Here is a 111292-nt window from a genome sequence, read left to right as displayed (position 1 = left end):
CCATCGGTTGCCGTGCTGCCGTTTGCAAACCTCGGCGGCGATCCAGGCCAGGACTATTTCGCTGACGGCATCACCGAGGATCTGATCACCGACCTCACCAAGCTGTCCGGTCTGGACGTCATCGCGCGCAACTCGGTGTTCGCCTACAAGAACAAGCCTGCAGCGCTGGCGGACGTCGCGCGTGACCTTGGCGTCCGCTTCGTTGTCGAGGGGAGCGTCCGCCGCACCGGCGAGCAGATCCGCCTCAATGCCCAACTCATCGATACGGCAACGGGCGACAATCTGTGGGCCAACCGGTTCGACCGTGGCATGGCCGGCGTGTTTGCCGTCCAGCACGAGATGAGCGGCGAGATCGCCAAGGCGCTTGGCATGCAACCTTCGGCAGCGGAAAGCGAGCGCATGGCGCGGCCGCCGACCGAAAACCTCGAAGCCTACGATTTCTACCTTCGGGCCGAGCAGNGGTCTGGACGTCATCGCGCGCAACTCGGTGTTCGCCTACAAGAACAAGCCTGCAGCGCTGGCGGACGTCGCGCGCGACCTTGGCGTCCGCTTCGTTGTCGAGGGGAGCGTCCGCCGCACCGGCGAGCAGATCCGCCTCAATGCCCAGCTCATCGATACGGCAACGGGCGACAATCTGTGGGCCAACCGGTTCGACCGTGGCATGGCCGGCGTGTTTGCCGTCCAGCACGAGATGAGCGGCGAGATCGCCAAGGCGCTCGGCATGCAACCTTCGGCAGCGGAAAGCGAACGAATGGCACGCCCGCCGACGAGCAATCTCGAGGCCTATGATTACTATCTACAAGCCGAGACGGCGTCACGCAGCGTCCTGCAGGCCGGGCTGCGGGAGGCGCTTGCGCTCTACGACAAGGCGGAGGAGCTTGACCCCGCCTTTGCCGAAGCCTTCGCGGCCGACGCGCGCACCACAGTCTATATCTGGCGGGAGGCCTTCAACGACGTCATCCAGAGCGCGCCAGCACGAAAGAGAGCCTATGAGAAGGCGAGCCGAGCTTTGGAACTCGACCCTGACCTTTCGTCGCCCTATGCTATTCTTGGGATCATGCAGGTCGTGAATCGCCGCTACGAAGATGCGATTGCCTCTGCCAAGAAGGCTGTTTCAATCGGTCCGGGCGATGCAGAGGCGCAAGCAGCCCTTGGATATGTTCAGTTATACGCCGGCAATCATGCCGAGGCAGCTACTGCGGTCGAGACGGCGCTCAGGCTCGACCCCGACCTCTCAGCGATCAACCGGGAAACTGCTGGGCTGGTTTTTCTGCTCCAGGGCAATGTCGAGAAAGCGATCGAGACTCTCGAGCACACACGCGACGATGCGTCCACGGTTGGCAACTTTCGGTTTACGCTCGCTGCGGCGTATGTCCGCGGCGGCCGCCTACCGGATGCGAAAGCCGCAATCGCCGAGGGGCTCCGCCTCGTAGCAGGGTCCAGCTACGTGGACTCTTTGGCTGGGTGGGAGATGACTCATGCACATTTTCGGAATCCGCAGGATCTGGCGATACTCGTCGCCGCACTGCGCCAGGCGGGCCTACCCCAATGGCGCTTCGGCTTTACCCCGGCCGAACAGGACCAGTTAAAGGGTGCCGAGATCGCGTCCCTCGTCATTGGCCATACACTGCAAGGCCAGATCGAACCCGGTCTCCAACCAGCCTTCCTTCAGATCGGAAGCGACGGCAAGGCGGCCTTCCGCTCTACGACGCGGCTAGTCACCGAGACCGTCTACGTCGATGGCGATCTGTTGTGCGAGCAGAGCGAGAACCTGTTCGGTCGCCCCGACTGTGGTCCCGTCTACAGACGCAACGACGCAGCCGGCAAAAGCTACTCCTATGCCAATACAAGCAAGGTGTTTCACTTCACCGTGGTTCGGTAGACGCACACGCGCGTTTCAATGATAGTGATCGAGCTCCAAATTGGCCGCGACCTTCGGCCAGTTGGCATCGGCTTTCGGGATATTTTCAGCTGCATGCGCGGCGAAATCATCCGCATTGTCGACGTCGTAGATCAGGTAGAGCTTGCCGTCGATAATCTTGAATGCCTCAGGATCGACATTGACCGTGACCCCTCCGCCCACGACTTCGCCGGCGCAGTACCCGCCATATTGAGGAGCGTACTTGACCGGTTCGCTCATGAACATTTCCTGGTGTTTCTTGCTGGCGAAATGCCAAGGTGTCCCCAGCCATTCATAAGTGAACTCTTCGGAGCCCTTCACGGCCTTGCCGTCAGTGAAGTAAGCGACCGTGTCGTAGCCCATGATCGCCACACCACCAAAATAGCCGGTGTTTACCGAATCGTCGGCACATGCCGATCCCGCGCCGGCGACCACAGCTACCGCGACCAGGGCAGCCGTCCCCAAACTCCGAACCAGTCGTGGCTTGATCATCGTGCTCATCTGTATCCTCCGTTAATCGTGGATCTCGGCGCACTTCGCCGCGTTCGCCTCGCCAAGAATTTTGGCTTGGCAGGTAGCACCATGGCGTTTGAAAAGTCGTATGATATCCGTGTTGCCCTTCCAGAATGCGCGCGTTATCGGCATGTAGCCATGCCCCTCGGCATGGTTCACATTGGCACCTTTCGCAATGAGGAACTCGGCCAGTTCAATGTGGTTCTCCTCGCCGGCCACCAGCAACGGCGTAGCACCCGCCTTGTTGGCGGCATCGTCGAGCACCGCGCCTTTTTCCAGCAGCAGCTTGGCGATCGGCAGGCTGCCCGAGAAGGCCGCCGCATGAAGCGGGGTAAAGCCGCCCGAGTTACGCGCCATGATGTCGGCACCCTTGGCCAGCAAGAAGTCGGCGATTTCCGGCTGGTTATCGAGCGCTGCAGCGATGAGCAGCGTTGCCTGGTCGCGCGCCCGGCTGTCGACGTCGGCACCGCCTGCCAGGGCTTGCTCCACGGCACCCTTGTCGCCGGCGGCGATGGAGTCGAACAACTGCTCACCTGCGGCTGCTGTTGTAGCCGCCAAAACCAGCATTCCAAGTGCCAGCAATCCGCGCATTGTGCAAGGTAGCATATTAGCTTGTGGTCATACAAGCTGTCCTGGGCACATCAGGTGGATCCAAGGCGGACGGCGCGGCCAGACATAGCGAACGCGGCCCAGGGCGGGAAGGCGTTAGTGCTACTGGCTTCGTCAGTAGGGGCACCGGTCCAGTCTGAATTTTGAAGAGCGTCGATTACCGAGGCGCCGAGCGGCGTCGAGCGTAACCGCCTGTTGCTCCGTTGGGATAGCCGTTAAGCGCAAAGGTGGCCGTTGGCGGAAGTGTCCGCTTTCGGATGCAACTATGGCTTGCTCAATGACCGACATCGGGCGCCAAGCTGCCCGGCAGCCTTTGGGCCGAATCCGGAATAGCAGCTTTTGGACGCTGCGCCCGGAATAGCTGCCGTTCAGCCAATCAGCAGTGATTGACCGCTTTCGCCCATAAGCGACCCTTCCGCGCCTGATCAGTCGATGCTTGAAGCTGCCATTCGCAGAGTGAAAGCGGCGTCGAGCATGGTCAGAAAGGCGCGCACGGCGGGGTTGGCGCGTCGGCTTGCCGGCCAGAGCACGGTGACATTGTTTCGCTCGACCGCGAACGTGGACAGCACTGGGACCAGTTCGCCGCGCTTCACATAGGGAGCCGCCATGAAGGAGGCGCCTATGCCTATCCCACCGCCGGCTGCCAGCATGATGAGCACGGCATCGCTGGCATCGGCGACCACACCGGAATTGGGCACGATCTCGATTTCACGGTCGCCAATCCGGAAGGGCCAGCGAAAGGCCTGGCCTGTGCTCTGATATCGAAGGTTGACGGTGTCGTGCCCTTCCAGGTGATCGGGATGGGTCGGTGTGCCGCGTTCCTCGAGATAGGCTGGCGAGGCGAAGCAGCAAAGCCGATGGGGTGCGATCTTGCGTGATAGTAGCCGGGTGTCAGCCAGATCACCGATGCGTATGGCGACATCGATCCCTTCCTCGATCATGTCCACCATCTGGTCACCCAGCCTGAGATCGACGATCAGGTTCGAATGGAGCCGACGGAAAGCCGGTAAAGCCGGAGCGATCAGATGCAGTCCGATCGGCAGCGACGCGGCCACGCGCAACGTGCCCGATGGTTCGGAGCGCGCGGTCATTGCCGCCTGCTCTATTTCCTCCGCCTCGCGTAGCAGACGCAGCGCGCGCTCATGCAGGTCGCGCCCTTCGGGCGTGAAGGTGAGCGAGCGCGTTGTACGGGTAAACAGCGACACTCCTAAATGCCGCTCGAGCCGCTGGACGCTCTTGCTGACCGCCGAAGGGGAAATCGACAGCGCGCGCGCCGCTGCCGTGTAGCTGCCCAGCGATCCCGCACGCGCGAAGGCGATGATGCCAGTGAGCCGATCCAAAGTGATATGTTCCACCATGGCATTACTTAGCCGCCATCGGCACCGATTATCAACCGGCGGTCATGCCGCTAGATTCGCTCCAATGACATGGATGAGCGGAGATTTCACCAATGAGCGATAAGATGAAGGCAGTCCGTCTGCACGCATTCGGTGGTCCCGAGATGCTGGTGTACGAAGACGCGCCTAGGCCGGGTGTGAAGCCCGGCGAGGTGCTTGTCCGAGTCCAGGCGGCCGGGCTTAATCCGCCCGACTGGTATCTGCGGGATGGCTATCGCGCACTGCCGCCAGAATGGCGACCCAACGCGTCCTTCCCACTGATTCTCGGCACGGACGTGTCGGGCGTCATTGAAGCGGTTGGCGCTGACGTCGCTGAGTTCAGCATCGGTGACGAGGTCTACGCAATGGTTCGCTTCCCCGATAACTTGATGACGGGTAGCAATGCCTACGCGCATTATGTCAGTGTGCCGGCATCGCATGTTGCGTTGAAACCAGCCGGCATCGACCATATTCATGCGGCTGGTGCGCCGATGTCGCTTCTGACGGCATGGCAGTTCTTGATCGAACTTGGCCACGACGAGCCGAATCCGTTCCAGCCCTTACCGCATGAGCCGGTGCCCCTCGACGGCAAGACGGTGCTCATCAATGGTGCCGGAGGCGGTGTCGGGCATCTGGCCGTCCAGTTGGCGAAATGGCGGTGCGCGCGCGTCATCGCGGTGACATCGGCCAAGAACGAGGCGCTGATGCGCGATCTCGGCGTGGATCAATTCATCGACTACAAGACAACCGCGGCGGAAGATGTCGTCCGAGACGTCGACCTTGTCCTCGACGCGGTGGGCGGCGCGGACATGGAGCGCTTCTTCCATGTTCTGAAGCCGGGCGGCGCGCTGTTCCTGGTCAACCCACTGGGCTTCGCTGGTCACGAAGAGACAGAGAGGCTGGGGATCACGGTCTCATCCACACAGGTTCGATCCAATGGCGCGCAGTTGGCAAAAGCCGCCCGCCTGCTCGACGAGGGCCTTGTGCGTGTCGTCATCGACAGCACATTACCGCTGGCCGAGGCATCGCGCGCACATGAGCGCGCCGCCGACGGCAGTATTCAAGGCAAGATCGTGCTGGCCGTCTGAATTGTTGCTTTCAGTCGCCCGACCATCGGGAGTGCAGACGGTCGGGCGGGATTACGCCGTTCAGCCGACGAAGACCACCGACCGACGTCCGGCTAAATCGTGCTCGACTACAAGTGCCGCGATGGCTGCCGCGATCTTCGCGCCGCCTTGCACTGACGGTTCGATAGGATTGGCGAAGTCCGCGTCCTCATTCGATACCAAGCGCAGGTCGACGAGCGGCAAACCGCGCGAGAACGCCGCCCGGGTGATGACGTCGTTGAGGACCGTCAGGGCAGTTGCGGCAAGTCTACGACGCTGTGGGTCGGGAAAGCGCGCCTGGTAGATCGTGCAGATAGCGGTGGGTAGGTTTTGGCCCAGCGCCCCCTCGAGCATCGTACAGTAGTCGTGCTCGAATTCCTCCCGGACATCGCTGATCCTGTCCAGAACCTCGGCCACCGAACGGGCCCCCTGCTCCAGAATCCCTGCATGACGAAGAGCATCATTGCCACCGACGCTGACGACAAGATGGCTAGCATCCTGGGGGAGCCGTTCAAGCTGCCGCTCGACGCCGCTTGTGACGGCGCCGTCGACGGCGTTTAGCGTTGCACGCCACCCCTCCGGCAAGCGCTCCCGCAGCTGTCGCACTAAGTCGGGCCCGCGCGCGACATAGGCAGCGTTGTCAAAGATCGAATCCCCGAGAAGGACGACGTGTGGCATCGGATGCTCCGTTGAGGCCTCTGCCAATGCTGCATCAGCAGAGGAGGTAAGGTGGTGGGTTGTGACCGCGGCAGCGAGCACGGTCAGGAGATCACGGCGAGTCAGGCCACCTACAGAACGGAACGGCATCTCAGCCGTCCAGGAACGCCAGAAGCGCGGCATTCACCGCGCTGGCCTCTTCACGCTGTACCCAATGCGTCGCCTTCTCGAACGTCTGCAGGCCCCGATCGTTGCAAAGGGCCAGACTGCGCTCGGCCAGGCCATATTCCAGAGCTTGGTCCTGCATCCCCCACAGTACCAAGGGTCGGCGTCGTGATCCGCTCCTTCAGGCTTGGGCGGAAGCGCAGCGCCCGATACCAGTTGAGCATGCCGGTTAGCGCCCCCGGCCGTTCCCAGGCCTGCCGATACTCTGCGATTTCCTCCGCCGTGAAGGCATCTGTTCGGCTGGATTTGATGAGCGCCCGTGCCAGCAGAGCCGAGCGCCCTGCCCCCAGAAAAGCCTCCGGCAGCAAGGGGAGCTGGAAGAAGGCCGCATAGCTGCTCCGCAGGAACTGGGTCGGAGATCGCAAGGAATGGGCAAGCAGCACCTCGGGATGGAGCGCGTTCAGGATGACGAGCCTTTCCAGGCGGTGCGGCAGCTTTGCGCCTGCGGCCCAGGCGACGATACCGCCCCAGTCATGACCGACGAGGTGAAACCTTCCGATGCCGAGCGCGTCGGCGATGGCAACGACATCGCCGACGAGCTTCGGGAGCGTGTATTCACGGATGGCTTTCGGCTTGTCACTGGTGTTGTAGCCCCTCTGGTCGGGAACGATGACCCGGAATCCGGCGGAAGCGAGCGCATCGATCTGCCGTCTCCAGCCGATCCAGAAGTCGCCGGGAGCAGTCTGTCCCGGTCCAGCCGCTAGGCTGGCAGCAGCGGATGCGTCGATCAAAGTGAATATCTCGCGGAGTTGACGAGGAGTTCTGATAAGCAAGTTTCAATTTCGCGCTTTTTCCCGCAAATTCGAGAGCGTGAGGAATTGAAACCATTCGTTGATTAATCAGGCGTTTTCGCCGGCCTGTCACGCCGGAGGTCGCGGGTTCGAGCCCCGTCACTCGCGCCATTTCTCCTCAGGAGAAATGTGACATAATCGTCTAGAACATGGTCTTGCATGTGGAAATTCAGATCCGGTCGGATCTGAATTCGGTCTCTCCCGCAACGACGTCACCCCTTGGCCAGCAGCGCCTCGACCTCCTGCAGCGTCGGCATGGAGGGCGCCGTACCCGGCCTTGTCACCGAAATGCCGGCGACGGCGCAGGCGAAGCGGACGGCTTGCAGCGGCTCCACGCCTTTGGCGAGTGCGGCGGCCAGGCCGCCATTGAAGGCATCGCCCGCACCGGTAGTTTCGACCACTGCGCCGGCATTGACCACCGGGACATGGTCGGACCGAGCGGCCGTGTGCAGCAGCGCGCCTTTTTCGCCGAGCGTGATGATGACCGAGCCGACGCCTTTTTTGAGCAGGCTGTCGGCGGCGCGGCGAGCGTCGTCGATCGAAGAAACCTTGATACCGGTCAGTTCCTCCGCCTCGGTTTCGTTGGGGGTCACATAGTCGCACAGCGTGTAGATGCGGTCCGGCAGCTTGGCCGCCGGCGCCGGATTGAGAATGGTGGTCACCCCTGCCCCGCGCGCGATCTCGAGTGCGCGCAGTGCCGCGTCGATCGGCTGTTCGAGCTGGGTGACGAAGACGCCGGCTCCACGGATCAGGCCGGCATTGGCCTCGATGTCTTCAGACGAGATCAGCATCGCCGCACCCGGGCTGACGATGATGGCGTTGTTGCCGGTTGTCTCCTCGATGAAGATATAGGCCGCGCCGGTATAGCTTTGCGGCGTCTCGATGACGGCGGATTTGACGCTCGCCTCTGCCCAGGTCGCCTTGGCCATGTCGGCGAAAGCATCGACGCCAAGCCGGGTCAGGAAGGTGACGTCCGCGCCGAGCTTGCCTGCCGCCACCGCCTGGTTCGAGCCCTTGCCGCCCGGTCCCAGCTTGAAGGAATTACCAAGAATGGTTTCACCCATGCGCGGCTGTCGATCGGCCCGGTAAGCGGTGTCGGCGACGAAAACGCCCAGAATGACGACAGGCTTGCCCGACGCCATGGCCCTACTCGGCGTCCGGCGGCACGACGCCCTTGCGAAAGGCGAAGCAGCCATAGAAGCGGCGCTCGCCGGTCTGGATGACGCAATAGGCTTTCTTGGCGCGCTCGTAGAAGGCGTAGCGCTCGACCGAGATCATCGGCCAGGCCTTGCCCTCGGCCTTGTCGATCTCCTTCTGCACCTCTTTTTGCACCGGCGGGATCTCGTCCGGCTTGCCGACGATCTCCATGCGCGCGGCCGCATCGTCGACGAAAGTGTCCAGCGGATAGAGCGACAGCACCGCCTTGACCACATCGGCCGCCGAGGCGTCGATGTGCAGCAGCTTGCCGAGCACGGTCTGCTTTGCCACCGAATCGGCGGGGAAATTGGTGTCGGCGATGATCAGATCGTCGCCGTGTCCCATTGCCCTGAGCGCCTGGAGCACATCGGCATTGAGCAATGGGTTGATCCCTTTGAGCATGGCAGTCCTCGTCAAACAGGTTTGGTCAAAGTCGATTGGAAATCAGAGCCGGTTGCCGGTCTCGGCGTCGAAGAGATGGACCTGGTCGAGGCGCGGCTTGAGATTGAGCGTGTCGCCGGGCTTGAAGTCGTGGCGCTCGCGAAACAGCGCCACCATCTCGCCGCTGTCGCCGAAGCGCACAAAGACCAGCGTTTCGGAACCCGTGGGTTCGACCACCGAGATCTTTGCCGGCACGCCGTCGGGATGGATTTCGAGATGCTCGGGCCGCACGCCATAGACCACGGCCTGGCCCTCCTTGGCGGCGCTGCCGGCCGCGACCGGGAACAGCGTGCCTGCTATCTCGACCTTGTCGCCCTTGCGCACCACGCCTTTGAGCAGGTTCATCGACGGCGAGCCGATGAAGCCGGCGACAAACAGATTGGCCGGCCGGTCGAACAATTCCAATGGCGCGCCGACCTGCTCGATACGGCCATCGCGCATGACGACGATCTTGTCGGCCATGGTCATGGCCTCGATCTGGTCGTGGGTGACGTAGATGGTGGTGGTCTTCAGCCGCTGGTGCAGTTCCTTGATCTCGGTGCGCATCTGGACGCGCAGCTTAGCGTCGAGATTGGAGAGCGGCTCGTCGAACAGGAAGACCTGCGGATTGCGCACGATGGCGCGGCCCATGGCGACGCGCTGGCGCTGGCCACCGGAGAGCTGGCGCGGATAACGTTTCAGGTACGGATTGAGGTCGAGAATGTCGGCGGCGCGCTTGACCCGCTCGGCGACCACGGCTGGATCGGTCTTGCGCAGCTTCAGCGCGAACGCCATGTTCTGCTCCACCGTCTTGTGCGGATAGAGCGCGTAGTTCTGGAACACCATGGCGATGTCGCGCTTGGCCGGTGGCAGATTGTTGACGATGCGCTCGCCAATGGCGATCGTGCCGCCGGAGACGGTCTCCAGCCCGGCCACCATCCTGAGCAGCGTGGACTTGCCGCAGCCCGACGGGCCGACCAACACCACGAACTGGCCATCGGCGATATCGACGCTGACCTCGTGCAGGACCTTGACGGTTCCGAACGCCTTGGCCACATTGCTGATCGCGACTTGAGCCATCGTCCCCCCTTTTCTCGCGGTGAAGCTAGCCATTGCCAACGGCAAGGGCAAGTCGGTATGTTATCGATAAAAAGCCATTCGTGTTGACAAGGTAATCGATTACGCAAATATTAGCTGTTGCCAATCCGGCAGTCGGATTTTTATCCGAAAATCGGAGCTCCAGGCGACGCAGGGTGGGGTCCCACGTCCCCGTATGATAAAGGAGAACCGCCGACGTTTCGGCGTCGGAGGGATTGGCATTTTAATTCACGACTGTTGTTCTGGGAGGAATAGATGAGAGTCGGTCTGTACGAAAAACTCGTCCGCGCGGGTGCCACCCGGCGTGACATACTCAAAGGCGCGGCCTCGATGGCCGCGATTGCCGCCGCATCGGGCGCTGGGCTCGGCGCTTTCACCCGCCCGGCTGAAGCCGCCAGCGAGCTACGCTCCAAAATTCTGCAGATCCCCGGCGTCGGCAAAGGCCAGCCGACGGATGCCGACTTCCAGAAGGTAGGCGAACTCTGCCTGGAAGCCACCAAGGCCAATGTCAAGGAAGGCGAATTCGCCGGCGTCGAGCTCACCTTCATGGGCCTCAACAACCAGAACCTGCACAATGTGCTGTTCCGCGGCTTCCTGAAGCCGTGGGAGGCCTATACCGGCGCCAAGATCAGCTGGATCGACCTGGCGCAGGCCGACTACAATGCCCGCCTGCAGCAGTCGATCGCCACCGGCACCGTCGACTTCGACATCATCGAGATGGGCGCGCCCTTCGAAGGCGATGTCTGCGGCAAGGGCCTGACCTCCGAGATGCCCGACTGGGTCAAAGAGCAGATCGACATGAAGGATGTCGTGGCCTACCTGCAGCCGCCGGTCGGCACCTGGGACGGCAAGCAGTACCGGATCACCGTCGATGGCGATGCGCACAACTTCAACTACCGCACCGACGTTTTTGCCGATGCCGACCTCGCCAAGGCGTGGAAGGACGGCGGTGCGACCACCGAATGGGGTGTGCCGAAGACCTGGCAGGAAGTCCAGGCCGTCACAAAATTCCTCAAGGGCAAGAAGTTCAAGGACCAGGACGTCTTCGGCTATCTCGATGCGCCCAAGGCCTGGGGCGGTTTCGGCTTCTACTTCCTCGGCAGCCGCGCCACCGCCTATGCCAAGCATCCCGACGACAAGGCCTGGCTGTTCGATGCCGACACGATGAAGCCGCGCATCAACAATCCGGCCTGGGTGCGCGCCATCCAGGACGTCATCGACGCGCTGCCGTCGGAGCCCGCCGACCAGATCAACGCCGACCCGAACACGACAGCCTTCCAGCAGTTCCTGGCCGGCACCGGTTCAATGGTCACCTGGTGGGGCGACGTCGGCTCCAACGTCAAGACCAACGATAGCTCGGTCATCGGCGACGTCACCGGCTTCTCGATCCTGCCGGGATCCGACGACGTCTACAATGCCAAGACCGGCGCCTGGGACAAACTCGCCAGCGGCCCGAACTATGCGCCAAACTGTGCCTATCTCGGCTGGGGCGTCTATGTCATGGCCCGCGTCGATACGGACGAAAAGAAGAAAAAAGCGGCATGGTCGGCCGCCGCTCATCTCGGCGGCAAGGACCTGTCAATCTGGACGGCGATGTATCCGTCCGGCTTCCAGCCCTACCGCAACTCGCATTTCGACATTCCCGAATGGGTGGCGGCAGGCTACGACGAGGCGTTCATCACCTCGTATCTGAAGTCGGAAGCCGACAGCTACAACCATCCGAACGCGGCGATCGAACCGCGCATCCCCGGCATCTTCCAGTACTATTCGGCTGCCGAGGACATTCTGGCCAACACATTCGCCGGCAAGATGAAGGCGCAGGAAGGCGCCGACGCCATTGCCGCGGCCTGGGAGAAGCTGACCGACCAGATCGGCCGCGAAAACCAGATCAAGCTCTACAAGGCCTCGCTCGGCGTGTAGGCTGATCCTATCGTGACAACAGGTCCGGCGGTGCAAGCCGCCGGACCTGACCGGCTCGGGCCGGTCGCAGGCTTGATTTTTTAAACGGACGGGGACGCGTGGCTGACCAGACCACCAATGCATGGCCGGCCAACGCCGGCCCAGCCGATCTGATCTCGCCGGCCCGCAAGCGGGCGGGTTTTGCCCTGATGGCGGCCGCCACGCTTGGCCTGCTGGCGGTGATCGCGTTTGAGATCCTCTACAAGAACGAGATCACCACGCTCGGCTTCGAGACCTGGCGTCCCATCGTCTATGCCTATGTTCTGTGGGGGGTGGCGCTCGGCATCGGCCAGGTGCTGACGCGCGGCGAGGACGGCCAGCGCGCGCTGTTCCTGCTGCCGGCGCTGCTGTTCACCATCGCCATGGTGATCTTCCCGACGCTGTTCGGCTTCTATATCGCGCTGACCGACTGGAACCTGTCGTCCTTTTCCGGCCGCAAGTTCAACGGACTCGACAATTTCTGGCAGATGCTGGCCGATCCCTACTACCGCAACGCGCTGTTCAACATGGTGCTTTATGTGCTCGCCGTGCTGGTTGAGTATGTGATTGCCTTCGGCCTGGCGCTGCTGCTCAACGCGCAGATCCGGGCGCGCAAATTCTTTCGAGTCGTCTTCCTGATGCCGCTGATGCTGTCGCCGGTCGCGGTATCCTGGATGATCGGCAAATCGCTGATGGAATACCGTTTCGGGCCGGCGGCGACGCTGGCGCGCCATCTCGGCTGGGAAAACCCCGCCTTCTTCTCCAACCCGATCACCGCCCGCATCTCGATCATGGTGCTCGACGCCTGGACCTTCATCCCGTTCATGATGATCATGCTGCTGGCCGGCTTGCAGGCGATGTCGCGCGACGTGCTGGAAGCGGCGCGCGTCGATGGCGCCACGCCCTGGCAGACTTTCTGGCAGGTCACCTTCCCGCTGATGCTGCCGGTGTCGGTCACGGCGGTGATCCTGCGCATCATCTTCAAGTTGAAGCTCGCCGACATCATCATCACCGTGACCTCCGGCGGGCCCGGCGGCGCCACGGATTCGGTGTCGAGCTTCATCTACCGCGAATACCGCGACCGTTCGAATGTCGGCTACGGCACCATGCTGGCGATGGCCTATCTCGTCATCATCGTCGTGTTCGTGACCTGGCTGTTGAAATTCGCAAATCGCTTCGTGCGCAACGTGAACTGACGAGGCACAATGAGCGTCCAGACCACCGACTATGCTGCCTCGGAAATCCGCTCACCGCTAGGTTTTCTGGCCAATCGCATCTTCATCTATGGCGCGCTGGCGTTCTGGGCCTTCATCTGCCTGTTCCCGATCTACTGGACGATCACCACCTCGTTCAAGACCGCGGTCGACGTCACGCAAGGACACCTCATCCCGTTCGTCGACTTCCAGCCGGACTGGAAGGGCTGGCGCTCGCTCGGCCTGTCGCCGGATTCGATATTCCAGACCTCGACGGTGCGGGAGGAGTTTTTCAAGCGCTTCATGAATTCGGTCATCACCTCGGTCGGCGCTTCGAGCCTCGCCATCGTCATCGGCAGCCTCGCCGCCTATGGGCTGACCCGGTACCGCTATCAGTTCGCCTGGTTCAAGAACGAGGACATCTCCTTCTTCTTCCTGTCGCAGTTGATCCTGCCGCCGGTGGTGCTGGCCCTGCCCTTCCTGGTGCTTTACCGGGAAGTCGGTCTGCTCGACACACGCATCGGCCTGATCCTGCTCTACACGCTGATGGTGCTGCCGATCGTCATCTGGATCATGCGCGACCAGTTCAACTCGATCCCGGTCGAGCTCGAGGAGGCAGCGCTGGTCGACGGCCTCTCGATCTGGGGCGCCTTTTTTCGCATCGTCATGCCGATTGCGCTGCCGGGCATGGTCGCCGCCTTCATCCTGGCGATGGTGCTGTGCTGGAACGAGTACTTTTTTGCGGCACTCCTGACGTCGACCGACGCCAAGACCATTCCGGTGATGGTGGCGAGCCAGACCGGCTCGCAAGGCATCAACTGGTGGTCGATGGCGGCGCTTGCCACCGCCGCGATCGCACCGCTGGCGGTCATCGGGATTGCGCTTGAACGCTATCTGATCATGGGCATGACGGCGGGGGCGGTGAAGTAGGCGAGAGGCGGCGTGCCCCTCTACTGTTGACCTCGGCGGGACAGCACCCCCCTCTGGCCTGCCGGCCATCTCCCCCGCAAGGAGGGAGATCGGCAGCTTTGGCTGCATCGCTTTTCTTGCGACGTAGGTGATTGGCGAAAGCGGAAATGACATCTGATCTCCCCCCTTGCGGGGGAGATGTCCGGCAGGACAGAGGGGGTGTGAAGGATCGCTACAGAGCGACTTTGTCTGCTAGCGCCCCAATATCGCCCTCAGGTGATCCATGATCATCGCCACACCCTTTCGCCCCAGCTCCGCCGAGGCCTCCGGCGCACTCGCCGTGTACCAGCTTGTATTGTCCGCGAACCGCCCGGCATCGACCGCTTCCGGACACAGCGCCAGCATCAGCGACGTCTCGCCGATGCCGGCGTGATCGAACGGATACTTCCCGTTCATGGCAGCCGACATGAGCGGGTGCACCTGCACCCAGTTGAAGAAATTCTCGCCGGCGGCGTGCCCGGCATAATAATCGGCCATTTCGTCTGAGCCCCACCAGCCCTCGCCGCGCTGCTTCTCGAGGAAGCGGAAGATCGCCTGGCGGCCGGCGGCCTTGAAGGCGAGATCGGTTGGCATGCCGGCGGCAAAGTTCTCGGTCTGGTGGTGGATGATGGCGTTGATGTTGCGAAAGCCGATGCGCAGCAGGCTGTAGAACAATTCTTCGGCGAACGGCGCCAGCTGGTTGCCGCCGACCTGCACCGAGCCGTTGCCTTCGGGTGCTGCCACCACATAGCTCGCCGCACCGTAGTAGAAAGCCGGCAGGATGACGATGTCGGCCTCCTTCTCGTAGAGCTCCAGCGTCTTGACGACGGCCAGCGTGTCCATGCCGACAGCCATGTGCTCGCCGTGATATTCGAGCACGCCGAGCGGGAGAGCGACCGGCCAATTCTCGGCGATCGCCTTGCGGATCTGGTGCGGCAGCATCAGTTCGTAGCGCATGATCTATTCCATGTTGGTGTGGCGGGCGCGCATGGTCTCGGACGACTGGCCGGTCAGCGCCTTGAGCTTCAGCACCATCACCTCGAACAGCAGGAACAGCGCCCCTTCGAAGACCGAGCCCATCGGCAGCAGCGATGTCTTTTGCGGCCCCTGGTCGCGCGCCATGGTCTGCGCCGGGATCAGCAAGGTGAAGTCGGCAAGCGCGACCGCACTGCTGCCTGCCTCGGCGGTGAGCAAAAGCACGGTGGCGCCGGCCTGGCGGGCGACTTGCATCAAGGTAAGCACCGTCGTCGTCTCGCCCGGGCCGGAACTGACCAGGAAGACATCGGCTGGGCCAAGCGGTGGCGTGTTCATGTCGCCGACCACCGACACCTCAAGCCCGAGGTGATAGAGGCGCATGGCGAAACCCTTGAGCTGCAAGGCCTCGCGGCCGCAGCCATAGACGACGATCTTTTGCGCGCGGGCCAGGGTTTCGCAGGCGGTGTCGATGCCGGCTTCGTCGACGCGCGCCAGTACGGCGCCCAGCTCTTGCAGGGCGGTCGAAAACATATCCGAGCTGGCATTCGTCATGAGAGTCCCATCTGTCCGGCTGGGTTTGTGGCCGGTGATTTCGGGTTGCGCGCTTTCGGAAAAAGGCTTGTTTTTGTTCATGCTATCACCGCGAAAATGCCTGTCCAACGGCCATGGCGGCTTTTGCTGAGCCAGCGGCGTGATAGTGTCATGTCAGACAATCAATCCAGGAAATCAGCAAGACATGAAGACACGGCATTTCGACCGCATCGGCAATGGCGGCCTGGACTTCACCGAGCTTGGCTTCGGCAGCGCGCCGCTCGGCAACCTTTACCGCGCCGTCCCCGACGCGGATGCCAACGCCACGCTGGAGGCGGCGTGGGCGACCGGCTGCCGTTACTACGACACCGCGCCGCTCTATGGCCTGGGCCTTGCCGAAACACGGCTCAATGCCTTCCTGCGCGGCAGGAAGCGCGACGATTATGTGCTGTCGAGCAAGGTCGGTCGCCTGTTGCGCGCCTGCCCGCCGGAGGAACGAACCGGCATCGGCAAGTTCTTCGACACACCGACGCGCAAGGAGGTCTACGACTACAGCTACGACGGCGTCATGCGCTCGTTCGAGGCGTCGCTGGAACGGCTTGGCGTCGACCGCATCGACATCCTTTTCGTCCATGACCTCGACATCTTCACCCATGGCAGCAAGGAGGCGTCAGACCAGCGCATCGAGGAATTCATGGCCTCGGGCTACAACGGACTGGTTGCGCTGCGCGACCAGGGCGTGATCAAGGCCTTCGGCGGCGGCATCAACGAATGGGAGGTTTGCCAGACGCTGGCGGAGCGTGGCGACTTCGACCTGTTCCTGCTGGCCGGGCGCTACACGCTGCTGGAACAGGAAGCGCTTGCCACCTTCCTGCCGCTCTGTGAGCAACGCGGCATCGGCATCGTTCTCGGCGGTCCTTACAATTCCGGCATCCTGGCGACCGGGCCGAAGCCAGGCGCCTATTACAATTACTCCGAGGCGCCAAGGGACATCATGGATCGCGTCGGGCGCATCGAGGCCGTCTGCCAGCGCCATGGCGTCAGGCTGATCGAGGCGGCGCTGCAGTTTCCGCTGCTGCACCCTTCCGTGGTGTCGGTCATCCCCGGCGGCCAGCGGCCGAGTGAAGTCGAAAGCAACCGCGCCCTGCTCGATGCCAAGCTGCCTGCGGCGCTGTGGGCGGACCTCAAGCAGGAAGGCCTGATGCGCGCGGATGCGCCGGTGGGCTGAAGGCTCGCCTCAGCGGGCTGACGGCCTGCCGCCATCGAGGCAAAAGAAAAGCCGGGCGAACCCGGCTTTTCAACATTCTCTGAAAAATTTTTAGTTGACCGCGTCCTTGAGGCCTTTGCCGGCCGAGAACTTCGGCACGGTACGCGCCGGAATCTTCACTTCCGCGCCAGTCTGCGGGTTGCGGCCAGTCGATGCCGCACGCTTGGAGACGGTGAAATTTCCGAAGCCGACGAGCCGTACATCGCCGCCCTTCTTCAGTTCGCCAGTGATGACGGAGAACACCGCCTCAACCGCCGACTGTGCGTCACCCTTCGAAATGCTCGCGGATTCAGCGACAGCGGAAACCAGTTCGTTCTTGTTCATAAAAATTCCCTTCCATGAGAAAACCGGAACTTTCGACTCATCCGGCAGGAGAGGGACTTTAGAAAGAAGCGCTCGCAAACCCAAGTCAAAAAGCCGGAAATAAGTTGAAAAAAGCCCGGAAAAGGTGGGTTTTTCACATGAAAAAGCCGGGCTCAAGGCCCGGCTCTCTCTTTGTGCACTGCAACTTTAGTAGTTTCTAATGTGCAAGCGACTTTCCAGCATCGTCAACGGTATCGGTGGAAGCCGGCGGATTGACCGGCTCGACCCACTCGATCGGCTCCGGCATGCGCACCAGCGCGTGCCTCAGAACCTCGCCGACACGTGAGACCGGAATGATCTCCATACCGTTCTTCACATTGTCCGGTATCTCCGCCAGATCCTTGGCGTTGTCTTCCGGGATCAGCACCTTCTTGATGCCGCCGCGCAGTGCTGCGAGCAGCTTCTCCTTGAGGCCGCCGATCGGCAAGATGCGGCCGCGAAGCGTTATCTCGCCAGTCATCGCCACATCGGCCCGGACCGGAATCCCCGTCATGACCGACACGATGGCTGTCGCCATGGCAGCACCTGCAGACGGACCGTCCTTCGGCGTGGCGCCTTCGGGCAAGTGGACGTGGATGTCACGCTTGTCGAACAGCGGCGGCTCGATGCCGAAATCGATGGCCCGCGAGCGGACATAAGAGGCCGCCGCCGAGATCGATTCCTTCATCACGTCGCGCAGATTGCCGGTCACCGTCATGCGGCCCTTGCCGGGCATCATGACGCCTTCGACCGTCAGCAGCTCGCCGCCGACTTCCGTCCAGGCAAGACCGGTGACGACACCGACCTGATCGTCAGCCTCGACCTGGCCGAAGCGGAAGCGCGGAACACCGAGGTAATCGGCGAGGTTCGCCGCCGTGATGCTCACCGTCTTCTTCTTCGTCTTCAGGATCTCGGTCACCGCCTTGCGCCCGAGCTTCATCAGCTCGCGCTCCAGGCTTCTGACGCCCGCTTCACGGGTGTAGGTCTGGATGATGCCGCGGATCGCGTCCTCGCCGACGGAGAATTCCTTCGGCTGCAGGGCATGATCGCGGATCACCTTGGGCATCAGGTGACGCTTGGCGATCTCGATCTTCTCGTCCTCGGTGTAGCCGGCGATACGGATGATCTCCATGCGGTCCATCAGGGGCGCAGGGATGTTCAGCGTGTTCGCCGTCGTCACGAACATCACGCTCGACAGGTCGTATTCGACCTCGAGGTAATGGTCCATGAACGTCGAGTTCTGCTCGGGATCGAGCACCTCGAGCAAAGCCGATGACGGATCGCCGCGGAAGTCCTGGCCCATCTTGTCGATCTCGTCGAGCAGGAAGAGCGGGTTGGACTTCTTGGCCTTCTTCATCGACTGGATGACCTTGCCGGGCATCGAGCCGATATAGGTGCGGCGGTGGCCACGGATCTCGGCCTCGTCACGGACGCCGCCAAGCGCCATGCGGATAAATTCGCGGCCGGTCGCCTTGGCGATCGATTTGCCGAGCGAGGTCTTGCCGACGCCGGGAGGGCCGACGAGGCACAGGATCGGCCCCTTCAGCTTCTTCTGGCGGCTTTGCACGGCGAGATACTCGACGATGCGGTCCTTGACCTTGTCGAGGCCGAAATGATCGGTGTCGAGCACGTTCTGCGCAAACGCCAGGTCCTGCTTGACCTTGGAGTTCTTGCCCCACGGGATCGACAGGATCCAGTCGAGGTAGTTGCGCACCACGGTCGATTCCGCCGACATCGGCGACATCGTCCGCAGCTTCTTCAACTCGGCTTCCGCCTTTTCGCGGGCCTCCTTGGAGAGCTTGGTCTTCTTGATGCGCGCCTCGATCTCGGCGGCCTCGTCGCGGCCGTCCTCGCCTTCGCCGAGCTCCTTCTGGATCGCCTTCATCTGCTCGTTGAGGTAGTATTCGCGCTGCGTCTTCTCCATCTGGCGCTTGACGCGCGAGCGGATGCGCTTCTCCACCTGCAGGACGGAGATTTCGGCTTCCATGAAGCCCATCGCCTTTTCCAGCCGTTCCTTGACGGACAGCGTGGCCAGCATCTCCTGCTTCTCGGGGATCTTGATGGCGAGGTGCGAAGCAACCGTATCGGCGAGCTTGGAATAGTCGTCGATCTGGCTGGCGGCACCCACCACTTCAGGCGAGATCTTCTTGTTCAGCTTGACGTAGTTTTCGAAGTCGGTGACGACCGAACGGGCGAGCGCCTCGACCTCGACCTCTTCCTCCTCCGGCTCGACCAGCGCCGTGGCGGTAGCTTCGTGGAAGTCCGGACGGTCGGTGAACGAGACGATCTTGGCACGCGAAGCGCCTTCGACCAGCACCTTGACGGTGCCGTCGGGCAGCTTCAGCAATTGCAGCACATTGGCGAGCGTGCCGATGTCGAAGATCGCATCGGGCTCGGGATCGTCATCGGCGGCATTCATCTGGGTGGCAAGCAGGATCTGCTTTTCCTGACCCATAACCTCTTCCAGCGCCTTGATCGACTTTTCACGCCCGACAAAGAGCGGAACGATCATGTGCGGGAACACCACGATGTCGCGCAGTGGGAGGACTGCGAAGACGCCGTCGCTGGGAGCCTTGGATATTTTGGCCATTGTCCAACCTTTCATGTCGCGGCCGCTAATTGAGCCAACCGCGAATCTCATATTAACGACCGGGGATCGTTCCGCCTACCACCGTTTGTGACGGGAGTTTTACAGCACAGAATTCGGCACCTCGGCCTTCCAGTGTTAGTTGGATGCACGGTGGGCAAAGATCAAGGGTCGACACGGTCCGTTCATCCACTCCGTTACAAGGATCGGTACCTCACCACAGCAAAACGGCGCCCCGCGGGCGCCGTTCCATAAAAAGGTTAGGCCAGATGCCAGATCAGGCGCTGACGTTGCCCTTCTTTTCCTTCTGCTCGGAATAGATGTAGAGCGGCCGGGCGCTGCCGGTCACCACTTCTTCCGAAATCACCACTTCGCGCACGCCTTCCAGAGCGGGCAGTTCGAACATGGTGTCGAGCAGGATTGCTTCCATGATCGAGCGCAGGCCACGGGCGCCGGTCTTGCGCTCGATGGCGCGCTTGGCGATCGCCGACAACGCATTCTCATGGAAGGTCAGGTCGACACTCTCCATCTCGAACAGCCGTTGATACTGTTTGACCAGCGCGTTTTTCGGCTCGGTCAGGATCTGGATCAGCGCCGGCTCGTCGAGGTCTTCCAGCGTCGCCAGGACCGGCAGACGGCCGACAAACTCGGGGATGAGGCCGAACTTCAAGAGATCCTCGGGCTCGACCAGGCGGAACACGTCACCGGTGCGACGATCCTCGGGCGAAGCCACGATGGCGCCGAAGCCGATGGAAGTCTTCCTGCCGCGATCCGAGATGATCTTGTCCAGCCCGGCGAAGGCGCCGCCGCAGATGAACAGGATATTGGCGGTGTCGACCTGCAGGAACTCCTGCTGCGGATGCTTGCGGCCGCCCTGCGGCGGCACGGAGGCAACGGTGCCTTCCATGATCTTCAGAAGCGCCTGCTGCACGCCCTCGCCCGACACGTCGCGGGTGATCGATGGGTTGTCGGACTTGCGCGAGATCTTGTCGATTTCATCGATGTAGACGATGCCGCGCTGGGCGCGCTCGACATTGTAGTCGGCCGACTGCAGCAGCTTCAGGATGATGTTTTCGACGTCCTCGCCGACGTAACCGGCTTCGGTCAGCGTCGTCGCGTCGGCCATGGTGAAGGGCACGTCGATGATGCGGGCCAGCGTCTGGGCAAGCAGCGTCTTGCCGCAACCGGTCGGGCCGATCAACAGGATGTTGGACTTCGCCAATTCGACGTCGTTGTTCTTGCCGGCATGCGCCAGGCGCTTGTAGTGGTTGTGGACCGCCACCGACAGCACGCGCTTGGCGTAGGGCTGGCCGATGACATAGTCGTCGAGAACCTTCAGGATCTCCTGCGGGGTCGGCACGCCCTCGCGCGACTTCACCATCGAGGTCTTGTTCTCCTCGCGGATGATGTCCATGCATAGCTCGACGCACTCGTCGCAGATGAACACCGTTGGGCCGGCGATCAGCTTGCGCACCTCGTGCTGGCTTTTGCCGCAAAACGAGCAATAAAGCGTGTTCTTCGAATCACCGCTGTTGTTGCCGACTTTGCTCATTTTCCTGTCCTTTCATGGCCGCCCGCCGATGGTCTGGCTGAAAGGGCGCATATTCTATCTATCGCGGGAATTCGCCGCCGCCAGTGTCCCGGCTCCCGCAACGCATTCCGTACGAAACACAAATCAGAAAACGTCGCAATGATTCGCGCCAACCCTGCACAAAGCTAAGCCGTCGAAAATCAACATAGCCTTAACGTAGGCAATCCCATCCACCGAGGGAACAGCCAATTGTGGCCGAAATGCCGCAAATCCCAGCAAAAGCGCGTTATCCCGCCACCCAACTGCCATGCAGCGATTATGCCGCAGCGCCTTCGACCGGCTCGCGCGACGAAATGACCTTGTCGATGAGGCCGAAATCCTTGGCTTCGTCGGCTGTCATGAAATGGTCGCGGTCAAGCGTCTTTTCAATGTCTTCGTAGCTCTTGCCGGTGTGTTTGACGTAGACCTCGTTGAGGCGGCGCTTCAGCTTGATGATGTCTTGCGCATGCCGCTCGATGTCGGAGGCCTGGCCCTGGAAACCGCCGGAAGGCTGGTGAACCATGATACGGGCGTTCGGCGTGGCAAAACGCATGTCCTTGTGGCCGGCGGTCAGAAGCAGCGAGCCCATCGACGCCGCCTGGCCGATGCACAGCGTCGACACCGCCGGCTTGATGAACTGCATGGTGTCGTAGATCGCCATGCCCGAGGTCACCACGCCGCCCGGCGAGTTGATGTAGAGATTGATCTCTTTCTTCGGGTTCTCGGCCTCGAGGAACAAAAGCTGTGCACAAACCAGCGTCGCCATACCGTCTTCGACCGGGCCGGTGATGAAAATGATGCGCTCTTTCAGCAGGCGCGAGAAAATGTCGTAGGCCCGCTCGCCGCGATTGGTCTGCTCGACCACCATCGGAACGAGGTTCATGTAGGTTTCGACGGGGTTCTTCATGGACTACCCTTTTTGGAGATGGGGATTCCGGCGCCGGAACATCGGGCAGAATCGGTTCTTGACGGTTAGAATGTAAATAGGATGCCGGCTCACCCTAGCGCAAGGCCGCCTCCTCCTAGCCATCTGGTTAAGTCGAATCAAGGTTTCCGCGCAAGGGAAAGTCCGAACGCGGCCAGCGGCGTTTTTGCGGTGTAGCAATTCCTTAACCGCGTCGCTTAACGAAATGCGGCGAAACCGCTTTCCCCTGGAGAACCTTCCCCTACAATTCAACATTGAACCTCACGTTTCGGGTTCAAACAGGGGGAGTGCCATGATCAGGAAAACTGCTTGCCTCGCCATTGCCGGCCTTGCCGGTCTCGGCATGGTGTCCGATGCGGTTGCCGGCGGCCGGGCCGCGGAATGCTATGAGCCGGTGCACAGGCCGGCGCTCTATGACACCGTCTATGAAGACGTCATGGTCAGCCCCGGCGGGCAGCTGGTCGACTACGACCCTCCGATCTACGGCACGCTCGAGCGCGTCGAGCAGATCGCGCCGCCCCGAGTCACCTATGACATCGTACCGGCGAGAACCCGCACCGTTTACCGCACGGTCCAGGTCGACGATGGCGGCTATGCCTGGGAATGGCGCGTCATCCACGGCCGCAAGGTGCTGTGCAAGGTGTGGCGCAAGGCCCGCTACGCGCGTGTGGCCGAAACGGTGGTGGTTGAACCGGAGCGCACCCGCCGGGTTGTGCTGCCGGCCGAATATGAGAGCGTCGCCCATGAAGTGCTGGTGCGGCCCGAGCGGCGGCACGTCACCCAGATAGCGCCGTCATACCAGAGGATGGCGCGCCGGGTGGTGGTGCAGGAAGGCTCGACCAGCTGGCGCCGCGTGCATATTGCCCGGCATTGCGAGGATTAGACTTCGGTACTTCGCCGAGGTCCGCCTCGGTTGGCTCAATCCATAGGGCCGTCGGGTGCCAACATCCGGTCTGGCACCAAGCCGGCAAGCCGCGGTAATGGTCTGGCATGACCACATCCATGCCGCCCTACCTCGCCTTTGATCCAGCCACGCGCCGCCTGCGGCTCGACCCGCACGAACCGGCGTTTTTCCAGAACCCTTACGACGCCTATGCCGTCCTGCATGGCGCATCGAATGCCTTCTTCTGGGAGGAATTCGGCTCCTGGTGCTTTGGCGGCTTCGACGACGTCAACCGGCTGTTGCGCGACCGCCGCTTCGGCCGCCAGAACCCGGCCGGCATTCCCGACAGCCGCGGCATCGGCGAGGATCGCTCGCATTTGGCCGCTTTCGACGGCATCGAGAGCAATTCGATGCTGGAGCTGGAGCCGCCGGTGCACACCAGGCTCAGAACCCTGGTCAACCGCGCCTTCGTCTCGCGCCAGGTCGAGCGGCTGCGGCCGCGCGTGGAGGCGCTGGCCAATGAGCTGATCGACCGTTTCGAACCGCGCCACGTCGATCTATTGCCCAGCTTCGCCGCACCTTTGCCGATCACCATCATTGCCGAAATGCTCGGTGTGCCGGTCGAAATGGGGCCGCAACTGCTCGACTGGTCGCACCGGATGGTGGCCATGTACATGCATGGCCGGACGCGCGAGACCGAGCAAGCGGCCAATCGCGCCGCGCGCGATTTTTCCGACTTTTTGCGCGGCTATGTCGCCGAGCGGCGCAAGAAGCCTGGCGACGACCTGCTATCGCTGCTGATCGTGGCGCAAGAGGATGGCCAGAAGCTGTCGGAAAACGAGTTGGTCTCGTCCGCCATCCTGTTGCTCAATGCCGGCCACGAGGCGACCGTCCATCAAACCGGCAACGCCGTGCGCACGTTGCTGGCGCAAGGCGGCGACCCCGGCCGTTTCTTCACCTCGCCGGAAGCAACCGCTGCAACGGTCGAGGAGTGCCTGCGCTTCGACGCGCCGCTGCACATGTTCACCCGCTACGCCTATCAGGAGGTCGAGGTGACATCGGGGGTTGTCGTACAACCGGGCGAGACGATCGGCCTGCTGCTCGGCATGGCCAATCATGATCCGCTTGCCTTTGCCGAACCTGGCGCCTTCCGGCCCGGCCGACTAGACCAGAAGAATGTCTCGTTCGGCGCCGGTATCCATTTCTGCATCGGTGCGCCGCTGGCGCGGCTGGAGTTGCAGGTGTCGCTGAAAACCCTGTTCGAGCGGCAGCCGCAACTCCATCTTGCGGAGCAGCCGCGCTTCCGCGACACCTATCATTTCCATGGGCTGGAAAAGCTCACTGTGAGCTTGTGAGGACGGCGGAGCCGACGCATGCCCGAGAAAATGAGATTCGCCTTTCTACAGGAACCACCCCTTCTGCTTTATCGACGGATCGGGACGTCTGGGCGGCAGCGATGCCCAACTGGCCAAGAGGGTCTGCCTGACGCTCGGGCTGGAACTTTTGCCCATCGAGACCGAGTTTGCCGAGCTGCTGCCTGGGCTTGCCGAAGGGGTGGGACATGACCACCGGCCTGTTCATTTCCGAAGACCGCCGGAAGCTGGTCGACTTCACAAGGCCGATCTGGATGCTGGCGGATGGATTGCTGGTCGCGAAAGACAATCCCCGCGCCTTTGATGGCTATCGGTCCGTCGCCAATGATCGGACGGCGCTGATCGGCGTCATATCGGGCCAGATCCAGCACCGGACGGCCCTGCAAAACGCTATTCAGCCCGAACGGCTAAGGATATTTGCCACCCAGGCCGAAGCAGCTAACGCCGTCGCGGCCGGCGTGGTGCATGCCTATGCGAGTGTAGCGCTCGCGCATCGCGGCTATCTGAGCCGGCGACCCGACGCGCCTCTCGACGTCGTCGACGTCCCGGCAGTCGAAAAACAGCCAGCGCCCGGCGCTTTCGCTCTCGCCAAAGGCAGTGCCACCCTGCTCCAGCGCGTCGACTTATGCCTCAGTGATTTGCTTGGCAGTCCCTGGCACAGGGAGATGATGAGCGGATACGGCTTTTCCGACACTGACATCGATCGGCTTTTGTGAAGTCCAAGCGCGCCGCGAGATCAGAGCTTGACCACATACTCCTTGCGGGTCGTTTCAAGCACTTCCCAGCTGCCCCTGAAGCCTGGCCTGAGCACGAAGCTGTCGCCGGCCCGGACCGTGCGCGCCTCGCCGCCATCCTCGGCAACCACCGAGACGCCGGACAGGATGTGGCAGAACTCCCATTCGTCATATTCGATGCGCCATTTGCCCGGCGTCGCTTCCCAGATGCCGGCATAGAGGCGGCCATCGCGCTCCTCGACATTCCAGGTGCGGAACTTCGGATCGCCCGCAATCAGACGATCCGGCGCCGGGGCGCCATGTTCGGCGTCGACGCTGTCGGTCGATATTGCCAAGTAATGCGCGGACAGGGTTTGCCTCCAACAGATTAGTGACTAGTGAGTAGTGAGCGGAAAGCGCTCCCTCGAGCGGGTGGCTGATCACTAATCACTGCTAACTAGTGAATACCGACTACTACTCACTACTCACTACTCACTACTCACTAAAAAAATTCAAACCTTGGTCAAAGCCTGTTCCAGATCGGCGACGATGTCGTTGACATCCTCGATGCCGACGGAAAGTCGGACCGTGTCCGGTCCGGCACCCGCCTTGACCTTCTGCTCGTCGGAAAGCTGGCGATGCGTGGTCGAGGCCGGATGGATGACCAGCGACTTGGTATCGCCGACATTGGCGAGGTGCGAGAACAGTTCGAGCGCCTCGACGAACTTGATGCCTGCGTCGTAGCCGCCCTTCAGGCCGAAGGTGAAGACAGCACCGGCGCCTTGCGGCGAGTATTTCTTCTGCAGCGCGTTGTTCTTGTCGCTGGGCAGGCCGGGATAGTTGACCCAGGCGACCTTGGGGTGGTTGGACAGCCAGCCGGCTACGGTGATCGCATTGTCGCAATGGCGCTGCATCCTGAGTGGCAAGGTCTCCAGCCCGGTCAGGATCAGGAAGGCATTGAACGGCGAAATCGCCGGGCCGATGTCACGCAGGCCAAGCACGCGCGCGGCGATGGCGAAAGCGAAATTGCCGAAGGTTTCGTGCAGGACAAGGCCGCCATATTCGGGGCGCGGCTCCGACAGCATCGGATATTTGCCGGATTTCGACCAGTCGAACGTGCCGCCATCGACGATGGCGCCGCCGATCGAATTGCCGTGGCCGCCGATGAACTTGGTCAGCGAATGGACGACGATGTCGGCGCCATGCTCGATCGGCCGCACCAGATAGGGCGAGGCCAGCGTGTTGTCGACGATGAGCGGCAAGCCGTGCTTGCGGGCGATGTCGCCGATTTTCTCTATGTCGACGAAGGTGCCGCCGGGATTGGCCAGGCTCTCGATGAAGATCGCCTTGGTCTTGTCGTCTATCTGGCTTTCGAAGGTGGAGACGTCGTTGGTGTCGGCCCAACGCACCTCCCAGCCGAAATTCTTGAAGGCATGGCCGAACTGATTGATCGAACCACCGTAAAGCCTTGTGGCGGCGACGAAATTATCGCCAGGCCGCATGAGATTGTGGAACACGATCACCTGTGCGGCATGGCCGGAAGCAACGGCAAGTGCAGCCGTGCCGCCTTCGAGCGCCGCGATCCGCTCTTCCAGCACCGCCTGGGTCGGGTTCATGATGCGGGTGTAGATGTTGCCGAAGGCCTTCAGCCCGAACAGCGAGGCGGCATGGTCGGCATCGTCGAACACAAAGGAGGTCGTCTGGTAGATCGGCGTGGCGCGTGCGCCCGTCGCCGGGTCGGGCTTGGCGCCGGCATGGACGGCGAGCGTGTTGAAACCGGGCGTGCGGGTCATCGAAAACCTCCCTGAGCGGTAAACGTGTGAATGATGAAATGGTCAATGGTGAGCGATGAATGGTGGTCGCAAAGTCGGCCAGTCCCACCTTGATTGCAAGCCGCTCATATGCGGCTTTACCCGGCTTCCAGGAAAATCCTTCTATTCACCATTCACCATTCACTGCCTTACTTCTGGCGCACACCGAAACTCTGGAATCCCGACCGCATCAGCGGCTTCTTCGACGAAAGCACACCGGAGTTGACGCCGGTCCAGCCGATCTCGCCCGACAGCTTGCCATATTCGATCTTCGGGCAGCGGTTCATCACCACCTTGATACCGGCCGCCTCGGCACGCGCGGCCGCCTCGTCGTCGCGCACGCCAAGCTGCATCCAGACGACTTTCGGCAAGGGGTCGAGCTTCAGCACCTCATCGACAATGCCGGGCACCGCTGCGGAGGCGCGAAAGATGTCGACCATGTCGACCGGTTCAGGCAGATCGGCAAGGCTGGCATAGGTCATGCGGCCGAGGATTTCCTTGCCGGCCTGCCCCGGATTGATCGGAAACACCGAAAAGCCCTTGGCCAGCAGGTATTTCAGCACGAAAAAGCTCGGCCTGACATCGTTGGCCGACGCGCCGACCATGGCGATGGTCTTCACAGAATTGAGGATGCCGCCGATATAGGCATTGTCGTAGCTATCGTGATTCACTCGTCGGTCTCCCTCAGTGCTTCCTCCATAAAGGACTGCGGGTCCGTGCAGAAGTCGCGCATCATGCGAAAATGATCGGTATCGGTGAAATCTGTGGGGTCGAGGCCGAAGCGGCTGATGCGGAACAGCCGCGCGCCCGGACAGGCCATCAGCAGCGGCGAGTGCGTCGCCATGATCACTTGAGCCGTGCCGGACCGGTCCATGCGCCGCAGCATCTTCAGCAGCTCGATCTGCCGCGATGGCGACAGCGCGCTTTCGGGCTCGTCGAGGATGTAGATACCTTGCCGGCGGCAGCGCTCCTCGAAGAAGCGGATGAACCCTTCACCATGCGACCAGGACAGGAAATCCGGCGGCGCCCCGCCAGATTCCAGCGCCGCCTGATCGAGATAGCGGGCAACCGAGTAAAAAGATTCGGCGCGGAAGAACCAACCCGCTGTGACCTTCGGCAGCCAGTGGCCGCGCAACGTGTCGGCAAGCGCTGCACCACTCTCGTCGATGGCGCCGGAGTGGTCGACGGGCATGTAGCCCTTGCCGCCGCCGGCTTCGTCGTAACCGGCCAGCGCGCCGATCGCTTCCAGCAGCGTCGATTTGCCGGTGCCGTTTTCGCCGACAATGATGGTGATCGGCGTGGTGAATTCGAGCTCGAATTCGCGGCCGCGGAACAGAGGCAGGTTCCAGGGATACTTGTCCCAATCTTCCACGCGCTCGGGGTCAATCAGGATGCGTTTGAGATAAGGCGCCTTAAGCCGGGTCAGTTGCTTGCGATAGCCCATGCGGACGCTCAGTCCGGCAGCGAGATGGTGCCGTCATCCGCGATCGGGAAGGCCGGATTGTGTGCGACTTCCCAGACATGGCCGTCGGCATCGGCGAAATATCCATACCAGCCGCCCCAGAAGGCGCGGCCTGCCGGCTTGACGATCCTGCCGCCGGCCTTCTCGGCGGCCGCCAGCACGTCGTCGACTTCGGCATCGGAGCGGGTGTTGTAGGCGAGGTAGACCGCCGACGGTGCTGCGGCGAAGGCAATGCCTGAATCCTCCTCGGCGCTTGGCCTCGGGAACAGGCCGAGAATGGCGCCGCCCATCTGGAAGAAGGCGACGCCATCGGTGATGCCGGCGTGGCGCTTCAAGCCCATGCCTTCGTAAAAGCGCACGGCGCGCTCGAGATCGTCGGTGGCGATGGTGATGATGGAGATGCGCGGTTCCATGGATCGAAAACCTATTCGTCCGTCCATTCCGGTTTGCGCTTGCCGATGAAGGCGCCGATGCCTTCCTCGGCGTCGCGGGCCAGCATGTTCTCGACCATGACGCGGCCGGTATAGGCATACGCGTCCGCCAATCCCATCTCGGCCTGCGCGTAAAAGGCTTCCTTGCCGGTCTTGACCACCAGAGATGATTTGGAGGCAATGGTTTGCGCGTATTTGGTGACGATCTGATTCAGGTATTCGCGCGGCACGACGCGGTTGACCAGGCCGAATTCCTTGGCGGTTGCGGCATCGATGGTCTCGCCGGTGAGCAGCATTTCCATGGCGTGCTTGTGAGACACGTTGCGTGACAGCGCCACCATCGGCGTCGAACAAAACAGGCCGATATTGACGCCCGGCGTGCAGAAGGTCGCTTCATGCGAGGCAATGGCGAGGTCGCAACTGCAAACCAGTTGCAGCCCCGCAGCGGTGGCTAGGCCATCGACTTCGGCGATGATCGGGAGCGGATGGCGCACGATCTGCTGCATCAACGCCGCGCAAGCCGAAAATGTCTGCTCGAAAAACCCCTTGCCCTTGTCGGCGTCGGCGCGGCGCGCGGTCATTTCCTTGAGATCGTGACCGGCGCAGAAGACTTTCCCGGCGGCCGCCAAGACGATGACGCGGACCGATTTGTTGGCCTTGGCACGGTCGAGCTCGGCGCTCAATGCCGCCATGACGGAAAGCGACAAGGCATTGGCGGGCGGATTGGCGAGCGTCAGGCGCAGCACGCCCTTGTCCAGCCCGGCGATGACCGGCCCGTCTATGGCAACAGGTTTGATCGAAAGGATTTCGGCCATGACAAGGGTCTCCGCGATTCCGCCGGGCGCCGCCAGACTATCTAATATCGGATCGAGTTTCATCAACACCCATCGCTTGCGCCAGAGGTGTTGCCAGAAGCGCATCATTGCGTTCATACAGGCCCGGCATAGAACGAGAGACCGACATGCCCGCCCAGGACAATCTCAAGCCGGTGCTGACGGCGGCTGAAGTCAATGCGCTGATGGCCAGCGTCTACCCCCAGCTCAACGACGAGTTCACGTCGTATGAGGCGCTCGATGTGTTTCCCGGCGGCTGCACGGTGCGGCTCAACGCCAGCGAACGGCATTTGCGTCCCGGCGGCACGGTGTCCGGGCCCTCGCTGTTCACGCTGGCCGACATTGGCGGCTATGTCTGCGTGCTCAGCCATGCCGGGCCGGATGCGCTTTCGGTTACCGTCAACCTCAACATCAATTTTGTCCGCAAGGCCGAAGCCGGGCCGATCGACGGCCATTGCCGCATCCTGAAGCTGGGCAAGAGCCTGATGGTGTTCGATATCGACATCGTCGCCGGACCGAAGGGACACACGGTAGCGCATGCGACCGGCACCTATTCGATCCCGCCGAAGCGCGCCGCCGATGTGGTAAAATAATACCTTTTGATCAAACCTTTGTTTTTATTACACTTTACGAGCAGACGTGCTTTTCCCGCGCCTTGACGTGCACCACCCCCTCGCCTATAAGCCGTCACGAAGCAGCGGCCCGCAAAGGCCGCCGTTTTGTTATTGGCGGCGGGCAAGTGCCTTGTCGCCAATCCAAGCAACAAGAAACGCCTTCTTCGGAAGGTCAAAATCGAAAGCAGAAAATCCATGGCAACCTTTTCGCAGAAGCCTGCGGATGTGGTGAAGAAGTGGGTGCTGATCGACGCCGAGGGTCTCGTCGTCGGCCGTCTCGCCACTGTCATCGCCAATCATCTTCGCGGCAAGCACAAGCCCACCTTCACCCCGCATGTCGACGACGGCGATAACGTCATCGTCATCAATGCCGACAAGGTGGTGTTCACCGGCAAGAAGTTCACCGACAAGGTCTATTACTGGCACACCGGTCACCCCGGCGGCATCAAGGAGCGCACCGCGCGCCAGCTGCTCGAGGGCCGTTTCCCCGAGCGTGTCGTCGAGAAGGCCGTCGAACGCATGATCCCGCGCGGGCCGCTCGGCCGTCGTCAGATGAAGAACCTCCGCGTCTATGCAGGCACGGAACATCCGCATGTCGCCCAGCAGCCCGTCACCCTCGACGTCGGCGCGCTGAACGCCAAGAACAAGAAGGTTGCATAAGATGGCTGAGCTTTCCTCGCTCGCAGAATTGGGCGCCGCCACCGGCAACACCAACACCCAGCCGGCAGCACCCGTCCATGTCCAGAAGCTCGACAAGTCGGGCCGCGCCTATGCCACCGGCAAGCGCAAGAACGCCATCGCCCGCGTCTGGGTGAAGCCGGGTTCGGGCAAGATCGTCGTCAACGACAAGGAATTCGCGACCTATTTCGCGCGTCCGGTCCTGCAGATGATCCTCAACCAGCCGATCATCGCTTCCAACCGCGCCGGCCAGTACGACATCGTCGCCACCGTCATCGGCGGCGGCCTGTCCGGCCAGGCCGGTGCCGTTCGTCACGGCATCTCCAAGGCGCTGACCTACTATGAGCCGGCACTGCGCGCCGTGCTCAAGAAGGGCGGCTTCCTGACCCGCGACAGCCGCGTCGTCGAGCGCAAGAAGTACGGCAAGGCGAAGGCCCGTCGTTCCTTCCAGTTCTCGAAGCGCTAAGCGCTGCGACGTTCCAGACATCGAAAGGCCGCCTCCGGGCGGCCTTTTCTTTTGGGTCTCGGCAGTCACCCCACCCGGCGCTTCGCGCCGACCTCCCCATCGAGGGGAGGTAGGAGGTCGCGGCAGTTTTGCCGCCCGGACAATCCACGATGGTCCAGCGGCTAGCAAACCAGTTCGACCATAAAAACGCGGCACCCTACCTCCCCTCGATGGGGAGGTCGGCGCGAAGCGCCGGGTGGGGTGATGGCGCCGGCCTCGGTTCAAGTCTCAGAACTTGCCGGCCTTGATGTAATCGATAAACGNGGGGTGATGGCGCCGGCCTCGGTTCAAGTCTCAGAACTTGCCGGCCTTGATGTAATCGATAAACGCCCGTAGCGGCGCTGGAACCAGACGCCGTCCGGGATAGTACAGAAATGGTCCGGGAAAACTCTGCCACCACGGTTCGAGCACGGGCTCCAGGGCGCCGCTTTCGAAGTGAGGGCGAAGCCAGCCCTCGAAGAGAGCGACGATGCCGCTGCCGGCAATGGCCGCATGGACGGCAAGATCGCTCGCCCCGCCGATCCGCACGATCAACGGCCCCGTCGTGTCGACACGCACCACCTCGCCGTCGCGCTCGAATTCCCACGGCAGCATCGCACCGCTGGCAAAACGACCGCGCAGACAAGCATGGCCAAGCAGGTCGCTCGGGTGCTGCGGCCGCCCATGGCGCTCGAGATAGGCGGGGCTGGCGCCAGTGGCGAAGCGCTGGACGCGCGGTCCGATCGGCACCGCGATCATGTCCTGCTCCAGTCGCTCGTCATAGCGGATGCCGGCGTCGCAGCCCGCCGCCAGCACGTCGACGAAGTTCTCATCGGCGATGACCTCCAGCCGAATGCCGGGATAGGCGGCGAGGAAGCCCGGAACGATGTCGGGCAATATCAGCCGCGCGGCGCTGACCGGGACGTTGAGGCGCAGCGAACCAGCCGGCCTGTCGCGAAAGCCATTGACCACGTCGAGGGCCGCCTCCACCTCCGACAGCGCCGGGCCAAGCCGTCCGAGCAGGCTGAGACCTGCGTCGGTCGGAACGACGCTGCGTGTCGTGCGGTTGAACAGCCTGACGCCGAGCTGCGTCTCCAGGCGGCGCACCGCTTCGCTCAGGCCCGACGCGCTGCCGCCGCCGGCGCGAGCCCCTTCGCGAAAGCCGCCGGCACGCGCCACCGTCACGAAAGCGTTCAGGTCGCCAAGGTCCATCATTGTTCGCCATTCCGCACAAGCTGTACGGATTGTACCTTATTATCCCGAGGTTGAGCAGCGTCTATCTTCGCCTCCTCAAAGGAGACCGACCATGTCCACCATCCAAAAATCCGGCACATTCACCCTCGGCAGCCACACCGTGAGACGGCTCGGCTACGGCGCCATGCAACTTGCCGGCCCGCACGTTTTCGGTCCGCCGAAGAATCATGACGCGGCCATTGCAGTGCTGCGCGAAGCGGTGGCCTCCGGGGTCAACCACATCGACACCAGCGACTATTATGGCCCGCATGTCACCAACCAGCTGATCCGCGAAGCGCTGGCGCCCTATCCGCAAGACCTCGTCATCGTCACAAAGATCGGGGCGCGGCGCGGCAGCGACGGCTCATGGCTGCCTGCCTATTCCGCCAAGGAACTTGAGCAGGCCGTGCACGATAATCTCAGGAATCTCGGTCTTGAGGTGCTGGATGTCGTCAATCTGCGCATCATGTTCGGGGTGATGGGTCCCGCCGAGGGCTCGATCGAGCCGCAGTTGACCGCGCTTGCCGAACTGCAGCGCAAGGGTCTGGTGCGCCATATCGGCCTGAGCAACGTCACCCCAGCGCAGGTCGAGGAAGGCCGTGGGATCGCCGAGATCGTCTGCGTGCAGAACCAGTACAATCTGGCGCATCGCGACGACGACGGGTTGATCGATGAACTGGCGCGCGCCGGTATCGCCTACACGCCGTTCTTCCCGCTCGGCGGTTTCAGCCCGCTGCAGTCGTCGACCTTGTCGGATGTGGCCGCGCGGCTCGGCGCCACACCCTTGCAGGTTGCGCTCGCCTGGCTGCTGCGCCGCTCGCCGAACATCCTGCTGATCCCGGGGACGTCGTCGATCGGGCATTTGAGAGAGAACCTGGCGGCGGCGGAACTGGAGCTGTCGGCCGATGTGCTAAGGGAATTGGATGGGGTGGCGAAAGCGGCGTGAAGATTTTGCGGGCGGCGCTGTCACCCCACCCGCGCCTTCGGCGCGACCTCCCCATCGAGGGGAGGTAGGAGGTCGCGGCAGCCTTGCATGCCTCGCAATCGCTACGACTGTCGGAATCTAAAGCGCCAACGCCCTACCTCCCCTCGGCGCGCAGCGCCGGGTGGGGTGATGGCGCCGACGTACGATTTCTAATTGATACTCGCCGTATTCGCGGCTCGGCCGGCTTCGCCTCATCCACATAAGGCACCCTAAACCCGTTGGCCCCCAGCCAGCCAATGGCAGCCTTCGGTTCGTCGGTCTGGATGATGGTGGCGCCGCGTTCGGCCCAGAAACCGTGGTCTCGGCCGGCATGCCGGCCTGCACCGCCAGTTCATCGCCGCAGCCGCCGGAGAGGAAGCCGCCGGGCCTTGCACCTTGGCGATACAAGTCCTTCGCCAAGCTGTGACTGGCATCTTGCGTGCCGGTTCTGTAGTTGTGGCAGCCCGATGAACAAAGAAGGACCCGTAATGGCGAACCAGACCATCGACAACGCGTTCACCGCCCGCTCCAAGACGGGGCCTTCCTTCGAGCCGACCTATGCCGGCGCGCTGTCGTTCATGCGGCGCAAATACACCAAGGATGCAAAGGGCGCGGACGCCGTCGTGTGGGGCATTCCGTTCGATGCCGCCGTCACCAACCGGCCGGGCGCGCGCTTCGGGCCGCAGGCGATCCGCCGCGCCTCGGCGATCCTCGACAACGACCCGCAATATCCGTTCTCGCGCGACCTGTTCGAGCATCTCGCCGTCATCGACTATGGCGATTGCCTGCTCGATTCGGGCAATCACCAGAAGACACCAGGCACGATCGAGCGCGAGGCGGCGAAGATCCTGAAATCGGGTGCCTTCCTGTTGTCGCTCGGCGGCGACCATTTCGTCACCTGGCCGCTGCTCAAGGCGCATGCCGCCATCCATGGGCCGCTGGCGCTGGTGCAGTTCGACGCGCATCAGGACACCTGGCCTGACGATGGCAAGCGCATCGACCACGGTTCGTTCGTCGGGCGCGCCGTCAATGAGGGCATCATCGATCCTGATCGTTCGATCCAGATCGGCATCCGCACGCATGCCCCCGATACGTTCGGCATCAAGATCCTTTACGGTCACGAGATCGAGGAGATGCGGGCTTCCGACATCGCCTATGCGATCGTCGACCGCACCGGCGGCAGGAAGACCTATCTCACCTTCGACATCGACTGCCTCGACCCGGCCTTTGCGCCCGGCACCGGCACGCCGGTTGCCGGCGGACCGTCCTCGGCGAAAATCCTGTCGACGCTGCGCCAGCTCGGCCAAGTCGATATTGTCGGCGCCGACGTCGTCGAGGTTGCGCCGGCCTATGATCACGCCGATATAACGGCGATCGCCGGCTCGATGGTGGCCATGCACTATCTCGGCCTGGTGGCCGAGCGAAAAGCGCGGGCGGAAGAGCTGAACAGCGGCAACCATGGCGCGGCAAACCATGGCCAGGGCATATAGGCCTGAATTAGCAGGGAATTGACGGGCACATGAAACCGAAAATCTTCATCGATGGCGAACACGGCACCACCGGCCTGCAGATCCGGGCGCTGCTGGCCGAGCGCGGCGACCTCGAGATCATCTCGATCCCGGCCGAGCGCCGCAAGGAAACGGCGGCGCGCGCCGAGTTCCTCAATGCAGCCGATGTCGCCATCCTGTGCCTGCCGGATGCGGCTGCCAAGGAAAGCGTATCGCTGATTGCCAACGACACCACCAAGGTGATCGACGCCTCCACGGCGCATCGCGTAGCCGAGGGCTGGGAATATGGCTTTGCCGAGATGGAAAAGGGCCAGGCCAAGATCATCGCCAATGCAAAACGCGTCGCCAATCCCGGCTGCTGGCCGCAAGGACCGATCGCGACACTGCGGCCGCTGGTCGCCGCCGGCCTGCTGCCGGCGGATTTCCCGATCACCGTCAATGGCATTTCGGGCTATTCGGGCGGCGGCCGGCCGATGATCGAGGACTATGTCGCCAAGGGCGAGGATGCCTCTGAATTCCAGGTCTATGGGCTGACCCTGCAGCACAAGCATGTGCCGGAGCTGCGCACCTATGCGAAGCTGTCGCACGATCCGATCATGCAGCCGGCGGTCGGCAATTTCGCCCAAGGCATGATCACAGTGGTGCCGCTGCAGCTCGGCGGGCTCGACCATGTGCCGGCCGGCGCCGAACTGCACGCGGCAATCGCCGACCATTTTGCCGCCATCAAGGGCGGCGTGGTCGAGGTAGCTCCTTACGAGCACGTGGAGCGCCTGCCCGAGATCAATCCCGAGGTCTATAACGGCACCAACCGCATGAAGGTCTATGTCTTTGCCAATGACGACAGGGCGCAGGCGCTGCTGATTGCGGTCTATGACAATCTCGGAAAGGGCGCCTCGGGTGCTGCCGTTCAGAACATGGATCTGATGCTCGGCCTTTAATTCAGTTGGAGAGAGCATGTTGCCCGAAAACCGCTTAACACTTTTCGGCATCGCGCTCTGAATGGACGCGCCTGCATTTCCAAAGCGCTGGAAGATCAGCGCGCCCGAGCTCATTGCGGAGACGTTTTCGAGCCGCATCTGGAAGGTGCGGCGTGAGGACGGCTCGCCGGCCATCGTCAAGGCGCTCAAACCATTCGACGATGTCGAGGACGAGTTGCGCGGCGAGCACTATCTCGCATGGCGGCGCGGCGAAGGCGCGGTGCGGCTGCTTGGCCGGGACGGCCACCGCATGCTGCTCGAATATGCCGGCGACACCCTGCTTTCCGACGTTCTGGCCAAAGAAGGCGACAACGCCGCGACCGCAATCGTGGCCGAGTTGATGGGGAGACTGTTCTCGCCCTCAAGACACCCTGCCCCGCCGGACCTGCAGCCGCTGCGGACACGGTTTGCCAGCCTGTTCAAAAAGGCCGGAGCCGATCGCGACGCCGGAGAGCACAGCCTCTATATCGAGGCCGCCGAAATCGCGGACCGGCTGCTCGATGCCCCGCATGCGGTCAAGCCGCTGCATGGCGACCTGCATCACGACAACATTTTGCACGGTGCGCGCGGCTGGCTGGCGATCGACCCGAAGGGCGTGCTCGGCGATCCCGGCTTCGACGCCGCCAATCTGTTCTACAACCCACTGGGGCGCGACGACCTCTGCCTCGATCCCGAGCGCATCGCGCATATGGCTGAGATCTTCGCCAGGACACTCGGCCAGACGCCGGCTGCCATTCTCGACCATGCCATCGCCTATGGCTGCCTGTCGGCCGCATGGCATCATGAGGACGAGAATGCGGTCGACGAGAACCGCGAGCTGTCGGTTGCGGGAGTGATCCGAAAGGTGCGGCTCAGCTTCTGACCGGCGCAGCCTCGCGCTTTAGACGTAGCGAGGCAGTTCGTTCGCGAAATAGATTATTGCGACGGCCAAGACACCGTAGACGATGTACCTGCGTTCATGGGCGGCCGCGTTGGCAGTGGATAGGCGCCCTTGTTGCCGCGCCAGTGGGCGGCGGCAAATCCCAGCAGGACCAGCGCGAAGGCCTGATGGGTCAGCGCCATGTGCAGCGGCACCTGCATCAGCAGCGTGCCGATGCCGATCGAGGCCTGCACCAGCACCAGCAGAAACAGCAGCGTTGCGCGGCGTGCGTGTGTCGTGCCCGGCAGCCGCCGGCGCGTCGCTATCATATGCCAGAGCGCGATGGCAAAGACCGTATAGGCGCCGAGCCGGTGGACGAACTGCACCGTCTTCGGGTTCTCGAAGAAATTGCGCCAGGCCGGTTCGAGCAGCAGCAGCTCGCCGGGGATGATCTTGCCGTCCATCAGCGGCCAGGTGTTGTAGCTCAGGCCGGCGTCGAGCCCTGCGACCAGCCCGCCGAGATAGATCTGGACCAGCGCCAGCAGCACGATGAAACCGGCCAGTCTTTGCGTCGACCGGCCGGCGGCAGGCTCCGAATGCGGCGCCAGCCCGCGCGCGACCACCATGGTGGCAGTGAAGATCAGGGCGGCAAGCGTCAAATGCGTCGCCAGCCGGTACTGGCTGACGGAGACGCGGTCGACCAGGCCGGAGGCCACCATCCACCAGCCGATGGCGCCTTGCAGGCCACCAAGCAGCAGAATACCGACCAGCTTTGGCCCAAGGCCGCGCTCGATGCGGCGCGTCGCCCACAAGACCAGCAACGGCAGGCCGAAGACCAGGCCGACACTGCGCGCCAGGATGCGGTGCGCCCATTCCCACCAGAAGATCGATTTGAAGGCGTCCAGGCTCATGCCCTTGTTGAGCTCGGCATATTGCGGAATCTTTTGATAAAGCTGGAATTCCTCCTGCCACTCCGCGTCATTGAGCGGCGGTATCACACCGTGGATCGGCTTCCACTCGGTGATCGACAGGCCGGAATTGGTGAGCCTGGTGGCGCCGCCGACCAGCACCAGCGCAAACAGCACCAGAAGCACGACATACAGCCAGCCGCGCACCAGCGCCCGATTTTTCAAGTCGCGATCGCGGTCAATGTAAGGCGCGGCGGCTGATATGGCGGCCATGGTTGGTCCCGGCAGGTTGACGTGGCGGATTGGTGAACCATCGCAACCCGGCTGACAAGACCGGACGGCGCGGCACGCCGTCGCGCCGCATCTCCCGGGTTGCACAGGCGCGCGGTTGGGCCTAAGCGGAGGCGATCAACGAGAACGCTCATGCCCATCCGCCTGAAAAAGCTGATCGGAACTTTCCTGCTGGTGGCGCTGGTCATCATCTATGCGCTGGTCGCGTCGATCATAGCGGTCGCGCAGCTGTCGCAATCCAGCCCGCTGGTGCACTTCCTGTTCTTCCTGTTCAGCGGCCTGTTCTGGGTGCTGCCGGCGATGGGCATCATCAAATGGCTGATCCTGGAGCCGCCGCCGAAAGGCTGAAGCGCCCGACCCAGGTTAGATGGTGACGACCATTTTGCCGGCATTGGCCAGCGGCGTCGTCACGCCCGACAACATCGTGCGGATATGGGCGACGCTCTGGTAGCGGCCGTTGATCGAAATGCGCGGCAGCGCGTGCAGGAAGCCGGCGTGCTCGGCGTGCAGCACGCCGTGGCGAGTGGTCACCGCCGAGGCGTAGCCGGCGTCGCGGGCAAAGCCCACTTCGCGGCAGCCGACAGCGCTGGCGTAACCATAGGGGTAAGCGAGATGATGGGGGTCTTCGCCGAGCTGCGCCTGCAGTTGGCGCCTGACGTCGACGATCTCATGGCGCGCATCGGCTTCGTCGAGCCGCTTCAGATTCCGGTGGTTGACCGTATGCGCGCCGATCGTCACCAGCCTGTGCCCGGCCACGGCGCGGATATCGTCCCAGGTCATCAGCGTGCTTGGGCGCAAGCCATCGAGGTCGATGCCGTTCGAGTGCGCCAGATCGCGCAGCACGGCGCGCTGATCCTCCTCGCGCACCTCGAGCGTCAGATAGGCATGCAGACGCGCATTGGCGTGGAGTTTCTTGCCGTGGGTCGAGCAGTCTATGGTCACCGGCCCCTTCGGCGTCGCCAGCGTCAAACGCTCCCGCGCGTTGACGATATCCTCGACCACGTCCCACCATAAATCGGCGCTGCCGTCGATCAGACCCGGCGCGACATAGATGGTGATCGGCGCGTCGTGCTTTTCGAGCACTGGCAGCGCTTCGGTCATGTTGTCGCGATAGGCGTCGTCGGCGGTGATGGTGGCGAACTGGCCGTCCTTGCCGCCGGCCTTGATGCGCTCGATCGCCTCGTCGAGGGTGACGAAGGCATAGCCCCTCGACTTCATGTCGGCGACGAGAGCGTCGAGGAATCGCGGGGCGATGTTGAGGTGGCGGTTAACGCCGTCCGGCTTCTCCGGCGTGGCGGTGACCCGATGCAACATGAGGATGGCGCCAATGCCGCCGACAAACGGCTTGGCCAGCGGTGCAAGGCCGGTAAAGCGGGCGATATTAAGCGCCAGTTTCCGAACTGCCTCACCACCGTCGATCATTCATTCACCTTTTGCGCCTAGGCTCGATCCAAGCACGGAACGCGCCGACGCGAACTCCTGATCGCGACGAATACGCCTTAAGGATTGAGGTATGGTTGACGCCACCGCGTCATTTGACGGCAATCGGCTCGCCGCAAGCAAGGCGTCTGCGCGCACGCCGGCTGCCGACCAGACCAGTCTGTCGGTGTCGATCGCAGATGCTGCCGCGCTCGCCTCTTACGGCGAATTCTGCCGTTCGGCGCTGTTTGCGCCGGCGCAAAGCGCGGCCTGGGTTCGTGCCTGGACGGCGCAGGCCAATCCCGATGCCGTCATTGCCACGCTGACAATCGAGGACAGGCCGGTCTTTGCACTGGCACTGGAAATCACGCGAACTGGTCCATTCCGCGTCGCCCGCTTCATGGGCGGGCGCCATGCCAACGGCAATTTCGCCGCCGCCGATCCGGCATGGCTGGCAAAGGCTGATGCCGGGGGGATCCGCAGGCTGGTGACGGCGATCGGCAAGGCGCGTCCCGATATCGATCTCGTTGCCTTGGAAAGGCTTCTGCCCGACCTCGATGGCGTTGCCAATCCGCTGGTGGCGTTCTCCAACTTTCCGAGCCCAAACCTGTCGCTCGCCGTCAATCTCGACGGTGGTTTCGATGCGCTGCTGTCGCGTGTGGGCGGCAAGCGCAAGCGCAAGAAGCACCGTTCGCAGACACGCAAATTCGAGGCGGTCGGCGTTCATCGCCGCATCGAGGCGCAGACACCCGAAGACGTGAACCGGCTGCTCGACGCTTTCTTCGAGATGAAGGAGTTCCGTTTCGCCAAGATGGGCATCGCCAATGTCTTCGGCGAGCCGGAGGTGCGGGCTTTCTTCCGTGCCCTCTTCGCCGGCGCGCTGGCCGAGGAGAAACCGGCCTTTGTGCTGCATGGGCTCGAAGTGGCTGGCAAGCTGCGCGCAATCACCGGCTCGAGCCGCTCGGGCAAACGCCTGATCTGCGAATTCGGCGCCATCGCCGAGGACGATCTCGGCCACACCAGCCCCGGCGATTTCCTTTTCTTCGACATCATCGAGGAAGCCTGCCAAACAGGCTTCGATGTCTATGATTTCTCGGTCGGCGACGAGCCCTACAAGCGGCTCTGGTGCGATATCGAGACCCAGCATTTCGAGGTGCTGGCGCCCCTGACGCTGAAGGGACGCGCCCTGGCGTCGGCGCTGCGGCAGGGCGCACGGGCGAAAGCCTTCATCAAGAACAACCCGACGGTCTGGAAGCTGACCAAGATGCTGCGCCGCAAGGCCGCCGGACAGGCAGCGCCCGCTCCCACGGACGACGAAAACTAGCGTTCAGAAATTCAGCGCTTCGCGGAGCGCCGGGCCGGCCCTGACCCGCAGGTCGAGATCCGCCTCGATGTGGTCGATATGGTGCAGCATCAGCCGGCTCACCAACCCGCAATCGCCGCTCTCCAGCGCGCCGACCATTTCCGTGTGCTCACTGTGCCCGCAGGCCGACACGCCGGATCGTCCGTAAAGGGCGATCACCAGAGACGAACGCGCCACCAGCTCCTCCATGAAGCGCTGCAGGATGGCATTGCCGGCGACGGAGGCGAGCAGCAGATGGAAATCGCCCGACGCCTTGATTTCGGAGCGCCGGGCGGTTGGGCCGCGCTCGGCGATGAAGCGGCCTTCCTCGTCGAGCTGCGCGCGGAACGCAGCGATATCGGTGGCTGTGACCCGCCCACAGGCGGCAATGGCTATGCCCGGCTCGATCAGCCGGCGCGATGCGAACACCTGGCGCGCTTCCTCGGGCGAAGGGTTGGCGACGAAGGCGCCACGGTTGCGCTCGGTACGCACCAGCCCCTCGAAGGACAGCATCTGCAGCGCCGCGCGCGCGACGGTGCGCGAGACGTCGAACAGCGTGCCGACCTCGCCTTCCGACAGCTTGGTGCCGGGCGTCAGCCGACGGTCGACGATGGCGTCCCGCAGATTGTCGCGAATCGCCTGGGCGCGATCCTGGTTGGCGCTGTCGGCGGAATGGATCTGATCGGCAATGTTCATGGCGATGATGGTTCCCAGCCTCTTCTAGCGCAACTCGTCGCCTGCGCACGAGAGGCAAAGTGGACACGAAGCCAAAAAAGATTGCATACGATTCTTGTGCAGATCGCGCACAATCGCCCATAATTTGTGCAATGCACAAAATAGCCTACCGGCTAGGCAGTGGGGAAGAACCCCGATTTCACTGACGATTCAAACGCTTGGGCCGATTGCCGCCGATTGGCACGCATAATGCATTGGTTAATGCGACCAAACGGGGAAGCCTGAATGTCCAAAGCCGCCCAGATCGACATCGTGTCCGTTTCGAAAGTGTACGGAACGACGACTGCCGTCGAGGCCATCAGCCTGAAGATACCGGCAGGCACCTATTGCTGCCTGCTTGGCCCCTCCGGCTGCGGCAAGACCTCGACGCTGCGCATGATCGCCGGCCACGAAAGCATTTCGTCGGGCGATGTCCGCCTCGGCAACATTGTCGTCACCGACTTGCCGCCGGCAAAGCGTGGCACGGCGATGATGTTCCAGTCCTATGCGCTGTTTCCGCATCTCGACCTTGTCGACAATGTCGCCTTCAGCCTGAAGATGAAGGGCGTCGACAAGGAGCAGCGCCGTGCCAAGGCGCTCGACATGCTCAAGCTGATGCAGATGGAGGCCTATGCGCCGCGCCGGCCGGCGCAGCTTTCCGGCGGCCAGCAGCAGCGTGTTGCACTCGCCCGCGCTCTGATCACCGATCCCGAGGCGCTGCTGCTCGACGAGCCGCTGTCGGCACTCGACCCGTTCCTGAAGATACGCATGCGCGCCGAGCTGAAGAAATTGCAGACCTCGCTTGGCATCACTTTCGTCCACGTCACCCACAGCCAGGAAGAAGCCATGGCCTTGGCGGACCTGATCGTGGTGATGAATGACGGCCGCATCGAACAGGCGGCGCCGCCGCGAGATGTGTTCGAAAGGCCGGCCACCGCCTTCGTCGCGCGCTTCATGGGCGACCACAATGTCATCTCCGGCCGGGTCACCGGCGCGCGCGACGGCATGGTCGTCTTCGACGTCGATGGTGGCGCCTCGCTCGCCGCCCGCGGGCAAGGCCGGGAGGCGGGCCAGGAGGTGGGCACGCCGATCGACATTGCCATCCGCACCGACCATGTGCGCATCGGCGAAGCACCCTCTCCCGGCCTCGGCTTCACCGGCATCGTCTCCAACATCGAATATCGCGGCGCCACGGTGAAGCTGTCGGTCACCGGCGGCGGCATCGACGATTTCACCGTTATCATCGACGATTCCGACTTCTTCGCCAAACCCGTCGCCCTTGGCGACGCCGTACCGCTCGCCTGGGATTCCGAGGACGCCATCGTCCTCGGCCGCCTTCATTCATGAATTCAACGAAGCAAAACAAAAACAGGGAAATAGGAATGACAAAAACAGTAGAAACAAAGACCGGAATTTCGCGCCGTTCGTTGCTAAAGACAGGTGCGGCCGCCGTCGGCCTCGCCGCAGGCTCGGGCGCCATTACAGGCTTCCCGACCATCTGGGCGCAGTCCAACATCACGCTGCGCCAGTTCGGCACCGGCGTGTCGAACCTGAACGCGATCGCCGACAAGTGCAAGGCCGACCTCGGCATCACGCTGGAAATGACGGCGACCGATTCGGACGCGGCCGCCCAGCGCGCCGTGACCCAGCCCGACAGCTATGACATCGCCGACATCGAATACTGGATCTGCAAGAAGGTGTTCCCGAGCGGCGTGCTGCAGCCGATGGATGTCAGTAAGCTTAAATACTACGACGAACTGGTGCCGTTGTTCAAAACCGGCAAGCTGACGCCCGACAGCATCATTGCCCAGGGCACCGCGCCGCACACGGTCGGCTATGTCGAAGCGCAGGACTCAAAGACCTTCGCCAAGGCGCCGACCAAGTGGTTCACCATGGTGCCGACGATCTACAACGCCGATACGCTAGGCATCCGGCCCGACCTCGTCGGCCGCGACATCACCACCTGGGCCGACATCATGGACCCGGCCTTCAAGGGCAAGACCGCGATCCTCAACATCCCGTCCATCGGCATCATGGATGCGGCCATGATCATGGAGGCCACAGGCAACATCAAATATGCCGACAAGGGCAACATGACCAAGGAAGAGATCGACAAGACGATCGACTTCCTCATCAAGGCCAAGCAGGCCGGCCAGTTCCGCGCCTTCTGGAAGTCGTTCGACGAGAGCGTCAACCTGATGGCATCGGGCGAAGTGGTCATCCAGTCTATGTGGTCGCCGGCCGTCGCTGCCGTGCGCTCCAAAGGCATCGCATGCCGCTTCCAGCCGCTCAAGGAGGGCTATCGCTCATGGGGCGGCGGCCTTGGCCTTGCCGCCCATCTCAAGGGCGCCGAGCTCGACGCCGCCTACGAATACATCAACTGGTATACGTCGGGCTGGGTCGGCGGCTATCTCAACCGCCAGGGCTACTATTCCGCCAATATGGTCTCGGCCAAGAAGTTCATGTCCGAGGACGAATGGGGCTACTGGATCGAAGGCAAGCCGGCCAAGGGCGAGATCAAGGCGCCGGACGGCACCGTCATGGAAAAGGCCGGCGCCGTGCGCGACGGCGGCTCGTTCGAAGAGCGTATGGGCAAAGTCGCCTGCTGGAACTCGGTCATGGACGAGGACCGCTACATGGTGAAGCGCTGGAACGAATTCATCGCGGCGTAAGCTAGCGGGTCAACGGGACATGCCTCATTCCTTCGCGCCCCCCTCTGTCCTGCCGGACATCTCCCCCTCAAGGGGGGAGATTGGATATCGCTTTGGTTTTCGCCAATCTCCAACTTCATGGAAAGAGGCGTCGAGGCAGAAGCTGCCGATCTCCCCCCTTGAGGGGGAGATGTCCGGTAGGACAGAGGGGGGCGCGAAGGATCACAGCCAAGGAAATCTTCTCATCCCGGTGCGAAGGTGTTCCGCATGACCGTGGTTCTCGAACGACCCGCAATCACCGCCGCCAGCCCGATGAGACGCCGGCGCTTCTCCATCAGTGCCGTCACGCCCTACCTCCAATCGGCGCCGCTGGCGGTCATCCTCGGTGCGTTCCTGCTCTTGCCAATCATCATGATCGTCGTCGTCTCCTTCTGGGACTACGACTTCGCCGCCATGTATCCGGATTTCCTGACGACGAACTATTCCGACGTGCTGGGATCATGGGTCACCTGGAAGACCTATCTCAACACCATCAAATTCGCTGCCATCGTCTGGGCTCTGACCTTGTTCATCGGCTTCTGGGTCGCCTATTTCCTCGCCTTCCATATCCGCACCACCGCCATGCAGATGGTGCTGTTCCTTGTCTGCACGGTGCCGTTCCTGACCTCCAACATCATCCGCATGATCTCGTGGATCCCGGTGCTTGGCCGCAACGGGTTGATCAACTCGACGCTGGTGCAATTGGGGCTGGTGCCAAAACCCATCGAATGGCTGCTCTATTCGGAATTCGCCGTGGTGCTGGCCATGGTGCATCTCTACACGCTGTTCATGGTAACGCCGATCTTCAACACGTTGATGCGCATCGACCGCTCGCTGGTCGAGGCCGCGCGCGATGCCGGCGCGTCCGGCTGGCAGGTCTTGTGGAACGTCGTCATCCCGCTGGCCAAGCCCGGCATGGCGATCGGCACCATCTTCGTCGTCACGCTGGTGATGGCCGATTTCTCCACTGTGCAGGTGATGTCGGGCGGCCAGAGCGCGTCGGTCGCACTGATGATGAAGAACCAGATGTCGCTGCTGCAGTTTCCCGCAGCCGCCGCCAATGCCGTAGTGTTGCTGGTGTTGGTACTGTTGATGGTCGCGGGCATCCTGCGCATCGTCGACATCCGCAAGGAGCTTTGAGGTGAGCCACGAAAAACGCACCCTCGAATTCTATGTGCTTGCGGTCTTCTTCACTCTGTTCGTGCTGTTCCTCTACGGCCCGCTGTCGGCGATCCTGATCCTTTCTTTCCAAGGCGAGACCGGCGGCCTCACCTTCCCGCTCAATGGCGTGTCGCTGCACTGGTTCGCCAATCTGTTCGAGCGCCAGGCGGTCGGCGATTTCGGCGGCAGCTTCAAGCGCTCGCTCGTGCTCGGCCTTATGGTGATGATCGTCACCGTCGTCGTGTCGCTGCTGGCAGGGCTCGCTTTCCGGCAAAAATTTCGTGGCGCCACCGCTTTGTTCTACCTGGCGGTCGCCAGCCTCGTAGTACCCTCGATCATCATTTCGCTCGGCATCGGCGTCGTCTTCCAGCAGGTCGGCTTCCGCCCAGCCTGGTACACATCGGCCTTCGGCGCGCACCTGACCTGGACCTTGCCCTTCGGCGTGCTCATCATGTTCGCCGTCTTCAACCGCTTCTCGCCCGCCTATGAGGAAGCCGCGCGTGACCTGGGCGCCAACTCCTGGCAGACCTTCGCCCATGTCGTGCTGCCGATGATCGCGCCGAGCCTGATCGGCGTCGGCCTGTTCGGCTTCACGCTGTCCTATGACGAGTTCGCCCGCACGCTGATGACGTCGGGCACCTTCAACACGCTGCCGCTCGAGATCTACGGCATGACCACCAATGTCACGACGCCGGTGCTCTACGCGCTGGGCACGGTGACCACCGTGTTCTCCTTCCTGGTGATCCTGGCCACACTGGGCGCCATCCTCTATGTTGGCCGCAGGCGGGCCAGGGTTTGATTGTGCAGATACTGGTGGTGAACCCCAACACGACGGCGAGCATGACCGAGACGATCGCGGCGGCGGCGCGCGGCGTTGCCGGCGCCGGGACCGAGGTGATCGCGGTCACCTCATCGATGGGCCCGGCCTCGATCGAGGGCTATTATGACGAGGCATTGGCCGTGCCCGGCCTTTTGATGGAGATCGCCGCCGGCGAACGTGCCGGGGCTCAGGCCGCCATCATCGCCTGCTTCGACGATACCGGCCTGGATGCGGCACGCGCCATGGCCTCCATTCCGGTCATCGGCATCTGCGAGGCCGCACTCAGTGTCGCCTCCTACATTGCCCAGCGCTTCACAGTGGTGACGACCACCGAACGCTCGCGTGTCCCTGTCGAGGGGCTGGTGCAGCGCTATGGCATGGCCGGGCGTGCCCGCGTGCGCGCCGCCGACATTCCCGTACTCTCGCTTGAAGACGCTGCTTCCGGCGCTGTCGAGAAACTGCGCGCCGAGATCGCCCGCGCCATAGCGGAAGACCGCGCCGAGGCCATCGTGCTCGGCTGCGCCGGCATGGCCGACCTGGCACACCGGTTGCAGCAAGAGTTCGACCTGCCCGTCATCGACGGCGTCGGCGCCGCCCTCAAACAGGCCGAGGCGCTGATCGCATTGGGCCTGTCGACCTCGAAGCGCGGCTCCTATGCCAGTCCGCTGGCCAAGCCCTATCGCGGCGTGCTGAAATCCTTCTCGCCGGGGGTGGTCGCCGCGGAGTGAACGCTATGAAGCCTACCGTCCGCGCATTGTCTCCGCCGGAACTGACCGTTCTCATCGACTGGGCGGCGGCTGAAGGCTGGAACCCTGGCCTTGATGATGCCGCCGCGTTCCGGCCAACCGATCCTGAAGGGTTCATCGGCGCTTTTGTCGACAACGAGATGACCGCCGCCATCTCGGCTGTCGCCTATGGCGGCAACTTCGGTTTCATCGGTCTCTACATCTGCCGACCAGACATGCGCGGCAAAGGCCATGGCAAAGCAGTCTGGAATGCGGGCATGGCCAGGCTGGCCGGCCGAACGGTCGGCCTCGACGGGGTCGCCGCGCAGCTGGCGAATTATCGCCGCACGGGATTCAGCTCGGCGTACGAAACCATCCGCTTCAGCGGCCGTATCGCGACCCCGCCCGTCCGAAGCGAAGGGGTGCGCATGATAACCACGCAACTCGTGCCCGACATCATCGCCTATGACGCCCGCTGTTTCCCCGCGCCTCGACGAGCCTTCCTGCACCGCTGGGCGCAGCCGCCGCATTGCGGGTTCGCCGCGATCAGTTCACTCGGCACCATAGGCTACGCCGTGGCTCGTCCCTGCCGTTCGGGTTACAAGATCGGCCCGCTGTTTGCCGACGACACCGAGACGGCGATGCAGCTCATGGGCAGTCTGGCTGCCGCATGCGAAGGTGGCGACCTGCATATCGACGTTCCTGCCGAAAATTTCGATTTCACCACGGCGCTTTCAGCAATTGGTTTCAGGCCGACCTTCACCACCACGCGCATGTACAAGGGCCCGCCTCCGAAGGTCGACTCGCGCCGAATATTTGGCGTGACGACCCTGGAGTTGGGGTAGATCCCGGCGCCGACTGACAGGCTTGGTTTTTCGGGAGCCGGCGGGCGATGGACGAGCCGATCCGTAGTAGCGCCGCCTAAGTCGAATTGTCTGATGTCTCAGGCGGCGCTACGTCGTCCCGGCACGGGGTTACCCGGCGTCTCGTGGCCGATCGGCGTCACCAGAGTGAGGTCGGGATAGCCGCTTTCGATCAGCTCGACGGCGGCCTGCGCCACCTCATCGTCCGCCTGCAGCATGGACATGAAGACCTCAGTGCTGTCGCCGACCAGTCGGCTGATGCCTTGCGCATCGGCCGGTCCGCATTCGACAATGACCAGATCATAGGCGGTGGTCAGCGACTGCATGATGATCGGCAGCCGGTCGGCGGCGCGCATGGCGCGAACCGGATCGGCGGTGCCGACGGGAACGACATGGCAGTCGGAATAGAGGTCAGCGTGAATGACGTCGCTGAACTGCGCTTCCGAAGCCAGCAGATTGGTGATGCCGGGGAAAAGTCCGCTGTCCAGCATCGGCCGCGAGGCGGCACCTGACGCCGTGAGATCGAGCAGCAGCACACGCAGGCCAGCGTCGGAGACTTCGCGCGCTACCAGCACTGCCGATGCAGCCGCCTCATCGCCTTCGGGCGACACGAAGATGGCGCGCGCAGCACCGCTGGCGATCAGCTTTTCCGCCGCCTTCTCGACATCGATCTCGCCAAGGCTGGAGCGTACCCGCTCGGGTTCGGATTGCGGTTCTGGATCGGCAGCCGCTGCTCCTTCCAGCACTGAAGGAGCCGGCTCGGGCTCTGGCACCAGTTCAGACTCCACGGTCGTCGGCTGATCGTCCACTTCCACGACCTCAGGAGCCGGTTCCGGGTGGACGACCGGCGCCGACATTGCCGACATCGCAACCTGCTCGATACGCTCGAAGCGCGCCCCTGGGGCCGGACGCATGGCGCGGCCGGAAAACAGCTCCTGCAGCAGCGTGATGACCGACATCAGCAGCAGCGAGCCGACTAAGGCGGCGCCGACGATCGGCACGAGCTTGGGGAAATAGGGTTCCGACGGCACGCGCGCCTCGGAAAACACGCTGGCATCGACCGGCAGGTAATTCTTGCGCGAGGACACTTCGCGGAAGCTCGCCATATAGGATTCAAGCTGCTGGCGCCGGACGTTCGCCTCGCGCTGCAGCGCATCCAGCTGGACCTGCTCCTCGCCGGCCCGCGACGACGCCGCTTTCAGCTTGTTGACGTCCGATATCAGCTGGTTTTCGCGCGCCTGGGCGGTCTGCGCCTGCGTCAGCAACCCGCGCATGATTTTTTGCGCTTCGTTGCGGATCTGGCCGTCGAGATCGGCAAGCTGCGACCTCATCGCCCGCAGGCGGGGATGGTTGTCGAGCAAGGTGGTGGAAAGATCGGCGATGTTGGTTCTGAGCTCGATCTGACGCTCACGCAGCCGCTGGATCAGATCGGAAGACAGCACTTCGGGTACAGCGTCCAGCGAACCGCCATTCTGCAAAGCCTGGCGCACCCTTTCGGCCGTCGCCTCGGCCGAAGCGCGGCTGGCGCGCACACGCGACAGTTCGGTCGATAGCTCGGACAATTGCTGTGTCGCCAGCACCGAATTGTTGCCGCCCATCAACAGGTCCGACTGGGCGGAACGGAAGGCCGCGACCTTGGCCTCTGCATCCCTGACCTGCTTCTGCAGATCGTCGATTTCCGGCCCGAGGAAGGCGGTCGCGGCGGCGTTCGACTTGGTCTTGGCGTCCGCCTGATAGGCCAGGTAGGCCTTGGCGATGGCGTTCGGAATGTCAGCGGCAAGCTGGGGATCTTCAGAGGAAAATTCGACGGCGATGACGCGGGTCTTTTCCACGCCATAAACATTGAGCTTGTCGCGCATCTTCGTCAGCACGCGCTCTTCGAGCGGAATTTCTTCCGGATCGCTCTTCAGCCCGGCAATGACCAGGAGCCGGGTGACCGGCGACATGCCGAGCGCATAGTTGAACTCGGGCTTGTCGCCCAGCTTAAGGTCGGCAGCCACCTGCTTGAGAATGTCGGACGAGGAAATGACCTGAACCTCGGTTGCTACACCTTCCGCATCGAGCACAGGTTTGTCGTCTTCATTGGTGCCGGCAGGCCGCGTATAGGCCGATTCGCTCAACTGGATTTTCAGCTGCGTCGTGGCCTTATAATGCGGCGTGGCAAGCCACGCGAACGCGAAGGCGAGACCAGTGACGAGAAGCGTGATCACAAGAATGCGCAGCCAGTTCCGCGCCAGGCTGGCGAAGAGCTGTCTCAGGTCGACATCGACATCTGCGGCCGCGGACTGGTCGGACATGCATTCCTGCTCCGGACATGAGGCTAGATGGTAGCGTAAACAACTATGGTAACTCAGCCGTTAAGATCGCGGTAAGCAGCTGTTAGGGTTTGCTGACATCCGGTAAACAAAGCCAGCAAAACTATACGGCTTTTTGTCGATTGCCGCCAAATCGGCCGCGTCCCTTTACCGGCCATTAACCCTAACAGGATGATAACGAACCCAGATCCTTAAGGTTTGCCGCCGTGTCCTGGCGGCCATAGCGACGAAGGTGTGTGTCCGATCATGAAAAGCGCTGCTGGTCTGTTTCGCGCTCTGCTGGCCGTGTCGATGCTCGCCGGCTGCTCCAGCTACCGGCCGACGCCGGCGGCCTTCCACGAGGTACTCGACCAGCCCTATCGGCTCGGCGCCGGCGACCGTGTCCGCGTCACCGTGTTCGAACAGGACGGTCTGACCAACACCTACAGTGTCGATCAGTCCGGCTACATGTCCTTCCCGCTGGTCGGCGCGGTGCCGGCGCGCGGCCACACGGCCCAGCAGCTGGAAAAAGCGCTCGCCGACAAACTGCGCCAAGGCTATCTGCGCGACCCCGACGTGTCGGTCGAGATCGATCGCTACCGGCCGATCTTCGTCATGGGCGAAGTGGGCGCCGCCGGCCAGTATTCCTACGTGCCGGGCCTCACCGTGCAGAAGGCCATCGCGATTGCCGGCGGTTTCTCGCCGCGCGCCAACCAGGAAAGCGTCGACATCACCCGCGACATCAACGGCAAGGTGATGACAGGCCGGGTGGTTACCTCCGATCCGCTGCTGCCGGGCGACACGGTCTACGTTCGCGAACGCCTGTTCTGACATCAACGTGGCGGACCAGCTCAGGATCGTCCACTGCTTTCGCTCACCCGTCGGCGGGATCTTCCGGCATGTGCGCGACCTGACGGAGGCCCAGCTCGCCGCCGGACATGTTGTCGGCATCGTCTGCGATTCGACCACCGGCGGCGAATACGAGGAACGCCTGTTCGACCAGATGAAGGACAGCCTGGCGCTCGGCATCCATCGCACGCCGATGCAGCGCCATGTCGGGCCGGGCGACTTCGCCTCGGCCTGGCGTACCTATCGAATCATCAAGGAATTGCGGCCGGACGTGTTGCACGGGCACGGCGCCAAAGGTGGCGCCTATGCCCGTCTGTTCGGCTCATTGTTGCGGGTATCTAGGTCTCGCGTAGCCCGCCTCTATTCGCCGCATGGCGGCTCCCTCCACTATGACGAAACGACGACGACCGGGAAGCTGTTCTTCGCGCTCGAGCGCTTCATGGCGCGCTTCACCGACTGCCTGCTGTTCGTCTCCGACTATGAGCGGCGCACCTATCGCAAGAAGGTCGGCGAACCGCCTATCCCGAACACGCTGGTCTATAACGGCCTGCGCGCCGCCGAGTTCGAACCGGTGGTCGCACAGCCCGACGCAGCCGACCTGCTCTACATCGGCATGATGCGCGACCTCAAAGGGCCTGACATTTTCATCGAGGCGCTGGTGCTGGCCGGGTCCCAGCTTGAGCGCCGCTTGACCGCGGTCATGGTCGGCGATGGCGACGACCTGCCGCGCTACCATGCGCAGGTGAAACGGCTGGGCCTCGAAAAACAGGTCCGCTTCTTGCCGCCTATGCCAGCCAGGGAGGCATTTTCGCTGGCCGATCTGGTCGTCGTCCCCTCCCGCGCGGAAGCCATGCCCTATATCGTTCTGGAGACGCTAGCGGCCGGCAGGCCGATGATCGCCACGGCCGTCGGCGGCATTCCCGAAATCTTCGGTGAGGGATCCCCTGCCCTGATCCGTCCCGATCCGCGCCAACTCGGCGACAAGGTGGGTGAAGCGCTGCGCGATCTCGACGCCTACCGGCGCGTCATGCCCGATACGGCCAGCCTCAAGGCGCGATTCGGCGCCGATGTGATGGCCGCCGAAATCGAAAAGGCCTATTTCGCCGCGCTTAACAGATAGACGACCCTCCAAAACCACAAGTTGTCTCAAGGTTTTTTTAGCTCTCTTTCTGCTATCGTCATCGCGGAAGCTTGTGGGAAACCCGATGAACGAGACCGACCCCACGCGCCGCTTTTCGGCCGATGCGGTGCGCAAATTCGACAGTCCTGCCGAGAGCCCCACGCCCGGCGGCATGAACAGTGTTGCCCGCCAGGTCGCCTCGCAATACCGGCGCGATACGATGTCGCCGGTCATGGTCAGCGGCGTATTGCGCATCGTCGAATTCGGCTTGCTGTTCCTGTCGGGGCTCGCGCTCTACTTCCACTTTGTCGGCTTCTTCAACTATCTCGCCTGGCAATATCCGCTGACCATTGCCGCGGCGTCATTCGTGGCCGTGGTGCTGCTCGACGTCAGCGATTGCTACCAGATCTCCGCCTTGATGCGACCGATCTCCAATCTCGGCCGCGTGCTGATGGTCTGGGCCGGCACCTTCGCGCTGATGGCGCTGACGGCCTTCATCATGAAAATGTCGGAGGATTATTCGCGTCTGCTGTTCGGCACCTGGTTTGTCGTCGGCCTGCTTCTGCTGTTCGGCCTCAGGCTGGTGATGTCGAAGCTGATCCGGCGCTGGGCGCGCAACGGCCGCATGGAACGCCGCGCCGTCATCGTCGGCGGCGGCAAGGCGGCCGAGATGCTGATCCGCTCGGTCGAGAAGCAGCCAGACAACGACATCCGCATCTGCGGTATCTTCGATGACCGCGGCGACAAGCGCTCGCCGCCGATCGTGGCCGGCTATCCCAAGCTCGGCACCATTTCGGAGCTGATGGAATTCGCTCGCATCGCGCGCATCGACATGCTGATCGTGTCGCTGCCGCTGACTGCCGAAACGCGCGTGCTGCAGCTGCTGAAGAAGCTCTGGGTGCTGCCGGTCGACATCCGGCTCTCGGCGCATTCGAACGCTTTGCAGTTTCGCCCGCGCGCCTATTCCTACATCGGCTCGGTGCCGATGCTCGACATCTTCGACAGGCCGATCAACGACTGGGATTCGGTCGCCAAGCGCGCCTTCGACATCGTCTTCTCGCTGATCGGCATCATCCTGTTTTCACCGGTGATGCTGGCGACTGCCATCGCCATCAAGCTCGACAGCAAGGGTCCGGTGCTGTTCAAGCAGAAGCGGCACGGCTTCAACAACGAGATCGTCGAAGTCTACAAATTCCGCTCCATGTATACCGATCGCTCGGACCCGACCGCCAAGCAGACGGTGACCAAGAACGATCCGCGCGTCACCCGCGTCGGCCGCTTCATCCGCAAGAGCTCGATCGACGAGCTGCCGCAGTTCTTCAACTCGCTGTTCGGCACGCTGTCGCTGGTTGGCCCGCGCCCGCATGCGATTGCCGCGCAGTCGCACAACCTTCTCTACAACGAGGTGGTCGACGGCTATTTCGCCCGCCACAAGGTCAAGCCCGGCGTCACCGGCTGGGCGCAGATCAATGGCTGGCGCGGCGAGATGGACACCAATGAGAAGATCCGCATGCGCACGGAATACGACCTCTATTACATCGAGAACTGGTCGATGCTGTTCGATCTGCGCATCCTGCTCATGACGCCGCTGCGGCTGCTCAACACGGAAAACGCCTATTGAGCGCGATTTCCCATGATTTGTCGCAGGCTGCGGTCAACAAGTTGCCGCCCTCGGCGGTCAATGCCAAGCTGATCGCGCTGATATCGTCGGGCGCGGTGTTTTTCGGCGTCTTCCTGTCAGGCTTCGTCATCGACGAGCCGGCGCCTTACGATCTTTTCATGGTCGGGCTGATCGCGGTGTGGGGGCTGTTTGGACTGCGCATATCGCGTGCCGCCGCGCCGCTGCTCGTGCTGCTGATCACGATGAACATCGGCGGCATGATTGCCATGACGCAGATGGCCGATCTCGCCAACACACCGCTCTATCTCGCCGTGTCGCTTTTTCTCGCTTTCACCGCGGTGTTCTTCTCGTCGGTGACTGCGGTGCAGCCCGGCCTCTACCGGCTGATCTTCATCGCCTATGTCGTCTCCGCATTGGTGACCTCGCTGCTCGGCATTGCCGGCTATTTCCACGCTTTCCCGGGCGCTGAAATCTTCACCAGATACGACCGCGCCCAGGGCGCCTTCCAGGATCCGAACGTGTTCGGGCCGTTCCTGGTGCTGCCCGGCATCTATCTGCTCTATCTCCTGTTGACCGGCTCGATCGCGCGCATGCCGCTTCTGGCGGTGCCGCTGCTGATCATCACCGCCGGCATTTTCTTCTCCTTCTCGCGCGGCGCCTGGGGCATGTTCGCCGTCTCGGCCATCCTGCTCACCGGCGCCCTGTTCCTGCAAAGCAACAGCGGCAAGTTCCGGCTGCGCGTCATCATCATGAGCATTGCCGCCGTCACCCTGCTGGTGGTCGCCATGGTCGTCATCCTGCAGCTGCCCGGCGTCGGCGAGATGTTTTCCAGCCGCGCCCAGCTCGAACAGAGCTACGACACGGCGCGCCTTGGCCGCTTTGCCCGCTACACGATCGGCTTCGAGATGGCGCTCGAACATCCGCTCGGCATCGGCCCGCTGGTGTTCGGCACCATTTTCGGCGAAGACACGCACGACATCTGGCTGAAGACGCTGATGGATTATGGCTGGCTCGGCTTCGTCTCGTTTCTGTCGCTGACGCTGTGGACGATCGCGGCCGGCTTCCGCATCCTTTTGCGCGACCGGCCGTGGCAGCCCTATCTGCTCTGCGCCTACGTCGCTTTCATCGGCAATATCGGGCTCGGCACATTCATCGATATCGACCACTGGCGCCATGTCTACCTGCTGCTCGGCCTGATCTGGGGCGCGATCGCGCTGGAATACAGGCATCAGCGCGGGTTGCGGGCGGTGGCGCAACCGAGGTAGCCGAGTAATCCTAAAGGACAGGAACAGCCGGGCACGCCAATACCGGGGTTGTGCAGGCCCTCGCAGGCTTTGATCTGCTTGCTCCAACCCCTGGTCGAATTGAGCACGGTTGCCGGCGGCGCATTTATGTTGTGATGGTGGGAAAACGTCGCTAAACGCGACTGACAAAATTCCAATTGAGTTGGCGTGCTTGCCGGGCTGGATAATATTCCGGGTTGGTGGGCGCCACTAATCTGACGGGCGTGGTTATGCTGAGGGAAAGCTATTTCGAATTCATGCTGCGCTGGTACGCGTATCGCCGATGGCACAGGCCCCCGCGGCGTGTGCGGCAGGCCGAATACGACTTCCATCAGCTTATGAAAAAGCTTCCCGCCGATAGTCTGTTCATCGATCTCGGCGCCAATATTGGCGACGTCACGGGACATGTACTAGCCTATGGGATGCGGGTGATTGCTTTCGAGCCTGACCCTGTTGCTCGCCAGATTTTGACGAAAAGGTTTGGCAACAACGACCGGGTGACGATCATTCCGAAGGCTGTTGGTGGATCAGCGCGAGCGGCCACATTCCATCAGAGGCCGGACGTCAGCGATCTCCGCAGGACCGAATCGTCGTCCCTGATCCAGACACACGAACACACGAACGGGAAAAGCTTTGAAGTTGAGGTGGTTGACCTGGTGCAGTTCCTGCAAGGTCTCCATGAGCCGATCGCCATCGTCAAGATGGACATAGAAGGGGCCGAAGCGGAATGCATCGAAGCCATGCTGGACGCCAGCATTCACCGTTCGATTGGACAAATCCTGGTCGAGACACATGAACGGTTCTCGCCAGACCTGGCCGACCGGATCGGCAAGCTGCGGGGCCGGATCGCGCAGGAAGGCATCCGCAACATCAATCTGGATTGGAGCTAAGTATCGGCTCGGCCTTGAGCGTGCTAGCCGGAGGGCATCAACCAGCGAGGCAATAGACTTATCGAGGAAGATTGGCGGGAGGAACCGCGTCCGGCGGAGCGTCAAGTTCTATCTGGCTATGCCAGCTACCCGTTCGGGGTATTGCACGGCCAACATCGAATTGTCCGCATGGCTGGCAAAGATGGCGCTGACCTTTTCGGCGTCGAACCGCGCCCGTCGCTTGCGCTTCTCGTCGTTCAGCAAAATCCCGCTGATGGCGTCGAACTTGCGGCCGAGGTTTTTCAATATGCCTCTCTTGATCGGCCAGTTGCTGTTGAAACGGCCGGCCCAGGGCGTGCCTTTCGCCAGATCACGATAGATCGCCATGGCGCCGACCTCGACACCGATCGGCGGACGGTCCCAAGGCTTGCCCCATGCGAAATGGCGAGCGTAGCACTTGCTGAACGGAATTTGGCTGGTGTAGTTGGTCATCACGTTCCAGAACGGATGCATCGTCTGCCACCGGCCCTCAAAGGCCACGTTCAGTGCGCCCTGATCCATTCCGTAGACGTGCTCGGATGCCGACAGCCGCGTACGCTCCAGAAGCCCCTCCTGCCTGACCAGCGGCATGTTGAACACCAGCACGCCGGCATTGAACTTCGGCGCCCCTGGCTGCATCGGCAAATGCTGTCGATACTTTACGTCGAAATAGGTCTGCTCGTCGTGTGCGGCCAGCAGCGGAGCGTTGAGCGGGACGTTGCAGAGGTCTTCTATCGATCTGTTGAAAAGCACATCGGCGTCGGAATAGGCGATGCGGTCATATGGTTCGAACTCCGGCAATTGATCGGCAAACAGCCTGATGTAGGTCGCAAGGGTTGGGTGCGTTCCGCGGTTGAAGTTTGTCGCTTCCATGAATTTCGTGACATCCAGGATGCGGATCTTCCCACCGAGCAGACGCTCTCCGATAGCTCGGTCTTCGTTGGAGATGACACCGGTGTGCAAAATAAAGCCGTCGAGGTGGTCCGACACATTCAGCACGCGGCGCGCCGCCAGGCTGGCATACGGGAAATACCTCTGGTCGGTGGCGAAAAAGAAACACGATTTTTGCGGCATGCTACAACCTGTTGCCTGACCCACTCGCGAGAGCTCCGTTGCGGGTCTCAGGCGAAACCACCGAGTACTTCCGGAAACTGCACAGCCATCGCCCCGGCGTCAGCATGCTCGGCATATATCTTATGCACCTTGCTGCCGTCGTACCGTGCGCGCCGCCGATACCGGTCCTTGTTCGGCAACATCCCCATGATACCGTCGAACCTGCGGGCGAACCGCCTCATGACGCCCCGCTCGAAGGGAATACGCTGCCGGAAGGGCTCAAGCCACGGCGTATCCCTTGCCAGATCGCGCCAGACGGCAAGCGCCTCGGGCTCCACGTCGACCTGGCTCCCCCATGGCTTGCCGCCGGCGAAATGCCGCGCATAGGCTTGGGCGAACCGAAACTCCTTCGTATCGTTGGACATCAAATTCCAGTTCGGGTGCATCGTCTGCCACTTGCCCTCGAAGACGATGTTCAGCGCGTTCTGATCGTTCATTTGCCCGGCAACGGCAACATCTCTGGCGCGGTGCAAAAGTCCCTGTTGACGCACCGGCGGCATGTTGAAGACGATGATGCCGGCGTTGAAATAAGGCGCCCCCGGCTGCATCGACAGTTTGTTCCGATAGCCCGGGCGGAAATACATGTAATCGTCGTGAGCGGCCAACAACGGAGCATGAAGTGTCTGGCTCACCAGGTCGGCGATATCTCGATTGAACAGAACATCACAATCGACATGGGCGATGCGGTCATAGTCCGCGAACTGAGGCAGTTGGTCGGCGAAAAGCCGAACAAAAGTGCCGACATTGCTTGGCCGGAAAGTATGGCCAGCCTCCGCAAACAGCCCCGAAACGTCCATTATGCGAAGACGGTTCTTCAGCAGGCGTTCAGCAACACGCATATCGGCATCACGTGCGCCGACATGCAGGATGAAGCCTGGCGTTGCGTCTCCCGAAACATCCAGAATTCTGCGCGCCGCCAAGCATGCATACGGAAAATAATTGGCGTCGGCCGCCAGAAAAAAACAGGAATTTGCCACGCGCAATCCTTCGTATCGATACTGCGCGAGCCATATCGCCTTGGCGTTGCGGCGACAAGGCCGAATGCTGGCGACTTTCAGGCCCGGCGCGCCGTTTTAGCGCTTGCACCATACCCCTTGAAAATATATGGCTTTGCGCGGTCCGGAGTGTAGCGCAGCCCGGTAGCGCACTTGACTGGGGGTCAAGGGGTCGTCGGTTCGAATCCGGCCACTCCGACCATTTTTAGACAGGACTTGCCCCCAAAGGTCCTGCTTCTCAAATCACCAACATTCATCCTTGGCAGACGTCGACCCATTCGGCGCCGACAATCTGTGCCATGCGCTCTGGGCTCAGCCGCACCGCGGCGTTGGTGGCGCCGGCCGCGGGCACGACTTCATCGAAGGCGCGCAGCGAGACGTCGCAATAGACCGGCAGCGGCGCCGGCAGGCCGAATGGGCAGACGCCGCCGACGGGATGGCTGGTAATCGCGACAACCTCGTCGGCGTCAAGCATGCGCGGCTTGCCGCCGAAACGGTCCTTGAATTTGCGGTTGTGGAGCCTCGACATGCCGCCGGCCACGATCAGCATGGTCTCACCGCCGACGCGCAGGCAGATGGTCTTGGCGATCTGCGCCGGCTCCACGCCATGCGCCTCAGCCGCCAGCGCCACCGTCGCGGAACTCGCTTCGGTGACGAGCACTTCGACATCGGGCGCATGGGCAGCCAGGAAGGCGCGCACGGATTCAAGGCTCATCTCGGCATTGTCCCATTCGAAAACGGTTAGCGTTCACACTGGATAGCTTCACGCTCGGTCGGCGGCAACCTCCCCGCCCCTCGACGGCTGCAGCGATACCAGGCCAGGCGGGTCGCGCCGCATGTCAGCAACGCAAGGCGCATCCCCCGTGCGGGAGATGTGTTCGGGCTGCTGCCTTGGTAGGTCGCAATGGATCAGGGCCGGCGGTGATGCTGTGCTCCCACGACCAACCGGAGAGATCATCATGCTCAAGCTCGCCTCGGCTCTGGCGCTGCTGCTTATCGGGACGGCGCCGCTGCTTGCCGACGACATGCCGATAAACGCGGACGCCATCAAATGGGGCCCTGCTCCTGCTGTCTTGCCCGCCGGCGCGGACATGGCTGTCATCGCCGGGGACCCCTCGAAAGATGGCATCTACGTGCTGCGGTTGAAGCTGCCGGCCGGCTACAGGATTGCCGCGCACAACCATCCCACCTCGGAATATGTGACGGTGATTTCCGGCAATTTTCATATCGGCATGGGCGACAAGCTCGACGAGACCAAGGGCATCGAACTGACCGCCGGCGGCTTCGGCGTAGCCCCACAGGGAATGAACCATTACGCCTGGACGACAAGCGCTACGATCGTCCAGGTTCATGGCGAGGGGCCGTTCGCGATCACCTACGTCAACCCGGCGGACGATCCGAGCAAGAAGTGACATTCGCCGTTGGGCGAATGCAACAAGCCCGCCAGGGCAAACCATGGCGGGCTTGTTGAACGACGCTTGGCCGTTGTTTATGAAACGGACCGGTTTTCCACAGGCGCCGTGGGCGCCGGGGCATCGATCAGGGCCGTTTCCGGCAATTGCAATGCTGCGGCGATCCGGCGAAGTTTTGTCGGATCGGTGTCCTTGCCGCTCTCTATGTCGGCAATCTCGCTGGTCGACAGACCGCAGGTCAGGGAAAGCTCTTCAATACTGTATCCCTTTGTCTCCCGGATGGCTTTGAGGCCGGGGTGCTCGAGCGCAACGTCGGCCGCAACATCGGCCGCCAGCCTGGAGAAGGGTTCGTGTTTTGCAGTTTGGGGCATTGGCAACTCCATGGGGCTAAAGAGTTTTGGATCAAATGATAGGGTGTTGCCTGAGAGCCGGGACAATGCCCGCTTGACGGCGATTTGCCAAGGCCCAAACCGACCGTCACAGCGTCGTGAACCGGCGTCAAAACCGCAGGCGCCAGGGCACATATAGGATCTCCGCCCCGATCTCCCAATCAAGTTCTTTTGAAGGGCCGCACGCCGAAGTGTTCAGCGGTTTTGCGCCGCTCGCGCGTTAGCCTGATGTTGCTGGCAGCCGCATCGGGCCAGCTTTTCCCAAGAGGATCAGATCCATGACATTCAAGACATCAGCCATCGTGCTCGCCACGATTTCAGGCCTCGCTGGCGCGAGCATGGTCGCGGCGCAAGCCGCCGAGGCCGTGCGCATTCGCGGCACGGTGACCGCCTTTGCCGGAGCGACGCTGACGGTGAAGACCCGCGCAGGCGCTACCGACGCCATCGCGCTGGCTGAAGGGTGGAAGATTTCCGGCGTCGCCAAGGCGGATGCCGGGGATATCAAGCAAGGCGATTTCCTCGGCATTGCCTCTGTTTCGAAGGCCGATGGCGGCAGCGGCGCGCTTGAGGTGGTGATCTTCCCGGCCGCGCTGAAGGGCGCCGGCGAAGGCGACCGCCCGTGGGATCTCGAGCCCAACAGCCGGATGACCAACGGCACGGTCGCCGATGTCACCGAGATTGCAGGTCGCACGGTGACGCTGACCTACGACAATGGCCAGAAAAAGCAGATCGCGATCCCGCAGACGACGCCGGTGGTGACCTTCGCGCCGGCGACGCCCGCCGACCTCAAGCCTGGCGCTGTGGTGTTCGTCAACGCCGAGCGCGGCAGTGACGGCAAGCTAACCGCGGGCCGGGTCGTTGTCGGCACCAACGGCGTCATTCCGCCGATGTAAGTTGCCGACGAAGCCGCCAGACACAATCCAGAAACAAAATTCTACAGTCCGGAAAAACTGTCGAAAAGTTCGGAGGCGATAGTCATGACTGCGGGGTTCACCGGCACCGATCTTGCTCGGTGACGGCCAAATTCAGCCCGCGCAGAAAAGGAAACGAAGTCATGAAGAAGTCCCTCCTGTCGGCTCTCGGGCTGGCTTTTGCCCTGGCTGTCTCTCTGCCCCTCATCGGCGCCAGCAGCGCCGACGCAGCACCGCTGCACAAGAAGCATCACCACCATCATCATCATCATCACAAGAAGCATCACCGCCATCACCACCACCACCACAACAAGGTGGAGGCCAAGAAGGCCTGACAGGGGCCGACTTGCCCAACGGGAAGGCTGGCCCTGGAGTCCTCGCCAAGGCCGCCTTCCCGTTGGTTTTTGCCAGGCGACACGTGGAAAAGCTGAAGGCAGGATTGGATGGCGCCCATGCGTCAGAATGCGAGCAACCACAGGTTGCCAGCTGCAGGACACCACGGGTCTCTCAATGCCGTCGGAACCCGCTAGGACGGCGCCGCGAACGCGAGCACTATTGCGATCAAAATCAAAAGCGGTCCCATCCATTTGAAATGCTTCGCGACCTGCAGCCACCATGGCTGCTGACCTTGTTGGGCCTGAAAAGGACTTTGGAGCAGCCCAAAACCAACGCCTGTCATCCACAGCCCAGCGCAGAACATGATGAACTCGTCGATGTAATTTGCGACCACGCCCGTCTCCTCCGCCGGTACCTTTGGACTGGCGTTATAGTCGCAGCCGGGAGTGGCAGAAAGCGCGGTGCCAAGTGGCGGCAATGACTGCTGCCGCCACCTGACAAGAGCCGGGCGCGGACTCGGTCTTGGCCGGCCATTTGGGCACGCCACGGTGTGACCTTCGCATGGGATGCCGCGCTGCTACGTCAGCGTACTTCACGCGAAATGCATGATCGATGCCCGGCCCCGCCAGGCGCCGTCCGTTGGCGAAGGCTAAAAAATCAACGTCGCAAAAAAACGCGAAGAAAATTCGAACCACGCATGAACCTTTGCTTTGGAGGCCGCACTAACCCGGCATGGACGCCGAGAAGGCGATCCCAACACAGAAGGACGCCATGGTGGCGATCCTCGATCCAGAGAAGGAAATGCTCAAATGACCAACTTCAAGCGCATCACGCTCGCCGCGGCCCTCATCGTCTCGGCCTTCGGTTCGGCTTCCGTTCCGACCTCGGCTTTCGCCAACGGCACGCATCCCACGGGCGACGGCGGCGCGGTTTGCAAGGGCTCTGGGCATTGCCTGGTGCTCTCGATCGAGTGCAAAGGCACCTATACCGACGCCACGGACAAGAATGGCACTGTCTATGGCAAATGCAGCCAGACCGCGCAGGTTTCGCCGCAGGCCAAGATCAAGCTCGCCAAGTAATCGGCCGCAGATCAGGGAAATGGCGGTCGTCCGCGGGACGGCCGCCATTTTCTTTTTGTTTTCGTGAATTGTTTTAGCGCCGGCTGAGCAACAGGCTGGCGAGAAGGCCGACCACGACCAACCCAACAGCAGCGGCTGTTGCCGGACGATCGCGCGCCGTCTTTTCGATCGCCCTGCCCTGCTTCCTGATCGCCGGCAACGCATCGCTGACAAGGTCGGCAAGCTGCCCATAATAGTCCGAAGCGGCATCGCGCCCGTCCTCGTAGTAAGCACCGCCGCGTTTGGCCACGACTTTGCGCAACGCGGCGAGCTCTTTGGAAAGGGTCGCGACCTGCTTTTCGAGATCGAGATCGGAGAGGGTCGAAAGCGATACCATGATTGTTTTCCTTCTTTTTGAGAGAAGGCCAAACGCATGGCCGCAGAACCGGTTCCGGTCTGCTTGCCCGAGACAGCGGAAAGGTTAGCGCACCTGGTCGAGCAGGCGCTTGCACTCCAGGAGGTCAAACAGCGCCTCCTGCAGCAAGGCCCGGTTGTCGCGCGACAGTTTCGATGCGCCGGGCTGGACCGGACCTTCCTCCTCGGTCTTGCCCAGGCCGAAAAAGCGGCGGCTGGGTTTTACCTTGGGCTGACCGACCAGCATCTCGTCATCCATGCCGCGCGGCTGGGCGGCTGGCGTCAGCGGCACCTGATCGGCCTGCCTGCGCTGCGAGATCGCTTCGACGGCAGCCATGTCGCCATTGCCGATGGCGACCAGGAAATGGTTGCCGTTCTCGCGCAGCAGTTTCTGCACGCCCTTGATCGTGTAACCCTGGTCGTAGAGCATGTGGCGGATGCCCTTGATCAGTTCGACATCCTGCGGCCGGTAGTAGCGGCGGCCGCCGCCGCGCTTCATCGGCTTGATCTGGTTGAAACGGGTTTCCCAGAAGCGCAGCACGTGCTGCGGCAGATCGAGATCCTCCGCGACCTCGCTGATGGTGCGGAAAGCGTCGGGGCTCTTGTCCATGGGCGAAATCCTCACGCTGGACGGCGATCCGGCCCAGTCTGCCGAATCGGGTATCATTTCAGCGGTTTATGAAACAATATTCAAGCCCGGCGTCAAAACGGCCCGGCGTTTTCAACCGAAGCCTGCGGCAGAACCTATTTGCCGCCCTTGGCCTTGCTGTTCTGGTGCGAGCGCAGGATACGGCTTTTCAGCACGTTCGACGACTTGAAGGTCATCACCCGGCGCGGCAGGATCGGCACTTCCTCGCCGGTCTTGGGATTGCGGCCGATGCGTTCGTTCTTGGAACGGACGTGGAAGGTGGCGAAGGACGACAGCTTCACCGTCTCGCCGCGTACGATGGCTTCACAGATTTCGTCCAGCACCGCTTCGACGAGTTCTGCCGATTCAGTGCGTGACAAGCCGACCTTACGGTAAACAGCTTCGGCAAGGTCGGCGCGCGTAAGTGTCTTTCCCCCCATGCGACCGTCCCATCAGTTCAAAAACCATAAATCGATACAGGTAAAGGCAGAGCCTAAGTAATTGATCCGGCAAGGTCAAGGACCGAAACCGGACCGTTCGGCACTTACCAGCGAACGAGAACCGCGCCCCAGGTGAAGCCGCCGCCCATCGCTTCCAGGAGCACGAGATCACCCTTCTTGATGCGACCGTCGGCGACAGCCACCGAAAGCGCCAGCGGCACGGAAGCAGCCGAGGTGTTACCGTGCAAATCGACGGTGACCACCACCTTTTGCTCAGCAATCCCGAGCTTCTTGGCCGAAGCGTCAATAATGCGTTTATTGGCCTGATGCGGCACGAACCAGTCGAGGTCGTCGGCGGTTATGCCGGCCTGCGAAAACGTCGCCTCGATAACGTCGGTGATCATGCCGACGGCGTGCTTGAACACCTCGCGGCCTTCCATCCTGAGATGGCCGACCGTGCCGGTGGTCGAGGGACCGCCATCGACGAAAAGCTTGTCCTTGTGGGCGCCGTCGGAGCGCAGGCTCATCGCCAGCACGCCACGGTCGGCAATGCCGCCGGTGCCCTCATCCGCTTCCAGCACCAGCGCGCCGGCGCCGTCGCCGAACAACACGCAGGTCGAGCGGTCGCTCCAGTCGAGGATGCGCGAAAAGGTCTCCGCGCCGATCACCAGCACGCGCTTGGCGAGGCCGCCTCTGATGTAGAGGTCGGCGGTGGTCACCGCATAGACGAAGCCCGAGCACACCGCCTGCAGGTCGAAGGCAAAGCCGTGATGCATGCCGAGCCGGTTCTGGATCTCGACGGCGGTCGCCGGAAAGGTGTTGTTGGGCGTCGAGGTCGCCAGCACGATCAGGTCGATGTCGGCAGGCGTAAGACCAGCATTGTCGAGCGCTGCGCGCGCCGCCGCCTCGCCCAGCGACGCCGTCGTCTCGTCATCAGCGGAGATATGACGCTGGCGGATGCCGGTGCGCTGGGCGATCCACTCGTCCGAGGTCTCGACCATGCCTTCGAAATCGGCATTCTTCATGATGCGGCGGGGCAGCGCAGCACCGGTGCCGCGCACGACTGATCTGATCAAAGCTCTTTCCTATTCCTTTTCGTCGACGGTGGCGTCGGATTTCCTGTTTGCCTGGGCATGCGGGTTGCGCGCATGGAACAGGTCGAGATCGGCCTCGATGCGGTCGATCAGATTGTTGCGCACCATGTCGTAGCCAAGCTCGATGGCCGCCGCGAAACCGTCCGAATCGGCGCCGCCATGGCTCTTTACCACGATGCCGTTCAGACCCAGGAAAACGCCGCCATTGGAGCGGCCCGGATCGAGCTTTTCGCGCAGGCGGTCAAAAGCGCCCTTGGCGAAGACATAGCCGATCCTAGCCATCAGCGTGCGGTTCATCGCGGCGCGCAGATAGCCTGAGATCTGGCGCACAGTGCCTTCTGCCGTCTTGAGCGCGATGTTGCCGGCAAATCCTTCGGTGACGACCACGTCGACCGTGCCCTTGCCGATGTCGTCACCCTCGACGAAGCCATGATAATTCATCGAGGCCATGTTGGCCTCGCGCAGCATGCGCCCGGCTTCCTTGACCTCTTCCTGACCCTTGATCTCCTCGACGCCCACATTGAGCAGGCCGACTTTCGGCCGGTCGATGCCGAACACCGAGCGCGCCATGCCGGTGCCGAGAATGGCAAAGTCGATCAGCTGGTGCGCATCGGCGCCGATGGTGGCGCCGACATCCAGCACCACGCTCTCGCCGCGCATCGTGGGCCAGATCGCCGCGATCGCCGGACGATCGATGGTCGCCATCGTGCGCAGGCAGAATTTCGACATCGCCATCAGCGCGCCGGTATTGCCGGCCGAAATGCAGGCCTGCGCGCTGCCACTCTTGACTGCTTCGACAGCCTTCCACATCGACGACTTCCAGCGGCCGTGGCGCAGCGCCTGGCTCGGCTTGTCGTCCATCCTGACCGCGACTTCGCAATGGTGGAACTCGCTGACCTCGGCCAGTTTGGGAAATTTGGCGAGTTCGGGGCGCACCAATTCCTCGCGCCCATATATGACGAAGCGGATGTCGGGACGCCTGACGGCGACCGTCATGAGTGCCGGGATGACCACGTTTGGCCCGTGATCGCCACCCATGGCATCGATGGAAATCCTGATCACGCGGTCTTTATCTCACTAGCTTGGGCCAGGGCACATGGCCCGCGAAAGAAATACGAAACTCGCGAAATTCGGGGGCTCGCGAAGGTTCGGCGAAAATAGCGGTTTTGGGCTGCCGCACAACCGGCTTTTCTCCGATCGCTTTGTGTTTTAGGATTTTCCAAGCAAGGATCGCAGCTTTTGCTGGAATTCATTCTCGACGGACTCGTTCGGGCCGGCGGCATCGAGCGAGGCGCCTGCCTTGCGCGGATAAGGATCGATCGCCAGCCCGAAGAACTGTTCGGCGAGCGCGCCGACGTCGATCGTGTCGCCGGAGAATGTTTCCGGGCCGTCTGGCCCGTCGGCGTCGAGCAGGATCTCGCCGCCGCCTTCGAAACCTTGCCGTCCGAGTTTGGATTGTTCGGGCAGGAACAGCGCCTCGACCTCCTCGTCGATATGGGCCGCGACCGGCTCAAGGGTGACGATGCAGGCCTGGGTGATATCAGCCTCGACGCGGCCGCTGACCTTGACGCCATTGCGCTTCCACGGCGCCACCAAAAGCTCAGCACGGTAGTTTTCGACAGAAAGCAGCTCGTGCTCGCGCGCAAGCGTTGCGCGCTGCGCGGCGTCGGCGTCGATCACCACCTGCAAACCTTTGTGCGGCAGGCGGCCGACATTGGCCGCGAATGAGACCGGGCTAGGCGTGTCCACATGTTTCATCTTGGTCTCCCCTCCTCACTCCGCTTTCGCGACGGGAAACGCCACGGCACCGGAAACGATCGATTCGGACGGCTGTGCTTCAAGCTGCCTTGCGGCATCGATTACATAGGACGCCAGCGGCAAGGCTTGCGGCCAGGCGCCGGCATCGGGCCTGACATTGCGCGCCAGGGCGGCAGCAAGCGCGTCGCGATCGCTGCGTTCCAGCGCGTCGTCATAGGCGGCGGTACGGCCGTAGAACATTTTGGCCAGCCTCTTCATGCGCTTGGGCACGCCGACATCGCCAACGCCCAGTTCCCGCAGCGAATGCTCCACATCGAGAAAGAACTCGTCGATCAGCACCTGCGCGACCTCATGCGCGACGCCCTCTTCGCCGCGCAGCCGGTGCTGAAACAGGAACATATGCAGCGACAGCATCTCGAAACGGCCGAGCGGCGTATCCGGCACATTCCAGTGGGAATAAAACACGGTCTGCCGCGCCGCCGCCACGATTTGTGCGTAAAGCGCCTCGGTGATAGCGCGGTTGGCGTTGCGTTCGCGGCCAAAAAGGCGCTGGAACATTGAGGGTGGTCTCCTGGGGACCGATTGTTTGAATGGGCCTTGTTGCATCGGCAAGCAAGCTGGTTTACCGGTTTTGCCGCCCAGCGCAAGTTGCGGCCAGCTAATGGAGTTGTTGTTGCGCGCGCTGAAATTCAAGTCGACTTTTCTGCCTGGGGCCACCGCCGCGGTTTCGCTGGTGCTGGTGGCTTCCGCGCTGTCGGGCTGCAATTCGTCCAAGATGTTCGGCGACCTTAACCCTAGCGAGACGCTGACGCAGGGCTATGTTATCGACCAGCAGGCGGTCGATTCGGTGCCGGTGGGCTCCAGCCGCGAACAGGTGCTTCTGGCGCTCGGCACGCCATCGACGAAAGCCACCTTCGACAATGAGGCGTTCTATTACATTTCGCAGACGCGCAAGCGCTATGTCGCTTTCGACAAGCCGCGCCTGGTCGACCAGAAAGTGCTCGCGGTCTATTTTGGCGAGGACGGGCGCGTCACCCAGATTGCCAATTACGGTCTGAAGGACGGCAAGATTTTCGACTTCATCTCGCGCACCACGCCGACCGGCGGCAAGGACCAGAACTTCCTCAGCCAGATCATCAAAGGCGCCAGCAAGCTGGCGCCCCCCATTCCTGGCGGCGGCGCCTAAGAAGCGACCGCCTTCCTCAGATTTTTGCTTCCCCCGAAGCGACACCATCTCAGGCGACCAAAAGCCCGCGGGAGCGATCCTGCGGGCTTTTGTTTTGAGGTTATGCGGCCGCAACACCCGTCGCGCTTTGCCGCGCGTGGCCTGTTCGGCCGCCGGGCTCCAGCGAGGCGCGGTGCACAGCCGCACTCTGCCGCGCTTCCGAAGGCGTCATGCCGAAATGCCGGCGGAAGGCGTGGTTGAAGGTCGAGAGATCGCCGAAGCCGGCGTCGAAGGCGATGGCACCGATGGTGCGGTGTGCCAGGCGCAGGTCGGATAGCTTGCTGCAAACCAGCGCCAGCCGCCGGCCAAGCACGAACTGCGACAGCGAGGTACCCTCACCCTCGAACAGCTTTCTGATATAGCGCGCGCTGACGCGGTGGCGCCCGGCCAGCGCGTCCGACCCGACATCGCCGAAAGCCAGATTGCTTTCGATATCGGCTTTGATGGCGCGAAGCCGCGCGGCGCGTATGCCGCGGCCTGCGGCGACCTCGGTGGCGTCCTGCGTTGCCCCGACCACGACCGCGATAAGGTCCTGTATGTGCTTGGCGGCAAGCCAGCGCAATTCGGACGCGGCCAGGTTCGGCTCCTGCATCAGCAGACGGACATAGCTGGTCAGCAGCAAGAACTTTTCGCCCACGCATGACATCGGCGTCATCAGGGCGGCATCCGCATTCGCAGCCATGGGCCCGAGCGCTGCCTTGGGGATGGTGATGAAGAGATGATGCGACATCGCCCGCTCGATCACATGCGGATCAGAGGAGGACAGAAGGATTGCCTGGCCGGCCTCGATGCTGGCCTCGCGGCCGAGATGCGAGAAGGTGGCAGCGCCCTCCAGACACATGAAGAAAATGTAATCATCGGTCCCCTTGGCCATGGCGCGGGAACGGATGGTGCGGAAGGCGGTGGTCCTNGGTGGTCCTCGAATCGGCAATGCCGACGCCCGGCAGCCGCAGGATGGTCGCGTCGACGGAGAGCTTTTCCTCCGTGACGTTAAAATCCATGTCGGTCACCATCCGGCGCAACAGGTCGCAATAGACGTTTCGCCATTCCGCTCGCGGCCACATGGCGGTCGAAAAGCGCGCATGCGCAAACTCGGGGGGTCGAATAGTCATGGGGTACTCCCAAGCGATTGTCTTCATTTCACTGTCGTTCGTAGTCGAGGCTCGTTCCATGAACGGCCTCTCATTCCGACGGCGGCAATCGGGGGGCAGTGGATGGCTACAATGATTTGCGCACTTGGACAAAAGACTATTTACGAAGCTATGGATGAGCTTAGTTCATTCATGCTAAGAAACCCAGGGGCAGGATAGGGTAACGGCAGATGACAAGACGGCTTCCACAACTGGAATCCATTCGGGCTTTCGAGGTCATTGCCCGGCTGGGCAGCTTCAAGCGCGCCGGCGATGAGCTGAATGTTACGCCAAGCGCGCTCAGCCACCGCATCGCCGATCTCGAAGCCGATCTCGGCGTGCTTCTGTTCACCCGCCATGTCCGCCGCGTCGAACTAACGCTTGAAGGCGAACGATTGTCCGCGGGCGTGCGACGCGCATTGCTGGAAATCCAGAGCACGGTCGCGAGTGTCGCGCGCAACGAGCGCACGAGGCTGAGGGTCACTGCCATTCCTTCGCATGCCGTACGCTGGCTGGCCCCGCGCCTGCACAGGTTTCGCAAAAAGCATCCCGAAACAGAGATCGACATCAATGCGGATCTTGCAGTCGTCGACCTTTCGCAGCGAACAGTCGACATCGCATTGCGTTTCGGCGGCGGACACTATCCGGCCGTCGAGACCGAATGGCTGATGGCAGATGCGATCTTTCCTGTCGTCAGTCCCGACTATCTCGCCGCCAACGGCCCGGTCAGAGACCAGCACGATGTGCTGCGACTGTTCCGCATCCTCGACACGACGGCCGAAAATGACGAGAGCGGCGCCAATTGGCGCCACTGGTTCGAGAGAAACAATCTGCCGCTGGATACGGTTGGCGACGGCATGAATCTGAATGGCACCTTGTTGGCGGTCGAAGCGGCGGCGAGCGGTCTGGGCGTCGCTATCGCGAGGAAGTCGCTGGTCGAGAGCGATTTGCGGACCGGCAGGCTCGTCCGCCTCCTGACGACGGACATACCGACGAACTGGAACCACTACGTCGTCGTCCACCCGTCCATCTCCGCCTGGGAGCCTGCCAGATCGTTCATCAACTGGCTGAAGGCGGAAGCCGGCGACAACACCGGCGCCGGTTGACCTCGGCGGCCGTCCAGGAGCTCTCATCGGAAGGCGTCGGGGCTCACGGACTCATCGTATCGGCCAGTTGCTCATCCTTGCGGCCCGACTGGTTCGCCGCCTTGGCGGCAAGCGCTGCCGCCATCTGGCTCTCCAGCTCGCGCAGCTTGGCGTCGAGTGTCGCCATGCCGCCCCAGGCGAATGTCGCGCGGTATAGCGGTGCGATCTCGGGCGTCAGGAATTCGACCAGGGTTTCGTCCTCGACCCAGACCTTGAGCACCTTGAACAGGCGGGCATCGATCAGCTCGCTATGCCAGCCCATGCGGGCGGCAATGCCCTGGATGGTTTCGGTCGAATTGGGCGTGCTGAGCAGCACATGCGAGCCGGAGCGCAGGCGCATGTTCGGGTCGAAGCCGATGCCGAGCGGCGCTTGCTGGTCCAGAACCGTGCCGCACGGCAGGATTTCGATCAGCGAGCCGAAATCGTCGCCGAGGCAGACAAACCATGCGCCCTCAGGAAATGGCGGCGACGGCGCACGAACCGCGGTGGCGACAAGCATTTCGGCAAGGACGCTGGCGACGGCCTGCGGATCGCGGGGGTTGAATGAAGCGTGATGCAGCATGGCAATACTCCTGTTTTCAACGGCGGCGGCCGGCAGAAGTGCCGACCCATGCCGCGGCGTTCCGTAAAAACTGAATCACCGGCTGAGCGTCAGGATGACCGCGGCAAACAGGCAGGCGTATTCGGCCAGTCCAAGCACAAGGCGCAAATTGTGGTTGGCCGCCCAGCTGTCGCGCGTCTGCGCCCAATCATCGGGGATGGTCACCGGCGTCCAGCTCTGCACCTGTTTGTTGAGCGGCACCTGACGGCTGACGGTGAAGCCAATGTCGATCACCACCAGCGCCGCGGCGACGATGGTCAGGATGCGCGGCAGGCCGGCATCGACCGCAAACATCGCCATCGCCGCGATCAGCACCAGCGTCGTCAGCCTGACGAACGGCATCACCCGGGTAAACGTCCGGTCGCGCATCTGATGCATGGCCATGTACTGGCCGGCGGTAAGATCATCGATGCGAAAATCGTGGATTACACCCGAGACGTAGATGCCGGCAATAATTCCAGCCAGCGCAAGCGAAGCCGCCATCAAGAAAATGTCCATGTCTTTTCCCTGCCCGAATGTCGTTTCCCTGGCCAAAATCGCCGCAGAGGCGAGCCCGACACCGCGTCGATCGCAATGTCCTGGCCAATGACCGGGGTATTAAAGCAGGCGAACGGTCCGGGCTTGGGTAGGATGGAACGATGTTTTGGGCAATGCGGCCCTCCGATTGCGTCGGAAACATCAAGTGCCGTGAGATCGAAACCTATCAGCAAACCTTGACGCGTACTTGCCAGCGACCGGTCAAATTCGTATCAGACCGTGCTGGCCAATGGCGCATCACGCTGAATTGGGAGGAGCATCCGTGCCGGAAAAAACCCGGACAAAACCGACAGGCTGGATGGCGACCGGAACGGCTGACGGCCAAGTGGTCACGCCTGACTGGATACCCATCGAGCCGGTGGCGATCGATGGCGTGAGGGTCAAGGAGATCAGGCCGGTCGCAACCTCCACCGGCTATCTGACCGAGATCTTTCGCCAGGAGTGGGAGCTCGATTCGGAGCCGGTCGGCCAGGTCTTCCAACGCACCTTGTATCCCGGCGCGGTGACGGGCTGGCATGCACACGCGGTGACGACCGACCGGCTGTTCTGCTGCGTCGGCAGCGTTCGCATTTCGCTGTTTGACGGACGCAAGGCCTCGCCGACCTTCGGCGCCGTCTGGCACAAGATTATCGGCCCGTTGCGCCCGGCGGTCGTCATCATTCCACCCGGAATATGGCACGGTGTTGTTTCGCTCGGAGCGGAGACGGCGGTGCTGCTCAACCTCGTCGACAAGGCCTATGCCTACGATCAGCCCGACCATTGGCGCCTGCCGCCAGACACCGACCACATTCCCTACAGACTGGTGTAGCGTGGAAGCATCGGCGCAGCGCGATCAGGCCGGCGGCGAACCGCTGGTTTCGATCGTGATCGCGACGCACAACCGGCCGGCAGCACTGCGGCAGGCATTGACCAGCGTCATGCGCCAGACGTTGCAAGACTGGGAAGCCTTGGTCATTGGCGACGGTTGCAGGCCGGATACGGCGGCCGTTGTCGCTGAATTTGACGATGCCCGCATCGTCTACATCGATCTTCCTGTCAATTTCGGCGAACAGTCCGGTCCCAACAATATCGGCTTTGCCAGGGCGCGTGGCCGCTTCGTCGCCTTGCTCAACCACGACGATCTGTGGTTTCCCGACCATTTGGCGGCGATGACCGGCTGGATCGACGCCTCGGGCGCCGACGTGGTGCTGGCGCGCGGTGCCGTCATCCAGCCGCCGTCGGCGGCCGGCAATCCTGTCAATTCGATCTTCGGGATCGGCAAGGATGGTTTTTACGACCCCGTCACGACGGAAGGATTTGGCTCGGCACACATGTTTCGCCGCGCTTCGTTCAGCCTGCTCGGACCTTGGCGACCCGCCAGCCAGTGCTTTTGCGAAAGCTCGCAGGACTGGCTGTTTCGGGCATGGCGAAAGGGCGCGGTGATCGCGACGATGCCGCACCTCACCGTGATCAAGCTGCATTCCGGCATACGCAAGGGCTCCTATCTCGGCGACAATGCGCAGGAACAGAAGGATCTTCTGGACGCCATGCAGACGCCGGACGCCTTGCGCGTGAAAATCCTTGGCTGCGCGGGCGAACCCATTCGCCTGGCGGCATCGAGTTATCTCAGGCGCAGGCTGATGGCGGCTCTTGGCATCCATCCCCGCGCCCGCGCCTTCCGCCGCAAGTACAAGCGAGGCGCTTTCGTCGCCAAGCTGCGGCGCCTGCGTGGCCTGGCGCCGATGCCTGAGCGCGAGCCTGGCGTGAGCGAATTGCTCGATCGCTACAGCAAGCGTGGCGATGCCGGCAGCGAGCCGGGTGAGGTCTGAACAGACCCCCGCATGAATCTCAAACAAAAACCCGCGGGATCGCTCCGCGGGTTTTTTCTTGAATCAGTGGCTTTGCCTCAGCCGTGCGCGAGCACGGCCAGCAGCAGAAGCGCCACGATGTTGGTGATCTTGATTGCCGGGTTGACCGCCGGGCCGGCGGTGTCCTTGTAGGGATCGCCAACCGTGTCGCCGGTGACCGAAGCCTTGTGCGCTTCGGACCCCTTGAGGTGCTTGACGCCGTCCTTGTCGACAAAACCGTCCTCGAACGACTTCTTGGCATTGTCCCAGGCGCCGCCGCCCGAAGTCATCGAGATGGCGACGAACAGGCCGTTGACGATGACGCCGAGCAACGAGGCGCCGAGTGCCGCAAAGGCGGACGCCTTGGAGCCCGAGATCAGCTGCACGCCGAAATAGACGACGAGCGGCGCCAGCACCGGCAGCAGCGAGGGGATGATCATTTCCCGGATCGCCGCCTTGGTCAGAAGGTCGACGGCGCGCGCATAGTTTGGCTTGGAGGTGCCGGCCATGATGCCCGGATCCTCGCGGAACTGCTTGCGCACTTCCTCGACGATGGCGCCGGCCGCACGGCCGACGGCCGTCATGGCGATGCCGCCGAACAGATACGGGATCAGACCGCCGAAGATCAGGCCGGCGACGACGTAGGGATTGGAGAGGTCGAAGGAGACATCGCCCATGCCCTGGAAGTACGGATATTTGTCGCCATTGGCGGCAAAGAACTTCAAATCGTTCGAATAGGCCGCAAACAGCACCAGCGCGCCGAGGCCGGCCGAACCGATGGCATAGCCCTTGGTCACCGCCTTGGTGGTGTTGCCGACCGCGTCGAGCGCGTCGGTGGAGTGGCGCACTTCCTTGGGCAGGCCGGCCATTTCGGCAATGCCGCCGGCATTGTCGGTGACCGGGCCGAAGGCGTCGAGGGCGACGATCATGCCGGCAAGGCCGAGCATGGTGGTGACCGCGATCGCCGTGCCGAACAGGCCGGCGAGCTGGTAGGTCGAGATGATGCCGCCGACGATGACGATTGCCGGCAGTGCGGTCGATTCGAGCGACACCGCAAGTCCCTGGATGACGTTGGTGCCGTGACCGGTCACCGAGGCCTGGGCGATGGAGTTCACCGGGCGCTTGTTGGTGCCGGTATAGTATTCGGTGATCACCACGATGAGACCGGTCACAACGAGACCGATCAGGCCGCAGATGAACAGGTTCTTGCCGATGATGGTCATGCCGGCGACGGTGCCGACCTCGCCCCAGCCGACGGTTGCCGAGGTAGCGACGCCGAGACCGACGATCGACAGCAGGCCGGTGACGATCAGGCCTTTGTAGAGGGCGCCCATGATCGAGCCGTTGGAACCGAGCTTGACGAAGAAGGTGCCGACGATCGAGGTCAGGATGCAGGCACCGCAGATAGCGAGCGGATAGAGCATCGCCGCACCCAGAGCGGCGGTGCCGCCGAAGAAGATGGCAGCCAGCACCATGGTGGCAACGACGGTCACCGCATAGGTCTCGAAGAGGTCGGCGGCCATGCCGGCGCAGTCACCGACATTGTCGCCGACATTGTCGGCGATGGTGGCCGGGTTGCGGGGATCGTCTTCGGGAATACCGGCTTCGACCTTGCCTACGAGATCGCCGCCGACGTCGGCGCCCTTGGTGAAGATGCCGCCGCCCAGACGGGCGAAGATCGAGATCAGCGATGCGCCGAAGCCGAGCGAAACCAGCGCATCGATGACGATGCGGTCATTGGGCTGCAGGCCCATCGGGCCGGTCAGGATATAGTAGTAAATCGACACGCCGAGCAGCGCGAGGCCAGCCACCAGCATACCGGTGATGGCGCCCGACTTGAAGGCGATGTCGAGACCGGCGGCGAGGCTGTTGGACGCCGCCTGCGCGGTGCGCACATTGGCGCGCACCGAGACGTGCATGCCGATGAAACCGGCGGCGCCAGAGAGCACGGCGCCGATCAGGAAGCCGACCGCGGCGGTGATCGAGAGCAGCCACCAGGCGAGCACAAGCACGACCACGCCGACGATGGCGATGGTGGTGTACTGGCGCGCCAGATAGGCTTGCGCGCCTTCGCGGATGGCGGCGGAGATTTCCTGCATGCGTGCGTTGCCCTGATCGGCTGCAAGAACCGATCGTGTCGCCCAGATGGCGTAAAGGATTGAAAGCAAGCCGCAGGCGATGACGGCAGAAATGATGGTCATTGCCGAATTTTCCTCGATTGATGGCCCAAAAGAACCCCTCCCTGGGCCGTTGGTGCGGGGAGCGGATAAGCCTAGGCGGAATCCGTCCTTCGCAGCGGTGTATGCGAAACAGGGCTCGGAACGTCAAGATATTGTTCGGTTTTTGCCCCGCTTTCAGCCAAAAGGTTTAGGCCAGAACATTCCCGTGGCCGATGCCTTGCTATTAGATCGGTTGAAATGACGCTGCGTCAGTCAATGCTTTGCCCGCAGTCCAGCGAAGGTCAGTCGCCAGTCTCCTGCCCCATCTTGCGCGCCGTATAGCGCTCGATGGCGGACAGTCCGTCATAGATCAGCACCGCCAGCGCCGCGACGATCAGGCCGCCTTGCAGGACGAAGGCGAGATTGTTGGACAGCAGGCCGGCGATGATCACCTCGCCCAGCGTCTTGGCGGCAACCGTCGAGCCGATCGTCGCCGTGGCCAGGCTGATCACCACCGACAGCCTTATTCCGCCCAGAATGATCGGCGCGCTCAGCGGCAATTCGACCTTGACCAGTCTTTGCCAGCCCGTCATGCCGGCGCCGCGCGCGGCCTCCATGATGTTGCCCGGCAGCGTTGTGAGGCCGGTCAGCGCGTTCTCGAAGATCGGCAGCAGGCCGTAGAGGAACAGCGCAATCAGCGTCGGCTTCTCGCCGAAACCGACGGCGGGTACCCCCAGCGCCAGCACCGCCACCGGCGGAAAGGTCTGGCCGATATTGACCAGGCTGCGCGACAGCGGCAGGAACTCGGCGCCCGCCGGCCTGGTGACCAGGATGGCGAGTGCGACCGCAACGATGGTGGCGGCGACGGTGGCGATCAGCACGGTCCTGAGATGCAGCAGCGTGAGCGTCAGCAGGCTGCCCTGATTGTAGATCGCCGGCGCATTGTTTTCGGTCAGCGGCTTCAACAGCGGCTCGAACCAGCCGGGATTGGTGACGAAGGCTATGAGAAGCACCACCAGGGCAAGCCTGAGCAGCGAAGGCAGCCAGGCTTTTAGACCGGCCCCTTTCATGCCGGCCTCGCCGCGCGCTTCACCAGCCCGTCGACGGTGACGCGGCCGAGCAGCTTGCCGTCTTCGCCCTTGACCGGCAGCGCCGGCCGGCCCGACCACAGAAGCTCGGCCAGCGCGTCGCGCTGGCTGGCGTCGCCTGGGATCGCCTCGCCTTCGGCAGTCCCCTTTTCCACGGCGTCGCGCACGCGGCCGAGCGACAAGAGCCGGAACGGCTTTTCGCTGGCGCCGACCAGGGTTTCGACGAAGGCGTTCGCGGGCCGCGCCAGGATCTCTTCCGGCTTGGCGTATTGCACCAGCTTTCCGGCATCCATGACGGCGATCTTGTCGCCCATGTGGACCGCCTCCTCCATGTCGTGGGTAACGAGGATGATGGTGGTGCCGAAGCGCTTCTGGATTGCCAGCAGGTCCTCCTGCGCCTTGGTGCGGATGATCGGGTCGAGTGCGCCGAACGGTTCGTCCATCAGAAGCACATTGGGCTCGGCGGCGAGCGCGCGGGCGACGCCGACACGCTGCTGTTGCCCGCCGGACAGTTCGTGCGGGTAGCGCGGGCCATAGGCCTCGGGGTCGAGCTGGTAGAGTGTCATCAACTCATCGACGCGGGCCTTGATGCGGTCCTTGTCCCAGCCCAGCAGGACCGGCACGGTGGCGATGTTCTGCGCAACGGTGCGGTGCGGGAAGAGGCCGTGGCCCTGGATAGCGTAGCCGATGCTGCGGCGCAGCTCGTAGCCGGGCAGCGTGCGGTTGTCGTTGCCGTCGAGCTTGATGACGCCGGCGGTCGGCTCGACCAGCCGGTTGATCATTCGCAGCAGCGTCGTCTTGCCGGAACCGGAGGTACCGACAATGACGCAAACCGTGCGCGGCTCGACGACCATGGACACGTCGTTGACCACGGTCGTCGCGTCATAGCGCTTGGTAATGCCTTCGATCTCGATCATGCCGTTTCAACCATGCGCCTGGTGGCGGTCATTTCGATTACTGCGTCGAGGATGATGGCCGCGGCAAAAGCCAGCGCCACCGTCGGCACGGCGCCCAGCAGCACCAGGTCCATCGCCGTCTGGCCAACGCCCTGAAACACAAACACACCGAAGCCGCCGCCGCCGATGAGTGCGGCGATGGTGGCCAGGCCGATGTTCTGCACCAGCACGATGCGGATGCCGGTGAGGATCACCGGAAAGGCCAACGGAAACTCGACGCCGAACAGGCGCTGGCCATCGGTCATGCCCATGCCGCGCGCTGCATCATTGGCCGCGCGGGGTACGCCGGCAAGCCCGACCACGGTGTTGGCCACCACCGGCAGCAGCGAATAGAGGAACAAAGCCACGAAGGCGGGCGCGGTGCCGATGCCTCTGATACCGAGCGCTGCGGCACCCGGAACATGCGCGGCGACCCAGCCCAGCGGCGCGATCAGCAGGCCGAACAGCGCGATCGAGGGTATGGTCTGGACGATGTTGAGCACATTGAGCACGCCGGCCCGCAACCGTTCGACGCGGTGGCACAGGATGCCGAGCGGCAGGCCGACGATCACCGCCGCCGCCAGCGACCCCAGCGCCAGTGTGATGTGCTTGGAGCCTTCGGCCCAGAAACTATCGGCGCGGTTTGCATATTCCTTGAGGATCGACAGGCTGTCCCACTGCCCCGATATCAGCAACAAGCCGACGGCCAGCGCCGCGAGGACGAGCACGCCGATGCGGGCAGGTGGCGACAGGTTGAGCCTGGTCAGCACGTCGGCGAGCAACAATGTGAAGGCAAAGATCAACAGCCAGAACCCGGAAGCCGGCGAGATGCGGGCGAAGGTGTTGCCGGCCGGCATCAGGAAGGTGCCGGCGACACCGATCAGGATGGCAAGGGCGGCGAGCGCCACGACGCTTGCGGCCAGGCGCAGGACAAGCGGGGTTTTCAGCAAGGCAACAATTGCGGCCACGACGACGATCGCCAGCAGTAGCGGCCCGACTGTGGCCGGCAGCGCCTCCAGGATCGAGCGCGCCTGACCGGGAACGATACGATTGGCGCGGAAGGTGGCGAACGGAGCCAGAAACGCCGCATAGGCAACGATCGCCGCGATAACCATGCCGAGCTTGTCGAAACGCAGGGTCATGGATGCCCCTCATGAGGAGCGATTTTCCACGTTGCGCAGACTACGCTGGTGATCGGCGCAAGCCGACGCGAAATCCGATCTCCCTCTTTGCGGGGGAGATGGCCGGCAGGCCAGAGGGGGGTGTGAAGGATCGCCAGCTTTCGAGCGTCGGCTTGTTCAGAAGCAACCCTGTCGAGGCACGCACCTGCTACCGGTTGTGAGGTCGGCGGGACAGCACCCCCCTCTGTCCTGCCGGACATCTCCCCCGCAAGGGGGGAGATCAGCAGCTTCCAGAGAGGGGTGTCTCGCACCAGCGTCACGATCAGCTATGCGCTGACTACTTCAAAAACCCGTTCTTCTTCAAAAAGTCCTCGGCGACACCCTTGACCGGCTCGCCGCCGACCTGGACGCGGCCGTTGAGTTCCTGCAGCGTGACGAGGTCGAGCTTGGCGAACACCGGCTTCAACAGCGTCTCGATCTCCGGATGCTCTTTCAGCACCGCTTCGCGGATGATCGGCGCCGGCTGGTAGACCGGCTGCACGCCCTTGTCGTCGGCGAGCACGACCAGGCCGGACGGCGCGATGCCGCCGTCGGTGCCGTAGACCATGGCGGCGTTGGCGCCGTTGGTCTGGTTGGCGGCAGCACCGATTGTCGCGGCGGTGTCGCCGCCCGAAAGCGTGATCAACTGCTCGGGCTTCAGCGTGAAGCCGTAAGTGGTCTGGAACGCCGGCAGGGCTGCCGCCGAATTGACGAACTCAGCCGACGCCGCCAAAACCACCGTGCCGCCGCCGGCGACGTATTTGCCGAAGTCGGTCAGGGTTGCCAGCTTGTTGGTCTCGGCAACCTCCTTGCGCAGCGCGATCGCCCAGGTGTTGTTGGCCGGTGACGGCGACAGCCAGACGATCTTGTTGGCATCATAGTCGAGCTTCTTGGCGGTCTCATAGGCCTTGGCGGCATCCTTCCAGACCGGATCGTCGGCCTTCTCGAAGAAGAAAGCGGCATTGCCGGTGTACTCGGGATAGATGTCGATCTCGCCGGCAGTGATCGCCTTGCGTACCACCGGCGTGCCGCCGAGCTGGATGCGGTCGGTGGTCTTGATGTTGTTGGCGTTGAGCACAAGCTGGATGATGTTGCCGAGCACGCCGCCCTCGGTGTCGATCTTCGAGGAGACGACCACCTGGGCATTGGCGGAGGCGGCCGTGATGCCGAGCGCCAACGCCGCGCCGGCCAGAATCTTGACTGAAAACATTGTGAAAACCCCTTGCTTTGGACCGAAATGCGGTGGCCGCATATGAGCATGGCTTCAACGCCCCGTCGGGGCACACGGTTTCATAACAATGGGTACAGACGCAATAATTTTGTGCGGTCGCCGCGATTTCGGCCGCCGCCATGCTGACACGTCGTGCCAAGCCAAAGATAGAACCGGATCAGGCGCGGGCTTTGCGCGATCCGGTCAGTTTGAGCGCGCCAAGGGCGACGAAGCAGAGGGCGACGACCGGGAAAACCAGCCAGTTCAGCATCTCCCAGCCCCAGGCATTATAGATGGCGCCCGACATTAGCGAGGCGAAGGCGACGGAGCCGAACAGGACGAAGTCGTGGAAGCCCTGCACCTTGCTCTTTTCGGACGGATGGTAGCTGTCGGCGACCATGGAGGTGGCGCCGATGAAGGCAAAATTCCAGCCGAGGCCAAGCAGGATCAGCGCCGTCCAGAACTGCCACAAATGCAGGCCGGACAATGCCACCGCGGCGCAGCCGATGAGCAGGACCAGGCCGGTGGCGACGATGCGTTCGGCGCCGAAGCGATGGATCAGCGATCCGGTGAAGAAGCTCGGCGCAAACATCGCCATCACATGCCAGGAAATGCCGAGCGTGGCGTCGTCTGTCGACAGGCCGCAGCCGACCATGGCCAGCGGCGCGCCGGTCATGACGAAACTCATCAGCGCATAGCTGCCGACGGCGCAAAACAGCGCCGCGACAAAACGCGGCCGGGTGACGATATCGGACAGCGGCCGGGCGTCGCTTGACGCGACTTCCGCGTGGCCGGGAGCCTTGGCCGGGATGCGCAGGAATGACAGGATGATGGCGCCGGCCGCCGCCAGAACCGGAATGGCCACGAACGAGCCGGCAAACATCACCGGCGCCAGCAATTCGCGGGTGAAGATGACGATCTGCGGCCCGAGGATCGCGGTGATGACGCCGCCGGCCAGCACGAAGGAAATGGCGCGCGCCTTGAATTCGGGCGGAGCATTATCGGCGGCGGCGAAGCGGAACTGCTGGACGAAGGCGCCGCCGACGCCGATCACCAGCAGCGCGAAAGCGAACAGCCAGAAGCTGGCGTGGAACAGTGCCAGCGTGGAGATGACGCCGCCAAGCGCGGTCACGATGGTGCCGGTCATGAAGCCGCCGCGCTGGCCGAGCCAGCGGATGATGGCCGCGGCCGGCAACGCGCCGAGCGCCACGCCGATGTTGAAGCCGGTGATTGGCGCCGTTGCCAGCGACTTATCGGGGCCAAGCAGATATTGCCCGGCCAGCCCGCCCATGGAAATGGCAATCGGCGCGGCCGAACCGATAATCGCCTGCGACGTCGCCAGGATGATCGCCGTGCGGCGCGCGTCCCGTGCTGCGCCGGCGACGGTGCCGGTCACAATGCGTCCTTGCCGCGCCCCTCGCCCCGCACCCGGCGCGACACACGGTCGAGCACGGCGTTGGTCAGCTTCGGCTCGTCTTCCTCGTAGAAGGCCTTGGCGATGTCGACATATTCCGAAACGATGACGGCCACCGGCACGTCGTCGCGCTTCATCAGTTCGTAGACGCCGGCGCGCAGGATGGCGCGCAATGTCGAATCGAGTCTGGACAGCGGCCAGTCTTCCGTCAGCGCCTGGCGTATGATCGGATCGATGGTCGTCTGGTTCTCGACGACGCCGGCCAGGATTGCGCGGAACCACTGCGCGTCGGCCTCGCGATAAAGCGCGCCGTCGACTTCCTTGCCGAGCCGGAACGCCTCGTATTCGGCGGTGATCTCGAAGACGCCGCTGCCGGCCACGTCCATCTGGTAAAGCGCCTGCACGGCGGCCAGACGGGCGGCGCCACGCTTGTTGGCGTGGCGTATCGCGGGCTGGCCGGGCGAAGCGGGTTCGCTCACGATTGCGCTCCCAGCTTCTCCTTGAGCGCGATCATGGTCAGCGCCGCGCGCGCGGCAAAGCCGCCCTTGTCGCCCTCCGAGCGCTTGGCGCGCGTCCAGGCCTGCGCGTCGTTCTCGGTGGTCAGGATGCCGTTGCCGATCGCAATCGCTTCCTGCACCGAGAGATCCATCAGCGCGCGGCTCGATTCATTGGCGACGATGTCGAAATGATAAGTGTCGCCACGAATGATGGTGCCGAGCGCGACAAAACCATCATAGTCCTTGCCGCCCTCGCCCATGCCGTCGAGCGCAAAAGTGATCACTGCTGGAATTTCCAGCGAACCGGGAACGGTGACGACGTCATAGGTCGCGCCGGCTTCGTCGAGCGCGCTCGTCGCGCCGTCGAGTAGCGCGTCGGCAAGATCGTCATGAAAGCGCGCCTCGATAATCAGAAGGTGGGCCTTCTTCTTCGGGCGAATGAACGCTTTGCCGTGTTGGGATGTGCCTGCCATGAATGTCTCCGGGGGTAGCCGGTGACTTAGGCCGAAGCGGTCACATTCGCAAGCTTTGTCCGACGCTCAGGCCCGGTCTAATTTCCCAGGGGGGCTCAAAGCCCCTCTTTCACCGCCTCGACCAGTCGCGCGGCGTAGCGGGCCATGGTGTCGATCTCGAGGTTGACCTTGTCGCCCACCTTGCGCTCGCCCCAGGTCGTCACGGTCAGCGAATGGTGGATCAACAGCACGTCGAAACGGGCGCCTTCGACCTTGTTGACGGTAAGCGAGGTGCCGTCGAGTGCGACGGAACCCTTGGGCGCGATGAATTTCGCCAGTTCGCGCGGCGCCTCCAGCGTGAAGCGCACGGCATCGCCCTCGTCCTTGCGCTCGACGATTTCGGCCATGCCATCGACATGGCCCGACACGATGTGGCCGCCGAGTTCGTCGCCGATCTTCAGTGCCCGCTCGAGATTGACCTTGGTGCCTGATTTCCAGCCCGACGCCGTGGTCAGCCTCAGTGCCTCTTCCCAGGCTTCGACCTCGAACCAGCGGGCATTCGAGCCGCCATCTGGCAGCGCCGTCACCGTCAGGCAGACGCCACCGCAGGAAATCGAGGCGCCAATAGCGATGGTCGCGGGATCATAGGCAGTGTCGATGCGCAGGCCGACGCCTTCGCTCAGCGGCTTGATGGCCGCGACAGTGCCGATATCGGTGACAATTCCAGTGAACATTTCAGATATCTCTCACCCATTCGGCATAGCTGTCTTCCCCGAAGCGCATCTCGCGCAATTTGCGGAAGCCTGCCGGGATATGGTTGGCGTCGATGGGCGATGCAATGCCGCCCTCGCCGATCGCTTCCGGTCCCTGGAACAGCACGATGCGGTCGACCAATCCCTCGGCGAGGAAGGCGCTGGCCACCTTGGCGCCGCCTTCGACCAGAACGCTGGCCATGCCGAGCGCGCCGAGATCCTCGAGCAGTTCCGGCAAGGCAATGCCGCCTTCATGGGTTTCGGTGCCGATGAAGCGCACACCGGCACGCTCCAGCACCGACCGCCGCAGCGGGTCGGCCTCCAGGCTCGCGGCGATATAGAGCGGCACCCGGTCGATGCCGGAGACCAGCTTCGAGGCTTCGGGCAGCCTGATCTGGCGGTCGAGCACGATGCGCGCCGGCGAGCGGTTCTCCAGCCCCGGCAGCCGCACGGTGAGCGCCGGATCATCCTCCAGCGCCGTGCCGATGCCGACCAGGATGCCATCGGCTTCGGCGCGCATCAGATAGACTTCGCGGCGGGCGACATCGCCGGTGATCGCGACCTGGCCGGCGCCATGCCTGCCGATCTTGCCGTCGCTGGAAAGCGCAAGCTTCAGAGTCACTTCCGGACGCTTTTTCAGGGATCGAATCAAATAGCCGGCCATCTGCTCGGCGGCTTCCTCAACCAGCACCTTTTCGACCACTTCGATGCCGGCGGCGCGCAGGATGGCATAGCCCTTGCCGGAGACGCGCGGATCGGGATCGCTGGCGGCGCCGACGACCCGCGCCACTCCGGCATTGACCAGCGCGTTGGCGCAAGGCGGGGTGCGGCCATGGTGGGCGCAGGGCTCCAGCGTGACATAGGCCGTGGCGCCGCGCGCCAACTCGCCGGCTTCAGCCAACGCCTCGGTCTCGGCATGCGGCCGGCCGCCGACGGCGGTGACGCCGGTGCCGACGATCGTCGGCCCGGCGCCATCGTCGCGAACGATGATGGTGCCGACGGAAGGGTTGGTCGACGTGCGGCCGGCATTTCTGCGCGAGAGCCTCAGCGCTGCGGCCATGAAGCGGCGATCGAGGGCCTGCTGATCGGCCTTCCCTGACGTTTGGCTTGCCATGCTCAGCCGGCGTCCTCTTCGCTCTTCAGCTCGTCGCCTTTGAGTTCGTCACCTTTGAGCTCACCCAGCACATCGTGGAAATCCTTGGCCTCGCGGAAATTGCGATAGACAGAGGCGAAGCGGACATAGGCGACGTCGTCGAGCGACTTCAGCGCTTCCATGACGAGCCGGCCGACCTCGCCCGAGGCGATTTCAGTCTCGCCGGAGCTTTCGAGCTGGCGCACGATGCCGGTGACGGCGCGGTCGATGCGCTCGGGATCGACATTGCGCTTGCGCACCGCGATCTCCACCGAACGCAAGAGCTTGTCGCGGTCGAACGGCACCTTTCTGCCGGACTTCTTGACCACAACGAGATCGCGCAGCTGGACGCGCTCGAAGGTGGTGAAACGGCCACCGCAATCGGGACAGACGCGCCGCCGGCGGATCGCCGCGCCATCCTCGGCGGGGCGCGAATCCTTCACCTGCGTATCTTCGGACTGGCAATAGGGACAGCGCATAGAGAGCCTTCAGGTTGGCGATTCTGGCGGAACGATAGGCTTAGAGGTTTTTGCCGGGACGGCAAAGGTTCGGCAACGGCCGCTCGCGCCCTCAGAGATAGCGAGGCGGGAGGAAAATTGCCAGCCGCGCCAGATAGGTCAGGGCGCGACGTCCTTGGTCGGGAAGCCGCAGGACGTTCCGAGGTTGCGGTAGGCCTTGGTGAAGCCATCCATCGGGATGCTGGCGACAGCCTGCTTGCCGAACGTCACATCGAGCGAGATGACCTGGCGCATGGCCCGCAGCAAAGCGAGACTGGTCTTGACCTGGTTGTCGACGGTCCAGCTCGGGCGGCCGGCATCATTGGAATAGACGGTCGCGGAAACCTTGACGCCGGGGTCGCCAAAGGTCGCGGCGATCTTCTTGCCGGTCGGCAGGTCCTTGTTGGCGATCGTGAACATGATCGCCGGATAGGCATCGGGCGGCAGGGCGTCGCCAGTCGAGATCGAAAGCGTCAGCGTGCCGGCATTGCCGTTGCCGTCGAGAAAGGCCGTGGAGGCCGCACAGGTCTTGTGCGAATCCTGGCCGGTGTCGAGCGCATCAATGATGGTGGTCCACCTGCGAAAGGTGTTGGTGCCCGGGATATCCGTGCCCGGCTGCGTCTGCTCCTGGGCGATCGCGCCCGACACGGCGACAGCGGCAAGCGAGCCGAGAAAGGCCAGAACGGCAGGATGGAACATGCGCATCGTCAGATCTCCAACAGGCCGCGCCGCCCGAACAGCAACCGGCGCAGAGCGCGGGATAAAAGACGAAGCGCCGCTGGCGGTCAACCGAGATAGGGATAGAGCGGGAAACTATCGGTCAGCGCCACGACCTTGGCCTTCACCGCCGCCTCGACCGCCGCATTGCCTTCGTCGGAATTGGCGACCTTCAGCCCGTCCAGCACTTCGGCGATCAGCTTGCCGATCTCGCGGAACTCGGCATGGCCGAAGCCGCGCGTGGTGCCGGCCGGCGTGCCCAGACGCACGCCAGAGGTGACGAAAGGCTTTTCCGGATCGAACGGGATGCCGTTCTTGTTGCAGGTGATGTTGGCGCGGCCGAGCGCTGCCTCGGCGCGCTTGCCGGTGGCGTTCTTGGGCCTGAGATCGACCAGCATCAGATGATTGTCGGTGCCGCCGGAGACGATGTCGAGGCCGGTTTCCTTGAGGCTCGACGCCAGCGCCTTGGCGTTGGCGGCGACGCTCTCGGCATAGAGTTTGAAACTCGGCTTCAGCGCCTCGCCAAAGGCGACCGCCTTGGCGGCGATGACATGCATCAGCGGCCCGCCCTGCAGGCCGGGGAAAACCGCCGAGTTCATCTTCTTGGCGATGTCCTCGTCATTGCACAGGATCATGCCGCCGCGCGGGCCGCGCAGCGACTTGTGCGTGGTTGTGGTGACCACATGGGCGTGCGGCAGCGGTGACGGATGCACGCCGCCGGCAACCAGGCCGGCGATATGGGCCATGTCGACCATCAGATAGGCGCCGACCGCATCGGCGATCTCGCGAAAGCGCTTCCAGTCCCAGATGCGCGAATAGGCGGTGCCGCCGGCCAGGATCAGCTTCGGCTTGGTCTCATGCGCGGTCTTTTCGATCGCGTCCATGTCGAGCAGATGGTCGTCCTTGCGCACGCCGTAGGAAACGACCTTGAACCATTTGCCGCTCATGTTGACGGGCGAGCCGTGCGTCAGGTGGCCGCCGGAATTCAGGTCGAGGCCCATGAAGGTGTCGCCGGGCTGCAAGAGCGCCAGGAAGACCGCCTGGTTCATCTGGCTGCCGGAATTCGGCTGGACATTGGCGAAGTTGCAGCCGAACAGCTTTTTGGCGCGCTCGATGGCGAGTTCCTCGGCGACGTCGACGAACTGGCAGCCGCCATAATAGCGCTTGCCCGGATAACCCTCGGCGTATTTGTTGGTCATGATCGAGCCCTGCGCCTCGAGCACGGCGCGCGAAACGATGTTTTCCGAGGCGATCAGCTCGATCTCGTGACGCTGGCGGCCAAGCTCGTTGCGGATCGAGCCGAAGATCTCCGGATCGGCATCTTCCAGCGTGGTTTCGAAGAACGATTCGAACTTGTTCGACGCTGCCGCTGCAGTTGCCATCGCCTGAAATCCTTCGGTTCGGGGCATTTATCTATGCATATCGTTGCCCCGAAACCGCTGCACGGTTCCGGGCGACATGCATTGCCGCGCCATTAACACAGTTGTTTTCGCCTCGCCACGTTTGCAGCGCGAAATTTGCTGGCCGGATTGCGCCAGAGCGGCCCTGAACCGCTATTTTCGCTCCTGCCGCCCCTGCAGCAAGGCTTCGGTGAGCGTGATCTCGGTAAACAACGCCCTCGCCGTGTGGTCGTTGATCGCGCCGCTGCTTAACATGTCGCGCACGGCGGTGCGCTCGGCCTCGATGCCGGCAAGCCGCATTTCGAGCTCCAGCCGCCCGGCTTCGCGGGCCTCGGCCCGGGCGTCATCGGCCTCGTCCGAAGTGGCGATGCGGCGCCGGTAGCCGGCGACGATGTTCTCGGCGGCGGCAAGCCTGGCGCATGGCCAGCACCACCAGCCCCGCCTCATGGGACTTCGAACGGAAAGGCCACCTTGCGGTGGCCTTTCCTAAATGAGATCAGCCGCTTAGAGCGAAGAGGTGATCTGCAGTTCGCTGGCGCCATCGAGCGCGTAGACATCGTCGCGGAACTGCACGACGCCCGGACCCGTCGACCAGGCCGACACATAGAGGAAGTGGACCGGAACCGGGTTGACGACCTGCACCGGCGTGTTCTCCCCGGTCTTGATGGTCGCCTCGAAATGCTGGCGATCCCAGCCGGGCGTGTCGCGCAGGATCCAGGTGACGAGGTCGCGCACGTTCTGCACGCGCACGCAGCCCGAGGAATCGAAGCGCATCATCTTGCCGAACAGGCTTTGCTGCGGCGTGTCGTGCATGTAGACGCCGTCGGGGCTGGGGAAGTTGATCTTCACCGAGGCCATGGCGTTGCCGGAACCCGGATCCTGGCGGAAGCGGTATTTTGCGGCATCATCCGTCGACCAATCGACAGTCATCGGATCGACTTCGCTGCCATCCGGCGCAAACAGGCGGATATGGCTGTCCTTGAGATAGTCGGGGTTCTTCCGCATCAGCGGAATGATGTCTTTACGCACGATCGAGACCGGCGCGTTCCAGTAAGGATTGACGATGATCTCGTTGATCTTGGAATTGACCACCGGGGTCTGGCGGTCGATCTTGCCGACGATTGCGGTGTGGCGCAGCACGACGCGATCGTTCTCGACCGCCTCGATCTGTGCCGCCGGGATATCGACCAGCACATAACGGCTGCCCAGCGTGCCGGCCTTTTCGCGCAGGCGCTCCAGATTGGTCTGCAGCTGACCGAGGCGGATCTGCGCCGAAACGTTCATCGCGGCATAGGTGTATTTGCCCATGGCGCCGTCGGCCGGCAGGCCATGGCGCGCCTGGAAGCGCTTGACCGCGGCGTCGACGTAGGAATCGAACGACGTCGAAATGCCGGCGCTCTGCGCCAGATCGCCCGAAACCATCAGCCGCTTGCGCAGCGGCACCACGTCCGGATCGTCGACGCCAAGCTGCAGCTTCTTTGTCGCCGGCACCTCGCCCCAGCCGCCCTGGGCGACGATGTTCTGATACTGCGCCACAGCCTGTTCGGTGAAGGCAACCGTCTGCAGGCTGAAGATCGGCAGCGTCGAGGCGACCTTGCCGCCTTCGGAGGCGCGGGCATCGAACTGGTCGTCCCAATTGCCGCGGTTCGACGATTTCAGGATATCATCGATGACATCCTGCGCGCTGGCGGCATTGGCAACCATGGCCACGGCGAGCGCGGAAGCTCCGGAAAGAAAAAAGCGGCGGCTGGTTCTCATGGACGTTCCAGACATTCTTGTCGTGTTTGGCTTCTAGCGTTTGGCTGTTGCAGCGTTCGGCTACGTGCTCGATCTTGGGCGATATCGCCCGCACTCTAAAGTTGGCACTGTTAACAATTAGCCAACCATGACCTGCATCACTGAGCCGTGAAAAGCGGACCGCGATGCGACCTTACAGGCGCGCGAACAGCTTCCGCCGCCGCATCACCCGCCTCCTCGCTTCCACCGCGAATATGGCGGCAACGTGGCTTACGCCGAATTTGGAAGCGCCGGCGGCTCGAAAAGAAAAGGCCGGTGCTTTTCGGCACCGGCCTGTTGGCTGAGACTTTCCTCCGGCCGCGCTTCTTCCGGCGCAGCTGCTATTCAATGCCCGCTGATTACATCCGGTAGGCGATGGTGTCGTTCCAGAAGCGGTCGAGGCGCTGCAGCGCGCGGTTCATCTGCTTGAACTCTTCGCTGTTGATGCCGCCGACCTGTTCGATCGAGCCGACATGGCGCTCATAGAGACCGGCGACGACTTCCGCCACTTCATTGCCCTTCGGCGTCAGCGAAACGCGGACCGAACGGCGGTCGATGCGCGAGCGCTGGTGGTTGATGAAGCCGAGATCGACCAGCTTCTTCAGATTGTAGGAGACGTTCGAGCCGAGATAGTAGCCACGCGAGCGCAGCTCGCCGGCGGTCAATTCGGAATTGCCGATATTGAACAGAAGCAGCGCCTGGATGGCATTGATGTCGGAACGGCCGTTGCGGTCGAACTCGTCCTTGATCACGTCAAGCAGACGGCGATGCAAACGCTCCACCAGCTGAAGCGATTCCATGTAAAGCGAACGGATAGCCTCGCGGCGATCGTCGGATACGTTGGCGGTCTTCGCCGCCGGACGCGAATTGATCATTGTCTTTGCCTCTCGTTTGTCGCCCTGGTGATTTTTTGTTTTTCACCTTGATTGCGACACTATCGAATACTCATAAAATTCGACTTAAACGCTAGGGCTAACAAGAGCTTACCGGTAATAGGTTTCGCAAGACGCTTAACGAACGGTCACCCGAGCAAGGATAATTAACCTAAAGATTTAGCCAATGGCTGCGGGGCGGCGTTTCAGGCGCGCGCGGGGCGCTTGCGCATCCAGATAACGACGCGGAAGGCGATGTAGAGCAGCGCCACCGCGGCATGCGAGAAGACGATCAGCGGCCGGTGGCCGTACAGATTGGGGAAGCCGGCATACATGATGGTCTCGGTCACCGCGCAGATGAACCAGATCACCGGGCCCCACGACGCCAGCATCCAGAGGCCGGCGGCGGCGAAGGGGAAGAACACGGCCAGCATCACCGCCACGACCTGCCAGTGCACCGGCATCAGGTCGAAGCGCCACAGCGGGCCGGGATAAAAGCCGATCAGCCGGATCCAGTACAGGATGCCGAACAGCAGGCAATAGCCCGCTATGACGCGCTGGAACCAGGCGAAGATGATCTCGACACCCGAGGGCTGCAGCACGATGCGCCGCGACGTGACCTCGCTCACAGTTCGAGCTCCCGTTCGAGCGGCGCGAAATAGGCGTCCACCGAAGCAGCGTCGACCTCGGCCAGGCTTGCCGGCCGCCACTGCGGCGTCGAACCCTTGTCGACGAGGACGGCGCGGATGCCTTCATAGAAGTCGTGCCCGGCCAGCATGCGGTTGAGGATGCGGAACTCCATCTTCATGCAGGCTTCCATCGACAGCGTCAGCCCGGCGCTGATCTGGCGCCACGCGACATTAAGGCTGGTCGGCGAGCGGGTGCGGATGGTGGCCAGCGTCTTGGCGGCAAACTCGTCGGCGCCTGCCGCCCGCTCCAGGCTCTCGAGGATTTCGGCGAGCGAGGGTTGGGAAAAATGCCGGGCAATGGCTTCCAACACCGGCTGGCCGGTCTCGCGCCTGGCCGGCACGAAAAAGCCGCGCAGCACCGATTCCGGATCGCCATTGGCGCAGAGCCGGTCAAGAAAGGCAGCCTGGTCAGCGGCCTTGATGGTGTGGGTGGCCAGGCCCGACCACAGCGCATCGCCATAGCGAATGCGGTTGCCGGTCAGCGCCAGATACATGCCGAAGCTGCCGCCAAGGTCGGGCAGAAGATGGCTGCCGCCGACATCCGGGAAGAAACCGATGCCGACTTCGGGCATGGCGAACTGGGCGTTCTCGGTCAGCACACGCTGCGAACCGTGGAAAGAGATGCCGACGCCGCCGCCCATAACGATCCCGTCGATCAGCGCGACATAGGGCTTTTTGTAACTGTTGATGCGGGCGTTGAGCCGGTATTCGTCGGCGAAGAACTCGACCGGCGGCTTTCCGGCGCGGGCCTCGTAGACGTGCATGATGTCGCCGCCGGCGCAAAACGCCCTGCCCTCGGCCTTGACGATGACGACATCGACGCCGGTATCGCGCTCAAAAGCGTCGAGCGCCTTGTCCAGCGCCTTGATCATGCGATGTGTCAGCGCATTGAGCGCCTGCGGCCGCGTCAGCGTGACGACGCCTGCCTTGCCCAACCGTTCGAAGCGGATCTCGTCGCCGCCGCCAAAATCCATCGTCAGAGAATCCCTCCCCGCGCCTGCGGGACTGAAGTGCTAAAGGTGGCGCATGGGTGCGTCAACCGGCGGGCGCGGTTTGGATTTTCGCAAGGGAACGCGACCGTGCTTTGCCCCCGACAGAAATGCGCGCAAAATTGCCGGGCAAAACAGCCTTTCTTCTGATGCAGGGACAAACGCATGACGCTTGAAACCGCAGCGCCGAGCCATGGCTGGGAGATGCCGAAAAAGTTCGACCCGGATGATGTTCTCAGCCGCCCGCTGATGGCCAATCTGGCGACCGTGACCGCTGACGGCGCGCCGCGCAACGCGCCGATGTGGTTCATCTGGGAGGACGCTGCGATCTGGCTGCTCGGCTCGACCGGCGCAAGTGCTGTCAAACACCTCGAACGCGACCCGCGCTGCGCCGTGGAGATCGTCCATTTCGACAATGAGGCCGGCATCCTGCTGCATCTCGGCCTGCGCGGCGTCGCCACCATAGAAGCGATGGCGCCGAACCGCTTCAAACGGCTGCTGCACAAATATCTCGGCCCGGAGGCGACCTGGAACCGCTGGTTCATCGACAATGTCGCCGACATCGGCCATCCGGACGGGCGCCTGATCCGGCTCGCCCCGGAGAGCACCTTCACCAACAATGTGTCGTTGTTCAAAACCGGCCCAGAACTGGCGTGGCCGCCAAAGCCGTAAGCACCGCGTCATCGGCTGGCACAATCGTGTCGCATTGGTCAGCGGCAAGGCCTCGTGGTAAAAGCCGCCTCGACCCGGAGTTTTTGCGATGAACAAATTCACCCCCGCGACGAGCAACAAATTCGCGCCGGCAAAGCCCGCCGGTGCGCGCAGCGTCGACGAGATCACCGGCAGCCGCCGCTTGCGGCGCATGCGCAAGGCCGACTGGTTGCGCCGCCTAGTGCAGGAAAACCGGCTTACGGTGAACGATCTGATCTGGCCGATCTTCGTCATCGACGGCAAGAACACGCGCGAGCCGATCGCCGCCATGCCCGGCGTCTTCCGCCTGTCGCTGGACCTCGCCGTCAAGGAGGCCGAGCGGGCCGCTAAGCTCGGCATTCCGGCGATCGCCACCTTCCCCAATGTTGAACTCAGCCTGCGCGACCAGACGGGATCGCACATCCTCGACCCGGAAAACATCATCAACCGCGCCACCCGCGCCATCAAGGACGCGGTGCCGGAGATCGGCATCATCACCGATGCGGCGCTCGACCCGTTCACCTCGCACGGCCATGACGGCATCTTGCGCGACGGCATCATCGTCAATGACGAGACGGTGGAACAGGTGACCGCCGCGGCCGTCATCCAGGCGGCGGCCGGCGCCGACATCATCGCGCCGTCCGACATGATGGACGGCCGCATCGGCGCCATTCGCGACGCACTCGACGCCAACGGTTTTTCGGATGTGGCGATCATGTCCTATGCGACGAAATTCGCCTCCGCCTTCTATGGCCCCTATCGCGAGGCGGTGGGCACCGCCGGCCTGCTCAAGGGTGACAAGAAGACCTATTATCTCGACCACGCCAATTCCGACGAAGCGGTGCGCGAGGCCGAGCAGGATATCGCCGAGGGCGCCGACATGCTGATGGTCAAGCCCGGCCTGCCCTATCTCGACATCATCCGCCGGCTGAAGGACGAGTTCCAGATGCCGACCTTCGCCTACCAGGTGTCAGGCGAATATTCGATGATCAAGGCGGCGGCCGCCAATGGCTGGATCGACGGCGAAAAGGCAATGCTGGAGAGCCTGCTCGCCTTCAAGCGCGCCGGCTGCGACGGCATCCTGACTTACTTCGCGCCGGAAGTGGCGCAAATGCTGAAGGGATAAATTCACTCCAGCACATAACTCTCTTTGACATTTCTTGTTTCGAAGTCCAGCCGACCACGCCCGCAAACCGACATGTCTTGGAACAAGTCGGGCTTCTTGATGCCTGCTTCAACACAGGCTTCTCTCAATTTGGGGGTGCAAATGACAATGCCCATGTTCTTCTGTTTGAAGATATGCGCATCGCCAACAATCTCCTCCTTGAAATAGAAGCAGGCGCCTCCGGCGCGGTCGTAGTGGACGCCTCCATTCTCGCCGATCAAAAGCCTAAACTTCGACGATTCGAGATCCACGGCATCAATCTTGCGAACGATGTCGCAAAGGTAGTGCTTTGGTTCGATCGGCTTTCCGCTCAAATAGAATACGTCGCAGTCGTTAAACACGACCCCATCGGGGTCGACTGACTGCAGAACGTCCTTCAGGCGCTCGGATACAAGCCAGTAACAATGAAAATCTTCTAAGTCTTTTGGTGGCCTGCAATAGGCTGTCGCTTCAGGCCGTAGCCTGGGCGTCTCCGGGTACTCAGGAAAGCCGTATCCCCCAAACTCCGTCGGCCCGAGCAGTATGCGGGGTGGCGGCACCAAAGCTTGGGCGTTTTCCAGCTGAAGACAATGGGACCCGCCGCGATATGTCGGTCCGATCTGGAAGAATTTTCCATGTTTCTTGAATTTCGCCTCTTTGCGGAAAACCCGCTCTGGGACTTGAGCTGGCCTATTCTGCGGGCGGTTCCGGTTGGCAAACAGTTTTGCAATGAGTGAAATAATGGTCACGTGCGCGCCTGCTCAGTTTACCGACTTTCGAGTTCAAGACTAAATCGCGTGAGAGTACCCGTCCACCTGCTTCGCGCCCGAAGTGGCGCAAATGCTGAAGGGTTAGCCGGAACCCTGATACACCGGGTTCCGGCTTTTCCTCACGCCTTCGGCAAATAAGGGATCGTTCCAGCGAGATCGGTATCGTCGATCAGTTGGAAGCGGCTGTCGCTGCCCTTCCGGCGCTCCGCCACAAACGGAGCGTATTGCGGATCGTTGGTGAAGGCTTCGGCTGCCTTTGCCGACGGAAACGCCATGATGGCGATCAGGCTGGTGTCGAGCGGCTTGCCCTCCAGCGTCTTCACATTGCCGCTGCGGGCGAGATACTTGCCGCCATGCTTGTGGACGAGGTCATGCACCGAAGCGGCATAGGCCGGCACCCATTTGTCGTCCTTCACCTTGATGTCTGCGATCACGTAAGCGGTCATTGTCCAACTCCTCATGGATCGGCACCGGACTGCCCGGTGACGTGACCGCTGCCTCGCATGGCGGCGCCGGACCGCTCCAGTCACAGAACTGTACCGGGGGTGCCAGTACAGCTTCTGTACTGGCTGAACTCAGGTTTTCTGAATAAGGTCCGGCAACATCTTTTGGAGCTCACCACATGACACAAGCCGGTTACAAGCAATTCTGCCCGCTCTCCATGGCCGCCGAGCTGCTCTGCACACGCTGGACCATGGTGCTGCTGCGCGAACTGGTGGCGGGATCGACCCGCTTCAACGATTTGCGCCGCGGCGTGCCGAAAATGTCGCCAACCCTTCTGTCGCAACGGCTCAAGGACCTCGAGGCCGGCGGCATCGTCGAGCGGACCGAGATCGCGACCGAGAAGGGCGTGTTCGAATACCGGCTGACCGAGGCGGGCCGGGATTTGCGCCCGGTTGTCGAGGCGATGGGGTTTTGGGGCCAGAAATGGGTCGAGGCCAGGCTGTCGCTCAAAAACCTCGATCCGTCGCTGCTGATGTGGGACATGCGGCGCAATCTGAACCCCAGTCCGCTGCCGGACGGGCGCACCGTGATACAATTCCTGTACCATGACCTGCCGGCGTCAAAACGATCGTGGTGGCTGATCGTCGAAAAGCAGGGCGAGGTCGATCTTTGCTGGTACGATCCGGGCTTCGACGTCGATCTCTACGTCTCGACCGATCTGTGCACCATGACCTCGATCTGGATGGGGCTGACGACAGTTCACAAGGAACGCGACAAGATCAGCCTGACCGGCGATCTCGACGTCGCCGGCAAGATGCAGATCTGGCTTGGGCTCAGCCCGTTTGCGGTGATGCCGAAGCGCGTGGCGGCTTGAGGTCCCTGCGCATTCCACAGATCGGCTTGCCTCTAAAAATACTAGTTGCAAAATGCAATCAGTTTGAATACTGATTGCAAATCACAACTGGTCACCGAAAGGGAGTCTCCATGTCCAAACTTCGCGTCAATGCCTTCACCTTGTCGCTCGACGGTTTCGGCGCCGGTCCTGACCAGGACCTGCAAAATCCGCTCGGCGTTGGTGGCGAATATCTGCACAAATGGATGACCGGCACCCGCACCTTCCATGAGATGGTCGGCAAGGATGGCGGCACCACCGATGTGGACGACCGGTTCACTGTCCGCAGCTTCGACAATGTCGGGGCCTGGATCCTCGGCCGCAACATGTTCGGCCCGATCCGTGGCGAATGGCCAGACGAGAGCTGGAAAGGCTGGTGGGGCGACAACCCGCCCTATCACGTGCCGACCTTCGTGCTGACCCACTACAAGCGCGACCCCATTGTGATGGAAGGCGGCACCGTTTTCCACTTCGTTGCCGGCGGCATCCACGCCGCGCTCGAACAAGCAAAGGCCGCGGCCGGCGGCAAGGATGTCCGCGTCGGCGGCGGCGTTTCCACCATCCGGCAATATCTGCAAGAGAAGCTCATCGACGAGTTGCATCTGGCGGTGTCGCCGGTGTTGCTCGGGAGGGGCGAGAGCCTGTTTGCCGGGCTGGATATGCTGAAGCTGGGTTACCAGTGCACCGAGCAGGTGGCGACAGCGCTCGCCACGCATGTGACGATCAAGCGGGTGTAGTGGCGAAGTGATAGGCGCAGGCTTCTTTCTCCCCGTTCTACGGGGAGAAATGCCCGGCAGGCAATGAGGGGCAGCGCTGCTTTTGGAGGTTAGCAGCGTCCGACGGCTGTGAATTCGTCGATGCCGGCGCTGCCCCTCATCCGCCCTTCGGGCACCTTCTCCCCGTGAAACGGGGAGAAGGAAAAGTGCTCAATACTTCTCCGGCACGTAAAGCTCGCGCGGCAGGACCTGGCGCTCGTACTCCGGGTTGAACACCCGCTCGGGCAGCGTGATTTCTTCGTGCGGCACGTCCTCATAGGGCAGCTGTTTGAGGAGATGGTCGATGCAGTTCAGCCGCGCCCGCTTCTTGTCGTTGCCTTCGACGATGTACCACGGTGCCTCTGGGATGTTGGTGCGGGCAAACGTCTCTTCCTTGGCCTTGGTGTACTGCTCCCAGCGCACGCGCGACTGCAGGTCCATCGGCGACAGCTTCCACTGCTTCATCGGGTCGTGGATGCGCATCATGAAGCGCATCTGCTGTTCCTCGTCGGTGATCGAGAACCAGTATTTGACCAGCGTGACGCCGGAGCGGACCAGCATGCGCTCGAACTCCGGCACGTCGCGGAAGAACTCTTCGACCTGATCGGGTTCGGCAAAGCCCATCACCCGCTCGACGCCGGAGCGGTTGTACCAGGAGCGGTCGAACAGCACGATCTCGCCGCCGGCCGGCAGATGCGGCACGTAGCGCTGGAAATACCACTGCGATTTTTCGCGCTCGGTCGGCGCCGGCAGCGCCACGACGCGGCAGATGCGCGGGTTGAGGCGCTGGGTGATGCGCTTGATGACGCCGCCCTTGCCGGCGGAATCGCGTCCTTCGAAAACCACCACCAGCTTCTTCTTGTGGTAGGCGACCCAGGACTGCAGCTTGATCAGTTCCGACTGCAAGCCGATCAGGTCGCGGAAATACTGCATGCGGTCGATCGACCGCGGATGCGCGTTCTTGTAGATCTTGGAGATCTCCAGCGACAGCGCCGGCTCCGACATTTCAAGCTCATAGTCCTCGTCGAGCATGTCGGCGAGTTCGGCTTCCAGCCAATCCCTGGCCGGAGAATTCTGCTTCAACTCGGTCATTTCCACTGCTCCGCTTGCCGGCTGGCATGAAACCCTGAGCCGACTCGATATAGGCCGCCAATGACGGTTTTATTGCAAGCCGCCGGCCAGCCGGTCATCACTGCAAACCAGCGAGCATTGCCGATCCATCGCCCTGGGATGGCGACAAGCCGCTCAAATTGTCCTACAATTGGCGGACCCCTTCGGGCTTCCCCGCCCTTTCCTGCTAAAACCGCCTCCCCACCAAAACTACGAGGATCTGACATGGAATACCGCACGCTTGGCCGTTCCGGCTTGAAAGTTTCGGCGCTGACCTTGGGAACCATGACCTTCGGCGGCAGCGGGCCGTTCGCCGCCGTCGGCAATTCCGATCTCGCGGAGGCCTCGCGCATCATCGACACTTGCATCGATGCCGGCATCAATCTCATCGACACCGCCAATGTCTATTCCAACGGTCTGTCGGAAGAGATCATCGGCGAGGCGCTCGGCGGCAAGCGCAAGAACGACGTGCTGATCGCCTCCAAGGCGCGCATGCGGATCGGCAAGGGCCCCAATGACGAAGGCCTGTCGCGCCATCATCTGATCCGCGAATGCGAGAAGAGCCTGAAGCGCCTCAGGACCGATGTCATCGACATCTATTTCCTGCACGAATGGGACGGCGCGACGCCGCTCGAGGAAACCATCTCCGCGCTCGACACGCTGGTTGCCCAGGGCAAAATCCGCTATGTCGGCTGCTCCAACTATTCCGGCTGGCAGGTCATGAAGGCGCTCGGCATCAGCGACAGCCAGCACCAGCCGCGTTTCGTCACCCAGCAGATCCACTACACGCTGGAAGCACGCGAGGCCGAGTATGAGCTCTTGCCGATTTCGGTCGACCAGGGCCTTGGCGTGCTGGTGTGGAGCCCGCTCGCCGGCGGCCTGCTGTCGGGCAAATACCGCCGCGACAGTCCGACGGCGCGCCAGATCGGCGGCTGGTCGGAACCGCCGATCCGCGACGAGGGCCGGCTGTGGCGGATCGTCGACGTGCTGGTCGACATCGGCGCCACTCGCGGCGTCTCGGCGGCCCAGGTGGCGCTGGCCTGGCTGCTTGGCCGGCCGGCCGTCAGTTCGCTGGTGATTGGCGCACGCAACGAGGCCCAGTTGAAAGACAATCTCGCCGCGGCAAGCCTGACGCTGTCCTTTGATGAACGCCAGCGTCTCGATGCCGTCAGCCGGCCGCCGGTGCTCTATCCCTACTGGCACCAGCAGTTTACGGCGAAGGACCGCTTCGGCCCGGCCGATCTGGTTATGGACCGCAGCGTCATCTGACTTAAGGGCGCCGGAAGCCGCTAGCCCGCGATAAACCGCCAGACCTGCGGATCGGGCTCGATCTGGCCGCTGAGCACGAAATATTTGTAGAGCACGAGCAGGCAGATCGCCTGCTCGGCCCGCTCGTCGGCGAATTTGCGGCAATAGGCGTTGGCCGCCGCAACGATGCGCTGGGCCTCGGCCGGATGCTGCTCGAGATGATGCACCCGCTCGGCCAGATCGCTGAAGTCGGGCGCCAGCGGCACATAATGGACATCGGGCTCGAGCTGCCCCTCGGCGAACCAGGTCTCGTAAGTCGGCGGCGGCATCAGGCAGAGCGAGTTCGAGCTCATGATCCATTTCAGATTGGTCGCGACATCATTGCCTTCGAGCGAGATGATGTAGCGGTAGCGGCGCTGCTGATCGATGCTGAGATAGGGCTTGCGGTATTCCGCAGGTGCTGTCGCCCTCGGCGTGCCGACATCGCAGAACGGCAGATTGCGGGCTGCATCCAGCAACAAGGTGCGGATCGGATTGTTGAGTTCGCCGCGCCAAACGACGAGCGGATGCTTGTCGGCGAAGGCGACATCGTCGGCCGGCATGTAGAAATGACGGAACTTGTTCAGCTTGAACAGGACGCCGTTGCCGTTGTCGCCGGCTATCGGCCGGTCCTTGACGATCGACGGCATCTTCGGCACTTCGATGACGTCGCCGAATTCCAGGTCGATGCGCAGATCTGGGTCGAAATAACGGGTGAACTCCTTCAGATCGTAATAGTACATGCTGCGGTCCGACGGCAGCCGGCTGACCGGCACGGCCTCGGGGCTGGGGCTAAAAGGCTCCCGCAGCGTGTTGTAGTAATTGAGCCGCTGGCGGACCGATGCGTCGGAAAGCCTGGCCTGATCGAGCAGCCGGCCGAGCCGGCGCCGGAAAAGAACCGGCGGCGCGATGTCGCGCATGGCGTTGCGCGCATAGTAGATCAGCTTCTGTGCGTTTCTTTGAAGCGTGGCCATCGGTCGTTTTGATTCGAAATCGGTCGGCGGCGGCTCCAGCAACTGTCCCGCAGCCTTTTCTAAACCATTGTGTTCGCCATCACGCAAGTCCAGAACCGCTGGCATCTGCCCTCGCGGCGCTGTTGTGTTTGCCGGCCAATGCTTCTAGGCAGGATCAGGCACAGCGAAAGGAAACGATATGGCTCGACCACCGAATTACGGTCAGGAACGCAAAGAGCGCGACCGGCAGAAGGCCGCCAAGAAGGCGGAGAAGCTCGCCGCCAAGGTCGCGGCCAAGGAGCGCGCCGAGCCTGAGAACGAGGCAAGTTCGAAAACCGACACCGAAACAGAAAAATAGGCAAGACAGGATCACCGGCCCACGAAACGGGCCGGATCCTGGCAAAATGCCGGTCTGATCAGGCCGATGTGATCAGGCCGGGGCCTTGTCGCTGACGAAGACGTTGACCTCGCGCGCGGCGGCGATGAAGGCGCGTCTTGCGATCATCGCCGGCTTGTCGCCGGCCAGCGCGTCATGGCAGGCCTGCAGCGCTTCGCGGTGCTTGGGGCTGCGCTTGCCGGGCCAGCTGTTGAGCAGGTAATCGGAAGCCTCGCGCACCGTACGCAAGAGCTGAGTGCTTCCCTCCGTGCCCGACTTAACGGTCACGGGTGTTTCAAATCGGTTGTTTTCCATGGGCGCCTCTTACGCCATCGGCGTCCGCGAAGCGAGGCCGAAAGCGGATCGCGACGGCGTTCTTTCGTTTTCGTGACCAGTATCAAGCGGCGACGACGGCAAAACCCCTGGCGCGCAGGCCGCGCCGGTCATTGTGCAACGACGTCACCAGGCGAGCGCGGCTGCCGGCGATATGGGCGGAAAGTCGCGCCGCCGCCGCATCGGCATCGCCGGCCCGCACCGCCGCCAGAATGGCGTGATGCTCGCTCCAGGCGCGGCCAAGGGCCGCCTCGTCGCGCACCTCCAGCCAGCGCGCCCGCGACAGCCGCGTCATGGCATCGCGCACGGCCCGAAACAGGAACTCGTTGCCGGAGAGCCGCGCCAGTTCGATATGGAAATCCATGCCGACGCGGTGCCATTCCTCGCGCGGCGTGGCAGTGTCGCAGGAGTCCAGCATCGCCTCGATGACATCGGCTGCGCTCCTGTCGGCCAGCGCCGAAGTCAGCCTGACCGCCGCGACCTCGACCGCTTCGCGGTACACCGCGATCTGTTCCAGTTCGGCAAGGTTGATCGGCGACACGGTCCAGCCGCGCCCGTCACGGCAGATCAGCCCTTCCGTCTCCAGCCGCAGCAGGGCTGCCCTGACCGGCGTGCGCGAGGCGCCGAAGCGGCTCTCGATCCAGCGCTCCGTCAGCCGCTCGCCAGGACCGACCTCGAGGCCAAGGATCATCTCGCGAAGCGCTTTTTCGACGATCTGCATCTGCGACATAGTTGCTTCCATTGCTGGCGATCGGCCTTGCCCGTTGGTCTTGCCGATCACATTGAGAGCGCCTGATTGACAGCAGCCGGGCTTTGCGTCCATGAGGTACCAAGTTGGTATCCCAAAATGGTATCCGCAGCAAGCGGACAGGACAGGACATGCCGCAGGACAGTGCAGCGCAGGCCGCCGAAGCGCCTTCCACCTACAACATTCATTGGCGGCGCAACCTGCTCGTGTGCTTTGCCGGATCGTTCAGCACGCTTGTGGCGATGACGCTGTTGCTGCCGTTCCTGCCGCTCTATGTCGAACAGCTGGGCGCCCTGGGCCACGCGGCGATCGTGCAATGGTCCGGCATCGCCTTCGGCGCCACCTTCCTTGCCGCGGCCCTTGTCGCACCGCTGTGGGGGCGGCTCGGCGACCGCTACGGCCGCAAGGTGATGCTGGTGCGCGCCAGTTTCGGCATGGCGATCTGCATGTCGCTGACCGGCATGGTGCAGACCGTCTGGCAATTGGTGTTTTTGCGCCTGTTGATCGGCTTTGCCGGCGGTTATTCCTCAGGCTCGACGATCCTTGTCGCCATGCAGACGCCGAAGGAGCGCTCCGGCTGGGCGCTTGGCGTGCTGTCGGCCGGCATCACCGCAGGCTCCCTGGTCGGCCCGTTGCTTGGCGGCGCGCTGCCGCCATTGATCGGTATTCGCGCCACCTTCCTCATCGCGGGCGGCGTCATTTTCCTGGCGGCGCTGGCGACGACGTTCCTGATAAAGGAGATGCCTCGCCCGCCAGTACAGGCAAAACGCGAGGAGAAACCAAAGGGAAGTTGGGCGCAGATCCCCGACAAACGCCCTGTCGTGGCCATGCTGGCGACCGGCATGCTGTTCACCTTCGCCAACATGTCGATCGAGCCGATCATCACCGTTTACGTCCAGCAACTGGTCGCGGAGGCAAGCCGGGTGACCCTGGTCTCAGGTGTCGTCATGTCGGCGGCGGCGCTGGGCGCCATCCTGTCGGCGTCACGGCTGGGCAAACTCGCCGACCGCATCGGCCACTGGAACGTCATCGTCGCATCGCTGGCCGTCTCGGCGCTGCTGTTGATACCGCAGGCCTTCGTCACCGAGAGCTGGCAGTTGGTCGGGCTGCGGTTCCTTATGGGTCTGGTGCTGGGCGGGCTGTTGCCCTGCATCACCAGCGTCATCCGCCACAATGTTCCCGATGGGGTCGGCGGCAATGTGCTGGGCCTGGCAATCTCGGCGCAATATGTCGGCCAGGTTGCGGGGCCGCTGCTGGGCGGCTTCGTCGGCGGCCATTTCGGCATGCGCGCGGTGTTTCTCGGCACGTCGTTGCTGATGGCGGGCGGTGCCGCGTATAATTGGCTGGCCCAGGCGCGCCGCACGCGCGACATGCTGGCGATATCGGAAAAATCCTGACAGACAGGTCGCGCCGCCTATCGTCAATCACGGAGCCCGAGACATGAGCATCGCCGAGTCAGCACCAGCAAACAGCGCGCGCATCCTCGTTTTCGCCGGCGGCATTGCCGGCGCGGCGGGCGTGGCGCTGTCGGCGGCATCAGCGCATCTCGGCGGCGCCTTCGTCGGCACGGCCGCATCCTTCCTGCTCATGCATGCGCCGGTGTTTTTGGCCGTCGGCCTCGCCGGCGCAAACCGGATCTTGCGGATCGGCAGCCTGGTGCTGCTCGTCGGGCTTGTTCTGTTCTGCGGCGATCTGCTGGCACGGGATTTCGTGGGATCGCGGCTGTTCCCGATGTCGGCGCCGATCGGCGGCACCTTGCTCATCGCGGGCTGGCTGGTGATCGCGGCCTCGGCGCTCGTGCGGCAACGGTCCTGACGAGCCAAGAACCCTGTCCCATCAGATATCACACGAGGCTTAATCCTGCCGGTTTTGCGGCAGCAGGTCGCGGTTGCGCTTGGCAGACTTGGTCGGCCGCCGCCTTTCCGGCTGCTCCGTGGCAGGCGAGATACCCCAGTAATTGCGATAAATGTCTTCGAACAGATGCTTCACGGGATGCATGTTCGTCTCCTCTTCAAGAACTTGAATCGATCCAATCAGCTGGCACGAAAATGCCGGGGCCGATCAGCTGCGCTTGCGTTTCACAAGGTATTGCAGGTCACGCCTCCACGGCCCGACCTTGTCGCGGCGCCTGCGGGTGGCGGCGTCGGAGACTATGCCCCAATCATTGCCGTAGATGTCTTCGAACAGATAATTCACGGGATGCACGGCACCCTCCTCTTGAATCGATCCAAGTTATACTTGGTGAATCCCTTGGATCGATTCAAATATAGACCCTCTCCGCCGTCCGATCAAGGGAAAATTTGAACCGATCCAACGAAAGTGCTAAACAGGCTCCGGTTCAGGAGACGAAAATGACGGCATTGACCTCCGGCAAGACGAGACCAGTGCGGCTTGCCGACATCGCCAAGGCGGCCGGGGTCTCGCACGGTACCGCGTCCAACGTGTTCGCTCGCCCGGAAATCGTGCGCGAAGAGGTCCGCGAGCGGGTCAAGGCGGCGGCGGAAGCGATGGGCTATGCCGGCCCGGATCCCAAGGGCCGGCTGCTGCGCGCCGGCAAGGTCAACGCCATCGGCGTGGCAACGGCGGAACCATTGTCCTATTTCTTCGACGATCCCTTTGCCCGCGTCATGATGGCCAGCATTTCGCAGGCCTGCGACGCCACCGGCGCCGGAATTTCGCTGGTCTCGGCCGCCAACAGCGAGCAGCTCGCCTGGAACATCCAGAGCGCCCTGGTCGACGGCTTCATCGTGTTCTGCATCGAGGGTGGGTCGCGGCTGGTCGAACTGGCGCGCGAACGCAAACTGCCTTTCGTGGCGCTTGATCTCGATTCGGAAAATGAGGCGGTCGCTGCGATCGGCGTCGACAACGTCGCCGGCGCGGGTCTGGCGGCGCGCCATCTGGCCGAGTTCGGCCATCGCAGCTTTGCCGTACTCGCCCTGGAATCTGCCGACGCTGGCTTTGGTCCCGTCACGCAGGAGCAAGTCGAGACGACATCCCTCTACTCGGGCACACGCGACCGTCTGCGTGGCTATTTCGGCGAGCTCTCCCGCTTCGGCATCGACGTCTCGCAAGTGCCAATCTACGAAACCCTCAATGACGAGGCGAGCGTTCGGGCCGGCCTCGATCATATTTTCGCGCTGCCGCAGACGCCGACGGCAATCCTGGCCATGTCGGACAAGATCGCGCTGCATGCGCTCGACTGGCTGCGCGAGCGTAACATTGCCGTGCCGGGCGATGTGTCAATCGTCGGCTTCGACGGCGTGCCGGAAGGCGCCGACTCCGAGCCGCCACTAACCACTGTCGCCCAGCCGATCGCCGAGATGGGCCGGCTGGCCGTCAAGGCGATCCTCGAAAATGACGGCTCGCAGCACCGGCAATTGCTGCCGGTCGATCTTGTGGTGCGGGGGTCGTCCGGCCCCTCGCCTGCTAGCTAGGCGGCTGATGTGGGATCATCGGCTTAGCCTTGGCATCGCGGGCATGCCGAAGGTCTGGTGAACGGCTGGCGCTTCTTTGCGAACCGGCTTTTTGCCCAAGCCGATGCCGGACAGCCACTCAAGATAGAAGGCGAGCGCGAATTGCATGGCGATGCCGGCCGAAATCAGCAAGACGTCATAGGCAAAGCCGCCCGGATTGATCAGCTTCATCACCTGCGCCGCCATGGCGATCAGCGTGCCGGCGAGGAACACCGGCAAGGAGCGCTTGCCGAGCAGGGCAAGCGGATGGTCCGGGCTGAGACGGAACAGGTTCGAGAAAGCCGGCAGGGCGACGATCAGATAGCTCACCGCCAATATGTGCAGGAGCCGCGGCAGCGACAGGAACGTCTTGTCGAAGCCGCCGATCACCACGGGCAGGTTAAACCACGTTATCTCGCCCCAGAGCGGGCTGTGCACCCAGACCGCCGCTGCCGCGACATAGGTCGCCGCGGCGCCCACCAGCCAACGATTGACGGGAATTGTGCCGCCGCGCCTGGCATGCAGCATGCCGGCAAGGCCGATGTTGAACAGGAATTGCCAGGACAGCGGGTTGAGGAACCAGAAGCCGGGCTCGGGATAGTTCGGCGGCGCGATCTGCCAGAGGCCGGCGACGAGCCACAGCGCGCCGGAAAAGACCAGCGCCGGGAGCGGCCGGTAGCTGACGAAGAGCAGGAAGAGCGGCGCCATCAACAGCAGCGCCGCATAGACCGGCAGGATGTTGTTGTAGCCAAGCTGGTGGCCGACCGTGACAATGCCGATCATGACCTCCGGCGTGTTCTTCATCAGCGGCTCGATGTTGATCAGCTTGAGCAGTTCCGGCCGCCGGCCGAACACCGCCGCGGCGCAGAACAACGCCATCACAACCATGGTGGTGACGATGTGGGCGCTGTAAAGCACGCCGGCCCGGCGCCACATCTTCAACATCGCCAGCAGCCGGCCGCCCGGCTGGAACTTGGTGCCATATGCGAGTGCGACCGACATGCCGGAAATCAGCACGAAGGCTTCCGCCGCGTCCGAGAATCCGAAATTCTTGTAGGTCAGCGTTTCGAAGACGGTGCCCGGCACGTGGTCGATATAGATGGTCAGGAGTGCGAGCGCGCGGAACACGTCAATGCGCGTGTCGCGATCGGGGATACGCGGAGCGCGATCGGCGATACGCGGGGCGCGATCGGGCGGGACTGGCAGGGTCATCGACAAAAGGCCTCAAAGGAGAGCAAGGATGCTCGCGTTGTTCATGCCGGGATGCGACCATCGGCGCACACCGCTTCGATTCCTCCCGCAGGGAGCATATCGGCGCAGAAACGGTCTGAAATGAGCCTGTTGCAATCACATTTGGCGGAGCGTGAAAATATTCCGTTTTGAAGCTGGCAAAGGACCAATGTCTCCGTGAAAACAACGAGATATGAGCGTGTATCGATATAGCGACGAGAACGCCTTTCTGCACCAGGATCTGGCCTTTCCCTACCGCCTCCTCAAGCCGGAGAATGCCGGCGGCGAGAGCCTGTTTTTACTGCACGGATCGGGTGTCGACGAAACGACGATGGTCCCGATTGCGAGGCAGATCGCCCCCAACGCCACGCTGGTCGCGGTGCGTGGCCGCATCCGCCAAGAAGACGGCTTCCGCTGGTTCGAGCGGATCACGCCGACCAGTTTCGAACAGGCGAGCATCCGTGCCGAAACATCGTACTTTGCCGCCTTCGCAAGCGAGGCCGCAAAGCGCCACGGGCTCGACCTCGCCCGGGCGACTTTCGTCGGCTATTCCAACGGCGCCAATCTGGTTTCCAGCCTGATGCTGCTCAACTCCGGCCTCGTCCGAAAAGCAGTGCTGCTGAGAGCGATGCCCGTGCTTGACGATGCGCCGGCAACCGATCTGACCGGAACGCGCGTCCTGATTGTCGCCGGTGCCGCCGACGAGACCTACGGGCCGTTTGCGCCGCCACTGGTGAGGCTGCTCAACAAACATGGCGCCGAGGTCGATGCGCGCATCGTGCCTTCAGGTCACGAAATCGGCGACCCGGATGCCGCCATCGTCCGGCAATGGTTGGCGGGACCAGCATTGGTCGCACGCCAGGCAGGCTAGGAGACCTTGGTAGACCGCATCGGCGCCCGGCGGAACAGCTGAGCAGATGCTCGTCGCCTAGCCCTGTCCCATCCGGTTCCAGGCATCGAGCCCGGCGATCTTGTAGGCTTCGGCCAGCGTCGGATAGTTGAAGGTGTTGTTGACGAAGAAATCAACCGTGCCGCCGAGGTTGATCACCGCCTGGCCGATATGGATCAGTTCGGTGGCGCCTTCGCCGACGATGTGGGCGCCGAGCAGGCGGCGCGTTTCGACCGAGAACAGCAGCTTCAGAAAGCCGGAGTTGACGCCCATGATGTGGCCGCGCGAGGTTTCGCGGAACCGCGCCAGACCGACTTCATAAGCAGCGCCGCTCTCGCGCACCTGCTCCTCCGACTGACCAACGGTGGAGATTTCCGGCACGGCGTAGATGCCATAGGGGAAGGTTTCCGGCGGCGGTGGCAGTTGCACGCCGAAGGCGTGGCAGGCGGCCACCCTGCCCTGCTCCATCGATGTCGAGGCAAGGCTGGGGAAACCGATGACGTCGCCGGTGGCATAGATGTTGGGCGCACTGGTCTGGAAGGTCTGCGGATCGACCTTGATGCGGCCCCGGGAATCGGCCTCGATGCCGACCACGTCGAGGCCGAGGCTGCCGAGATTGCCGCTGCGGCCGGCGGCGTAAAGCACGATCTCGGAGCGGATGGTGCGGCCATCGGCGAGCGTCACTTCGGCATAGTCGGGTTTTGAGACGATTTCCTTGACCGTACTGCCGAGGCGAATGGTCATGCCGCGGTCGCGCATCTGGTGGATGAAGTCGTCGACGATCTCGCGGTCGACGAAATCGAGGATGGTGTTGCGCGGCTCCACCAGCGTCACCGGCACGTCGAGCGCCGAAAAGATCGTCGCATATTCAACGCCGATGACGCCGGCGCCGATCACCGTCAGCGTGCGCGGCAGATGGTCGAGTTCCAGCATCTCGTCGCTGTCGAAGACGCGGATCTTGTCGAAGGGCACGTCGCGCGGCCGGTGCGGCCTGGTGCCGACCGCGATCAGCGCATTGGTGAAACCAACCTCCGAGTAGTCGCCATTGTCTGCCGTCAGGCTGACCTTGTTTGGGCCGACGAATTTCGCCATGGCGCGCAGGCTTTTGACGGCGTTGCGCATAAACTGGTGCTGCAGCACCTCGACCTCGTGGTCGAGCGTCTTGTGCAGCCGCTCGACCAGGTCGGCGATGGAGATGTCCTGCTTGACCCGGTAGCCGCGGCCGTAAAAGCCCCGCTCGCGCCAGCCGGACAGGTTCAGCACCGTCTCGCGCAGCGTCTTCGACGGGATGGTGCCGGTGTGCACCGAGACGCCGCCGAGGCGCCGGCCCCTGTCGACCACCAGCACCGATTTGCCGAGCTTGGCCGATTGCACCGCGGCGCGGCGCCCGGAAGGGCCGCTGCCGATGACCAGCATGTCGTAATCCATGTAACCCCGTCCCCTCGGCGTCTTGTTGCGCCGCAGCAAGCTAACGCCATCCGTCCACCAAATTCAATCGGCTCAACCGCGTCACACTGCCGAGCCGGACCGATGGACGAACCGATCTTGATTCCGCCCGCAGTCTTCACCATTTCAGTGGCGGCGCACCCTAGCGTGGCGCCTGTTACGAGGACATGACATGAACGCGCGCGTACTTGACGGCGAAATCATCACCAGCAGGCTCGACGACGTCAGGGCCTATGACGGCGTGCGCACGCGGCGCATCCTGGCCTTCATCATCGACTATTGCATCGTGGCGCTGCTCACCATTCCGTTCGCGATCCTGGTGGCCGTGCTTGGCCTTTTGACATTCGGTCTTGGCTGGGCGCTGTATTCCATCCTCGTGCCGGCGGTCGCCATTCTCTACATCTGGAACACGCTGGGCGGTCGCAACCAGGCCACATCAGGCATGAAGATGATGGGCATTCGACTCGATCGTCTCGACGGCAGCCGTATCGACGGCCTCACCGCCGTTGTCCATTCGGTGCTGTTCTGGGCGAGCACGGTCATCCTGACGCCGCTCGTCCTCCTGGTGACGCTGTTTTCCGATCGCAAGCGCACACTGCACGACCTGCTGCTTGGCACGGTCGTCAGCCGCAGCGACCGTTGAACCGGCGTCCAACCGACGCCAACAGGCATTTGTGCGCAAATGTGAAGGGGTCCGTTCAACCCCGCCTTCACAATCCTGTTGAATTTTTCGCCAGCCAAGCCAAAGGTAGAGCGATTCGCAGGAGTGTTCCCAAGGTTCGATGACGCACCATCCGACCCAGTCGCCGCAGTTCTTCCTGACCGCGCCATCGCCGTGCCCGTATCTCGAGGGCCAGTTCGAACGCAAGGTGTTCACGCATCTGGTCGGCGACAAGGCGCCGGAGATGAACGACCTGTTGACGCAAGGCGGTTTCCGGCGCTCGCAGAACATCGCTTACCGTCCCGCCTGCGAGACCTGCCGCGCCTGCGTCTCGGTGCGCATCCTGGCGCAGGAGTTCACCGCCAGCCGCAACATGAAGCGGGTGATCCAGCGCAATTCCGATCTGATCGGCGCCATGCACGACGCGCAGCCGTCGACGGAGCAGTATTCGCTGTTTCGCGGCTATCTCGACGCTCGCCATCGCCGCGGCGGCATGTCCGACATGACGGTGCTCGACTACGCCATGATGGTCGAGGATACCCATGTCGACACCAAGGTGATCGAATACCGGCGCCGCGGCCCCGACACATTCATCACCGGCAAGGGCCAGGGCGAGCTGATCGCCGTGGCGCTGACCGACAAGATGGCCGATGGCCTGTCGATGGTCTATTCCTACTTCAATCCCGAGTTCGAGGACCGTTCGCTCGGCACCTTCATGATCCTCGACCATATCGCCCGCGCCCGGGCCATGGGCTTGCCCCATGTCTATCTCGGCTACTGGGTCAACGGCTCGCGCAAGATGAACTATAAAATGCGCTTCATGCCGCAGGAGCATCTCGGCCCGAAGGGCTGGGAACGCTACGACCACGAAGCGGTCACGCGCTGATTTTTCTTCTTACCAGATCCTGATCTAAACATTTTCAGCCGAGACGATGCTGGTCTTTCCGCCCGTTGGCGGGGCGATTGCGCCGACCGGCATCTGCTCAAATCATTGCGAAAGCCGTTGCATGTCCTCTCACAATGCCCACACCAAAGGACTTCTGCTCACCGCGCTTGGCGGGCTGGCGCTGACCATCGATATTCCCCTGATCCGGCTCGCCCATGGCGAAGCCTGGACGATCCTTTTGCTGCGCACCGGCTGCACCTTCGTGGCGGGGCTGATCGTATGGGCCATCTGGCGCTCGTTCAGCAAGAATGCTCCGCAGCTGATACCCGGCTGGTCGGGGCTCGTCGTCGCCACCCTCTACGGGCTCGGCGCAATCGCCTTCATCACTGCCGTCTACAACACCTCGACCGCCAATCTGGTTTTCATCCTGGCCTTCTCCACCATGTTCTCGGCGCTGCTGTCGTGGCTGTTCCTGAAGGAGCGACCACAGCCGCTGACGCTTGCGGCAATGGCGCTGATGATCGTCGGCATCGCGATCATCGTCGGCGATTCCGTCGGCACGGGAGATCTGTTCGGCGATGTGATGGCGCTGTGTTCGGCCTTGGCGATTGCCTGCGCCATCACCGTTTCACGCGCCAGCGGCAGGGATATGGGATTCACCGCGCTGACCGGCGTCCTGCTGCCGTTCGGGCTGGCGGCGCTCATGGTCTCCAGGACCGGTTTCCAGGTGGAAGCGCCATGGTGGATCGTTTTCAACGGCGCCGTCATCATGCCGTTCGCCTTCTTCTGCCTGGCCAACGGGCCGAAATACATTTCAGGCCCGGAAGTGGCGATGTTCTATCTCCTGGAAACGGTTTTGGCGCCGGTCTGGATATGGATGATCTTTGCCGAGGCGCCGTCGCGCAACAGCCTGATCGGCGGCGTGATCCTGATCGTCACGCTGGTCGCGCATTCCCTGTGGCAGTTGCATGAAGGGCGCAAGCGCCGGGCAGCGCTCGCCGTCGCTTACCCAGTCTGACTTTTCTTCGCCGGGCCGGCGACAATCTCGATCTGCGGCGGCCCGCCTTCGAGCTCGGCCGCCCCGTCGGGAACGGTGTCTTCGGCCAGTTCCACCTCGCGCAGCCATTCGCGCCATATCGCCACCAGCAGCGCCATCAGCACGGGGCCGATGAACAGGCCGAGAAAGCCCATCGTCTTGACGCCGCCGATCAGGCCGAAAAAGGTGGGCAGGAAGGGCAATTTGATCGGTCCGCCGACCAGCTTCGGGCGCAAGGTCTTGTCGACGATGAACAGTTCCACCGCGCCCCAGATGAACAGCGCCAGACCCGCCATCGGCGAGCCGCTGGCGGCGAGGTAGATCGACACAAGCGTAAACGACAGCGGCGCGCCGCCGGGGATCAGCGCCATCACGCCGGTCAATGCGCCCAGCGTCACCGGCGACGGCACCCCGGCCAGCCAGTAGGCGATGCCGAGCACCAGCCCCTCGCCGATGGCGATCACGGTCATGCCGGTAACGGTCGAGGAGATGGTCGCCGGCACGACGCGCGAAATCCGCTCCCAGCGCGTCGGCAGGATGCGTTCGCCGAGCCGGTCGATCTGGCTGGCAAAGTGTTCGCCGTCGCGGTAGGCGAAGAACAGCGCGATCATCATGAACAGCAGCGTCAGCAACAGGCCGAAGGCGCTGCCGCCGGCAGCCAGCACGCCGCGATAGATGCTGCCGATATTGGCGCCGCTGACCAGCTGGATCAGCTCGCCGATGCCGCCGGGATGGCCGAAATTGTCGATCCACTGTTCGTTCAGCCACTCGCCGACGACAGGCAGCGAGGTGATCCAGTGCGGTGTGACCGCGCCGTGCCTGTTGGTCTCGATCGCCCAGCCGACCCATTCGCGGACCTCGTTGATGGCGTAGGTGCCGGCGAGCGCTATCGGCACCACCAGGAAGGCGAGGATGAACAGGATGGCGAGCGTCGCGGCGACGGTGCGGTTACCGCCGACACCGGCAAGCAGCCGGCGGTAGAGCGGCCAGCTGGCAAAAGCAATGACGAGGGCTGCCAGCACGGGAAACAGGAACCCGTGGAAGAAATAAACGCCGGCGGCGACGATCAGCACCAACAGCCAGCGCGCCGCCGACAGCGGCGGGATGACGGCGGCCCGCAGCGGTGTCGACAGGCCGAACAGGCGCTGCTGACGTTCCGGCTTCTGGATCTTCGCTTCCTTCAAACGGTCAATTCTCCCCAGCCTACACAGCGTTTATGCACTGTTATAGTGCCGCAATCGTGACGATAGTCCAAATGGTTGGTGAAGCTGCCAATCTCCCCCCTCGAGGGGGAGATGTCCGGCAGGACAGAGGGGGGTGTGAAGGATCGCCAACTTCCGGTCCCTTTCAACCCCCTTCAACCCACAACCGCTTCTCCAAATTACGTCAGGTCGGCGGGACAGCACCCCCCTCTGGCCTGCCGGCCATCTCCCCCGCAAG

General features: G+C 62.8%; 120 protein-coding genes, 1 tRNA gene and 1 pseudogene. 52 read left to right on the top strand and 70 right to left on the bottom strand.

The window, feature by feature from the left end; all coding sequences use genetic code 11:
* Nucleotides 1–487 precede the first annotated feature (487 nt).
* Nucleotides 488–1882, top strand: coding sequence for a tetratricopeptide repeat protein (locus X733_RS0135235; protein WP_050588689.1), 1395 nt, complete (start codon nt 488–490; stop codon nt 1880–1882).
* Nucleotides 1883–1897: 15 nt separating this feature from the next.
* On the opposite strand, the gene X733_RS145045 is transcribed toward X733_RS0135235, so the two are convergent.
* The 3 genes from X733_RS145045 to X733_RS145055 all read right to left on the bottom strand — a co-directional run bounded on the left by X733_RS145045 (nt 1898) and on the right by X733_RS145055 (nt 4380).
* Complete coding sequence (locus tag X733_RS145045) at nt 1898–2401, bottom strand: YHS domain-containing (seleno)protein (protein ID WP_023707420.1); 504 nt, start codon at nt 2399–2401, stop codon at nt 1898–1900.
* A gap of 12 nt (nt 2402–2413) precedes the next feature.
* Nucleotides 2414–3004, bottom strand: a complete 591-nt coding sequence (locus X733_RS145050) for an ankyrin repeat domain-containing protein (RefSeq protein WP_023695862.1) — start codon at nt 3002–3004, stop codon at nt 2414–2416.
* Between the two features lie 443 nt (nt 3005–3447).
* Nucleotides 3448–4380: a LysR family transcriptional regulator gene (locus X733_RS145055; RefSeq protein ID WP_023819368.1), complete on the bottom strand. Its 933-nt coding sequence runs from the start codon at nt 4378–4380 to the stop codon at nt 3448–3450.
* Between the two features lie 92 nt (nt 4381–4472).
* Between X733_RS145055 and X733_RS145060 the strand changes: the two genes are divergently transcribed.
* On the top strand, nt 4473–5486 hold the full coding sequence (locus tag X733_RS145060; protein ID WP_023819367.1) for an NADP-dependent oxidoreductase: 1014 nt from the start codon (nt 4473–4475) through the stop codon (nt 5484–5486).
* Nucleotides 5487–5546: 60 nt separating this feature from the next.
* On the opposite strand, the gene X733_RS145065 is transcribed toward X733_RS145060, so the two are convergent.
* From X733_RS145065 to ugpC, 5 genes are all read right to left on the bottom strand, one after another.
* Nucleotides 5547–6182 carry an SGNH/GDSL hydrolase family protein gene (locus tag X733_RS145065; RefSeq protein ID WP_023819366.1) on the bottom strand — a complete coding sequence of 212 codons (636 nt, stop codon included), beginning with the start codon at nt 6180–6182 and terminating at the stop codon, nt 5547–5549.
* A gap of 179 nt (nt 6183–6361) precedes the next feature.
* Entirely contained in the window at nt 6362–7117 is a 756-nt protein-coding gene (locus X733_RS01000000166430; protein WP_196813751.1) for an alpha/beta hydrolase, read from the bottom strand.
* A gap of 272 nt (nt 7118–7389) precedes the next feature.
* Nucleotides 7390–8319: a ribokinase gene (gene rbsK, locus X733_RS145070; RefSeq protein WP_023819365.1), complete on the bottom strand. Its 930-nt coding sequence runs from the start codon at nt 8317–8319 to the stop codon at nt 7390–7392.
* A 4-nt stretch (nt 8320–8323) separates the two neighbouring features.
* Nucleotides 8324–8776 carry an RbsD/FucU family protein gene (locus X733_RS145075; RefSeq protein ID WP_023669431.1) on the bottom strand — a complete coding sequence of 151 codons (453 nt, stop codon included), beginning with the start codon at nt 8774–8776 and terminating at the stop codon, nt 8324–8326.
* A gap of 42 nt (nt 8777–8818) precedes the next feature.
* Nucleotides 8819–9874, bottom strand: coding sequence for a sn-glycerol-3-phosphate ABC transporter ATP-binding protein UgpC (gene ugpC, locus X733_RS145080; RefSeq protein WP_023689461.1), 1056 nt, complete (start codon nt 9872–9874; stop codon nt 8819–8821).
* 273 nt (nt 9875–10147) lie between these two features.
* On the opposite strand from ugpC, the gene X733_RS145085 reads away from it, so the two are divergent.
* The 3 genes from X733_RS145085 to X733_RS145095 all read left to right on the top strand — a co-directional run bounded on the left by X733_RS145085 (nt 10148) and on the right by X733_RS145095 (nt 13953).
* The gene (locus X733_RS145085; protein ID WP_023705031.1) at nt 10148–11812 is read left to right on the top strand and encodes a sugar ABC transporter substrate-binding protein; all 1665 of its coding nucleotides are present in this window, start codon (nt 10148–10150) and stop codon (nt 11810–11812) included.
* 98 nt (nt 11813–11910) lie between these two features.
* A complete protein-coding gene (locus X733_RS145090; protein WP_023689462.1) occupies nt 11911–13026 on the top strand; it encodes a sugar ABC transporter permease in 1116 nt (371 codons plus the stop codon).
* A gap of 9 nt (nt 13027–13035) precedes the next feature.
* The gene (locus X733_RS145095) at nt 13036–13953 is read left to right on the top strand and encodes a carbohydrate ABC transporter permease (protein WP_023669427.1); all 918 of its coding nucleotides are present in this window, start codon (nt 13036–13038) and stop codon (nt 13951–13953) included.
* 231 nt (nt 13954–14184) lie between these two features.
* On the opposite strand, the gene X733_RS145100 is transcribed toward X733_RS145095, so the two are convergent.
* On the bottom strand, nt 14185–14928 hold the full coding sequence (locus X733_RS145100) for a creatininase family protein (protein WP_023819364.1): 744 nt from the start codon (nt 14926–14928) through the stop codon (nt 14185–14187).
* Between the two features lie 3 nt (nt 14929–14931).
* On the bottom strand, nt 14932–15498 hold the full coding sequence (locus X733_RS145105) for an SIS domain-containing protein (RefSeq protein WP_023819363.1): 567 nt from the start codon (nt 15496–15498) through the stop codon (nt 14932–14934).
* A gap of 184 nt (nt 15499–15682) precedes the next feature.
* Between X733_RS145105 and X733_RS145110 the strand changes: the two genes are divergently transcribed.
* Nucleotides 15683–16705: an aldo/keto reductase gene (locus tag X733_RS145110; RefSeq protein WP_023669424.1), complete on the top strand. Its 1023-nt coding sequence runs from the start codon at nt 15683–15685 to the stop codon at nt 16703–16705.
* 90 nt (nt 16706–16795) lie between these two features.
* Here the strand turns inward: X733_RS145110 and X733_RS145115 are convergent, their stop codons facing one another.
* From X733_RS145115 to clpP, 4 genes are all read right to left on the bottom strand, one after another.
* Complete coding sequence (locus X733_RS145115; RefSeq protein WP_023669423.1) at nt 16796–17068, bottom strand: HU family DNA-binding protein; 273 nt, start codon at nt 17066–17068, stop codon at nt 16796–16798.
* A 196-nt stretch (nt 17069–17264) separates the two neighbouring features.
* Nucleotides 17265–19676 (bottom strand): endopeptidase La, encoded by a 2412-nt coding sequence (lon, locus tag X733_RS145120; protein WP_023682304.1) that lies wholly within the window; start codon nt 19674–19676, stop codon nt 17265–17267.
* Nucleotides 19677–19950: 274 nt separating this feature from the next.
* A complete protein-coding gene (gene clpX, locus X733_RS145125; RefSeq protein ID WP_023682305.1) occupies nt 19951–21225 on the bottom strand; it encodes an ATP-dependent Clp protease ATP-binding subunit ClpX in 1275 nt (424 codons plus the stop codon).
* Between the two features lie 295 nt (nt 21226–21520).
* Nucleotides 21521–22150: an ATP-dependent Clp endopeptidase proteolytic subunit ClpP gene (gene clpP / locus X733_RS145130; RefSeq protein ID WP_023682306.1), complete on the bottom strand. Its 630-nt coding sequence runs from the start codon at nt 22148–22150 to the stop codon at nt 21521–21523.
* A 310-nt stretch (nt 22151–22460) separates the two neighbouring features.
* On the opposite strand from clpP, the gene X733_RS145135 reads away from it, so the two are divergent.
* From X733_RS145135 to X733_RS01000000166425, 4 genes are all read left to right on the top strand, one after another.
* A complete protein-coding gene (locus X733_RS145135) occupies nt 22461–23051 on the top strand; it encodes a hypothetical protein (protein ID WP_023819362.1) in 591 nt (196 codons plus the stop codon).
* A 107-nt stretch (nt 23052–23158) separates the two neighbouring features.
* Nucleotides 23159–24406, top strand: a complete 1248-nt coding sequence (locus tag X733_RS145140) for a cytochrome P450 (protein ID WP_023700520.1) — start codon at nt 23159–23161, stop codon at nt 24404–24406.
* A 70-nt stretch (nt 24407–24476) separates the two neighbouring features.
* Entirely contained in the window at nt 24477–24728 is a 252-nt protein-coding gene (locus tag X733_RS1000000171520; RefSeq protein WP_306413633.1) for a hypothetical protein, read from the top strand.
* Nucleotides 24613–25140: a transporter substrate-binding domain-containing protein gene (locus X733_RS01000000166425; RefSeq protein ID WP_280790547.1), complete on the top strand. Its 528-nt coding sequence runs from the start codon at nt 24613–24615 to the stop codon at nt 25138–25140. Before X733_RS1000000171520 ends, X733_RS01000000166425 begins: the two co-directional genes overlap by 116 nt.
* A gap of 20 nt (nt 25141–25160) precedes the next feature.
* Here the strand turns inward: X733_RS01000000166425 and X733_RS145145 are convergent, their stop codons facing one another.
* The 6 genes from X733_RS145145 to X733_RS145170 all read right to left on the bottom strand — a co-directional run bounded on the left by X733_RS145145 (nt 25161) and on the right by X733_RS145170 (nt 29656).
* A complete protein-coding gene (locus X733_RS145145) occupies nt 25161–25508 on the bottom strand; it encodes a cupin domain-containing protein (protein WP_023693296.1) in 348 nt (115 codons plus the stop codon).
* Between the two features lie 141 nt (nt 25509–25649).
* Entirely contained in the window at nt 25650–26930 is a 1281-nt protein-coding gene (locus X733_RS145150) for an O-acetylhomoserine aminocarboxypropyltransferase (protein WP_023693295.1), read from the bottom strand.
* Nucleotides 26931–27097: 167 nt separating this feature from the next.
* Complete coding sequence (locus X733_RS145155; RefSeq protein ID WP_023669414.1) at nt 27098–27619, bottom strand: CoA-binding protein; 522 nt, start codon at nt 27617–27619, stop codon at nt 27098–27100.
* Nucleotides 27616–28392, bottom strand: a complete 777-nt coding sequence (locus X733_RS145160; RefSeq protein WP_023693294.1) for an AAA family ATPase — start codon at nt 28390–28392, stop codon at nt 27616–27618. The genes X733_RS145155 and X733_RS145160 overlap by 4 nt, the downstream gene beginning before the upstream one ends.
* Nucleotides 28393–28400: 8 nt before the next feature.
* Complete coding sequence (locus X733_RS145165) at nt 28401–28823, bottom strand: VOC family protein (RefSeq protein WP_023689472.1); 423 nt, start codon at nt 28821–28823, stop codon at nt 28401–28403.
* A gap of 11 nt (nt 28824–28834) precedes the next feature.
* Entirely contained in the window at nt 28835–29656 is an 822-nt protein-coding gene (locus X733_RS145170; protein WP_023689473.1) for an enoyl-CoA hydratase, read from the bottom strand.
* Between the two features lie 146 nt (nt 29657–29802).
* On the opposite strand from X733_RS145170, the gene X733_RS145175 reads away from it, so the two are divergent.
* The 3 genes from X733_RS145175 (at nt 29803) to rpsI (ending at nt 31432) form a co-directional block, all read left to right on the top strand.
* On the top strand, nt 29803–30267 hold the full coding sequence (locus X733_RS145175) for a PaaI family thioesterase (RefSeq protein WP_023693292.1): 465 nt from the start codon (nt 29803–29805) through the stop codon (nt 30265–30267).
* A 216-nt stretch (nt 30268–30483) separates the two neighbouring features.
* On the top strand, nt 30484–30948 hold the full coding sequence (rplM, locus tag X733_RS145180) for a 50S ribosomal protein L13 (RefSeq protein WP_023669409.1): 465 nt from the start codon (nt 30484–30486) through the stop codon (nt 30946–30948).
* Between the two features lies 1 nt (nt 30949).
* Nucleotides 30950–31432 (top strand): 30S ribosomal protein S9, encoded by a 483-nt coding sequence (rpsI, locus tag X733_RS145185; RefSeq protein ID WP_023669408.1) that lies wholly within the window; start codon nt 30950–30952, stop codon nt 31430–31432.
* Between the two features lie 333 nt (nt 31433–31765).
* Here rpsI and X733_RS145190 read toward each other — a convergent pair whose 3' ends face one another.
* Nucleotides 31766–32665 carry a LysR family transcriptional regulator gene (locus X733_RS145190; protein ID WP_023693291.1) on the bottom strand — a complete coding sequence of 300 codons (900 nt, stop codon included), beginning with the start codon at nt 32663–32665 and terminating at the stop codon, nt 31766–31768.
* Between the two features lie 91 nt (nt 32666–32756).
* On the opposite strand from X733_RS145190, the gene X733_RS145195 reads away from it, so the two are divergent.
* Nucleotides 32757–33629 (top strand): aldo/keto reductase family oxidoreductase, encoded by an 873-nt coding sequence (locus tag X733_RS145195; protein WP_023819361.1) that lies wholly within the window; start codon nt 32757–32759, stop codon nt 33627–33629.
* A 188-nt stretch (nt 33630–33817) separates the two neighbouring features.
* On the opposite strand, the pseudogene X733_RS1000000170920 reads toward X733_RS145195, so the two are convergent.
* Nucleotides 33818–34037 (bottom strand): annotated as a pseudogene (locus X733_RS1000000170920) (glycerophosphodiester phosphodiesterase); the annotation flags it as partial.
* A gap of 98 nt (nt 34038–34135) precedes the next feature.
* On the opposite strand from X733_RS1000000170920, the gene speB reads away from it, so the two are divergent.
* The 3 genes from speB to X733_RS145210 all read left to right on the top strand — a co-directional run bounded on the left by speB (nt 34136) and on the right by X733_RS145210 (nt 36994).
* Complete coding sequence (speB, locus tag X733_RS145200) at nt 34136–35137, top strand: agmatinase (RefSeq protein WP_023669405.1); 1002 nt, start codon at nt 34136–34138, stop codon at nt 35135–35137.
* A gap of 29 nt (nt 35138–35166) precedes the next feature.
* On the top strand, nt 35167–36093 hold the full coding sequence (gene argC / locus X733_RS145205) for an N-acetyl-gamma-glutamyl-phosphate reductase (RefSeq protein ID WP_023669404.1): 927 nt from the start codon (nt 35167–35169) through the stop codon (nt 36091–36093).
* Nucleotides 36094–36154: 61 nt separating this feature from the next.
* The gene (locus X733_RS145210; RefSeq protein WP_023819360.1) at nt 36155–36994 is read left to right on the top strand and encodes an aminoglycoside phosphotransferase family protein; all 840 of its coding nucleotides are present in this window, start codon (nt 36155–36157) and stop codon (nt 36992–36994) included.
* A gap of 53 nt (nt 36995–37047) precedes the next feature.
* Here the strand turns inward: X733_RS145210 and X733_RS145215 are convergent, their stop codons facing one another.
* Nucleotides 37048–38172: a COX15/CtaA family protein gene (locus X733_RS145215; protein ID WP_023669402.1), complete on the bottom strand. Its 1125-nt coding sequence runs from the start codon at nt 38170–38172 to the stop codon at nt 37048–37050.
* A gap of 150 nt (nt 38173–38322) precedes the next feature.
* Between X733_RS145215 and X733_RS145220 the strand changes: the two genes are divergently transcribed.
* On the top strand, nt 38323–38538 hold the full coding sequence (locus X733_RS145220; RefSeq protein ID WP_023669401.1) for a DUF2842 domain-containing protein: 216 nt from the start codon (nt 38323–38325) through the stop codon (nt 38536–38538).
* A gap of 15 nt (nt 38539–38553) precedes the next feature.
* Here the strand turns inward: X733_RS145220 and X733_RS145225 are convergent, their stop codons facing one another.
* Entirely contained in the window at nt 38554–39612 is a 1059-nt protein-coding gene (locus X733_RS145225; RefSeq protein ID WP_023819359.1) for a polysaccharide deacetylase family protein, read from the bottom strand.
* Between the two features lie 91 nt (nt 39613–39703).
* Between X733_RS145225 and X733_RS145230 the strand changes: the two genes are divergently transcribed.
* Entirely contained in the window at nt 39704–40933 is a 1230-nt protein-coding gene (locus X733_RS145230) for a GNAT family N-acetyltransferase (RefSeq protein WP_023819358.1), read from the top strand.
* A gap of 3 nt (nt 40934–40936) precedes the next feature.
* On the opposite strand, the gene X733_RS145235 is transcribed toward X733_RS145230, so the two are convergent.
* On the bottom strand, nt 40937–41647 hold the full coding sequence (locus X733_RS145235; protein WP_023669398.1) for a GntR family transcriptional regulator: 711 nt from the start codon (nt 41645–41647) through the stop codon (nt 40937–40939).
* A 264-nt stretch (nt 41648–41911) separates the two neighbouring features.
* Here X733_RS145235 and X733_RS145240 point away from each other — a divergent pair, with 264 nt between their 5' ends.
* The 6 genes from X733_RS145240 to X733_RS145265 all read left to right on the top strand — a co-directional run bounded on the left by X733_RS145240 (nt 41912) and on the right by X733_RS145265 (nt 47906).
* The gene (locus X733_RS145240) at nt 41912–43012 is read left to right on the top strand and encodes an ABC transporter ATP-binding protein (RefSeq protein ID WP_023819357.1); all 1101 of its coding nucleotides are present in this window, start codon (nt 41912–41914) and stop codon (nt 43010–43012) included.
* Between the two features lie 35 nt (nt 43013–43047).
* Nucleotides 43048–44337, top strand: coding sequence for a PotD/PotF family extracellular solute-binding protein (locus X733_RS145245; RefSeq protein WP_023689479.1), 1290 nt, complete (start codon nt 43048–43050; stop codon nt 44335–44337).
* A gap of 246 nt (nt 44338–44583) precedes the next feature.
* Complete coding sequence (locus X733_RS145250; RefSeq protein ID WP_023819356.1) at nt 44584–45495, top strand: ABC transporter permease; 912 nt, start codon at nt 44584–44586, stop codon at nt 45493–45495.
* A gap of 1 nt (nt 45496) precedes the next feature.
* The gene (locus X733_RS145255) at nt 45497–46315 is read left to right on the top strand and encodes an ABC transporter permease (RefSeq protein ID WP_023669394.1); all 819 of its coding nucleotides are present in this window, start codon (nt 45497–45499) and stop codon (nt 46313–46315) included.
* Between the two features lie 2 nt (nt 46316–46317).
* Nucleotides 46318–47064 carry an aspartate/glutamate racemase family protein gene (locus X733_RS145260; protein ID WP_023669393.1) on the top strand — a complete coding sequence of 249 codons (747 nt, stop codon included), beginning with the start codon at nt 46318–46320 and terminating at the stop codon, nt 47062–47064.
* A gap of 5 nt (nt 47065–47069) precedes the next feature.
* Nucleotides 47070–47906 carry a GNAT family N-acetyltransferase gene (locus X733_RS145265; RefSeq protein ID WP_023700527.1) on the top strand — a complete coding sequence of 279 codons (837 nt, stop codon included), beginning with the start codon at nt 47070–47072 and terminating at the stop codon, nt 47904–47906.
* 98 nt (nt 47907–48004) lie between these two features.
* Here the strand turns inward: X733_RS145265 and X733_RS145270 are convergent, their stop codons facing one another.
* Nucleotides 48005–50221: an exopolysaccharide transport family protein gene (locus X733_RS145270; RefSeq protein WP_023819355.1), complete on the bottom strand. Its 2217-nt coding sequence runs from the start codon at nt 50219–50221 to the stop codon at nt 48005–48007.
* Between the two features lie 264 nt (nt 50222–50485).
* Between X733_RS145270 and X733_RS145275 the strand changes: the two genes are divergently transcribed.
* The 5 genes from X733_RS145275 (at nt 50486) to X733_RS145295 (ending at nt 55981) form a co-directional block, all read left to right on the top strand.
* Nucleotides 50486–51049 carry a polysaccharide biosynthesis/export family protein gene (locus X733_RS145275; RefSeq protein ID WP_023669390.1) on the top strand — a complete coding sequence of 188 codons (564 nt, stop codon included), beginning with the start codon at nt 50486–50488 and terminating at the stop codon, nt 51047–51049.
* A 7-nt stretch (nt 51050–51056) separates the two neighbouring features.
* Entirely contained in the window at nt 51057–52187 is a 1131-nt protein-coding gene (locus X733_RS145280; RefSeq protein ID WP_023669389.1) for a glycosyltransferase, read from the top strand.
* 85 nt (nt 52188–52272) lie between these two features.
* The gene (locus tag X733_RS145285; protein ID WP_023689486.1) at nt 52273–53808 is read left to right on the top strand and encodes an undecaprenyl-phosphate glucose phosphotransferase; all 1536 of its coding nucleotides are present in this window, start codon (nt 52273–52275) and stop codon (nt 53806–53808) included.
* The gene (locus X733_RS145290; protein WP_023819354.1) at nt 53805–55073 is read left to right on the top strand and encodes an O-antigen ligase family protein; all 1269 of its coding nucleotides are present in this window, start codon (nt 53805–53807) and stop codon (nt 55071–55073) included. The genes X733_RS145285 and X733_RS145290 overlap by 4 nt, the downstream gene beginning before the upstream one ends.
* A gap of 248 nt (nt 55074–55321) precedes the next feature.
* Nucleotides 55322–55981 (top strand): FkbM family methyltransferase, encoded by a 660-nt coding sequence (locus tag X733_RS145295; protein WP_023734136.1) that lies wholly within the window; start codon nt 55322–55324, stop codon nt 55979–55981.
* A gap of 108 nt (nt 55982–56089) precedes the next feature.
* Here X733_RS145295 and X733_RS145300 read toward each other — a convergent pair whose 3' ends face one another.
* Both X733_RS145300 and X733_RS145305 read right to left on the bottom strand, forming a co-directional pair.
* Nucleotides 56090–57073, bottom strand: coding sequence for a glycosyltransferase (locus X733_RS145300; RefSeq protein WP_023819353.1), 984 nt, complete (start codon nt 57071–57073; stop codon nt 56090–56092).
* A 47-nt stretch (nt 57074–57120) separates the two neighbouring features.
* Complete coding sequence (locus X733_RS145305; RefSeq protein WP_023819352.1) at nt 57121–58089, bottom strand: glycosyltransferase; 969 nt, start codon at nt 58087–58089, stop codon at nt 57121–57123.
* Nucleotides 58090–58232: 143 nt separating this feature from the next.
* Between X733_RS145305 and X733_RS145310 the strand changes: the two genes are divergently transcribed.
* Nucleotides 58233–58309, top strand: a tRNA-Pro gene (locus X733_RS145310).
* A 51-nt stretch (nt 58310–58360) separates the two neighbouring features.
* Here the strand turns inward: X733_RS145310 and X733_RS145315 are convergent.
* On the bottom strand, nt 58361–58822 hold the full coding sequence (locus X733_RS145315; protein ID WP_023819351.1) for a YbaK/EbsC family protein: 462 nt from the start codon (nt 58820–58822) through the stop codon (nt 58361–58363).
* A 244-nt stretch (nt 58823–59066) separates the two neighbouring features.
* Here X733_RS145315 and X733_RS145320 point away from each other — a divergent pair, with 244 nt between their 5' ends.
* Nucleotides 59067–59519 carry a cupin domain-containing protein gene (locus X733_RS145320; RefSeq protein WP_023730864.1) on the top strand — a complete coding sequence of 151 codons (453 nt, stop codon included), beginning with the start codon at nt 59067–59069 and terminating at the stop codon, nt 59517–59519.
* A 77-nt stretch (nt 59520–59596) separates the two neighbouring features.
* On the opposite strand, the gene X733_RS145325 is transcribed toward X733_RS145320, so the two are convergent.
* Nucleotides 59597–59890 (bottom strand): helix-turn-helix transcriptional regulator, encoded by a 294-nt coding sequence (locus X733_RS145325; protein WP_023682373.1) that lies wholly within the window; start codon nt 59888–59890, stop codon nt 59597–59599.
* 296 nt (nt 59891–60186) lie between these two features.
* Between X733_RS145325 and X733_RS145330 the strand changes: the two genes are divergently transcribed.
* Both X733_RS145330 and X733_RS08960 read left to right on the top strand, forming a co-directional pair.
* The gene (locus X733_RS145330; protein WP_023819350.1) at nt 60187–60801 is read left to right on the top strand and encodes a hypothetical protein; all 615 of its coding nucleotides are present in this window, start codon (nt 60187–60189) and stop codon (nt 60799–60801) included.
* Nucleotides 60802–60962: 161 nt separating this feature from the next.
* Nucleotides 60963–61154 (top strand): hypothetical protein, encoded by a 192-nt coding sequence (locus X733_RS08960; protein WP_155924242.1) that lies wholly within the window; start codon nt 60963–60965, stop codon nt 61152–61154.
* 191 nt (nt 61155–61345) lie between these two features.
* Here X733_RS08960 and X733_RS145335 read toward each other — a convergent pair whose 3' ends face one another.
* Nucleotides 61346–61549, bottom strand: coding sequence for a hypothetical protein (locus X733_RS145335; RefSeq protein WP_023697438.1), 204 nt, complete (start codon nt 61547–61549; stop codon nt 61346–61348).
* Nucleotides 61550–61964: 415 nt separating this feature from the next.
* On the opposite strand from X733_RS145335, the gene X733_RS145340 reads away from it, so the two are divergent.
* Nucleotides 61965–62234, top strand: a complete 270-nt coding sequence (locus X733_RS145340; protein ID WP_023669376.1) for a hypothetical protein — start codon at nt 61965–61967, stop codon at nt 62232–62234.
* 73 nt (nt 62235–62307) lie between these two features.
* On the opposite strand, the gene X733_RS145345 is transcribed toward X733_RS145340, so the two are convergent.
* From X733_RS145345 to X733_RS145375, 7 genes are all read right to left on the bottom strand, one after another.
* A complete protein-coding gene (locus X733_RS145345; RefSeq protein ID WP_023669375.1) occupies nt 62308–62610 on the bottom strand; it encodes a hypothetical protein in 303 nt (100 codons plus the stop codon).
* An 84-nt stretch (nt 62611–62694) separates the two neighbouring features.
* Nucleotides 62695–63237, bottom strand: coding sequence for a MerR family transcriptional regulator (locus X733_RS145350; RefSeq protein ID WP_023669374.1), 543 nt, complete (start codon nt 63235–63237; stop codon nt 62695–62697).
* A gap of 134 nt (nt 63238–63371) precedes the next feature.
* Nucleotides 63372–63695 carry an integration host factor subunit alpha gene (locus tag X733_RS145355; RefSeq protein ID WP_006201891.1) on the bottom strand — a complete coding sequence of 108 codons (324 nt, stop codon included), beginning with the start codon at nt 63693–63695 and terminating at the stop codon, nt 63372–63374.
* Nucleotides 63696–63799: 104 nt separating this feature from the next.
* The gene (locus X733_RS145360) at nt 63800–64771 is read right to left on the bottom strand and encodes a beta-ketoacyl-ACP synthase III (protein WP_023669373.1); all 972 of its coding nucleotides are present in this window, start codon (nt 64769–64771) and stop codon (nt 63800–63802) included.
* 9 nt (nt 64772–64780) lie between these two features.
* Nucleotides 64781–65851: a phosphate acyltransferase PlsX gene (gene plsX, locus X733_RS145365; RefSeq protein ID WP_023669372.1), complete on the bottom strand. Its 1071-nt coding sequence runs from the start codon at nt 65849–65851 to the stop codon at nt 64781–64783.
* Between the two features lie 147 nt (nt 65852–65998).
* Nucleotides 65999–66547 (bottom strand): DUF177 domain-containing protein, encoded by a 549-nt coding sequence (locus X733_RS145370; RefSeq protein ID WP_023730861.1) that lies wholly within the window; start codon nt 66545–66547, stop codon nt 65999–66001.
* A gap of 15 nt (nt 66548–66562) precedes the next feature.
* The gene (locus tag X733_RS145375) at nt 66563–67105 is read right to left on the bottom strand and encodes a ubiquinol-cytochrome C chaperone family protein (protein ID WP_023669369.1); all 543 of its coding nucleotides are present in this window, start codon (nt 67103–67105) and stop codon (nt 66563–66565) included.
* 115 nt (nt 67106–67220) lie between these two features.
* On the opposite strand from X733_RS145375, the gene X733_RS145380 reads away from it, so the two are divergent.
* Complete coding sequence (locus X733_RS145380; RefSeq protein WP_023669368.1) at nt 67221–67733, top strand: outer membrane protein assembly factor BamE; 513 nt, start codon at nt 67221–67223, stop codon at nt 67731–67733.
* 100 nt (nt 67734–67833) lie between these two features.
* On the opposite strand, the gene X733_RS1000000167270 is transcribed toward X733_RS145380, so the two are convergent.
* On the bottom strand, nt 67834–68646 hold the full coding sequence (locus X733_RS1000000167270; protein ID WP_023819347.1) for an AraC family transcriptional regulator: 813 nt from the start codon (nt 68644–68646) through the stop codon (nt 67834–67836).
* Nucleotides 68647–69093: 447 nt separating this feature from the next.
* Here X733_RS1000000167270 and X733_RS145385 point away from each other — a divergent pair, with 447 nt between their 5' ends.
* A complete protein-coding gene (locus X733_RS145385; protein ID WP_023700544.1) occupies nt 69094–70008 on the top strand; it encodes a LysR substrate-binding domain-containing protein in 915 nt (304 codons plus the stop codon).
* Nucleotides 70009–70051: 43 nt separating this feature from the next.
* Here X733_RS145385 and X733_RS145390 read toward each other — a convergent pair whose 3' ends face one another.
* Nucleotides 70052–70609, bottom strand: a complete 558-nt coding sequence (locus tag X733_RS145390) for a hypothetical protein (protein WP_023815659.1) — start codon at nt 70607–70609, stop codon at nt 70052–70054.
* 75 nt (nt 70610–70684) lie between these two features.
* Nucleotides 70685–71146 carry a DUF1772 domain-containing protein gene (locus X733_RS145395; RefSeq protein WP_023669364.1) on the bottom strand — a complete coding sequence of 154 codons (462 nt, stop codon included), beginning with the start codon at nt 71144–71146 and terminating at the stop codon, nt 70685–70687.
* Nucleotides 71147–71447: 301 nt separating this feature from the next.
* On the opposite strand from X733_RS145395, the gene X733_RS145400 reads away from it, so the two are divergent.
* Together X733_RS145400 and X733_RS145405 are read left to right on the top strand one after the other, a co-directional pair.
* The gene (locus X733_RS145400) at nt 71448–71993 is read left to right on the top strand and encodes a dTDP-4-dehydrorhamnose 3,5-epimerase family protein (protein WP_245274471.1); all 546 of its coding nucleotides are present in this window, start codon (nt 71448–71450) and stop codon (nt 71991–71993) included.
* A gap of 1 nt (nt 71994) precedes the next feature.
* Complete coding sequence (locus X733_RS145405) at nt 71995–72993, top strand: glycosyltransferase family 2 protein (protein ID WP_023734148.1); 999 nt, start codon at nt 71995–71997, stop codon at nt 72991–72993.
* Nucleotides 72994–73070: 77 nt separating this feature from the next.
* Here the strand turns inward: X733_RS145405 and X733_RS145410 are convergent, their stop codons facing one another.
* From X733_RS145410 to X733_RS145495, 18 genes are all read right to left on the bottom strand, one after another.
* Nucleotides 73071–75212, bottom strand: coding sequence for a sodium-translocating pyrophosphatase (locus tag X733_RS145410; protein WP_023689501.1), 2142 nt, complete (start codon nt 75210–75212; stop codon nt 73071–73073).
* Nucleotides 75213–75472: 260 nt separating this feature from the next.
* Nucleotides 75473–76240: an ABC transporter permease gene (locus tag X733_RS145415; RefSeq protein ID WP_023819345.1), complete on the bottom strand. Its 768-nt coding sequence runs from the start codon at nt 76238–76240 to the stop codon at nt 75473–75475.
* On the bottom strand, nt 76237–77175 hold the full coding sequence (locus X733_RS145420) for an ABC transporter ATP-binding protein (protein ID WP_023819344.1): 939 nt from the start codon (nt 77173–77175) through the stop codon (nt 76237–76239). The genes X733_RS145415 and X733_RS145420 overlap by 4 nt, the downstream gene beginning before the upstream one ends.
* Nucleotides 77172–78335, bottom strand: a complete 1164-nt coding sequence (locus X733_RS145425; protein WP_023819343.1) for an ABC transporter permease — start codon at nt 78333–78335, stop codon at nt 77172–77174. The genes X733_RS145420 and X733_RS145425 overlap by 4 nt, the downstream gene beginning before the upstream one ends.
* A 316-nt stretch (nt 78336–78651) precedes the next feature.
* Nucleotides 78652–79563 carry an ABC transporter substrate-binding protein gene (locus X733_RS145430; RefSeq protein WP_023689505.1) on the bottom strand — a complete coding sequence of 304 codons (912 nt, stop codon included), beginning with the start codon at nt 79561–79563 and terminating at the stop codon, nt 78652–78654.
* A gap of 178 nt (nt 79564–79741) precedes the next feature.
* Nucleotides 79742–80959, bottom strand: coding sequence for an MFS transporter (locus X733_RS145435; RefSeq protein WP_023819342.1), 1218 nt, complete (start codon nt 80957–80959; stop codon nt 79742–79744).
* Nucleotides 80956–81456 carry a transcription antitermination factor NusB gene (gene nusB / locus X733_RS145440; RefSeq protein WP_023682390.1) on the bottom strand — a complete coding sequence of 167 codons (501 nt, stop codon included), beginning with the start codon at nt 81454–81456 and terminating at the stop codon, nt 80956–80958. Before nusB ends, X733_RS145435 begins: the two co-directional genes overlap by 4 nt.
* Nucleotides 81453–81947: a 6,7-dimethyl-8-ribityllumazine synthase gene (ribH, locus tag X733_RS145445; RefSeq protein WP_023693260.1), complete on the bottom strand. Its 495-nt coding sequence runs from the start codon at nt 81945–81947 to the stop codon at nt 81453–81455. Before ribH ends, nusB begins: the two co-directional genes overlap by 4 nt.
* A 95-nt stretch (nt 81948–82042) precedes the next feature.
* The gene (locus X733_RS145450; protein WP_023669353.1) at nt 82043–82660 is read right to left on the bottom strand and encodes a riboflavin synthase; all 618 of its coding nucleotides are present in this window, start codon (nt 82658–82660) and stop codon (nt 82043–82045) included.
* A 1-nt stretch (nt 82661) separates the two neighbouring features.
* The gene (gene ribD, locus X733_RS145455) at nt 82662–83792 is read right to left on the bottom strand and encodes a bifunctional diaminohydroxyphosphoribosylaminopyrimidine deaminase/5-amino-6-(5-phosphoribosylamino)uracil reductase RibD (protein WP_023819341.1); all 1131 of its coding nucleotides are present in this window, start codon (nt 83790–83792) and stop codon (nt 82662–82664) included.
* Between the two features lie 2 nt (nt 83793–83794).
* Entirely contained in the window at nt 83795–84289 is a 495-nt protein-coding gene (gene nrdR, locus X733_RS145460; RefSeq protein WP_023669351.1) for a transcriptional regulator NrdR, read from the bottom strand.
* 138 nt (nt 84290–84427) lie between these two features.
* Nucleotides 84428–85012, bottom strand: a complete 585-nt coding sequence (locus X733_RS145465) for a hypothetical protein (protein WP_023819340.1) — start codon at nt 85010–85012, stop codon at nt 84428–84430.
* 80 nt (nt 85013–85092) lie between these two features.
* Nucleotides 85093–86406, bottom strand: a complete 1314-nt coding sequence (glyA, locus tag X733_RS145470; RefSeq protein WP_023819339.1) for a serine hydroxymethyltransferase — start codon at nt 86404–86406, stop codon at nt 85093–85095.
* Between the two features lie 171 nt (nt 86407–86577).
* On the bottom strand, nt 86578–86871 hold the full coding sequence (locus X733_RS145475; protein ID WP_023819338.1) for a hypothetical protein: 294 nt from the start codon (nt 86869–86871) through the stop codon (nt 86578–86580).
* Nucleotides 86872–86928: 57 nt separating this feature from the next.
* Nucleotides 86929–88182 (bottom strand): L,D-transpeptidase family protein, encoded by a 1254-nt coding sequence (locus tag X733_RS145480; RefSeq protein ID WP_023682396.1) that lies wholly within the window; start codon nt 88180–88182, stop codon nt 86929–86931.
* Nucleotides 88183–88559: 377 nt separating this feature from the next.
* The gene (locus X733_RS145485; protein ID WP_023672997.1) at nt 88560–89075 is read right to left on the bottom strand and encodes a winged helix DNA-binding protein; all 516 of its coding nucleotides are present in this window, start codon (nt 89073–89075) and stop codon (nt 88560–88562) included.
* Between the two features lie 203 nt (nt 89076–89278).
* On the bottom strand, nt 89279–89701 hold the full coding sequence (locus X733_RS145490) for a DUF6163 family protein (RefSeq protein WP_023689511.1): 423 nt from the start codon (nt 89699–89701) through the stop codon (nt 89279–89281).
* Entirely contained in the window at nt 89698–90735 is a 1038-nt protein-coding gene (locus tag X733_RS145495) for an enoyl-CoA hydratase/isomerase family protein (protein WP_023672999.1), read from the bottom strand. Before X733_RS145495 ends, X733_RS145490 begins: the two co-directional genes overlap by 4 nt.
* A 180-nt stretch (nt 90736–90915) precedes the next feature.
* On the opposite strand from X733_RS145495, the gene X733_RS145500 reads away from it, so the two are divergent.
* Nucleotides 90916–91422 carry a pyridoxamine 5'-phosphate oxidase family protein gene (locus tag X733_RS145500; RefSeq protein WP_023705074.1) on the top strand — a complete coding sequence of 169 codons (507 nt, stop codon included), beginning with the start codon at nt 90916–90918 and terminating at the stop codon, nt 91420–91422.
* A gap of 88 nt (nt 91423–91510) precedes the next feature.
* Nucleotides 91511–92566 carry a porphobilinogen synthase gene (gene hemB, locus X733_RS145505; protein ID WP_023819337.1) on the top strand — a complete coding sequence of 352 codons (1056 nt, stop codon included), beginning with the start codon at nt 91511–91513 and terminating at the stop codon, nt 92564–92566.
* A 2-nt stretch (nt 92567–92568) separates the two neighbouring features.
* On the opposite strand, the gene X733_RS0135210 is transcribed toward hemB, so the two are convergent.
* Together X733_RS0135210 and X733_RS145510 are read right to left on the bottom strand one after the other, a co-directional pair.
* Entirely contained in the window at nt 92569–93333 is a 765-nt protein-coding gene (locus tag X733_RS0135210) for a DUF1629 domain-containing protein (protein ID WP_023697454.1), read from the bottom strand.
* Between the two features lie 140 nt (nt 93334–93473).
* Nucleotides 93474–93800: a DUF1330 domain-containing protein gene (locus X733_RS145510; RefSeq protein ID WP_023673003.1), complete on the bottom strand. Its 327-nt coding sequence runs from the start codon at nt 93798–93800 to the stop codon at nt 93474–93476.
* Between the two features lie 176 nt (nt 93801–93976).
* On the opposite strand from X733_RS145510, the gene X733_RS145515 reads away from it, so the two are divergent.
* Both X733_RS145515 and X733_RS145520 read left to right on the top strand, forming a co-directional pair.
* Nucleotides 93977–94672, top strand: a complete 696-nt coding sequence (locus X733_RS145515) for a helix-turn-helix domain-containing protein (RefSeq protein WP_023682403.1) — start codon at nt 93977–93979, stop codon at nt 94670–94672.
* A gap of 110 nt (nt 94673–94782) precedes the next feature.
* Entirely contained in the window at nt 94783–95427 is a 645-nt protein-coding gene (locus tag X733_RS145520; RefSeq protein WP_023697456.1) for a dihydrofolate reductase family protein, read from the top strand.
* A 189-nt stretch (nt 95428–95616) separates the two neighbouring features.
* Here the strand turns inward: X733_RS145520 and ppk2 are convergent, their stop codons facing one another.
* A complete protein-coding gene (gene ppk2, locus X733_RS145525) occupies nt 95617–96537 on the bottom strand; it encodes a polyphosphate kinase 2 (protein WP_023819336.1) in 921 nt (306 codons plus the stop codon).
* Between the two features lie 243 nt (nt 96538–96780).
* Here ppk2 and X733_RS145530 point away from each other — a divergent pair, with 243 nt between their 5' ends.
* Nucleotides 96781–97824 (top strand): aldo/keto reductase, encoded by a 1044-nt coding sequence (locus tag X733_RS145530; protein WP_023700559.1) that lies wholly within the window; start codon nt 96781–96783, stop codon nt 97822–97824.
* 20 nt (nt 97825–97844) lie between these two features.
* Here X733_RS145530 and X733_RS145535 read toward each other — a convergent pair whose 3' ends face one another.
* A complete protein-coding gene (locus tag X733_RS145535) occupies nt 97845–98816 on the bottom strand; it encodes a glycosyl transferase family 90 (protein ID WP_023700560.1) in 972 nt (323 codons plus the stop codon).
* A 178-nt stretch (nt 98817–98994) separates the two neighbouring features.
* On the opposite strand from X733_RS145535, the gene X733_RS1000000168405 reads away from it, so the two are divergent.
* Nucleotides 98995–99153 (top strand): hypothetical protein, encoded by a 159-nt coding sequence (locus tag X733_RS1000000168405; RefSeq protein ID WP_023673009.1) that lies wholly within the window; start codon nt 98995–98997, stop codon nt 99151–99153.
* Nucleotides 99154–99225: 72 nt separating this feature from the next.
* Here the strand turns inward: X733_RS1000000168405 and X733_RS145540 are convergent, their stop codons facing one another.
* Both X733_RS145540 and X733_RS145545 read right to left on the bottom strand, forming a co-directional pair.
* Nucleotides 99226–99459: a DUF982 domain-containing protein gene (locus X733_RS145540; RefSeq protein WP_245259900.1), complete on the bottom strand. Its 234-nt coding sequence runs from the start codon at nt 99457–99459 to the stop codon at nt 99226–99228.
* Between the two features lie 109 nt (nt 99460–99568).
* The gene (locus X733_RS145545) at nt 99569–100234 is read right to left on the bottom strand and encodes a GntR family transcriptional regulator (RefSeq protein ID WP_023689520.1); all 666 of its coding nucleotides are present in this window, start codon (nt 100232–100234) and stop codon (nt 99569–99571) included.
* A 149-nt stretch (nt 100235–100383) separates the two neighbouring features.
* On the opposite strand from X733_RS145545, the gene X733_RS145550 reads away from it, so the two are divergent.
* Both X733_RS145550 and X733_RS145555 read left to right on the top strand, forming a co-directional pair.
* Complete coding sequence (locus X733_RS145550) at nt 100384–101649, top strand: multidrug efflux MFS transporter (protein ID WP_023739304.1); 1266 nt, start codon at nt 100384–100386, stop codon at nt 101647–101649.
* 43 nt (nt 101650–101692) lie between these two features.
* Nucleotides 101693–102067, top strand: a complete 375-nt coding sequence (locus X733_RS145555) for a DUF423 domain-containing protein (RefSeq protein WP_023673013.1) — start codon at nt 101693–101695, stop codon at nt 102065–102067.
* Nucleotides 102068–102106: 39 nt separating this feature from the next.
* Here the strand turns inward: X733_RS145555 and X733_RS1000000170305 are convergent, their stop codons facing one another.
* Both X733_RS1000000170305 and X733_RS1000000170300 read right to left on the bottom strand, forming a co-directional pair.
* Nucleotides 102107–102250, bottom strand: coding sequence for a hypothetical protein (locus X733_RS1000000170305; protein ID WP_023673014.1), 144 nt, complete (start codon nt 102248–102250; stop codon nt 102107–102109).
* A 63-nt stretch (nt 102251–102313) separates the two neighbouring features.
* Nucleotides 102314–102457 carry a hypothetical protein gene (locus X733_RS1000000170300; RefSeq protein ID WP_023673015.1) on the bottom strand — a complete coding sequence of 48 codons (144 nt, stop codon included), beginning with the start codon at nt 102455–102457 and terminating at the stop codon, nt 102314–102316.
* 146 nt (nt 102458–102603) lie between these two features.
* Between X733_RS1000000170300 and X733_RS145560 the strand changes: the two genes are divergently transcribed.
* The gene (locus X733_RS145560) at nt 102604–103686 is read left to right on the top strand and encodes a substrate-binding domain-containing protein (RefSeq protein WP_023682412.1); all 1083 of its coding nucleotides are present in this window, start codon (nt 102604–102606) and stop codon (nt 103684–103686) included.
* Between the two features lie 15 nt (nt 103687–103701).
* Here the strand turns inward: X733_RS145560 and opgC are convergent, their stop codons facing one another.
* Nucleotides 103702–104916, bottom strand: coding sequence for an OpgC domain-containing protein (opgC, locus tag X733_RS145565; protein ID WP_023819335.1), 1215 nt, complete (start codon nt 104914–104916; stop codon nt 103702–103704).
* Between the two features lie 217 nt (nt 104917–105133).
* Here opgC and X733_RS145570 point away from each other — a divergent pair, with 217 nt between their 5' ends.
* Complete coding sequence (locus tag X733_RS145570; protein WP_245274470.1) at nt 105134–105805, top strand: alpha/beta hydrolase; 672 nt, start codon at nt 105134–105136, stop codon at nt 105803–105805.
* Nucleotides 105806–105862: 57 nt separating this feature from the next.
* Here X733_RS145570 and sthA read toward each other — a convergent pair whose 3' ends face one another.
* The gene (sthA, locus tag X733_RS145575) at nt 105863–107251 is read right to left on the bottom strand and encodes a Si-specific NAD(P)(+) transhydrogenase (RefSeq protein WP_023819333.1); all 1389 of its coding nucleotides are present in this window, start codon (nt 107249–107251) and stop codon (nt 105863–105865) included.
* Between the two features lie 190 nt (nt 107252–107441).
* Here sthA and X733_RS145580 point away from each other — a divergent pair, with 190 nt between their 5' ends.
* The 3 genes from X733_RS145580 to X733_RS145590 all read left to right on the top strand — a co-directional run bounded on the left by X733_RS145580 (nt 107442) and on the right by X733_RS145590 (nt 109834).
* A complete protein-coding gene (locus tag X733_RS145580; protein ID WP_023673020.1) occupies nt 107442–107912 on the top strand; it encodes an RDD family protein in 471 nt (156 codons plus the stop codon).
* A 139-nt stretch (nt 107913–108051) separates the two neighbouring features.
* Nucleotides 108052–108816 carry an arginyltransferase gene (locus tag X733_RS145585; RefSeq protein ID WP_023682417.1) on the top strand — a complete coding sequence of 255 codons (765 nt, stop codon included), beginning with the start codon at nt 108052–108054 and terminating at the stop codon, nt 108814–108816.
* Between the two features lie 121 nt (nt 108817–108937).
* Nucleotides 108938–109834, top strand: a complete 897-nt coding sequence (locus tag X733_RS145590; protein ID WP_023819332.1) for a DMT family transporter — start codon at nt 108938–108940, stop codon at nt 109832–109834.
* On the opposite strand, the gene X733_RS145595 is transcribed toward X733_RS145590, so the two are convergent.
* Nucleotides 109822–111036 (bottom strand): AI-2E family transporter, encoded by a 1215-nt coding sequence (locus X733_RS145595; protein WP_023819331.1) that lies wholly within the window; start codon nt 111034–111036, stop codon nt 109822–109824. The two genes, X733_RS145590 and X733_RS145595, sit on opposite strands and share 13 nt — an antisense overlap.
* Nucleotides 111037–111292: the final 256 nt, after the last annotated feature.

Source organism: Mesorhizobium sp. L2C066B000 (assembly GCF_000502335.1).
In the GTDB taxonomy this organism is placed as follows: Bacteria; Pseudomonadota; Alphaproteobacteria; order Rhizobiales; family Rhizobiaceae; genus Mesorhizobium.
Note: the sequence above shows the minus strand (reverse complement) of the source record. Positions and strands in the feature narration are given on the sequence as shown.

Excerpts from the sequence above, each read along its gene's own strand:
- X733_RS145045 (WP_023707420.1), bottom strand. The coding sequence starts at position 2,401 with ATGAGCACGATGATCAAGCCACGACTGGTTCGGAGTTTGGGGACGGCT.
- X733_RS145050 (WP_023695862.1), bottom strand. The coding sequence starts at position 3,004 with ATGCGCGGATTGCTGGCACTTGGAATGCTGGTTTTGGCGGCTACAACA.
- X733_RS145055 (WP_023819368.1), bottom strand. The coding sequence starts at position 4,380 with ATGGTGGAACATATCACTTTGGATCGGCTCACTGGCATCATCGCCTTC.
- X733_RS145060 (WP_023819367.1), top strand. The coding sequence starts at position 4,473 with ATGAGCGATAAGATGAAGGCAGTCCGTCTGCACGCATTCGGTGGTCCC.
- X733_RS145065 (WP_023819366.1), bottom strand. The coding sequence starts at position 6,182 with ATGCCACACGTCGTCCTTCTCGGGGATTCGATCTTTGACAACGCTGCC.
- rbsK (WP_023819365.1), bottom strand. The coding sequence starts at position 8,319 with ATGGCGTCGGGCAAGCCTGTCGTCATTCTGGGCGTTTTCGTCGCCGAC.
- X733_RS145075 (WP_023669431.1), bottom strand. The coding sequence starts at position 8,776 with ATGCTCAAAGGGATCAACCCATTGCTCAATGCCGATGTGCTCCAGGCG.
- ugpC (WP_023689461.1), bottom strand. The coding sequence starts at position 9,874 with ATGGCTCAAGTCGCGATCAGCAATGTGGCCAAGGCGTTCGGAACCGTC.
- X733_RS145085 (WP_023705031.1), top strand. The coding sequence starts at position 10,148 with ATGAGAGTCGGTCTGTACGAAAAACTCGTCCGCGCGGGTGCCACCCGG.
- X733_RS145095 (WP_023669427.1), top strand. The coding sequence starts at position 13,036 with ATGAGCGTCCAGACCACCGACTATGCTGCCTCGGAAATCCGCTCACCG.
- X733_RS145100 (WP_023819364.1), bottom strand. The coding sequence starts at position 14,928 with ATGCGCTACGAACTGATGCTGCCGCACCAGATCCGCAAGGCGATCGCC.
- X733_RS145105 (WP_023819363.1), bottom strand. The coding sequence starts at position 15,498 with ATGACGAATGCCAGCTCGGATATGTTTTCGACCGCCCTGCAAGAGCTG.
- X733_RS145110 (WP_023669424.1), top strand. The coding sequence starts at position 15,683 with ATGAAGACACGGCATTTCGACCGCATCGGCAATGGCGGCCTGGACTTC.
- X733_RS145115 (WP_023669423.1), bottom strand. The coding sequence starts at position 17,068 with ATGAACAAGAACGAACTGGTTTCCGCTGTCGCTGAATCCGCGAGCATT.
- lon (WP_023682304.1), bottom strand. The coding sequence starts at position 19,676 with ATGGCCAAAATATCCAAGGCTCCCAGCGACGGCGTCTTCGCAGTCCTC.
- clpX (WP_023682305.1), bottom strand. The coding sequence starts at position 21,225 with ATGAGCAAAGTCGGCAACAACAGCGGTGATTCGAAGAACACGCTTTAT.
- clpP (WP_023682306.1), bottom strand. The coding sequence starts at position 22,150 with ATGAAGAACCCCGTCGAAACCTACATGAACCTCGTTCCGATGGTGGTC.
- X733_RS145135 (WP_023819362.1), top strand. The coding sequence starts at position 22,461 with ATGATCAGGAAAACTGCTTGCCTCGCCATTGCCGGCCTTGCCGGTCTC.
- X733_RS145140 (WP_023700520.1), top strand. The coding sequence starts at position 23,159 with ATGACCACATCCATGCCGCCCTACCTCGCCTTTGATCCAGCCACGCGC.
- X733_RS01000000166425 (WP_280790547.1), top strand. The coding sequence starts at position 24,613 with ATGACCACCGGCCTGTTCATTTCCGAAGACCGCCGGAAGCTGGTCGAC.
- X733_RS145150 (WP_023693295.1), bottom strand. The coding sequence starts at position 26,930 with ATGACCCGCACGCCCGGTTTCAACACGCTCGCCGTCCATGCCGGCGCC.
- X733_RS145160 (WP_023693294.1), bottom strand. The coding sequence starts at position 28,392 with ATGGGCTATCGCAAGCAACTGACCCGGCTTAAGGCGCCTTATCTCAAA.
- X733_RS145165 (WP_023689472.1), bottom strand. The coding sequence starts at position 28,823 with ATGGAACCGCGCATCTCCATCATCACCATCGCCACCGACGATCTCGAG.
- X733_RS145170 (WP_023689473.1), bottom strand. The coding sequence starts at position 29,656 with ATGGCCGAAATCCTTTCGATCAAACCTGTTGCCATAGACGGGCCGGTC.
- X733_RS145175 (WP_023693292.1), top strand. The coding sequence starts at position 29,803 with ATGCCCGCCCAGGACAATCTCAAGCCGGTGCTGACGGCGGCTGAAGTC.
- rplM (WP_023669409.1), top strand. The coding sequence starts at position 30,484 with ATGGCAACCTTTTCGCAGAAGCCTGCGGATGTGGTGAAGAAGTGGGTG.
- rpsI (WP_023669408.1), top strand. The coding sequence starts at position 30,950 with ATGGCTGAGCTTTCCTCGCTCGCAGAATTGGGCGCCGCCACCGGCAAC.
- X733_RS145190 (WP_023693291.1), bottom strand. The coding sequence starts at position 32,665 with ATGATGGACCTTGGCGACCTGAACGCTTTCGTGACGGTGGCGCGTGCC.
- X733_RS145195 (WP_023819361.1), top strand. The coding sequence starts at position 32,757 with ATGTCCACCATCCAAAAATCCGGCACATTCACCCTCGGCAGCCACACC.
- speB (WP_023669405.1), top strand. The coding sequence starts at position 34,136 with ATGGCGAACCAGACCATCGACAACGCGTTCACCGCCCGCTCCAAGACG.
- argC (WP_023669404.1), top strand. The coding sequence starts at position 35,167 with ATGAAACCGAAAATCTTCATCGATGGCGAACACGGCACCACCGGCCTG.
- X733_RS145210 (WP_023819360.1), top strand. The coding sequence starts at position 36,155 with ATGGACGCGCCTGCATTTCCAAAGCGCTGGAAGATCAGCGCGCCCGAG.
- X733_RS145215 (WP_023669402.1), bottom strand. The coding sequence starts at position 38,172 with ATGGCCGCCATATCAGCCGCCGCGCCTTACATTGACCGCGATCGCGAC.
- X733_RS145220 (WP_023669401.1), top strand. The coding sequence starts at position 38,323 with ATGCCCATCCGCCTGAAAAAGCTGATCGGAACTTTCCTGCTGGTGGCG.
- X733_RS145225 (WP_023819359.1), bottom strand. The coding sequence starts at position 39,612 with ATGATCGACGGTGGTGAGGCAGTTCGGAAACTGGCGCTTAATATCGCC.
- X733_RS145230 (WP_023819358.1), top strand. The coding sequence starts at position 39,704 with ATGGTTGACGCCACCGCGTCATTTGACGGCAATCGGCTCGCCGCAAGC.
- X733_RS145235 (WP_023669398.1), bottom strand. The coding sequence starts at position 41,647 with ATGAACATTGCCGATCAGATCCATTCCGCCGACAGCGCCAACCAGGAT.
- X733_RS145240 (WP_023819357.1), top strand. The coding sequence starts at position 41,912 with ATGTCCAAAGCCGCCCAGATCGACATCGTGTCCGTTTCGAAAGTGTAC.
- X733_RS145245 (WP_023689479.1), top strand. The coding sequence starts at position 43,048 with ATGACAAAAACAGTAGAAACAAAGACCGGAATTTCGCGCCGTTCGTTG.
- X733_RS145250 (WP_023819356.1), top strand. The coding sequence starts at position 44,584 with ATGACCGTGGTTCTCGAACGACCCGCAATCACCGCCGCCAGCCCGATG.
- X733_RS145265 (WP_023700527.1), top strand. The coding sequence starts at position 47,070 with ATGAAGCCTACCGTCCGCGCATTGTCTCCGCCGGAACTGACCGTTCTC.
- X733_RS145270 (WP_023819355.1), bottom strand. The coding sequence starts at position 50,221 with ATGTCCGACCAGTCCGCGGCCGCAGATGTCGATGTCGACCTGAGACAG.
- X733_RS145275 (WP_023669390.1), top strand. The coding sequence starts at position 50,486 with ATGAAAAGCGCTGCTGGTCTGTTTCGCGCTCTGCTGGCCGTGTCGATG.
- X733_RS145285 (WP_023689486.1), top strand. The coding sequence starts at position 52,273 with ATGAACGAGACCGACCCCACGCGCCGCTTTTCGGCCGATGCGGTGCGC.
- X733_RS145295 (WP_023734136.1), top strand. The coding sequence starts at position 55,322 with ATGCTGAGGGAAAGCTATTTCGAATTCATGCTGCGCTGGTACGCGTAT.
- X733_RS145300 (WP_023819353.1), bottom strand. The coding sequence starts at position 57,073 with ATGCCGCAAAAATCGTGTTTCTTTTTCGCCACCGACCAGAGGTATTTC.
- X733_RS145315 (WP_023819351.1), bottom strand. The coding sequence starts at position 58,822 with ATGAGCCTTGAATCCGTGCGCGCCTTCCTGGCTGCCCATGCGCCCGAT.
- X733_RS145320 (WP_023730864.1), top strand. The coding sequence starts at position 59,067 with ATGCTCAAGCTCGCCTCGGCTCTGGCGCTGCTGCTTATCGGGACGGCG.
- X733_RS145325 (WP_023682373.1), bottom strand. The coding sequence starts at position 59,890 with ATGCCCCAAACTGCAAAACACGAACCCTTCTCCAGGCTGGCGGCCGAT.
- X733_RS145330 (WP_023819350.1), top strand. The coding sequence starts at position 60,187 with ATGACATTCAAGACATCAGCCATCGTGCTCGCCACGATTTCAGGCCTC.
- X733_RS08960 (WP_155924242.1), top strand. The coding sequence starts at position 60,963 with ATGAAGAAGTCCCTCCTGTCGGCTCTCGGGCTGGCTTTTGCCCTGGCT.
- X733_RS145340 (WP_023669376.1), top strand. The coding sequence starts at position 61,965 with ATGACCAACTTCAAGCGCATCACGCTCGCCGCGGCCCTCATCGTCTCG.
- X733_RS145345 (WP_023669375.1), bottom strand. The coding sequence starts at position 62,610 with ATGGTATCGCTTTCGACCCTCTCCGATCTCGATCTCGAAAAGCAGGTC.
- X733_RS145350 (WP_023669374.1), bottom strand. The coding sequence starts at position 63,237 with ATGGACAAGAGCCCCGACGCTTTCCGCACCATCAGCGAGGTCGCGGAG.
- X733_RS145355 (WP_006201891.1), bottom strand. The coding sequence starts at position 63,695 with ATGGGGGGAAAGACACTTACGCGCGCCGACCTTGCCGAAGCTGTTTAC.
- X733_RS145370 (WP_023730861.1), bottom strand. The coding sequence starts at position 66,547 with ATGAAACATGTGGACACGCCTAGCCCGGTCTCATTCGCGGCCAATGTC.
- X733_RS145375 (WP_023669369.1), bottom strand. The coding sequence starts at position 67,105 with ATGTTCCAGCGCCTTTTTGGCCGCGAACGCAACGCCAACCGCGCTATC.
- X733_RS1000000167270 (WP_023819347.1), bottom strand. The coding sequence starts at position 68,646 with ATGGCCAAGGGGACCGATGATTACATTTTCTTCATGTGTCTGGAGGGC.
- X733_RS145385 (WP_023700544.1), top strand. The coding sequence starts at position 69,094 with ATGACAAGACGGCTTCCACAACTGGAATCCATTCGGGCTTTCGAGGTC.
- X733_RS145390 (WP_023815659.1), bottom strand. The coding sequence starts at position 70,609 with ATGCTGCATCACGCTTCATTCAACCCCCGCGATCCGCAGGCCGTCGCC.
- X733_RS145395 (WP_023669364.1), bottom strand. The coding sequence starts at position 71,146 with ATGGACATTTTCTTGATGGCGGCTTCGCTTGCGCTGGCTGGAATTATT.
- X733_RS145410 (WP_023689501.1), bottom strand. The coding sequence starts at position 75,212 with ATGACCATCATTTCTGCCGTCATCGCCTGCGGCTTGCTTTCAATCCTT.
- X733_RS145415 (WP_023819345.1), bottom strand. The coding sequence starts at position 76,240 with ATGAAAGGGGCCGGTCTAAAAGCCTGGCTGCCTTCGCTGCTCAGGCTT.
- X733_RS145420 (WP_023819344.1), bottom strand. The coding sequence starts at position 77,175 with ATGATCGAGATCGAAGGCATTACCAAGCGCTATGACGCGACGACCGTG.
- X733_RS145425 (WP_023819343.1), bottom strand. The coding sequence starts at position 78,335 with ATGACCCTGCGTTTCGACAAGCTCGGCATGGTTATCGCGGCGATCGTT.
- X733_RS145430 (WP_023689505.1), bottom strand. The coding sequence starts at position 79,563 with ATGTTTTCAGTCAAGATTCTGGCCGGCGCGGCGTTGGCGCTCGGCATC.
- ribH (WP_023693260.1), bottom strand. The coding sequence starts at position 81,947 with ATGGCAGGCACATCCCAACACGGCAAAGCGTTCATTCGCCCGAAGAAG.
- X733_RS145450 (WP_023669353.1), bottom strand. The coding sequence starts at position 82,660 with ATGTTCACTGGAATTGTCACCGATATCGGCACTGTCGCGGCCATCAAG.
- ribD (WP_023819341.1), bottom strand. The coding sequence starts at position 83,792 with ATGGCAAGCCAAACGTCAGGGAAGGCCGATCAGCAGGCCCTCGATCGC.
- nrdR (WP_023669351.1), bottom strand. The coding sequence starts at position 84,289 with ATGCGCTGTCCCTATTGCCAGTCCGAAGATACGCAGGTGAAGGATTCG.
- X733_RS145465 (WP_023819340.1), bottom strand. The coding sequence starts at position 85,012 with ATGCGCATGTTCCATCCTGCCGTTCTGGCCTTTCTCGGCTCGCTTGCC.
- glyA (WP_023819339.1), bottom strand. The coding sequence starts at position 86,406 with ATGGCAACTGCAGCGGCAGCGTCGAACAAGTTCGAATCGTTCTTCGAA.
- X733_RS145475 (WP_023819338.1), bottom strand. The coding sequence starts at position 86,871 with ATGAGGCGGGGCTGGTGGTGCTGGCCATGCGCCAGGCTTGCCGCCGCC.
- X733_RS145480 (WP_023682396.1), bottom strand. The coding sequence starts at position 88,182 with ATGAGAACCAGCCGCCGCTTTTTTCTTTCCGGAGCTTCCGCGCTCGCC.
- X733_RS145485 (WP_023672997.1), bottom strand. The coding sequence starts at position 89,075 with ATGATCAATTCGCGTCCGGCGGCGAAGACCGCCAACGTATCCGACGAT.
- X733_RS145495 (WP_023672999.1), bottom strand. The coding sequence starts at position 90,735 with ATGGATTTTGGCGGCGGCGACGAGATCCGCTTCGAACGGTTGGGCAAG.
- X733_RS145500 (WP_023705074.1), top strand. The coding sequence starts at position 90,916 with ATGACGCTTGAAACCGCAGCGCCGAGCCATGGCTGGGAGATGCCGAAA.
- hemB (WP_023819337.1), top strand. The coding sequence starts at position 91,511 with ATGAACAAATTCACCCCCGCGACGAGCAACAAATTCGCGCCGGCAAAG.
- X733_RS145510 (WP_023673003.1), bottom strand. The coding sequence starts at position 93,800 with ATGACCGCTTACGTGATCGCAGACATCAAGGTGAAGGACGACAAATGG.
- X733_RS145515 (WP_023682403.1), top strand. The coding sequence starts at position 93,977 with ATGACACAAGCCGGTTACAAGCAATTCTGCCCGCTCTCCATGGCCGCC.
- X733_RS145520 (WP_023697456.1), top strand. The coding sequence starts at position 94,783 with ATGTCCAAACTTCGCGTCAATGCCTTCACCTTGTCGCTCGACGGTTTC.
- ppk2 (WP_023819336.1), bottom strand. The coding sequence starts at position 96,537 with ATGACCGAGTTGAAGCAGAATTCTCCGGCCAGGGATTGGCTGGAAGCC.
- X733_RS145530 (WP_023700559.1), top strand. The coding sequence starts at position 96,781 with ATGGAATACCGCACGCTTGGCCGTTCCGGCTTGAAAGTTTCGGCGCTG.
- X733_RS145535 (WP_023700560.1), bottom strand. The coding sequence starts at position 98,816 with ATGGCCACGCTTCAAAGAAACGCACAGAAGCTGATCTACTATGCGCGC.
- X733_RS1000000168405 (WP_023673009.1), top strand. The coding sequence starts at position 98,995 with ATGGCTCGACCACCGAATTACGGTCAGGAACGCAAAGAGCGCGACCGG.
- X733_RS145545 (WP_023689520.1), bottom strand. The coding sequence starts at position 100,234 with ATGTCGCAGATGCAGATCGTCGAAAAAGCGCTTCGCGAGATGATCCTT.
- X733_RS145550 (WP_023739304.1), top strand. The coding sequence starts at position 100,384 with ATGCCGCAGGACAGTGCAGCGCAGGCCGCCGAAGCGCCTTCCACCTAC.
- X733_RS145555 (WP_023673013.1), top strand. The coding sequence starts at position 101,693 with ATGAGCATCGCCGAGTCAGCACCAGCAAACAGCGCGCGCATCCTCGTT.
- X733_RS1000000170305 (WP_023673014.1), bottom strand. The coding sequence starts at position 102,250 with ATGCATCCCGTGAAGCATCTGTTCGAAGACATTTATCGCAATTACTGG.
- X733_RS145560 (WP_023682412.1), top strand. The coding sequence starts at position 102,604 with ATGACGGCATTGACCTCCGGCAAGACGAGACCAGTGCGGCTTGCCGAC.
- opgC (WP_023819335.1), bottom strand. The coding sequence starts at position 104,916 with ATGACCCTGCCAGTCCCGCCCGATCGCGCCCCGCGTATCGCCGATCGC.
- sthA (WP_023819333.1), bottom strand. The coding sequence starts at position 107,251 with ATGGATTACGACATGCTGGTCATCGGCAGCGGCCCTTCCGGGCGCCGC.
- X733_RS145580 (WP_023673020.1), top strand. The coding sequence starts at position 107,442 with ATGAACGCGCGCGTACTTGACGGCGAAATCATCACCAGCAGGCTCGAC.
- X733_RS145585 (WP_023682417.1), top strand. The coding sequence starts at position 108,052 with ATGACGCACCATCCGACCCAGTCGCCGCAGTTCTTCCTGACCGCGCCA.
- X733_RS145590 (WP_023819332.1), top strand. The coding sequence starts at position 108,938 with ATGTCCTCTCACAATGCCCACACCAAAGGACTTCTGCTCACCGCGCTT.